A 115,343-nucleotide genomic window follows, 5' to 3' on the forward strand; every position below is an offset into this window, starting at 1 on the left:
CGCTGCGGGAGACAGGAGCGAAGTGTCGATCACAGGGGCGGTTCGTTCGGCGGCGGCGCCGAGCGGACGGCCTCGCCCGACGGCGCGGGGCAGCTCGACGGCGAGGGGCAGCTCGACGGCGAGCAGGCTGCGGACGGCGTGCCACCGGCATCCGTCCGTCCTTCCGGCGAGCCGGACGCGACCGAGTCCGGCGTGCTCACCGCGGACCGCTGAGGCCCGCCGATGGACTGGCTCGACGCGGCAAGGCGGCTGCGCGACGCGCGCGTTCCCGCCGTGATCGTGACGCTCGCGATGGTGCGCGGGCACGCGCCGCGAAACGGTGGCGCGAAGATGGTCGTCGCCCCCGACGAGGTGTTCGAGACGATCGGCGGAGGCAACCTGGAGGCCACCGCCGTCGCCCGTGCCCGCGCGATGCTGGCGTCGGGGACCGCCGAGCCGGAGCTCCTCACGTTGACGCTGAGCGACAAGGAGATCACCGAGTACGGGGTGCAGTGCTGCGGAGGAGAGGTCACGCTCATGCTGGAGCCGGTGCGCGTGGTGCCGTCGGTCGCGGTGTTCGGGATGGGGCACGTGGGTCTCGAGCTCGCGCGGATCCTCGCCCGACAGCACCTCGACCTCCGTCTGGTCGACTCCCGCGAGTCCATGCTCGAGCCCGCGCGGCTCGGCGGCGACGGGGTGCCCGGACCGCTGTCCGATGCGGTGGCGCACATCCACGTGCACCACGCGCCGGTGCCCGAGGCGGTGCTGCGCGAGGTTCCGCCGGGCACGCACGTGCTCGTCATGACGCACGACCACGCCGAAGACCTCGCGGTCGTCGACCAGGCGCTGCGCACCGAGGGCATCGCCTCGATCGGCCTGATCGGCTCTCGATCGAAGTGGGCCCGCTTCCGCGCACGGCTGACGGATGCCGGACACGGCGACGACGCCCTCGCCCGCGTCACCACGCCCATCGGCCTGCCCGAGGTCGCCGGCAAGCAGCCCGCGACCATCGCCGTGAGCGTCGCCGCGCGGCTGCTGCAGCTGATCGAGGAGGCGGCGCCGGCCGCGCCTCGACCGACCGGCGCCTGAGCCGTGGCCGACGCGTCTCGTCTCGCTCGTTCCTCGCTCGCTCAACGAGCGGCATCGCCGGACGCACGCCGCCACCGGTCGTTGAGCGGAGGGCGCTCCAGCGCCCGCAGACGAAACGGGCCAAGCGCGCGCGATCAGCCGAGGGTCAGTAGTTGATGCGGCTGGCGGTGCGGGCCCACTCCGCGAACGGCGCGATGCGGGCGTCGCCCGGGAGCGCGATCGTCTCGACCGGCATGATGTCGCGGTGCCCGGGGATGCCGTCGAAGTAGCGGTAGAAGCGGGCGTCGTCGAAGCCTGCGGCGGCCGCGTCCTCGCGGTCGGCGGCGTAGTACACGCGCGCCACCCGGGCCCAGAGCGCGGCGCCGAGGCACATCGGGCACGGCTCGCAGCTCGAGTACAGGGCGGCGCCGGTGAGGTCGAAGGTGCCGAGCCCCTGGCACGCGCGGCGGATGGCCGTGACCTCGGCGTGCGCCGACGGGTCGAGATCGGCGGTGACGCGGTTGACGCCCTCGAACACCTGCCCATCGGCGGAGACCACGACCGCGCCGAACGGCCCGCCTGCGTTGCGGACGTTCTCGGTGGCGATCTCGACGGCCCGGGCGAGGTGGCGGGCGGGCGTCCCATCGGTGGAGGACATCAGGCCTCCACCCTACGAGCGCGCCGCGGCGCGCGCACCACCCCCGGCGTCGAGGTCGCCCGTCCGTCGAGTGCGCTCGGATCACGTGCTCTCGTTGAGTGCACACGTTCTGGACCGCGCACAGCATGTGCGCTCGGCGAGAGCACGGGCTCTGGGAAGTCAGGGTGGTGCCCCTCCGACCCCGCCGGGGCGCGGCATCCGTCACCGCTCGACCAGCACCCCGTCCTCGTCGGCCCACACGTGCCGCCCGGGCGCGAAGACGACACCGGCGATGGTCACCGGCACGTCGACCTCGCCGACGCCGCGCTTGGCGCTCTTGCGCGGGTTGGATCCGAGCGCCTTGACGCCGAGGTCGAGCCCGCCGATCGCCGCGCGGTCTCGGACGGCCCCGTGCACGATGAGGCCGGCCCATCCATTCGCGACCGCAGACGCGGCGATGAGGTCTCCCACGAGCGCCGACTCGAGCGAGCCGCCGCCGTCGATCACGAGCACGGCGCCGTCGCCCGGTGTCGCCAGCAGCTCCTTCACGAGCGCGTTGTCGCGGTGGCAGCGCACGGTGCGGACCGGTCCGTCGAACGCGGCGCGCCCGCCGACGTCGTGGAACTGGAGGGCGAGCGAGTCCAGCTCGTCGCCGCGGTCGTCGTACAGATCGGCCGTCGAGGTCATGACGTCACCGTACGCCGGGCGACGGCGGCGCGACCGTCCGATGCCGGGAGAAGAACATCCCGATTTCCCCGCGCGCGAATTCCTGCGCGAGATGTCGGCGATTTCCCGCACGTGAAGCTCTTCGCTCCTCAGGCCTCCCGTCGACATCGCGGTTTCTCGCCGAACGACCGCGCCATCGGCGCCGAGAAGGCGGTCACTCGCCGAGAGACCGCGATCTCGACAGCGTGGTGTGGCGGGGCGGCGGGGGCGACGGGGGCGACGGGGCGGACCCCCGTCGCGGAGCTCTTCGCCTCGGCGCTAGGAGCCGCCGCGGTCCCGGCCGCGGGTCGGTTCGGACGCCTCAATCGGGGGCCGGGCCCCCCGAGGGATTGTGGTCGGGGTGGAGCGTGCTGAAGAACGAGTAGGTGTCGCCGTCGGCGTCGGGGCCGCGCTCCTTGAACTCGTTGACGAGCTCGTAGAGCCGCTGCTGGAACTCGGCCTTGTGCTCGGCGGTGAGCTTGAGTCCCAGCCACGTCGCGTCGAGATCTTCGGGGTCGACGCCCTCGATCTGCTGCAGGAACGTCTCGATGAGCACGGGCGAACCCCCGGGCATGGAGGTGCGCCACGAGAGGCCTGTCGCCCGGTATGGGACCTCGCGTGCCCCCTGGGCTCCGGTGCGCTCGGCCTCGGCCGCGAGGTAGCCCGTCTGCACCAGCGTGCGCACGTGGTGCAGCATCGTGCCCGGATTGAGCCCGAGCAGCTCGGCGAGCTCCTTGTTCGTGCGCGACTCGAAGGCGCACAGTCGAAGCACCCGCAGTCGCAGCGGCGAGCTGAGCGCGCGCATGCGCGCCTCCCCCTCGGGATCGCCGTGGCGAAGCTCGATCCGTTCTTCCTGGTCGTCGCCCACGGCCTCAGCGTACAAGAGTGATTGACAGTTCTCAATCGGTGGCGCACACTGATTGACATGTCCCAATCAGACGAGCTGTCGCCGGCCGATGCCGTCCGCGACGAGCTCGCCCCCGAGACCCTCGCCGAAGCCCGGGCGGAAGCCGTGACCCTCACGTCCCGCGCCGGCGCCGACGAGGCCGTGGAGGCGGATCAGGATGCCGCGGCACGCGCCGGCACCGGCCACGGCACCGCCACGTCGACCGCGGCGGCCACGCCCGGACGGCCTGCTCCCGCGGCGACGGGCTCGCTGTGGCGCGACCGCAACTTCCTCACCCTGTGGAGCGGCCAGGCGCTGAGCCAGTTCGGCGCGCAGATCACCGAGCTGGCGATCCCCGTGCTCGCGGTGCTCGCCCTCGACGCGACGGAGTGGGAAGTCGGCGTGCTCGGCGCGGCGCAGGTCGCGGCTTTCCTCATCGTGGGCCTGCCGGCCGGCGCGTGGATCGACCGCATGCGCAAGCGGCACGTCATGATCGTCGCCGACGCCGTGAGAGCGGCGGCACTGGGTATGCTCCCCGTGCTCGCGCTCCTCGGCGTGCTGCAGATCTGGCACATGATCGCGGTGGCCCTGATCATGGGGGTCGCCACCGTCTTCTTCGACGTGTCGAACCAGAGCATCGTCCCGTCGCTGGTGCGTACGAAGCAGATCGCCGAGGCCAACGGCAAGCTGCAGTCGACCGAGCAGCTCGCCGGCCTCGCCGGCCCCGCGGTCGGCGGGTGGCTCGTCGGGGTCCTCGCCGCGCCTTTCGCGATCCTGATCACCGTCGGCACGTACCTGGCGTCGTTCGTGGCCCTGCTGTTCACCCGCGATCACGAGAAGCTGCGCGATCCCGAGGACCACCAGCCGCTGCTCCACGAGATCGGCGAGGGCCTGCGCTGGGTGTTCGGCAACCCGCTGCTGCGCCGCATCGTGCTGACGACGGGGACGGCGAACTTCTTCGGCACGCTGTCGATGACGCTGCTGCCGATCTTCGCGCTGCGCGAGCTCGGGCTCACCCCGGCGATGCTCGGTATCGTGTTCTCGCTGTCGGCCGTCGGCGGCCTGCTCGGCGCCATCGCGACGCCCCGGATCGTGGCGCGCATCGGCGAGGCGCGGGCGATCCCGATCAGCGCCATCGCGTTCTCGGTCACGCCGTTCTTCCTGCCGGCCATCTCGCTGGTCCCGGCGCTGGCATTCCCGCTGCTGGTCGTGCAGTTCTTCCTCTCGAGCTTCACCGTGCTGCTGTACAACATCACGCAGGTGACGTTCCGCCAGCGCATCACACCGCCGCGGCTGCTCGGCCGTATGAACGCGTCGGTGCGCTTCGTCGTCTGGGGTGTCATGCCCATCGCCGCGCTCCTGGCCGGCGCCCTCGGAACCTGGATCGGCACCGTTCCCACGCTGTGGATCGCCGCGAGCTTCGAGCTGTTCGCGTGTCTGTTCGTCGTGATCGGCCCGTTCTGGGGCATGCGGGAGCTCCCCGACGCCCACGCCGAGCACGACGTGGCGGCTGCCGTCGACGCGCAGCCCGCCGAGTCGGATCGCTGACATCGGGTCACGGATGCCTCGGCCCGCCGTGCAGGGTCGGGTCGAGGCATCCGCTCTTCTGCCGTGCCGTGCGTTCGGCATCCGCTCTCTCGCCGGCGCACGACGAGAGTGCGGCGGGGATACCCCACGCCTCTGAATCCGGCAAGCCCGTGCCCACAGGCGGTTGCGGCGTGCTTAGGTTGCTCCATGACGGCCCGCATCGTCTCGATCGGCACAGCTGTTCCCTCCACCCGGATCGCACAGGGGGTGGCACGCGACATCTTCGCGGCGCAGGAGGGCGTCGACCGGCTCGCGCAGCGCCTCATCCGCGCCGTCTTCGACGCCTCGGCGATCGAGCACCGGCATACCGTGCTGCGGGAGTTCGCGCCCGCCGCCGTCGCCGATCCGGCCGATCCGGCCGCGTTCTCGGACGCCGACGGGCGTCTGCTCTCTCCCACCACCGGTGCCCGCAACGAGCGGTACATCGCGGCGGCGCCGGAGCTCACGGCCGCCGCCGCGCGCCGCGCACTGCTGGACGGCGGCGTGGATCCGGCCGCGGTCACCCACATCGTCACGGTGTCGTGCACCGGCCTGTTCGCGCCCGGACCGGACTATCGCCTCGTACGCGATCTGGGCCTCAGCCCCACGGTCGAGCGCGTCAATGTCGGCTTCATGGGCTGCGCCGCGGCACTCCCGGCGCTGCGGGTGGCTACGGCTCTCGCGGCCACACGGCCGGACGCCGTCGTGCTCGTCGTGTGCACCGAACTCTGCACGCTGCACCTGCGGCCCTCGAGCGATCCGCAGCAGATCGTGGCCTCGTCGGTGTTCGCCGACGGCGCGGCCGCGGCGATCGTCACCGCCGACCCCGCCGCCGGGCGGCCCGGGGGTCTGGAACTGGACCGCTTCGGCACCGCCCTGACCGATGAGGGCGAGACCGACATGGTGTGGACCATCGGCGACAACGGCTTCGAGATGATCCTCTCGGCCGAGGTGCCGCGCATCATCGGCCGCGAGATCCGCGGCGCGGTGGGCCGGTTCCTGGGAGACGACGACCCGCCCGAAGTGTGGGCGGTGCACCCCGGCGGCCGCAGCGTGCTCGACCGCGTCGAGGGCGGCCTCGACCTCCCGCCCGACGCGCTCACCGCCTCGCGCGCGGTGCTGCGCGACTTCGGCAACATGTCGAGCGCGACGATCCTGTTCATCCTCGAGACGCTGCTGCGCGACGAGGCTATCGCCGACGGCGCCCGCGTCGCGGGTCTCGCCTTCGGCCCTGGCCTCACCGTCGAGTCGGCGCTCATGACGCGCCGGCGCCCGGCGGCGCAGACCGACGACGACCTCGCGTTAGCCCTGGCGGCCATCGCGTGAGCACGACGGGGCGCCTCGCCGCGCGCGCGAGAGCGGCTGGGGTAGCGGTGAGGGTCCGGGTCGGCGGTGTGAGGGTCCGGGAGGCGACGTGAGCCTCGCCGTCCGCGACGACCGCCTCGCCGAGCTCATGGACGATCCGGCGTGCGATCCCGATCGCCTGGCGGCCACGCTGCGCCGCTTCGGCACGGTCAACCGCGTCGTCTCAGGTTGGGGTGTCGTGTACCGCACGCAGCTGCGCCCGTACCTGGCCGCCCTCGGCCGTCCCGCCGAGGTGCTCGACATCGGCTCGGGCGGCGGCGACCTGGTCGCGCGGCTGGCCGCGGCGGCCCGCCGTGACGGCCTGGCGGTGACGTGGACCGGCATCGACCCCGACCCCCGCGCGCACGAGGTCGCGCAGTCCCGTCCGGCGATCGCCGGCGCGACGTTCCGGAGCACGGATGCCGCGACCCTCGTCGGCGAGGGGCGCACGTACGACGCGGTGCTGTCGAACCACGTGCTTCACCATCTGGGCGAGGACCTCGGCTCATTCGCCGACGAATCGCGGGCCCTCTCGCGCGGCATCGTCCTGCACAGCGACATCGCCCGCTCGCGCCTGGCCTACGGGCTCTACGCCGTCGGCATCACGCCGTTCGCCGCCGGCACGTTCCTGCGCACCGACGGGCTCCGCTCCATCCGTCGCAGCTACACCCGCGCAGAGCTGGCAGCGGCTCTCGATGCGACCAGCCCGGGAACCTGGGCGGTGCGGATGCCGGTCCCCTTCCGGATCGTCGCGGCGGCGCGCGGCCATGCGTGAGGTCACGATCGTCGGCGCCGGCCCGGTCGGCCTGCTGCTCGCCGGCGAACTCGCGCGACGCGGCATCGACGCCGAGCTGCTGGAGCGGCGACCCGCCGCGGGCGGCGGCACCCGCGCCATCGGCATCCACTCCCCCGTCCTGTCCGCGCTCGAGAACTCCGGCGTCACCGATCGACTCCTCGCCGAGGCCGTGCGGGTGCGCAGCGGTGAGGCCCGCTCGCGGGGGCGCCTGCTGGGCACCCTGCACTTCGACGTGCTCGCTCGGCGCTTCCCGTTCGTCGCGACCCTGCCGCAGGCGACGACGGAGTCGGTGCTCGGCACCGACGCCCCGGAGCCGCTGCGCGGCGCGCACGTGCTCGCGGTGATCCCCCGGCCGAGCGGGGTCGTCGTGCGCGCCGGTCACCTCGGACGCCCGATCGAGTTCGAGAGCCGCATCGTGGTCGTGGCCGGCGGCGCGGCCGGGCGAAGCCTCGTCTACCGCGACGGGGGCGTGAAGGCGCGCGCGTACCCCGACCGATATCTGATGACGGATGCCGCCACCCCCGCCCGCGCCGACGACGAGGTCGCGGTGATCCATCTCGACCCCGACGGGGTGCTCGAGTCCTTCCCGCTCCCCGGGGGGCGGCGCCGCTTCGTCGCCTGGGACCCGGACGGCGCCGACGACGCCGAGGACGCTCGCGCAGAGCGTCTGCGGGAGGCGCTCGCGCGGCGCGGCGAAGAGGACGCGGCGGCGACGATCGCGGCGGCGACCTCGTTCGGCGTTCGGCGCGTGGTCGCTCCGCGCCTGCGCAACGGGCGGGTCTTCGCGATCGGCGACACCGCCCACGAGGTGAGCCCGATCGGCGGTCAGGGGATGAACCTCGGTCTGCTCGACGCCGTGACACTCGCACCGCTCCTCGCCGACTGGGTGCGGACCGGGACGGTGCCCGAGCGGGAGCTGCGCGGCTGGGAGGAGCGGCGGATCCGGTCGGCGCGTCGCGCCGCCGCGCTGGCGTCGGTCAACACGTCGCTGGGACGGCCGCTCGGGCGTTCCGACGCGGTGCGGCGGGCGGCCGTGCGCGCGATGCTCTCGACGGCCGCCGTCACAGTGTTCGCCCGGGCGTACGCGATGGGCTTCGACGCCGACGCCTGAGGCCGGCCGCTTCGCCGGGTCGCGGCATCCGTCCGTCCGGTGCATGTGCGGGTTCGGGGCGTGACGTGCCCCGAACCCGGCCGTCGCTACTCGGTGACGCGCACGCGGCTCGGGGCCGTCTCGTTCCAGACCCGGTCGAGCGCCGTGACGGCGTAGGTGTAGAGCGCGCCGGGCTCGGCCGTGGCGTCGACGAAGCGCTGCACGACGCCGGGCGCCGCACGGCGCGTGGCGACGAGGTTCTGGGCGTTCTCGACGTCGATCGCATCGACCCGCCCGTCGGCACGGTAGACCGCGAACGACGTCGCGCGGGCGCTCGGGGGCGCGGCATCCGTCCACTGCACGGTGACGCCGCCCGCGCCGTGCACCGCGTTCGCGAGCACCGGAGTGCGCAGCGGGCTCGCCGGCAGCCACGGCATCGCCGGTACGATCGCCGGGCGCGAGTAGTGGTCGGCGCGGACGAGCGACATCGACCCCTGCGGGTCGGCGGGCACGTGCTTGGCCGAGAAGTACACGTTGCCGTGCACCGGCGCGCGCGTCGCGTCGATCTCGCGGTCGAAGGTCAGGTGCTTGGAGAGCTCCGCCGGGTCGGTGAACACGCCTGAGGTCACCTTGTACAGCGCCTCGCCGATGTAGAAGTGCGTGCCCGAGGTCGCGGCGACGTCGGCCCACCACGGCACGAGCTTCGCGTAGTCGGCGACCGCCAGACCGAACTGCCAGTAGATCTGCGGGTTGATGTAGTCGAGCCAGCCCTCGAGCACCCACTTGCGGGTGTCGGCGAACTGCAGGTCGTACGACTGCGAGCCGCCCGTCTCGGAGCCGAGCGGATCGGTCGTGCGGTTGCGCCAGATGCCGAACGGGCTGATGCCGAACTTCACCCAGGGCTTGAGCGCCTTGATGCGCTGGGAGATGGAGTGCACGAAGGTGTCGACGTTGTGCCGCCGCCAGTCGGCGACGTTCGCGAATCCCGCTCCGTGCGCGGCGAAGGTGACGGCATCCGGAATCGTCTGCCCCGCCACCGGATACGGGTAGAAGTAGTCGTCGAAGTGCACGCCGTCGAGGTCGTAGTGCTCGACGGAGTGCAGGATCGCCTGCTGAATGTGCTCCTGCACCTCGGGCAGCCCCGGGTCGAAGTAGAGCTTGCCGCCGTACGCCCAGATCCACTCCGGGTGCACCCGTGCGGGGTGCTCGGGCACGAGAGCCGACGGATCCGCGCCCATCGAGACCCGGTACGGGTTGTACCAGGCGTGCAGCTCGAGGTTGCGGCGGTGCGCCTCTTCGACGATGAACGTCAGCGGGTCGTATCCGGGGTCCTGCCCCTGCACTCCCGTGAGGTACTGCGACCACGGCTCGAGCGGGCTGGGCCAGAACGCGTCGGCGGTCGGGCGCACCTGCACGAAGACGGCGTTCAGGCGGAACTGCTCGGCGACATCGAGCCAGTGCAGGTACTCGGCCTGCTGTTCGGCGGCGCTGAGCCCGGTCCGCGACGGCCAGTCGATGTTCACGACCGACGAGATCCACATGGCCCGCAGCTCACGCTTGCGCGGCGCCAGGGCGGCCGCTGACTCCCCCGCCGTCGAGGCGAACGCCGGCGTCGCGCCGAGCGTGCCGATGGTGACCGTGAAGGCGGATGCCGCGACCCCCGCCACCGCGAGGGTGAGGAAGTCGCGGCGGCCGACGCCGGCGGTGTGCGGGGTTGTCTGCGGCGCGAAGCCGGGCACGCGTTCGAGGGGCATCGTCGATCCTCCAGGTCGTCGTTTCGGAAGATACTTCCAGACTCGACGCCTTAAGTGAAGAGTTAGTTCCGAACGGCCCGCGCCGACCACCGTCGTCGCCGCGATCTGCCGTCAGGCGATGATCGCACCGCCCGACGCCACGAGCTGCGCGGCCAGGAGCAGCGCAGCCAGCATCACGAGCCGGAAGAGCAACCGGGTCGGCGGGCGGGCGATTGCGAGCCAGGCGGTGGCGACGGCGACAGCCACGACCGCGACGAAGAAGATCCACGACACCGCCGTCACGGCCGCGAGGTCGCCCCCCGCCGCGCCGAGCAGCACCGCGACCGCACCACCGAGCACCCCGGCCGCCGCGAGGATCGCCGAGACGCGCGGGCCGAGCCGATGCGGGAGACCCCGCACGCCGGTGCGGGCGTCGTCGTCGAGGTCGGGCAGCACGTTGGTGAGGTGCACCGCGGCCCCCAGCACGGCACCGGCGATCCATCCCCAGCCGGCGGCGAAGGCCGGCTCGGGTGCCGACAGCGTCGCGAGGGAGGGGAAGAGGCCGAAGCTGACCAGGAACGGCACGATCGACCACGGTGTGCTCTTGAGGCCCGCGTTGTACGACCACGCCGAGCCCAGCACCAGCGCGTGGGCCGCCAGCATCCGCCATCCGAGCGGGGCCGACAGCACGAGCGCCACCGCGAGGAGGCCGAGCGCCGCGGTCCACGCGACGCGCACCGAGACATCCCCCCGCGCGATCGGCTTGTCGGCGCGGCCGACCGCCCGGTCGCGTTCGGCATCCAGGGCGTCGTTGGAGATGCCGACCGACAACTGCCCGGCGAACACCGACGCCGTGAGCAGCGCCAAGCGCCACGGCTCGAGGCCCGTGGCCACGCCCAGTGCGAAGGCCAGGGCGGTCACGACGAGCGTCGGCCCGGGATGCGAGGACCCCCACAGGGCTCTGACGGTGTGCACGCTCGATGCTCTCACGGTCGTTCAGCGCGCGGTCGGGGGTTGACCCCGGCGACGGTTCATCGGCGCGGAGTCAGGCCTGCGGCGCACGTCATGCCTGCGGCGCGGCATCCGTCTCCGAAGCCGAACGCCCGCGCACGAGCCCCGCGATCGCCAGCACGAAGGTCGTGAGGTACGCGAGGCCGATGAGCGCGGCCGCCACCGTGAAGACCACCGCGGAGGCGTCGTACGACAGGCCGAACCACGTCATCAGCGCGGAGTCGAGCGGGCCGCTGTCGCCGGCGTCGGGAGCGCTCAGCGAGGCGAGCACGAATCCGCCCCACAGCACGAAGGTGGCGATGTCGTACGCCTGCCGGGTGGCGCGGGCGCGACGGACCTCGGTGTCGAAGAGGGTGGCCAGCGGCGGCAGGAGCAGCAGCACGACCACCAGGAGTCCGTACACGATGCCGATGAACGACAGCCAGCCGAGCTCCGCTCCCACGAAGCCCCGCCCGAGGAAGAAGAAGAAGGGCAGCAGCACCGCCGCGATCCACTGGGCGACGAAGACGAAACGGCCGGAGCGTGCGATGCGCATGCCCCGACCGTATCGCCGGCGTCGTTCCCGAGGGAACGTGATCAGTCGTCGAGCAGCTCGGCTTCGATCACGTCGTCGTCCTCCGCGACCGGCTCGGCGGCCGCCGGGCCGTCGCTGGTCAGCACGAGCTGCGAGCCGTCGGCGGCCACGTCCACGCGGACCACGTCGCCGTCGCGCACACCGCCCGACAGGAGCGCCATCGCGAGGCGGTCCTGGATCTCGGACTGGATGAGCCGGCGCAGCGGCCGCGCACCGAACACGGGGTCGTAGCCGCGCTCGGCCAGCCACGCGCGCGCGTCTGGCGTGACCGCCAGCGTGAGGCGGCGGTGCTTGAGGCGGCGCTGCAGCGCGTCGACCGCCAGCTCGACGATCTGCGCGAGGTCGTCCTCGCTGAGCGCGGCGAACATCACGATGTCGTCGAGCCGGTTGAGGAACTCGGGCTTGAACGCCTGCCGCACGATGGCCATGACCGCCTCGCGCTTCTGCTCGGCCGACAGGGTCGGATCGATGAGGATGGGCGAGCCGAGGTTCGACGTGAGGATCAGGATGACGTTCGTGAAGTCAACCGTGCGGCCCTGGCCGTCGGTGAGACGGCCGTCGTCCATGACCTGCAGCAGGACGTCGAACACCTCGGGGTGCGCCTTCTCGACCTCGTCCAGCAGCACGACGCTGTAGGGGCGCCGGCGCACAGCCTCGGTGAGCTGGCCGCCCTGCTCGTAGCCGATATAGCCGGGAGGGGCGCCGACCAGGCGCGAGACCGAGTGCTTCTCGCCGTACTCCGACATGTCGATGCGCACCATGGCGTGCTCGTCGTCGAAGAGGAACTCGGCGAGCGCCTTGGCGAGTTCGGTCTTGCCGACGCCGGTGGGGCCGAGGAACAGGAACGAACCGGTCGGGCGACCGGGGTCGCTGATGCCCGCTCGGGAGCGGCGCACGGCGTCGGACACCGCCTTGACGGCGTCCTTCTGTCCGATGAGGCGCTTGCCCAGCTCCGACTCGAGGTGCAGCAGCTTCTCGGTCTCGCCCTGCAGCAGCCGGCCGACGGGGATGCCGGTCCAGGCCGCGATGACGGCCGCGATGTCTTCGTCGGTCACCTGCTCGTTGACCATGCGGTCGCCCGCGGGCTCTTCGCGCTCGGCCTCGACCAGCTGGCGCTCCAGCGCGGGGATCTCGGCGTACAGCAGGCGCGACGCCTTCTCGAGGTTGCCCTCGCGCTGCGCGCGCTCGGCCTCCATGCGGGCAGCGTCCAGCTTGGTCTTGAGGTCGCCGACGCGGTTGAGCGACGAGCGCTCGCGCTCCCAGCGCGCCTGCAGCTCGTCCAGCCGCGCCTGCTCGCTGCCGAGGGTCTCGCGCAGGGTCGCGAGGCGCTCCTTCGAGGCCTCGTCCTTCTCCTTCTTGAGCGCGAGCTCCTCGAGCTTCAGCCGGTCGACGTGGCGACGCAGCTCGTCGATCTCGAGCGGCGCCGAGTCGATCTCCATGCGCAGGCGCGACGCCGCCTCGTCGATCAAGTCGATGGCCTTGTCGGGCAGCTGCCGGCTCGGGATGTAGCGATGGGAGAGGGATGCCGCGGCCACGAGCGCGGCATCCGCGATGGCCACCTTGTGGTGGGCCTCGTAGCGCTCCTTGAGCCCGCGCAGGATCGCGACCGTGTCTTCGACCGAGGGCTCGCCCACGTAGACCTGCTGGAAGCGGCGCTCGAGTGCGGCATCCTTCTCGATGAACTCGCGATATTCGTTGAGCGTCGTGGCGCCGATCAGGCGCAGCTCGCCGCGCGCGAGCATAGGCTTCAGCATGTTGGAGGCCGCGACCGACCCCTCGCCGCCACCCGCACCCATGAGCACGTGGAGCTCGTCGATGAACGTGATGATGCGGCCGTCGGACTCGGTGATCTCCTTGAGGACGCTCTTGAGGCGCTCCTCGAACTGGCCGCGGTACATGGCGCCGGCGACGAGTGCGGAGATGTCGAGGGTGACGAGCTCCTTGTTCTTGAGCGACTCGGCGACGTCGCCCGCGACGATGCGCTGGGCGAGGCCTTCGACCACGGCGGTCTTGCCGACGCCGGGCTCGCCGATGAGGACGGGGTTGTTCTTCGTGCGGCGGGTCAGCACCTGGCTGACGCGCCGGATCTCGCTGTCTCGGCCGATGACGGGGTCGAGCTTGCCCTGGCGGGCGCGGTCGGTGAGGTTGATCCCGAACTGCTCGAGGGCGCTCTGCGCGTCCTCCTGCCCGGGCTGCTGCGTGGCGTTCATATGTCTCCTGAAATCTGCGGAACCCAACTTTCTCGCAAAGTTGAGTCGTTCTGGCTCAAGTTTACCAGCCGACGCGCCTCCGTATCAACGGGCGTCAGCTGTCGATCTCCTCCCGGGCGTCGGCGTACGCGCGCCGCAGCCCCTCGCCCACCCACTCCGTGCCGCGATAGACGTTGTCCACGCCGATGTCGGCGGTGAGGCCTCCGGCCTCCAGCTGCGAGATGACGCGATCCGCGGTCGCGACCACCTTGAGGGTGGACCCCGCATCGCGCAGTTCGTGCGCGAACCGGCGCAGCACCTCGACGTGCGACAGGCCGATCTCGTCGGTGCCGCGCAGGCGCACGATTACGACCGAGCCGCTGGACTCACGGCTGACGTCGGGCAGCTGGCGCTCGAAGACCGGGGCGCTCGCGAAGAAGAGGCTGCCGTAGGGCTGCAGCACCAGGACCTCCCCCGGCGGCACGACTGCCGGAGGATCCGTCTCGCGCATCCGGCCGTCGTCGGCGAGAAGCACGGCGCGCACACGGACGCGATTCGACTGTTCGGCGACGTAGAGGATGATGCCGAGCCCCACACCGACCAGCACCGCGAACTGCAGGGGGATGATCAGGGTGAGCCCGAAGGTGACTGCCATGATCGTCGTCGGCAGCAGGCCCGACTTCACGACGGAGTACACGCGGCTGGGCTTGATCGCGCGCCAGCCCACCACGATGAGCAGGCCCGCGAGCGCCGGCATCGCGACGAACGCGACGAGGTCGGCTGCCACGAAGACGACGACCGCCATAACCGCACCGGCGATGAACAGCGAGAGTCGGGACTTCGCGCGTGCCTGCACGATGAGGGACGAGCCCGACATCGAGCCGCCCACCGGCATGCCCTGGAACAGCCCCGACACGACGTTGCCGAGCCCTTGGCCGATGAAGTCGCGGTTGGCATCCGCCCGCCGGCCGTCGGCGGTGGGGATGCCCGCCGACACCGCCGCGCCCTGGACGAGGCCGATGAAGGCCAGCGACAGCGCCGGGATGAGCAGCGTCGGCGCATCGGCGATGCTCGGCAGCATCGGCGCCGGAAGCCCTCGCGGCACGTCGACGATGTCGCGCAGCAGCACGACGGAGTTCGGCACCCACAGATTCAGCAGCACCGCGCACACCGAGCCCACGACCACGGCGATCACCAGGCCCATGCTTCCCACGCGGGTGGGCAGCAGCACCACGATGATGAGCACGGCGATGGCGCCGACCACCAGCGACGGGATGTTCCACTGCCCGACGTGGACCAGCACGTCGATCGTCTTGAGCAGGCGGTTCTCACCCTGGGCCTGGTAGCCCGTGAAGTTCGACAACTGGCCGAGGATGATGTTGACGCCGATCGCGGTGACGAACCCCGTCATCACGGGTGTCGGCACGAAGCTGATCAGCCGCCCGCCGCGCAGCAGGCCGGCGACGACCATGATGATGCCCGTGAGGATCGCGAGCGTGAAGAGCCCGCGGTCGGGGTCGGGGAGCCTGTCGAGTCCGGCATCCGACACCACGAGCGCCATCGCGCTCGTCGCCTGCACCGCCATGAAAGCGCTGCTGGTCAGCACCGCGGCGCCGACCATGCCGAACAGGTAGCCGTACAGCCCCGCGAGCGGATTCACCCCGGCCAGCAGCCCGGCGGCGAGTCCGTCGGGCACCGCCTCGACGCCGAGGATGAGCCCGGCGACGGCGTCCTTGCGCAGCGTCTTGCGCGAAAACCAGGACTTCGGATCGAACCCCACGGCTCACACGCTAACGAAGCCGGGTGCCGCTGCGCACGACTGGGCCCACGCTCGAGTGCTCGGGCGTGACACTGCGACACGCGGCATCACTTCCTCTATTCAGGATTCTCCCAGGTTCGCTAGTGTGTGCCGCAGATGCCGAACGGCATCCCCCGAAGGCGCGGATCAGCCTGCTGACCGCGCCGGTTTCTCGCCGAACTGAAGGGTTCACTCATGACCAACACCGACGTCAACACCTCCGGCTGGGCAGGATGGGGCGTCTTCGCCGCCGTCGTGCTGATCGTCGGCGGCACCATCGACGCGTTCCATGGACTCCAGGCGCTCATCGGGCCTGACACCGCCTACTTCCTGGGCCAGGAGGCGCTGTTCTCGATCGACATCCAGAGCTGGGGCTGGTGGCACCTCATCATCGGGGCTGCGCTGATCCTCGTCGGCATCTTCCTGCTCATGGGCGCGAAGTGGGCGCGCATCACGGCGATCGTGCTCGTCGCGATCAACGCGATCGGCCAGCTCTCGCTGATCTCGGTGCAGCCGTGGCTCTCGCTGGCGCTCCTCGCGATCGATGTGGTCGTGATCTACGCGCTCACCGTCCACGGCCGCGAGATCGACGCCAAGCGCGCCTGATCCCGCGTGAGGGTCGCGCGCGTCGCGACCCTCACGCCACGGATTCGAGAACGGATGCCTCGGCCCTCGCTTCGGCGGCGGTCGAGGCATCCGTCGTCTCATCGATGTCGCAGGCGAAGCGCGCGCGGTACGCGGTAGGCGTGATGCCGAGTACGCGCGCGAAGTTCTGCCGCAGCACGGCCGCCGAGCCGAACCCGCTCTCGTAGGCGATGCGGTCTAGTCCCAGGTCGGTCTTCTCGAGCAGCCGCTGGGCGTGGATGATCCGCTGTCGCGCGAGCCACGCCGCAGGCGTCGCCCCGAAGTCGGCCTTGAACCGCCGCGCGAACGTGCGCGGCGACATGTGCGCCTTGGCCGCGAGCTGGTCGACCGTCAGCTCCAGGCGCAGGTTGTCGAGCATCCAGTCCGTCACCGGCGCCAGCGAGAGCGATGTCGTGGCCGGCAGCGGGTTCGCGATGAACTGGGCCTGACCGCCGTCGCGCTGCGGCGGCACGACCATGCGACGCGCGATGATGTTCGTCAGCTCGGCGCCGAGCTCCTGACGCAGCAGATGCAGGCACGCGTCCAGGCCCGCGGCGGTGCCCGCGCTCGTGATGATGCGCCCGTCCTGCACGTAGAGCACGTCGGGGTCGACGTCGATCGACGGGTACATCTCCTTCATCTTCTGCGCGTACATCCAGTGCGTGGTCGCGCGGCGGCCGTCGAGCACGCCCGACGCGGCGACGACGAACGAGCCGCTGCACACGCTCAGCACCCAGGCGCCGCGCGCGACGGCGTCGCGGATGACGTCGAGCACGCGCTCGTCGATGCGGCCCCAGTACTGGTGCGGAACCGGCGACACGACCACGAGGTCGGCCTCGTACGCGAAGGAGAGGTCGGCGTCGACGTTGATGGAGAAGCCCATCTTCGACTCGACGACGCCGGGGTCGGGCGTGACGACGCGGAAGTCGAAGTTCGGGATGCCGTCGCTCGAGCGGTCGAGCCCGAAGGCCTCGCACGCGACGCCGAACTCGAACGGGGCGAAGCCGTCCGTGACGATGCAGGCGACTGTTCTCATCATCTCTCCTCCGCGATTCTCCGCCGCTGTGGCCCTTCGGACCCGCCGGCCGGTCGAGGGTGGCAGTTTTCCTTCGATGCGTGGCTATTCTGCCACTCGTGGCAGTACTGACGCAAGCGTAGCGTTTCTGCCATGTTCATGGTGATTCTTCTCGCAGCCCTTTCCGCGGTGGCGCTCTTCTCGACGATCGCCGCCCTCCACTCCGACGGCTACCGCCGGATGCCCACCGACCGCAGCCGCCTCCTCTGACCCGGCGAGGCGTTTCGTCTCGCTTCGCTCGCTCAACGACCGAATATTCCGGTCGTTGAGCGAAGGAGCGAAGCGACTGAGACGAAACGCCTCCGCCACCCGCGACCGCGGCCCGCGGCTTCCGTCCTCAACTGAGGATGGCGGCCGAGCCGAGGAGGAGGACCAACCATCCGCCCCTCAACTCGGCTCCTGTCCTCAACTGAGGATGGGGGCTGTCCTCAACTGAGGATGGGGCCTCGGGGACCGCCACGCAGCGAGACCCTCTCAACGTGGCCGGACCGACCACCACGAGCCACCCGCTCAGGCGGTGACTCGCTCGTACACCTCGACCATCGCGGCGGTGCGCGAGGACTGGCGGAACCGCTCGCGGATGGTCGGGTCGGGCACGCGCGGCGTACCGGCGGAGATGTCGGATGCCGCATCCCGCAGCGCTGCGGCGAGCGCCGCGATCGCCGGGTCGGGTGTGACGCCGTCGCCGACCGCCCAGTACCCCGAGCCCAGCTCGGCGCCGAGGTCGGGGTCGCTCACGATCGAGGGGGTTCCGAGTGAGGCCGCCTCGAAGATCGTCATGCCCTGCGTCTCGAAGCCGATCGACGTCTGCACCACGGCGTCGGCCGCCGCGATCCTCCGCAGAGTCTGGGTGTACGGCATCCGTCCCGCGAAGTGCACCTTCGCCTGCGGCCGGAGCTTGTCGACGAGGCGACGCGCGGCACGCAGCTGCCCGCCACCGCCGATGACCTCGGCGTCCGCCTCGACACCCGACGCGGCGAGCGCCTCGAGGAACGGCAGCAGGCGCTTCTCGGGACTCATGCGCCCGAGCCAGACGAACCGCGGCCGCCGCTCCTGGTCCGCAGACCTGGCCGGCGACGACGACACGCCGCCGACGGATGCCACCCCCCGGCGTGTCGCGTCATCCGCCAGGTTTTTCGCATCAGTGGCGGGGGCGTCCGCGGGTGCACCGTTCGCGTCGGCCGAGTCGGAGGCGGAGGCGGAGGCGGAGGCGGAGGGGGAGGCGGAGGCGGAGGCGGAGGCAGCAGCGGAGGCGAGCACCTCGGCGAGCACGTCATCGTCGATGCCGTTCCAGATGACGTCGACCCCCGGCTCGCGATCAGCCGGCGCGGCCCCCGGGCGCACTCCGTGCTCCTCGAGCCGGCGGGCGAAGTGGGTGGAGGGCGCGGTCACGGCCGCGGCGCGCGCGGCGAACCGGCGCTGGTACGCCCAGCCGTCGTGGCCGCGCTCCTGCGGGGCCTCCGGCGAGCGCCCGAGTGCGCGGCGCTGCCACGCGCCGAGCACCCGCAGCACGAGCTTCGGGAACGGCGTGGTCGCCTCGATCCCGACGTCGAGGCGGTTGTGCATGGTGTGGACGACCGGGATGCCGTGGCGACGGGCGAACCGGTACCCGATGAAGGCGCCCCAGAAGTCGGCCTGGATGTGCACGACGTCGACACGGCCGCGCGCCGCCATCGCGGCATCCAGCCATCGATCGGTCCGGCGTCCCGGCCAGGTCATGGAGTACTCGCGATCGGCCGTGACCGGGATGGAGGGGAGGTCGACGTACGACGCGTCGGGCGCGAGGGCCCGTGCGCGACGGCCGCGCATGGCCGGCGCGACGATCGTGACCGTGTGCCCGGCCTTCTCGAGGAAGCGGCGCTGCAGCCGCATCGAGACCTGCGCCCCGCCGAGGGACTCGGCGTGCTGGTCGCCGAACATCACGACGTGCACGGGCTACTCCGGCAGCGGCTCGTCGCGGTACAGGGCCTCGAAGGTGTCGAGGGTGCGGCGCATGTCGTGGACCTTGACGCCCTCGAGCGATGCCCGCTGCATCCGGGCGCGCTCCTCGGGCGACTGCGTCAGCACGGTCGTGAGCTTCTCGGTGAGGTCGTCGACGTCGCCGGGACGGAACAGGTACCCGTTCTCGCCGTCGTGCACGAGGTGCGGCAGGGCGACGGCATCCGCCGCGACGATCGGCAGGCCCGAGGCCATCGCCTCCATCGTCGCGATCGACTGCAGCTCGGCGATCGAGGCGATGCAGAACAGGCTCGCGTTCGTCAGGAACGACCGCAGCTCCTCGTCGGTGGTGTGGCCGTGGAAGTGCACACGCTCGGTCAGGCCGAGCTCGCCGCTCAGCTGCTCGAGGTTGCGGCGCTGGTCGCCGCTGCCGACGATGTCGAAGCGCACGTCCAGCGACGGGTCGAGCCGTGCGATCGCCCGCAGGATCACATCGATCTGCTTCTCGGTCGTGAGGCGGCCGACGAACACGATGCGGTGCGCGTCGCGGGGTGTGAGGTCGGCGGTGTAGTTCGCCGCGTCGATGCCGCAGCTGACCGGGATGACGTTCTGGATCGCGATCGTCGCCTCGAGGAAGTCGGCCGCCTTGCGCGTCGGGGTGGTGACGGCGCGGGTGAGGTCGAAGGTGCGCTTGGCGTCGGCCCACGCGATCTTGACGAACTGCTTGTTCAGCACCTCGGGCAGGGTCGTGAAGTCGAGGATGTTCTCGGCCATCACGTGGTTGGTGGCGACGATGGGGATGCCGCGCTTCGCGGCCTCGCGCGACAGACCGCGTCCGATCACGATGTGGGACTGGATGTGCACGACGTCGGGCTTCACCTCGTCGAGCACGCGGCGGGCGTAGTGCTTCGACATGAACGGCATCACGAACGTGAGCCAGTCGTGCGGATACCAGCGCCACGACGGGAGCCGGTGCATCGTCATCGGCCGACCCTCGATCACCTCGGTGAACGTGCCGTGCTCGCGGTGCGTCTTGCTCGGTGCCATCACGTGGACGTCGTGGCCGCGCGAGACCAGGCCGGCGGCGAGGCGCTCGGCGAAGCGGGCTGCACCGTTCACATGGGGGAGGAACGTGTCCGCGCCGATCAGGATCTTCAGCGGAGCGGGACTCGCGGCGTCGGCGGGGGTGTCGTCGGGCGTCGCAGGATCGGTCACGGGTTGGGGGCCTGTCTGTGCGGCGGGCGCGCGGCAGCGGCTGGTCGCCGCGCGGCATCCACTGTACCCGAGCGGTTTCGAGGGCCTCCCCAGGAACGCGCGGGACGCGCCACGTACGCTGGTCGCATGCCCCGACTGCAGGCCGACGCCGACCCGAACCTCTGGGTGCCCGTGACCGAGTCGCTCGGCTTCCGCGGCCGCCGTCACCGCAAGGCGGCGATCCGGATGCTGCTCGGCCAGGCGGGCTCCGCGATGGGCGGGATGGCCGGAGCACCGGGAACGTCGGTGACTGGCGCGACGGGCGCGGCACCGGGAGCCGAGCCGCGTCGAGGCAGTGCCTTCGCCGCATGGGCGATGAGCCAGGCCGCGCCGCTGCTCATGCGCAAGGCCGCCGGTCGCGTGCTGGTGTGGGTGTGGAAGGCCGACGCAGAGCTCGTCGTGGTGATGGCTCAGATCCAGCAGGCCACCAACGACCTGCGGGCCGCCCGCGCCATGATGCCGATGGAGTACGACGACACCGAGTCGTTCCGAAACCCCTACCTCGGCGTCGGCGAGAAGCTCGAGATGTCGCTCCCCGCCGACCCGCGCACGCCACCGTTCGCGACCTACACGTGGGACACCGGCTCGCACTTCGTCACCGTGACCGCCGTGTGCTCGGACCGCGGCCGCTTCGGCACCGTCATCGGCAGCGTCGACGACCTGGCCCGAACGCTCAGGGTCGTGGACGACCTCACCGTCGGAGAGTCGCCCGAGGTCCTGCGCATCGAGCCGAAGAGCTGACAGACTCCCCGACGTGACCGCGCTCGCTCATCCCGCCGCCCATCGTCCTCTCCGCATCGGCGTCCAGCTCGCGCCGCAGCACGCGTCCTACGCGCGGTATCGCGACGCGGTGCTTCGCGCGGAGGACCTCGGCGTCGACGTGATCTTCAACTGGGACCACTTCTTCCCGCTCACCGAGCCGCTCGAGGCCGAGCACTTCGAGGCGTGGACGGTGCTCGCGGCGATGGCCGAGCAGACCGAGCGCGTCGAGTTCGGCCCGCTCGTCAACTGCAGCTCGTACCGCAACCCCGACCTGCAGGCCGACATGGCCCGCACGATCGACCACATCAGCGCCCGCGCGACGGGGACGGGCCGATTCATCTTCGGCACCGGCTCGGGGTGGGCCGAGCGCGACTACGACGGGTACGGCTACGAGTTCGGCACGGTCGGGTCACGGCTCGACGCGCTCGCCGAGGACCTCCCCCGCGTGCGGGCGCGCTGGGAGCATCTCAACCCCGCGCCGACGCGGAAGATCCCGATCCTCATCGGCGGCCAGGGCGAGCGCAAGACCCTTCGCCTCGTCGCCCAGCACGCCGACATCTGGCACACGTTCACGCCGCTCGCCGACCTCGGACGCAAGATCGGCGTGCTGCACGAGTGGTGCGCCCGCGAGGGCCGCGATCCCGCCGGCATCGAGCTGTCCACGGGCTACACCGTGCGCGGCTTCGGTCCGTTGCTGGAGGGGACGGATGCCGCCTCCCGCCTGTACGACCTCGGCTTCCGGCTCATCATCCCGGCCATCGACGGACCCGACTACGACCTGTCGCCGCTGAAGCCGCTGCTGGAGTGGCGCGATCGGATCAACGGCGTCTGACCCCTCCGGACCGATACGGTGGCCGGGCCGGCTTCGCACGACTGACCAGGAGGCACGCCCATGGGCGCCGTCATCGGAGAGATCCTTCCCCTCGCGCTCGGTGTGGCGATCAGCCCGATCCCGATCATCGCGGCCATCCTCATGCTGCTCTCCCCCAAGGCGAGGGTGACCAGCGTCGGATTCCTCCTCGGCTGGGTCGTCGGGATCGTCGTCGCGGTGACCGTGTTCACGCTCCTGTCGGCAGTGCTCCCCGAGGGCGACTCCGACGCCTCGAAGCCGATCCAGGGCGTGATCCAGCTCATCCTGGGCGCGCTGCTGCTCCTGCTCGCCGTGCGGCAATGGCGCGGCCGCCCGAAGGCGGGCGAGGAGCCCGCGATGCCGAAGTGGATGCAGGCGATCGACAAGGTCACCTTCCCGGTGGCCTTCGGCCTCGGGTTCCTCCTCTCTGCCATCAACCCGAAGAACCTGCTCATGGCAGCCGGCGCGGGCGTCGACATCGGGTCAGCGGGTCTCGACGTCGGGTCGATCGTGCTGGTGATCGCGATCTTCACGCTGATCGCGGCATCCACCGTCCTCGTCCCCGTCGTGGGGTACCTCATCGCCGCCGACAAGCTCCGTGGCCCGCTGGACGCGCTGCGGGTGTGGCTCGCGAGGGAGAACGCCGTCATCATGGCCGTGCTGCTGCTCGTGATCGGCGTCTCGCTCATCGGCAAGGGCATCGGCAGCTTCTGACCCACTCCCGCCCCGGTCGTTGAGCCAGCGAGCCGAAACGCCCCGGCCCCGGTCGTTGAGCGAGCGAGGAACGAGCGAGACGAAACGCCCCGGCCCCGGCGCACACGCCTCCCCGCGGATCCCTCGCCCGCAGCATCCGCCGCGCCGATCGACGCCGCTCCGACGCGCCGACGCACGCGGCACGACGTCGGATCATCGTGTCGGCGTGGCAACGGTGCCACACTGACCTCGTGGATTCCGGATTCCTCGCCAACCTGTCCTGGTCCCTCGCCGTGGTGGTGCACGCCGCGATCGTGATCACCGCACTCATCGTGATCCCGCGCGGCCGAAAGCCGACGGCGGCGATGGCCTGGATCCTGCTCATCGTGATCCTGCCCGGCGTGGGCGTCGTGCTGTACCTGGTGATCGGAAACGTGCGCCTCCCCGAGAAGCGACGTGCCGAGCAGGCGCGCATCGACGAGCTCATCCGCGGCAGGGTGGCCGAGAATGCGCTCGCGCACAAGGATGCCGCGTGGCCGCGGTGGTTCGAACGCGTGGTGCAGCAGAACGAGAACCTCACCGCGCTTCCCGCATCGAGCGGCAACGAGGCCACCCTGCTCCCCCACTACCAGGAGTCGATCGACGCGATGGCCGCCGAGGTCGACACCGCGAAGGACTTCGTGCACATCGAGTTCTTCATCGTCGGGTGGGACGACACCACCCGCGGGTTCTTCGCTGCGATGGAGCGCGCCGTCGCCCGCGGGGTCACGGTGCGTCTCCTCGCCGACTACGTCGCGACGAAGAAGGTGCCGGAGTCCAAGGCGATGCTGGCCGAGCTGGACCGGATCGGCGTGACGTGGGCCTGGATGCTCCCCGTGGAGCCCTTCAAGGGCAAGTACCAGCGACCCGACCTCCGCAACCACCGCAAGATCGTCGTCGTCGACGGCCGGGTGGCGTTCATGGGCTCGCAGAACCTCATCGCGCGGCACTACGACTCACCCAAGAACATCAAGCGCGGCCTCATGTGGCAGGAGCTCATGACCCGGCTCACCGGCCCGGTCGTGGCATCCGTCAATGCCGTCTTCCTGTCGGACTGGCTCATCGAGACCGGCGAGGACCTCTCGACCATCGCGCAGGCGCCGCCTGCCGATCTCCCGGTGTCGACGGCGCCCGACGCGCTGCAGTGCCAGGTCGTGCCGTCGGGGCCGGGCTACGACACCGAGAACAACCTGCGCCTGTTCCTCTCGCTCATCTACGGGGCCACCGAGAAGGTCATCCTCACGAGCCCGTACTTCGTGCCCGACGAGGCGATGGTCTACGCCATCACGAGCGCGTGCCAGCGCGGCCTCGAGGTGCAGCTGTTCGTCTCCGAGATCGGCGACCAGTTCATGGTGTGGCACGCGCAGCGCTCCTATTACTCCGCGCTGCTCGAGGCGGGGGTGCGCATCTTCCTCTACCCCGCGCCGTACATCCTGCACTCGAAGCACTTCTCGATCGACGACGACATCGCGGTGATCGGGTCGAGCAACATGGACATCCGCTCCTTCAGCCTCAACAGCGAGGTCTCGCTCATGGTGCGCGGCACCTCGTTCGTCGCCGGCATGCGCGAGGTCGAGCAGGCATATCGCGACGCCGGCCGCGAGCTCACCCTCGAGGAGTGGCGCCGCGAGCCCGCCAAGGCCACGTTCCTCGACGGCCTGATGCGCCTCACGTCCGCCCTGAACTGACCCCTGCGATCAGACCTTGAGGTCCTGGCGGGGGACGACGACCTCGCGGATGATCAGCAGGATCGAGGCCATCACCGGCAGGGCGACGAGGACCCCGACGATGCCGGCGAGGGCGCCGCCGGCGAGCGCGCCGATGAGGACGAGGGCCGCGGGGATCTCGATCGCCTTGTTCATGACCCGGGGGCTCACGACGTAGGACTCGAGCTGGATGTAGACGAGGTACGCGATGAAGAAGATGAGCGCCTGGGTGGGGCTCGTGAACAGCGCGATGATCGATGCGAAGATCCAGAAGATCACCGAGCCGAACAGCGGGATGAGCGTCACGATGAACGCGATCACCGCCATGAGGGCGGGGAACGGCAGCCCGATCACGACGTGGAGGACGAACACCACGGCGGCGTTGATCGACGACAGGATCACCGAGCCGATCAGGGCGCTGCCGACGGAGTCGGTGATGCGCTCGGTGAGGTCCTGCAGCCGGGGGCGGTTGCGTGCAGGCGCGAGAGCGTAGAACGCGCGCTTGGCCGCGGTCAGCGAGGCGAGGAAGTAGAGCGTCAGGGCGATCACCACGAAGCTCGCGGAGATCGCGGCGACGAAGCCGACACCGACGGCCAAGACGCCGCCGCCGAGGGCGGCCAGGGTCGAGGGCGCGGAGATCCACTCGGCGATCTGCTCCAGCGCGGCCAGCACCGCGGCCTGCGCGTCGGGCGCGAGCGCGGCGAACCAGTCGGACTGCGGGATGTTCTCGACGAGCTCGGGGATCGCCGTCACCAGCTGCACGATCTGCGCGATGACCGGCGGCAGCACGAACACGAAGAACGCGATCATGACGAGCGCGAAGCCGCAGAAGACGATCGCGATGCCGGCACCCCGCTTGACGCGATGGCGTTCGAGCATCCGCACGATCGGGTCGAGCCCGACGGCGAGGAACATCGCCAGGATGATGTAGACGAGGATGGTCGAGATCGACCCGATCGCCGAGCCGAGCACCAGCGCTCCGAGCACGCCGATGGTCACCAGGAAGCCCGTCGCCAGCGGATGGTCGAGCCCCGCCAGCACCCTGCGGAAGCGCCGAGGGCGCTCGGGCTCGATCACCGCGACCTCGTCGGCGGGTGCGGCGGAGGGCGAGGATTCCACAGCATCGGTCATGCCCCCATGATGGGGCCTCTTAACGCCCGGCGAACAGTCCGACGCGGCGCCAATTTCTCCATAGTCTCCGAGGGCCCTCAGGCGGTACGGTTTTACCAAGATCGGGGGTCGATGAACCGCTCGCCCGGTCTCGGCAAATCGAAACCGACGGCTCGTCCCGTCGAGAAAGCTGGTGTGACATGGGTGGCGGCATCTGGGACTTCATCCTGTGGTTCTTCTGGATCTTCGTCTTCGTCGCGTACCTGATGGTGCTGTTCTCGATCATCGGCGACATCTTCCGCGACCACGAGCTCAACGGCTGGCTCAAGGCCCTGTGGATCCTGTTCCTGATCTTCGTGCCGTTCCTCACTGCGCTGATCTACCTCATCGCCCGTGGGAGCAGCATGCAGAAGCGGTCGATCGAACAGGCTCAGGAGCTGCGCGCCGCTCAGGACGCGTACATCCGTCAGACGGCGGGATCCGGCGCGAGCGCCGCTGACGACATCGCGAAGGCGAAGTCGCTCCTCGACTCCGGCGCCATCACGCAGGCCGAGTTCGACGCCCTCAAGGCCAAGGCGCTGGCAGCGTAAGCCGGCACCGGAACAGGAGAAGAGATGACGACCTTCGACTACGGCCCGATCGAGTTCTACGCGATCGGCTTCGAGGGCGACCGACCGGGTCCCGCAGTGCTGCAGGCGATCGACGACCTCGTCGCCGCCGGCACCGTCAACGTGCTCGACCTGGTCTTCGCTCGTCGCTCGCCCGAGGGCGAGATCGAGGTGCTCGAGCTGTCGGACACCGTCGACGACGGCGCTCCCGCGCTCGACCTCGCGGGTCTGGCGGGCCAGGAGGACATCCTCTACCTCGCCGAGAACCTCGAGCCGGGATCATCGGCGGCGATCCTCGTCGTCGAGCTGCTGTGGGCCAAGTCGTTCGCGGCGGCGCTCTACGACGCCGGCGGCGCCGTCATCGCCCGCGAGGGCATCCCCGCACCGATCGTCAACGCGTTCCTCTCCGAGCACGCGGACTGAAGGAGGAAGACATGCCACTCGGACGAATGGGCCGTCCCGGCCTCATCGGAATGGCCGCCCGCACCGCTGTCGTCGCCGGCACGGCGACGGCCGTCTCGGGCAGCGTCGCGCGTCACCAGCAGCAGAAGTACTACGACCAGTCGCAGCAGCAGGCATATGAGGCCCAGGCGCAGCAGGCCGCCATGGACCAGGCAGCCGCTCAGGCCGTCGCGAACGCCCAGGCGGCCCAGGCCGCTCAGGCGCCCGCCGCCGCTCCCGCAGGGGGCGACGACATGATGGCCAAGCTCACGCAGCTGGCTCAGCTGCACGCGCAGGGCATCCTGTCGGACGACGAGTTCGCCGCCGCCAAGGCCAAGCTGCTCTCCTGACCGATCGACAGAAGGAGGCCGCACCCGACGGGTGCGGCCTCCTTCCGTTCGTGCGTTCCGCGCAGGGTCAGCCGCCGGGTCGATCGTCACCACCGTCGCCGACGGGCCCGTGGGGGTGTTCGGTCTCGTGCCCGGACGCGAGGCCCTCCGGTTCGGGCTCGGGCGCATCCGCCTCCGCACCCGCGAGGTCGTCGACCTCCTCGGCATCGACGGTCCACGCACCGGTCGTGGCCTCCGGCTCGTGCGGATCGCTCGTTCCCTTCGCACCGCCTGAGGCCGCCAAGCCGCCAGTGCCGCCAGTGCCGCCAGTGCCGCCGAAGTCCCCCGCGCCGCCCGGGCTCACCGCGCCGCCCTGACCCGCCGAACCCCTGGCGCCGCCCAAAACCGAGCCGCCCACAACCTCGCCGCCCTGACCCGCCGAACCTCTCGAGCCGCCCGCCGCGGCGCCGCCCTCGCCACTGCCTCCCTGGCCCGCGCCGCGACGGCGGGGAGCTGCTGTCGCTGAACCCGGAGCAGCACCCGCAGCAGAGGCCGCGTCGGCCGCACGAGTGAGTTCGTCGACCCGCTCCATCAGCGCACGGACCTGCGCGCGGGTGGCAGGTTCCTCGTCGTCGTGGTCGCGCGCCGCGCGCTCCAGCACCCACGACGCCAGGGTCGCCGTGATCACGCCCGCCAGCGCGACCCCGCCGAACATGAGCCCGACGCCGACCCAGCGTCCGGCATCCGTCACCGGCGTGTAGTCGCCGTACCCGGTCGTCGTGACCGTCACGCACGACCACCAGATCGCGATCGGGAAGGTGGTGATGGTCGCACCCTCGGCGTGGCGCTCGGCCTCGAGCACCGCCAGCGAGGCGATGTAGATCAGGATGAGCGAGGCACCCACGCCGTAGACGAGGATCTGCGTTCGCAGCACGCCGCCGGCGGTCCGCTTCATCCCCGGGATGTGGGTGAGGAAGCGGAGCAGCCTGACCAGGCGCAGCACCGGCACCAGGGCGAAGGCGAGCGCCGGCAGGTGCTGACGGAACCACACCCGCCGGTTCGGCGCCAGGCTCAGGCGCACGACGTAGTCGGCGATGAACATGGCCCATGTCACGAGGACGACCGTCGTCGCGATGATCCAGGCGGGACCCTGCAGGTCGCCGATCACCCGCCACGAGTACGCGACGAGGTAGGCGAGACTCGCGATGACCAGCGGCGTCTGGGTGCGCTGGTGCCAGGTGTGCTCATCCACAGCCGAATCATGGCGCATCCGCGCGCTCGCCACACCGGGGCGCGCCCGCGCGCGGGACGATCTCGTCGCGCATCCTCGCGGCCCGGTGCCCTCGGCGCTATCGTGTGGCCATGCCCGGCCCCACCGCCGCCTCGCCCGTGCCCGCCACGCCGCCGGGGCCGCCGCTGACCGTCCGCACGCTCCTGCTGCTGTCGATTCCCGCCATCCTCATCGGCGTGCTGTCGGCGCTGTCGCTGCGCCTGCTCGACCTCATCGCCGACCAGCTCGACGGCGTGTTGTGGACCAGCCTCCCCGGGTCGCTCGGTATCGCGTCCGACTCGCCGTGGTGGATCTTCATCGTGCTGACCTTCACCGGCATCGCCGTCGGGCTCGTGGTGTGGCTGGTTCCCGGCCATGCCGGTCCGGACTCCGCGACGACCGAGCTCGCGGCCACTCCGCTCCAGCTGTGGGTGCTGCCGGGCCTCGCGGTCGTCGTCATCCTCGGCCTCGCGGGTGGGGTCAGTCTCGGACCCGAGAATCCGATCATCGCGATCAACGTCTCGCTGGCGGTGGCACTCGTCGCGCGCATCTCGAAGACGGTGCCCCCGCAGCTGATCGGCGCGCTGGCGATCTCGGCCACGATCGGCGCGCTGTTCGGCACCCCGGTCGCTGCGGCGCTCGTCTTCACCGGCATGGTGGGCGAGTTCAAGATGGGTGGGTCGCTCTGGGACAAGCTCTTCCTGCCGCTGGTCGCCGCGGGAGCCGGCTCCGTCACGACCTTCCTCGTCGGTGGGGGCTTCGGCGCGGCTGCACCGTTCGACCCGTACGGCGCCCCGCAGCCTTTCGATCTCCTGCTCGGCGCGCTCGTCGCCTGCGCCGCCGCCGCGTTCGCGCTGGCCGGCATCTATCTCTTCCCGCTCGTGCACCGCGCGTTCCGTGCGCTGCGGCATCCGCTGCTCTTCACCGCGCTCGGCGGTGTCGTGCTGGGCATCCTCGGCGCGATCGGGGGGCCGATCACGCTGTTCAAGGGCCTCGACCAGAGCGAGCAGCTGCTCGCCGACCCGAGCGCCTACGCGCCCGGCGAGCTCAGCGTGATCCTGCTGGTCAAGCTCGCCGCGCTCGTGGTCGCGGCCTCGGCGGGCTTCCGCGGCGGCCGCATCTTCCCGGCGGTGTTCCTCGGCGTGGCGGCGGGCCTGCTGGGCGGGGCGCTGCTGCCGGGACTCCCGCTCTCGCTCGCGGTGGCGTGCGGAATCCTCGGCGTCGTGCTCGCGGTGGCCCGTGACGGCTGGGTGGCGCTCTTCGTCGCCGTGGCGCTGGTGGACGACGTGACCGTGCTGCCGATGCTGTGCATCATCGTGCTGCCGGCCTGGCTCATCGTCACGAAGGCCCGCGAGATGCTCATCACGCCCGCCGATCTCGCCCGCGAGCGACCCCCGGCGGCGCTTCCGTGGGACCGCGCGGAGTCAGGCCGCTGAGGGCGCCGACGGCGCCGTGCGCTCGTCCAGCTGCAGCGCGGCCGCGTTGCGGATGAACAGCACGATCCACGTGAAGACGAGGATGCCGGCGACGAGCTCGACGGCCGTCAGCGTGTAGTAGCCCACGAAGAAGAACACCGCGAGCAGCAGCGTGACCGCCAGGAACAGCCAGCCGAGCAGCACGAAGGGCCGTGAGATGCCGGTGATCCACTTCGGCAGGGCGATCACCAGCACCCCGAACGCGACCACCATGCCCGAGGCGACGCCGGTGTGGAGCGCGAAGAAGTCGTCGACCGGGAAAACTCCCACGAGTCCCAGGAACACGCCGACGACGATGAGGGCGGCGCGGACGCGCCGCACGCCGTGGGGATTGGCCGTCGGGATGCCGCGGGTCGAGTAGCGCGCCAGCGTCGTCACGAGGAACCCGGCGACGATGATCGTGATGTTGAAGGCGAAAGCCGAGACGTTCGACGACATGCCGAGGGCGCTCAGGTTGTCCTTCCACCAGTTCGGGTCGCTCGCCGTCAGCATGCTCGCGAGCACGCCGAAGACCAGGAAGACCGCGAGCACCACCGCCAGCAGCTGCAGATCCATGTGCGTGGCCGAGTAGAACGCGAGGTAGCCCGACATCGCCGCGGTGGCCCCCGACAGCACCAGCACCGGGACGGCGAACACCTCGGCGCCGATGAACGCCTGCTCGAGGATCACCGCGAGGAGCGTCCAGCCCAGCAGCGCGATGACGCCGTGCGCGAAGGCGAGCGCCGCGACGTCGATGTAATCCAGCAACCCGAGGCGGCCGTGGCCCGCATGACGGTGGACGACGTAGCGACCGCCGACCACCGCGACGAACGCGACGACGCCGGAGGCGATCGCCGCGAACTGGCCGACCGAGCCGGGGCCCGAGATCGGTGCCGCCTGAAAGCCGAATGCCACCATCGCGACGATCGCGACGACGACGAACGCGATCGCGCCGACGCCGAGGGCGAGGGACTCGAGCGATCGCTCGCTCGACGCGTCCAGTAGACGCGGCCGCTGCGCAGGGCCGGCGGCCGACCCGTGACGGGTCTCCGGTTCGGGTGCGGGCTGGTCGAGCGAGGTCTGGGTCATGGCTGCCTCCGGGAGGGCGTGGGCGAGGGTGGGTGCGTCAGGAGGAGTTCGGAAGCGAGTCGCGTGCGGCTGCGGCGGGCGTCGCGGTGCGATCGCCCGAAAGCCATCGCAGCCACAGCGCGCCGGGGTCGCCTTCGAGGACGAGCGCGCGCACGAACAGCGTGAGCGGGATCGACAGGATCGCGCCGAGCGGACCGATCACGAACGTCCAGAAGATGACCGAGAAGAAGCTGAGGGTGAGGCTCAGGTCGACCGCGTCGCTGACGAACTTGGGCTGCACCAGCACCTGCAGCACGACGTTGACCACGCAGTAGATCGCGATCACCGCCAGCAGCAGCGGCCAGCCGCCCACGACGAAGGCCAGCACGGCCGGCGGGATGAGCCCGAGGACGAAGCCGATGTTCGGGATGAAGTTGGTCACGAACGCCAGCACCGCCCACACGACCGGTGCCGGAACGCCGAGCGCCCACAGAGCGAGCCCGTCGATGATCGCCACGATCGCGCCGAAGGACGCGTTGACGACGTAATACCGACGGATGCCGGTGTTCAGGCGTCCGATCCGCGCCAGCACGGGCCGCCGCCCGCGGCCGAAGACGCGCTCCGCGTCGCGGTACCGGGCGGCGTCGGCCGCCATGAAGATGATGTACGAGACCACGAAGAAGAGCGCCGTCAGCACCGCCACGACCGTGCCGCCGAATCGCGACACCACGCGCAGGATCGCCTGCGGGTCGAGTCCCTCGGCCGCGGCATCCCTCGCCTCCTCATCGAGCCCGACCGACTGCAGCCAGGCGAGGAACGCGTCGAGGCTCCCGCGCAGCTTGTCGAGATAGTCGGCGACGAGCTGGGCGAACTGGATGCCGGCCACCCACAGCAGCAGGCCCATCACCACGAGCACGAGGTAGGCCAGCAGGATGACCGCCGTCGTGCCGGTCCAGCGCGGCCAGCCCCGACGCTCGAACGGCCGGCGGACCGGCTCGCAGATCACGACGAGTACGATCGCGAGGGCCAGCGGGCCGATGAGCTCGCGCGCGAAGTACACGCCCGCGAGCACCACGACCGTCGTCGCCAGCACGAGCAGCATCCGCAGGCTCGGCGGGAGAGCGGGCGTCGGAGCGGGTGGCGCGGCTCGGGTCACGGCGCCAGGGTACCGCTCTTCCGAGCGGCCGCCAGGCAGTGCCACACTGAGCCCATGTCAACGACCGCAGACTCGCCGATCGCCCGCCACTGGACGCCGCTGCCGTCGCACGAGGAGCATCTCGCCGAGGGTCGCGCCGCGCGCGAGCGCACGCCCCGCGAGTCCCTCGCGGAGCTGCCCGGCGGCGACCGCGACCCGATGGGGATCCTCGATGCGCAGGACGAAGTGCGCGTGCCCGAGCTGGTGCCGATCCGCACCGAGCGGATGGCGGCGAGCGCGTTCGCGTTCTACCGGGGCACCGCCGCGCTCATGGCGGCCGATCTGGCGCGATCGCCCAGCACCGACCTGATGGTGGGCTCGTGCGGTGACGCCCACGTGTCGAACTTCGGCCTCTACGCGTCGCCGCAGCGCACGCTGGTGTTCGACCTGAACGACTTCGACGAGGCGGCGTGGGCACCCTGGGAGTGGGACGTCAAGCGCTTCGTGACCAGCATCGTCATCGCGGGCCAGTCCACAGGACGCCCCGATGAGGTGATCCGCGCGACCGCACTGGAGGCGGTGCGCGTCTACGCCCGCTCCCTCGGCGCGGGCGCCAAGCGGAGCCCGCTCAAGCGGTACTACGACCGCTTCGACGCGCTCGCCGCGGAGCGGGCGGTCGACGAGGAGACCCGCGAGGTCATCGAATCCGCGGTCAAGGAGGCCGGGAAGCGCACGGGCAAGCGCGCAGCGAAGAAGATGACGACCACGACCGACGACGGGCGGATCGTCTTCGTCGACGCGCCGCCGACGCTGGCGCACGTCGGCCCTGAGATGGAGGACCGTGTGCTGCGGGTGTACGACGAGTACGCCTCCTCCGTGAACATCGACATCCGCGTGCTGCTGCAGAAGTACACGCTGTCGGATCTCGCGATGCGGGTCGTCGGCGTCGGCAGCGTCGGCACGCGGTGCTTCGTCCTGTCGATGCAGGACGGCAACGACGGCGTCCTGCTGCTGCAGGGCAAGGAGTCCGGGCGCAGCGTGCTCATCGAGCACGGTCGCGTGGAGCAGCCCGAGGGCGTCACGCGGTACATCCAGGACCACGGCGAGGGCGGCCGGGTCGTCGCCATGCAGCGCATTCTGCAGGCCGTCTCCGATCCCTTCCTCGGCCACATCCGTCGCTCCGAGGAGGGCGCGCAGCGCGACTTCTACGTGCGCCAGTTCCGTGACAAGAAGGGCGGGTTCGACATGGACGCCCTCGACGACGCGTCGTTCCGCTGGTACGCCGATGCCTGCGCCGCCACGCTGGCCCGGGCCCACGGGCAATCGCCCACGGGGTCGATCGTCGCCGGCTACACCGGCGGCGGACGCGTCGTGGGCGAGGCGATCCTCGAGTGGGCGTACGCCTACGCCGACCTCTCCCGAGCGGACTGGGAGCTGTTCCGCCGGCACCGCGGGGTCGATGCCGCGGCCTGAGATCCGCGGGTGGCACCGCCTCAGAGACAGCGGAGCGGATGCCGCAGCCTGAGGTCCGCGGTGAGATGCCGGGGTCTGAGGTTCCGCGGTCGTATGCCGGGGCTCAGCGGCGGTTCTGCAGCCGCAGGCGCAGAGAGGCGACGAGCATCTCGAGGCCGATCTCGAAGGCCGCGTCGCTGCGTTCGGCGCCGCGCGCGGCATCCGTGATCAGTCTTCCGAGCGTGGCGGTCGGCACGTCCGGCCGCCATATCTCGTCGGGCGAGGCGAGGTCGAGGCCGAAGCCGATCGCGAAGGCGTCGACGATGGCGACCACCGCGAGCACCTCGTCGTCGGGCACGCCCGCGCCGACGAGCGCCGTCGCCAGGCGGTCGTAGCTGCCGATGACGCCCGGATCGGTGATCGTCTTGCCGACGATGAGAGGCACGATGAGCGGGTGCTCGGCGTAGAGGCGGCGCAGCCCCCGCACCGTCCCCGTCACGATCTCGTCCCACTCCCCCGTCACAGGTTCGGGAAGGTAGCGCGCGCCGAGGCGCGAGCGCATGAGCTCGATGATGGCGTCCTTGCCGTCGACGTGGTTGTACAGCGACGACGGCGTGACGCCGAGCTTGCGGGCGAGGGCGTTCACGCCGAACGTGTCGCCGGAATCGGCGAGCTCGATCGCCGCGTCGGCGATCAGGTCGAGCGACAGCAGGTTCACGCGAGGGCGTGGCATCGTGCTCCTTCCATCCCGGTCAGCCTAAGCGCGGCAGGTCACGTCGTAATCGGGGCTTCCCGGATCCGTCATCCGCGTGCAAAAATAAACGAATACCGTTCGTTTACCGGCCACGTCGGCCGGGTGTCGCACACCGTCGTGCAGGAAACGACAGAAGGATCCCGTATGAACGACCTCACCGCCCGCGTGCCGCTGCGGTTCCCTACCGCAGCCGCGACCTTCGCCATCGGCATCGCCGGCTACCTCGGCGTCAACCTCTCGCCGTACATGATCACGGCGCTTCAGACGGGGTTCGGCACCGACGTGCTGACCGCGAGCTGGATCGTCACCGCGACGCTGCTCGCGACCGCGATCACGGGCCTTGCCACCGCGCCGCTGTGCGCCGGCGCTCACCGCCGCCTCGTCGCTCGCATCGGCCTGGCGGCCGGCCTCGCCGGCTTCCTCGCGGCGGCCCTCGTACCGGTGGCCGGCGTGGCGATCGCCGGGCTGCTCGTCGGCGGCGTCGGCGCGGGCGGCGCCGTCGCCGCGGCGGGCGCGGCCCTCGCCGCCTTCCGCAACCCCGACCGTGTGGCAGGGTTCAACGGCCTCGCCAACCGCGGCGTCATCACGATCGTGCTGGCGGTGATCCCGCTCGTCGGCCTGGCGCCGATCGACGTCTTCGGCGCACTCGCCCTGTTCTGCCTCATCGGGCTCGTCGCGGTGGGCTGGCTGCCGGTCGCACCGGTGATCGATCCGCAGGCCGGAGCGGCCGTCGCCGAGGCGATGCCGGTCACGGTGCCCGAGACCGGGGCCGTGCGCAGCGCCGGCACGCGCACCGCGTCGCGCACCGTGACCATCGCGGGCTTCGCGCTGCTGGTCACCTTCGCGCTGTGGGCGGTGAGCGAGGACTCCCTGTGGGCCATGGCCGGCGTCATGGGCGCCGACCAGGCAGGCCTCACCCCCGAGGGCCTCGGCATCGCCCTGAGCGGTGCGACGGCGGGCGGGCTCGTGGGCTCCGTGCTCCTGATGGTCGTAGGCAACCGCCTCGGCCGCGCGGTGCCCCTCGTGGTGCTGCTCGTCGCGGGCGGCGCCCTCAAGATCGCACTCGGCTTCGCAGCCGACCAGACGGCGTTCATCACGCTCTTCATCGTCTGGAACACGATCTACGCGATCGCCTTCATGTACTTCGTGTCCACCTCTGCCGCTCTCGACGCCGACGGCCGCTGGTCGGGTCCGCTGCTCGCGGTCTACCTGGTCGGGTCGGCGCTCACCCCGGTGATCGGCGCGGCGCTGGTCGAGGTGTTCGGCTATCAGGGCTTCACCACGGTGCTGGGCGTCGCGAGCTTCGTGCTCGCGGTGCCGGCCGCCATCGTGGCGACGATCTCGAGGAGGGTGGAGACGGGTGCCGCGGCCGAGGCCGCAGCCGACGACCGCGCCGCCGAGACCGAGGAGCTTCACGCATGACCGTCACCGTCTACACCGGAGGGCGGATCTTCACCGCCGGCGCCGCCCCCTGGGCGGAGGCGCTCGTGGTCGACGGCGACACTGTGGTGTTCGCCGGCGAGCTCGCGCGGGCGGCGACTGCGATCGGCCCGGATGCCGCGACCGTCGACCTCGGCGGGCGGCTGCTGCTCCCCGGCTTCACCGACGCACACACCCACCTCGTGATGATGGGCGAGGCGCTCGGCCGGGTCGGCCTCACCGACGCGCGATCGCTCGGCGAGATCCAGGCCCGGCTGCGCGCAGCCCGTGCTGCCGCGCCCGACGACGCGCGCGTGCTCGGGCGCGGCTGGCTGTTCGACTCCGTCCCCGGTGGAGCCCCCACCGCCGCGATGATCGACGAAGCCGTCGCCGACGTGCCGGTGTACCTCGACGCGAACGACTACCACTCGTGCTGGGTGAACTCGGCGGCGCTCGCCGAGCTCGGGATCACGCGTGACACCCCCGATCCCATCGGCGGACGCATCGGGCGCCGGGAGGACGGCGAGCCCGACGGCATGCTCTACGAGACCGCGGCGCAGGCGCACGTGTGGAACTTCCTCGCCGAGCAGGCCGATGACGCCGACCGTGACGCCGCCGTCGAGCGGACGCTCGCCGCGTATGCCGCGACGGGGGTGACCGGGGTGGTCGACATGGCCTTCGACGAGCTCGGGCTGGCGGCGTTCCAGCGCGCCGCCGAGCGCCGCGGCGGCACCCTGCCGCTGCGCGTCGCCGCCCACTGGTTCGTCGAGAACACCGGCGACGAGGGCGCGAACCTCGCGCAGGTCGCCCGGGCCGCCGAACTGGCCGAGCAGGTGCGCTCGCCCTGGCTGCGCGTGGTCGGGATCAAGCTCGTGATCGACGGCGTGATCGACGCCTGCACGGCCGCGATGCGGCATCCGTATTCCAACGGCTCGAACGCCGAGCCGATCTGGAGCCTCGCGGGCATCACTCCCGTGGTGGCCGCGGCAGACGCCGCCGGGCTGCAGATCGCCCTGCACGCGATCGGCGACCTCGCGAGCGACATCGCCCTGGACGCGCTGGAGCACGCCGCCGAGGTGAACGGGGATCGCCCGCGCCGGCACCGCATCGAGCACCTCGAGTACGCGGCCCCCGGCACGGCCGAACGGATGGCGCGCCTGGGCGTGACCGCGTCGATGCAGCCGGTGCACGCCGACCCGGCGATCTTCGACAACTGGGCGGCGATGCTCGGCGACGAGCGCGTCGATCGGGCGTTCGCGTGGTGCGAGTACGTCGACGCGGGCGCGCTGCTGGCGTTCTCGACCGACGCTCCTACCGCGCCGCACGAGGCGCTGCCGAACATGTACATCGCGGCGACGCGCAAGTCGGCGCTGGACGGGTCGTTCGCTCCGCGGCATCCGCACTACGCGCTGCCGCTCGAGCAGGCGCTGGGTCACGCGACACGGGATGCCGCGGCCTCGGTCGGCGACGGCGCGACGCGCGGCCGGCTCGAGGCGGGCCTGGCCGCCGACTTCGCGATCGTCGACGCGGACCCGTTCGCCGAGGGGCCGGAGGCGCTCTTGGAGGCGCGCATCGTGCGCACGGTGGTCGCGGGACGGACGCAGTACGACGCGGGCGCGGTGTGATCCCTATCCGGATGCCGACGGGTGCGCGGACAGCCACTCGTTCGCGACCCGCTTGGCGACTTTCAGCAGCCAGGCGTCGGTGACGACCTCGCGGAGCTGCTCCGGATCGATCGCCGCCAGGCGCACGAGCAGCGCGGGATAGCCGTCGAAGTGCGGGATGGTGAAGAAGGCCTTGGGGAAGGTCTCGAGCAGCGCCTCCTTCACCTGCAGCCCGTCGGTGCGCACGCCTACGACGTCGCCTTCCGGCCAGTCGCGCCCCAGTTCGGCGAGCTGCTCGAGGTCGCGACCGCTGGGTCCACGCTGCCACACGAAAGCGCCTGCGGGTGTGCGCCAGGACGCGCCGCCGCGGTGCCCGTCGACCCGCTCGAGCACCCCCGGGAAGCCGAGCGCGATGGTGCGCACGTCGTCGAGTGTCGCCATGCGCATATCATCCGCCGGATCCCCCGATCAGGCGAGAGAACTGTTCACTGTCCGGTTGACAGGGGGCGATAGGGTACTGAACTACCGGGCAGCGCGTCTCCTCGCGCCTCGGCGGAGGGGGAGTTCCCAAGATGCCAGGATCCGTCCGACCGCGTCTTCGTCGTCTGATCGCGGGGGTCACCGCAGCACTGCTCGGGGCCACCGGTGCGGTCGTGGGGGGAGCTGTCGCCCCGCTGCCTGCGGCGGCCGCCTATCCGGATTCCGTCAATCCGTTCGCGATCGCGGGCGGCTTCACCGTCTACGCGCGCGAGGACGCGCTCCTGCAGAACCAGGAGACCGAGGGCAGCATCGCCGTCGGCGGCACCGCCACCGTCCAGGGCAGCAGCGGGCAGTACACGATCATCCATGTCGCCGCGGGCACCGGGAACTACGATCTGCCCACTGTGGACGGCGACCCCACCCGCTTCCTCGTGGGTTCCTACAGCACCTCGAGCACCGGCATCCTCGCGATCACGAGCGCCGGGACGAGCGACCCGGCGCTGTGGGGCGACCTCAAGATGGTGCAGCGCGACGGCGGCTGGCAGGCCTTCGCCCGCGCCGACTGGCTGCGCCTGAACCAGAATCCGTCGAATGTCGACCAGACGCCCCTCATCGACGCGACGCATCAGCAGTACCCGGCCGATGCGGCGCCCCCCGCCGGCGCGAGCGGCAACGGCAGCATCTACACGGCGAACACCTCGGCGACGGCCGTCGCCGACTACGTCGAGGCCAACGCAGACGCGTCGTGGGACGAGGCGTCGAGCTGCTTCGACGACATCGCCGACCCGACCGCCGGGATCGGCTACCCCGTCGGGGTCGCGGAGGATGCCGGCGACCGCGTCGTGCTCGCCGAGCTGAGCCCTGACCAGCCGAACGTCGTCGACTACGCCGACATCGCCGGTGCGTCGCTCATCCAGTTCTCACCCGGGCCGACCCCCGGCGTGTCCAATCCGCTCGTCATCCGGGTCCCCGCCGGCACGACCGAGGTGATCGGGGCACGGGCGGATCCGCAGGGCGTCCACTCCCCCTACATCGTGTGGGACCTGTCGCAGCTGACCGGCGACGTCAGCGTCATCGCCGGGCAGGCACGCATCGACGGCTCGATCTATGCGCCGAACGCCTCGGTGACCGTGAATGCCGCTCCGCTGGACGGGCAGGTGATCGGCCAGAACGTGATCATCCAGGGCGGCGAGGTGCACTCATTCCTGTTCGCCGGTGAGATCTCCTGCAACGACGCCAGCGGCACCTTCACGATCCGCAAGGAGCTCTCGGGGATCGACGCGGGCGATCTGCCCGAAGGCAGCACGTTCACGGTCAACTACCGCGCGGTCGACCCCGACGGAAACGTCTCCGTCGGCACGCTCGAAGTTCCCGCAGACGGCACGCCCGTCGCCGCGGACGAGAGGTTCCCGGTCGGCACCGAGGTGACATTCGCGGAGATCACGCCCGAGACGGTGCCCGGATGGGAGTGGGGCGAGGCCTCGATCACACCGAATCCGCTCGTCGTGGGCACCGGCACCGCCCAGGTCGTCGTCACGAACACCGCCACCGAGCTGACCGGCACGTTCAGCGTGTCCAAGTCCGTCCAGGGCCCGCCGGGAACGGAGCTGCCCGTGCTGGAGGGCACCGTGCCGGTGACGTGGACGGCGTGGCTGGGCGACGCTCAGATCGGCGCCGGGACGATGGACGTCCCGCTCGACGGCACCCCGGCCGTTCCGCTCGACGACGCCGGCGAGCCTCTCTCCTTCCCCGTCGGCACCCGCATCATCCTCGACGAGGACCTCGACGGCATCGCTCCGCCGCCCGGCTACGACTGGAGCGGCATCGGCTGGGACCCGGGGCGCACCTTCCTCATCACGGAGGCTGAGGCCACCGTGGCCGTGGAGCTCACCAACGTCGTCACCCCGGTCGATGACGGGCGGACCATCACGATCGTGAAGTCGGCGGCCGGAGCCGCCGCCGACCCGCGCTTCGGATACGCGGTCAGCTACAACGGCAACCCGCCGGGCACCCGGCCGGAGCTCTCCCTGCCGGTCGGCGAGCCGCAGGTGATCGATGACCTCGAGACCGGCGCGCAGACGCTCGAACTCGCGGAGCTGCCGCCGACGCTCGACGGGGAGCCCGTCGCCGACCCCGGCGACTGGACGCCTCCGGTGTTCCAGGTGACGATCGACGGCGAGACCACGCCGTACGAGCCAGGCGCCTTCGGCGAGATCGTGAGCATCCCCCTTCCGGAGGACACGACCGCCGACATCGAGATCGAGGTCGTCAACGCCCTCAAGGAAGGCACCTTCACCATCTCGAAGGAGTTCGACGGCATCCCTTCGAGCGACGTGCCGCCCGGCCTCGAGTTCACCGTGTCGTGGACCGCCTACTTCCCGACCGCCCCCGACGACGTGATCGGCGAAGGGGTTCTCCGCCTCCCCGGCAACGGGGATCCCGTCGGCCCCGTCGATGCCGCTGGAGAGCCACTGCTCTTCCCGTACGGCACCGTGATCGTCTACGAGGAGCAGAGCGCACCGACGCTGGCGCACATCTCATGGCTGCGCGCCGCATTCGACCTCGAGCAGCTGACGATCGGCCAGGACGACCAGGCGGTCGTGCATGCGACGCTGACGAACGACGCGTCACTGCTCAGCGGCACCTTCCTCGTGCGCAAGGATCTCTCGGGCATCGATCCGGGGCAGCTGACGCCGGGCGCCTCGTTCACGATCACCTACGTCGCCCACCTGCCGAGCCGCGACGTGCTGGTCGGTCAGTTCGAGCTGCCCTCCGACGGCACGCCCGCAGGCCCCGTGGACGAACAGAACCTCCCGATCTCGTTCCCCATCGGCACGGTGGTCAGCATGCTCGAGGAGGAGCCCGATCCGTCGGCGCTGCCGGAGGGCTACGAGTGGAGCGAGACGACGTGGAATCCGGGCAACTCGGTCGAGATCGCGCTGGGCGCGACCCCGGTGCTGGAGGTCACCAACTCGGTGGTCGCGCTGACCCGTTGGGCGGTGACGAAGGTCGTCGACGGTGATGGTGTCTCCACGCTGCCTGCGGGGACCACGTTCCCGCTGGACTGGTGGCGTGACGGCGAAGCGCAGCCGCGGGTGGAGCTCGTGCCCGGCCAGCCTGTCTACTCGCCCTACTTCCCCATCGGGACGATCCTCGAAGTCCAGGAGGGTCCGCTTCCCGCGCTCCCGGGCGTGACATGGGAGGACCCGGTGTGGGTCGCCGACGGTGAGACGCTCATCCCCGAGGACAACGGCCGCGTCGTCCTCCCCATGACGGTCTCTCGCGACCCCCAGGTCGCACAGCTGACCCTCACCAACACGCTCGATGCCGAGCCCCTGCCGGCGACCGGTGGCGGGGCGATGTCGCCGCTGGTGCCGCTCGGTGCGGTCGGGCTCATCGCGCTCGGCGCGCTGCTGGCCACCCGTCGCGCGCGCCGGGCCTGACTCGCGCCCGGAGACGCGCGAGGGAGGGGGCGGCATCCGTCCCCTCCCTTCGCGGTGCTGACGCGGCCTCGTCAGGCAGCGGCTGATGTCCGGCGTCACTGCACGCCGGCGACCGCACCTCGGACGGTGGTGCGCAGGACGTAGAGAGCCGTCGTCGCGGTGATGTACAGGACGTTGCGCTGCGGACCCCCGAACTCGAGGTTCGCCACCGCGTCCGGCAGAGGGATCCGCCCGATGAGCGCACCGTCGGGCGCGTGGCATCGCACGCCGTCGGCCGCGGCCACCCAGAGGCGGCCCCGCGCATCCACCCGGATGCCGTCGTACACGACGTCGGCCGCTGCGATCTGCTCCGGCTGCTCGGCTGACCCGTCCGCGCCCACCGCCGCGCGCCAGATCGCGGGCGAACCGCTGTCGGTGACGAACACCGTGCGGCCGCCGGCTCCGAAGGCGATGCCGTTCGGCTGATCCAGCACGCCGATCTCGAGGGAGCTCGAGCCGCCCGAGACCCGGTACACGCCGCGCACCGGTTGACGCGGCTCGGCCATGCCGCCTTCGTAGTCGCTCACGATGCCGTACGTGGGGTCGGTGAACCAGATCGCGCCGTCCGGGTGCACCGCGACGTCGTTCGGGCTGTTCAGCGGATGCCCGCCGTACGAGTCGGCGATGACCCCCGTCGTGCCGTCGTGCTCGAGCCGGACGACGCGGCGGCCGCCGTGCTCGCACGAGATGAATCGGCCTTCGGCGTCGACGGTCCGCCCGTTGGCGTACCCGGATGCCGTGTCGATCACATCGATGCGCCGGGTGCGCTCGTCGTACCGCAGAACTCGCTCGTTCGGGATGTCGCTGAACAGCACGATGCGGTGAGCGGGATGGTACGCGGGGCCCTCGAGCCACCGGCCGTCGTCGAACACCCGCTCGAGGTAGCGGTCACCCGCGACGTCGGCGAACCGCTCGTCGAAGACCTCGTAGACCGCGGGAAGCCGCTCACCGGCCATGCTGCACACCTCTCCAGGACGCCGTCAGGCCTCAGCGGGTCGCGGTCGGGGGTGGGTCGCCGGTCTCGCCCGCGCCCGGCTGCTCGAGCGGTGTCCGCGGCCGCCACACCACGACCTCGGTCGCGCGGCGGACGCGGGTGCCGTGGCGCAGGGTCACGACCGCGCCGGTCGAGCCCGCGGCGAACACACGGGCGCCGGGGCGCTTCTCGAGCTCGGCGCGCATGCGGTCTTCGAGGTCGCGGACGCGGCCGTGCAGCTCCTGCACGCGGTTCTCGAGCTCGAGGATGCGCACGATCGCGGGCAGGCCGATGCCATCCGACGACATGCGCGCGACCTCGCGGAGCTGCTCCACGTGCCGGAGCGAGTACCGCCGCGATCCGCCCTGCGTGCGGGCGGGCACGACGAGTCCGAGCCGGTCGTATTGACGGAGCGTCTGCGGGTGCATGCCCGACAGCTCGGCTGCGACGGCGATCGCGAAGATCGGGGCATCCTCGTCGATGTCGTCCTCGGTCATTTCGTCACCTCCTCGTCAGCGCTTGCGAGAACAGGAGATCTGACGAAGGTAGGACGTTTCACGCGAAATCACCCTGCTTTCGTCAGATCTCCTGTTCTCGGCACGCATGTCAGCCCCGCGCCTTCGTCATGAGGTCGGCGCGCGGGTTCTCCTTGGGCTCGAGGCTCTGGAAGCGCTCGAGCGCCTCGCGGGCGGCGTCGTCGAGGTGCGACGGCACCGCGACCTGCACCTCGGCGAGCAGATCGCCGGTGCCCTTGCTCGTCTCCACGCCCCGGCCCTTCACCCGCAGCACCCGCCCCGAGGGCGTGCCGGGTGCGACGCGCAGCCGCACGGGGTCACCCCCCAGGGTCGGCACCTCGATGGTCGCGCCGAGCGCCGCCTCGGTGAAGGTCACCGGAACGGTCACGCGCAGATTGAGCCCGTCCCGGGTGAACACCGGGTGCGGGCGCACCGTCACCTGCACCACGATGTCGCCGTTCTCGCCGCCGTCGGGCGAGCGGCGTCCGCGACCGCGCAGCCGGATCTTCTGTCCGTCGGCGACGCCCGCGGGGATCTTCACCTTGAACGGCTTGCCGTCCTCGCCCTGCAGGGTGATCGTCTCGCCCTTGGTCGCCGTGACGAAGTCGATCGTCGTGCGTGCCGTGACGTCGGCGCCGCGGGTCGGGCCGCCGTAGCCGCGGAAGCCGCCGGTCGGCTGCCCGAACCGCCCCGAGCCGAAGCCCGTGCCGCCCTGCTGCTGATTGAACATCGCGAAGATGTCGTCGAAGTCCTCGGCGCTCTGATAGCGAGCGCCGCGACCCTGGTTGAACATCGAGAAGACGTCCTCGAAGCCGCCGGCGCCGCCCTGGCCGCCCGCCGTGAAGCGGGCGCCCGAGCCCATCGCGCGGATCTGGTCGTACTCCTTGCGCTGCTCCGCGTCGGAGAGCACCGAGTACGCCTCGCTGATCTCCTTGAACTTCGCCTCTGCGGCGGCGTCGCCCTGGTTGGAGTCGGGGTGGTACTTCCGCGCGAGCTTGCGGTAGGTCTTCTTCAGGTCGGCATCGCTGACGTCCTTCGAGACGCCGAGCACCGAGTAGAAGTCCTTGTCGAACCAGTCCTGACTGGCCATGGGTCCTCCTGGACTACTCGGCCGGCACCGCGACGACGACCTTCGCCGGACGCAGCTCCACCGAGCCCAGGCGGTAGCCGATCTCGACGACCTCCAGGATCGTCGGCTCGTCCGCGCCCGGGGTGGGGACCTGGAAGATCGCCTCGTGCTGCTGCGGGTCGAACACCTCGCCGGCGGCGCCGTAGGTGATGAGGCCGATGCGCTCGGCGACGCCGCGCAGCTTGTCGGCGATCGCGGCGAAGGCGGAGCCCTCTTCGAGATCGCCGTGCTTCTCGGCGCGGTCGAGGTCGTCGAGCACCGGCAGCAGGCCCTTGGCGACGGCACCCTGCGCGCGCTGCAACTCGACCTCTCGCTGCTCCTCGGTGCGGCGGCGGTAGTTGGCGTACTCGGCCTGCAGACGCTTGAGGTCGTTCAGCAGTGCCGACTCGAGGTCGGCGAGCACGGCGTCCTCGGCCGCGGCGTCGGCGTTCTGCGCGGCGCCGAGGATGTCGTCCACCGTGAGCGCCTCGTCCTGCTCGCCCTGCCCGTCCTGCGGCGCGGGGCCGGAGGCGTTCGCCTCCGACCCCTCGCCCTCAGGCCGGACCTCTTCGCCGTCGCGCGGTTCTTCGACCGGTTCCGGGTTGTGGTCCTTGTTCGCCATGGGTTACTTCTTCTCGTCCTCGTCGTCCACGACCTCGGCGTCGACGACATCCTCATCGGGGGTCGTCTCGCCCTGGTCGCCGGCCGGAGCCTCGGCGCCGCCATCGGGGCCCGCCTGCGCAGCCTGGCCGGAGGCGTAGATCGCCTCGCCCAGCTTGCCCTGGCTCTGGTTGAGCTTGTCGAACGCCGTCTTCACAGCGTCGTCGTCCTCGCCCGCGAGAGCGGTCTTGAGGGCATCGACGTCGCCCTGGACCTCGGTCTTGACGTCCTCGGGGAGCTTGTCCTCGTTCTCCTTGATGAGCTTCTCGATCGAGTACGAGAGGGTCTCGGCCTGGTTGCGCACCTCGGCGGCCTCGCGACGCTTCTTGTCGTCGGCGGCGTGCTCCTCGGCCTCGCGCACCATGCGCTCGATGTCGTCCTTCGGCAGCGACGAGCCGCCGGTGATGGTCATCGACTGCTCCTTGCCGGTGCCCTTGTCCTTCGCCGACACGTGGACGATGCCGTTCGCGTCGATGTCGAAGGTGACCTCGATCTGCGGGATGCCGCGCGGAGCCGGCGCGATACCGGTCAGCTCGAAGGTGCCCAGCGGCTTGTTGTCGCGCGTGAATTCGCGCTCGCCCTGGAAGACCTGGATGGCGACCGACGGCTGGTTGTCGTCAGCGGTGGTGAAGGTCTCCGAGCGCTTGGTCGGGATGGCCGTGTTGCGCTCGATGAGCTTCGTCATGATGCCGCCCTTGGTCTCGATGCCGAGGCTCAGGGGGGTCACGTCGATGAGGAGGACGTCCTTGCGCTCGCCCTTGAGGACGCCGGCCTGCAGGGCCGCTCCGACGGCGACGACCTCGTCCGGGTTCACGCCCTTGTTGGGCTCCTGGCCGCCGGTCTCCTTCTTCACGAGCTCCGACACCGCGGGCATGCGGGTCGAGCCGCCGACGAGCACGACGTGGTCGATGTCGCCCACCTTGATGCCCGCCTCGCGGATGACGTCCTCGAAGGGCTTCTTGGTGCGGTCGAGGAGGTCCTTGGTGAGGTCCTCGAACTTGGCGCGGGTGATCGTCTCCGACAGCGACACGGGGCCCGAGTCGGTCAGCGACAGGTACGGCAGGTTGACCGAGGTGCTCGTCGACGAGGAGAGCTCCTTCTTGGCCTGCTCGGCGGCCTCCTTGAGGCGCTGCAGCGCGATCTTGTCGCCCGAGACGTCGACACCGGTGGTGTCCTTGAACTGCTTGATCAGGTAGTCGACGAGCCGCTGGTCCCAGTCGTCGCCGCCGAGGCGGTTGTCACCGGCGGTCGCGCGCACCTGGATGGTCGAGAAGTCGTCGTCCTTGCCCACCTCGAGGAGGGAGACGTCGAAGGTTCCGCCACCGAGGTCGAAGACGAGGATGAGCTCGTCCTCCTTGCCCTTGTCCAGGCCGTAGGCCAGGGCCGCCGCGGTCGGCTCGTTGATGATGCGCAGGACGTTCAGGCCCGCGATCTCGCCGGCCTCCTTGGTGGCCTGGCGCTCGGCGTCGTTGAAGTAGGCGGGGACGGTGATGACGGCATCCGTCACCGTGTCACCGAGGTACTGCTCGGCGTCGCGCTTGAGCTTCTGGAGGATGCGCGCGGAGATCTCCTGCGGCGTCCAGCGCTTGCCGTCGACGTCGAAGCCCCACGTGGTGCCCATGTGGCGCTTGACCGACGAGACGGTGCGGTCGACGTTGGTGACGGCCTGGCGCTTGGCGGTCTCGCCGACCAGCACCTCGCCGTCCTTGGTGTACGCGACGACCGAAGGGGTCGTGCGGAAGCCCTCGGCGTTCGCGATGACCTTGGGCTCGCCGCCCTCGAGGACGCTCACGACCGAGTTGGTCGTACCGAGGTCGATTCCAACAGCACGTGCCATGTGTTTCTCTCCTTCGTGTGGGTGGAGACGGATGCCGCCACCCGGGGTTCTGCGGAAGTCTTCTCGCGCCCTCCGGCCGGCTCACGGACCGATGGAGGGTTGAGTCGCGATGGCTCAACCATACGCCGGGGTGCGGCATCCGTCAAATCAAAGTTGATATGAGCCGACTCAACTTGCCTCGCGGTGCCGCGGGACGATAATGACGGCGTGGGAGAGATCAAGACCCAGCCGACGGAGGCGGACGTCTCGACGTTCCTCGAGGCGGCCACGCCCGCGCGTCGCCGCGAGGACGGACTCGCCCTGGCCGACATCTTCCGCGAGGTCACCGGCGCCGAGCCGGTCCTGTGGGGACCGTCGATGGTCGGCTACGGAAGCTACCGCTACGTCTCGCCGTCGGATCCGAAGCGGCAGGGCGACTGGCCGAAGACCGGCTTCTCCCCGCGCAAGGCGCAGCTGTCGCTGTACGGGCTGAAGGACCTGCCCGAGTCAGCGGCGCTGCTTCCGCGGCTGGGCACCTACACCGAGGGCGCGGGCTGCATCTACGTGAAGAAGCTCGACGACATCGACCTGGACGTGCTGCGACGCCTCATCGCCATCGCGTGGGCCCGCGGCGACGACCCGGTTCCGTGACGCGCACGACTCTGCGCGCCTGGTCGTTCAGAAGGCGACGGATGCCGCACCCGAGGGCGGCGCCGGGATCGCGCCGTGGAGCGCATCGGCCAGTTCTCGGCGTGACGGCGCCCCGAGCTTCTGCAGCACCTTGGACATGTGGCTCTCGACCGTCCGCAGCGACAGGAAGAGCTCGGCGGCGATCTCCTTGTTGGTGAGTCCGGCGGCTGCCAGCTCCGCGACCTCGCGCTCGCGTTCGGACAGCTCCACGCCGAGTGCCCGGCGGCCGCCCCTCCAGCGCGCGGGGAGCGCGATGCCGTGCTCCCGCATCGTGCGGGCGACCCGCGAGAAGTCGCGCCGCGCACCGAGCTCGCCGAAGACGGCGAGCGCGGATTCGAGCACGGCCGCCCCGCTGTCATCGCCCTGCGCCAGCCGGAATGCACCCAGCCGCTCGGCTGCCCGAGCCTCGGCGACCCGGGTGCCGCCCTCGCGCAGCGCCGCGACCGCCTCGGCGAGCATCCGCTCCACCGCGCTCAGATCGGCGGCGGTCCGCCCCTCCCCCGCCTCGGCGAGGATCGCGCGCGCGGTGAGGATCGCGGCGCGAACCAGCGGCGCATCCGCTCCTCGCGTCCGGTCGGACAGCTCGTCGACCAGATCCTGCGCGTCGGCGAGATCGCCCAGGTCCGCCCGCGCCTCGACGAGACACTGCAGGATCTCGCCACCCCAGGCCCACATGCCCTTCGCGCGGACGAGCTCAAGAGCCGTCGCCGACTGCTGCACCGCAGCTGTCGGGTCGCCGACCGCCAGCATCAGTCGCGCGAGCGTCGCGCGCGCTGCGACGAGCGGCCACACCGCCCCGAGCCGTTCCGCGTCGGCGATCACGCCGCGCAGCGCTCGGGCAGCGTCGGCGGCGCTGCCGGTGGCGGCGAGAAGCGATGCCTGCAGCAGTCGCGCGTCCAGTTCGGCACCACCGAACTCCGACGGCTGGTCGAGGAAAGCGTCGACGCGCTCGGCGATCGCCTCCCACCGGCCGGCGGCGAAATCGGTCAGGTGGGTCACCAGCTCCACCACCCCTGCGACCCGCACGTAGCCGGCCTGTGCGACCACGTCGCGCGCTTCGGCGAGGAGCGCCTCCGCACGCGGCACACGGCCGCCGTGCAGGTGTCCCTGTGCCCAGTTCAGACAGGCGCGGATGTGCTCGCGGGGGTCGGCGGTGAAGGCGGGAGACTGGCGCGTCTCGTCGATCAGCGTCAGCGCGGCGGGATCGCCCTGCTCCAGCAGCAGCGAGGCGTGCGCGATCCGCACGGAGAGCTCGACCGCGGGGTCCGCGCTGTCACGCGCGACCCGCTCGGCCAGTTCCGCCCACGCGAGGTGCTGGCCGACGGTGACCTCGACGTCGTTCTCGGGCACCGCGAGCACCGCGAGAGCGCGTGCGGCGAGCGCCGGCTGGTCGCCGAGGTCGGGCAGCGCGAGCTCGATCTGCTCGAACCCCGCTCTCGCGAATCCCTGCTGGCGCAGCATCCGTCCCAGCGCGAAGCGCAGTTCGCCGCGCAGCGACGGCTCGAGCGAACCGCCCTCCAGCAGCCGCGTGAGGATCGGCACGGCCTCCGCGTGCGCGAGGCCGTCGATGGCCACGCGCCCCAGCCGCGCCGCCACCCGCAGCCTGGTCTCCTGCGGGATCGCGCCGGACTCGACGACGTCGAGGAGGAACCGGGCCGCGGCGGAGTCGTCGCCGCGGGCGACGGCGAGGTCGGCCGCCTGCTCGGCGTGACGGACGAACTCCACGATGTTCCCGGCGCGCTTGCTGTGATAGGCAAGGCGTGCGCTCGGCGTCGGTCCGGGGCGGGCGGCGATGACCACGGCCGCACGTGCGTGGAGCCAGCGGCGGCTGGTCGCAGGCAGGCTCTCGTAGACCGCCTGCTGGGCGAGCGCGTGGCGGAACTGAGGACGGTCGTCCTCATCCTGGAGCACCCCGACCGCTTGAGCACTCACGACGGCGTCGACCACTTCGCGTGGGGAGCGCTCGGCGACGAATGCCAGGAGTTCCACATCCACCCGGCGCGACAGGACGGACGCGATCCCCACGATCTCGCGGGCGACCGGGTCGAGCCCCGAGAGCCGCTGCAGCATGACGTCGCGCAGCGCGGTGGGCACGGCGAGCCGGTCGAGGAGATCGGGCCGCTCGGGCAGGCGCTCGCTCAGCGAGCGGAGCACCTCCTCGAGCACGAAGGGGACGCCGCCCGTCTTCTCGCGCAGATCGGCGGCGACGGAGGCCGAGAGCTCGACACCCAGAGTGTGCCGGGCGAGCTCCTGCACCTCGGCGCCGTCCAGCGGCGCGAGGGTCAGCAGCGTCGCCGGACCCGCCGGCGCACGGGCGAACGCCTCGGCGATCGGCAGCGGACCTCCCCGCGTCGTCACGAGCACCGCGACATCGTCAGGCTGATGGAACGCCAGGAAGGTCAGCAGGTCGAACGTGCCGCTGTCCGCCCACTGGGCGTCTTCGAGCACGAGTGCGACGGGGCCGACATGCTGCAGGAGCGCCGCGACGGCACGGAACACCTGATGCCGGGCCGCACCGGCATCCAGGGCGGGGTCGGGCGGGGGCGGCAGCAGATGCGCGAGCTCAGGCATGAGCGGTGCCAGAGCACCGGCGACCGCACCGAGGCGCTCCGGCACGATCCACCCGGCCGCGTGCGAGAGCGCGTCGAGCACGGGTCCGAGGGGGAAGGGCTCGTGCAGCTGTTCGCACTGGCCGACCAGCACCCGGATGCCCGACAGCGCCGGGTCGCGGACCAGCTCCCGCACGAGGCGGCTCTTGCCGATGCCGGCCTCGCCCTCGACCACCGTGAGAGACGGCGGATGCGACAGCGACGCCCGGAGGAGTTGCAGGTCGCGGTCTCGTCCGACGAGCGCCGCCCCGATGGACGGCGGCAGGGAATCAGGGCCGTAATGGGCGCTGACCTGGGCCAAATTCAGTTCCTGATTCGATCCGTGCTGCTTCGTGCGAGCAATCTTCAGTGTAAAACACGGATGTTTCGGTGATGCTTCCCCGCTTAGCGTCCCGACAGCGGACCCATCGCGCGCGTCGCGCGGAACGACTCGGAGGGCACTATGCCACGTACAGGATCGACAGGAGCGCTCGGCGGCGGGAGGTGGTGGCTGGCCGCGCTTGCCACGACCGCCCTGCTCGCGGGCGGAGCGCAGGCAGGGGTGGCGGCGCCGCTCCCGGATGCAGGGGGCGAGGCGGACACGGAGGCGGAGATCCACGTGACCACCCCGGGAGCCGCTCCGGGAGCCGCTCCGGCAGCACCCGAGGCGACCGGGCCTCAGACCTACATCGTGCAGATGGCGCAGGCTCCGGTCGCGTCGTACGCGGGTGGCGACGCCGGCCTGAAGGGCACCCGTCCGGAGAAGGGCAAGAAGGTGGACCCCGCGTCGCCCGACGTCGCCGCCTATTCGGAGCACCTGCGCGGCAAGCAGCGCGCCGCGCTCGCGAAAGTGAGCAAGGGGGCGCCCGAGCAGCAATACGTCTACTCGTTCGACGGGTTCTCGGCGGAGCTCACGGCGGCGCAGGCGGCCGAACTGCTCGCGCAGCCCGACGTCGTGTCGGTCACCCCCGATCGGCTCGTGGAGTCCTCGACCGCCGACACGCCCTCGTTCCTCGGTGTCGACGCGCCCGGCGGGGTGTGGGAGCAGCTCGGCGGGCCGGAGGGGTCCCCGCGGGTCCCGGGCGCCGGCGGCGACATCGTGATCGGCGTGATCGACTCGGGGATCTGGCCCGAGAGCCCGAGCTTCTCCGACCGCGACGTCAGCGGGGGCGGCTCGAAGGTCGTCTACCAGCCGGTGAAGTTCGCCGGCGTGTGCGAGACGAAGAAGACCGTCGGCGACGATTCGTGGACCGCGCAGCTGTGCAACAAGAAGCTGGTCGGGGCACGGCACTTCAACGCGGGCTGGGGCGGCGACGCCGGGATCGCGGAGGAGCTTCCGTGGGAGTTCCTCTCGCCCCGCGACTACAACGGGCACGGCACGCACACCGCCGCGACCGCGGCGGGCAACCACGGCGTGGAGGTCACCGGCCCGGCCGCCGGGCTGGGCGAGGTCAGCGGCATCGCGCCGCGTGCGCGCGTGGCGGCCTACAAGGCCCTGTGGTCGGCGGAGGACGGCTCCACAGCCAACGGCTACACGTCCGACATCGTCGCCGCGGTCGACCAGGCCGTGGCAGACGGCGTCGACGTCATCAACTTCTCGGTATCGGGGACGATGAGCGACCTGCTCGACCCCGTCGAGTCGGCGTTCCTGAACGCGGCCGCCAGCGGCATCTTCGTGGCAGCCTCCGCCGGCAACGACGGGCCGGCGGCGAGCAGTGTCGCACACCCGTCGCCGTGGGTGACGACCGTGGCAGCGGGGACGCACAACCGCAGCCTCGTCGGCTCCGTGACGCTGGGCGACGGCATGAACATCGCAGGAGCCTCCGCGGCTCCGAAGAGCGTCGGCCCCGTGCCGCTCATCGACGCCGCCCGGGCGGGACTTCCCGGCGTGGCGCCGGAGAAGGCCGCGCAATGCTGGGCCGCGGTCGACAACGAGGGGGCGGCTGTCCTCGACCCCGCTCTGGTGGCCGGCAAGATCGTGGTCTGCGATCGCGGCGAGACGGCCCGCGTCAACAAGGGCCGCGCGGTGGCCGAGGCCGGCGGCGCCGGCATGGTGCTCGTCAACACCGGGCCCGAAAACGTCGTGGCCGACTTCCAGGCCGTCCCGAGCGTGCACGTCACCGACACCCACCGCGACGCGATCAAGGCCTATGCCGGGACGGGCGGCGCCACGGCGACGATCGCTCAATACGAGATCGACCTCGACACCCCTGCGCCCCTGGTCGCGGAGTTCTCGTCGCGCGGCCCCAGCGCCGCCGCGGCCGGCGACCTGCTCAAGCCCGACCTCATCGCGCCCGGACAGGACATCCTCGCGGCCGTCGCGCCGCCCGGGCAGGCCGGTGCTGAGTTCAACCTGATGAGCGGAACGTCGATGTCGGCGCCGCATGTCGCGGGCCTGGCCGCGCTGCTCGCTGATCTGCACCCGGACTGGTCGCCGATGATGATCAAGTCCGCGCTCATGACGACCGGCACCGACGTGCTCGACGCCGACCCGACTGACCCTGCGGTCCTCTACGGGCAGGGCGCCGGCCACGTCGCCCCGAGCTCCGCCGTGGACCCCGGCCTCGTGTACGACAGCGGCACGCAGGACTGGCTGGCGTTCCTGTGCGGCACCTCGAACGGCGTCGCGGAGCAGACGTGCGACGACCTGGAGGCGGCCGGGCACTCGCTGGACGCGAGCGACCTCAATCTCGCGTCGATCGCGGTGGGCCGCCTCGGCGGGGCGGGACAGACCGTCACTCGGGAGGTGACCAACGTGGGCGCCACGGCGAGCACGTATCGCGCGGAGGTGACCGGCCTCGAGGGCCTGGAGGTCTCGGTGGAGCCGAGCACCCTGACGCTCCAGCCCGGCGAGAGCGCGCGGTTCGCCGTCACGCTGGCTGTTCCGGAGGGTGCGAGCACCCAGGCCCTGGCCGGTCAGCTCACGTGGACCGACGGTGATCACACCGTCCGCAGCCCGATCGTCGTGCGCGGCGCGCGCAACGGCTCTGAGACGTGGGAGGCGCGCTTCGACGGGACCCCCAACGCCTTCGGCGACGCCAGCGACGTCGCGTTCGGCACGGAGGTCACACCCGACGGCGCACGGCTGATCGTCGCCGGCAACAGCTACCCCGCGGGCTTCGGGACGTTCAGCCCCGACTTCGTCACCGCCGCCTACGACCCCGCGACGGGTGAAGAGCTGTGGTCGAAGACCTATGACGGTCCTGTCCAGGGCGGCGACGAGCTTTCGGGCTTCGGGCTGAGCCCTGATGGGTCGAAGGTGTTCGTCGCGGGCACGTCGAGCGGTGACGGCACCGAGTCCGACTACCTCACGATCGCGTACGACGCGGTCAGCGGCGAGCAGCTGTGGCTCCAGCGCTTCGACGAGAAGGGGCTGGGCGACCTCGTGAGCGGCCTGACCACGAGTCCCGACGGGAAGCTGGTGTTCGTCACGGGCTACGTGACGAAGGAGCAGTCCCTCGACTACGCCACCATCGCGTACGACGCCGCGACCGGCGAGCGCAAGTGGATCTCGTACTTCGACGGACCGGTCCAGGGCACCGAGGACGCGCGCGACATCGCGGTGAGCCCCGACGGCACCACGGTCGTGGTGACCGGGCAGAGCACCGGACCGGAGGGCACGGGCCTGGCGGTGTTCGGCACGGTCGCCTACGACGCCGTCACCGGCGCGCAGCTGTGGGCCGAGCAGTACAGCGGTCCCGCGCACTGGCTCGACGTCGCGACGACCGTCGCCATCGGCACGGACGGCACCGTGTTCGTGACGGGGTCGAGCACCGCCGACAGCAGCGACTGGACGACCATCGCCTACGACGGCGCGACCGGAGACGAGCTGTGGACCAGCCGCTACGACGGTCCCGGTGCCGCGACGGAGGCCCCGCGGACGTCCATCGTGTCGCCGGACGGCGCCACTCTCGTGGTGACCGGCAACTCGGATGGTGTGGCCGGTGACGCGGACTACGCCACCATCGCCTACGACACCGCGACGGGCGCGCAGCGGTGGGTCGCGCGCCAGAACGGGTCGGCGGTGAACTCCATGGACATCTCGCAGGCGGTCACGGTGACGCCGGACGGCCGCCACGTCATCGTCAGCGGATTCATCGAGGACAGCGTCGCGCGACGGGACTACGGGACGTTCGCCTACTCCCTCGCGACCGGCGAGCAGGTCTGGTCGGCGACTTACGACGCCGGCTTGGGTTCCGACTCCGCCACCGCGATCACCAGTGACATCACGGCGGACGGCGTCCTCCGGGTCTTCGTCACCGGCGGCAGCGCGGTGCTGGAAGGGGAGATGGAGGGCGACTCCGACATGACGACGCTGGCGTACTTCGCGCCGGTGCCGGTCGGCTGAGCCGATCCGTCCGCTCGGCGGCGCCGTCCCGATCGGGGCGGCGCCGCCGCTTCTGTGCGACCGGGAGCCACACCACCGCGGCGCGACGGCGCCGGAACGCGATCTGGAAGACTGCCGGGATGCCCGTCTTCGATCACCTCGGCATCACCGTCGAGGACCTCCCCCGCGCGATCGCACAGTTCCATCCCGTGATGGACGCCCTGGGACTCACCCGCTACGACGCCGACAACGGCGTCTCATGGCACACCGAGGGTGAGACCGAGCTGATCCTCTTCCCCGCGCGCGAAGCAGGCTCCGGTCCGCACCGGCACGGCCGGGTCGGCTGGCAGCACCTCGCCTTCGCGGTCGACTCGCGTGCGGAGGTCGACCGGCTCCACGCGATCGCCCTCGCGGCGGGCTGGACGCCGGTGCGCGAGCCGAAGCTCTACCCGCGCTTCAACGACCGCTACTACGCGTCGTTCCTCGAAGACGACAACGGCATCCGCATCGAGTTCATGCACAACCCGCCGCGCGAGGACGCCGAGCGCCCGGGCGACGGCGAGCAGGACGCGGGGCGCTCCGGCTAGATCGAGTGCGCGAGGGTCTGCAGGCCGACGACGAGGAGTCCCAGCGCGACCAGGATCGCCAGCGCGATCACCTGCTTCCACCACGCCAGATCGGAGCGGCGCACCGCGAACCAGCCGATGACGGCGAGGGTGGCGATGTAGACGATGGCGGATGCCCGCAGCGCAGTCTCGAGCGGCATGACTTCGAGCAGGGCGAGCAGCAGCAGGATGCCGGGCGTCAGCAGGGTGCCCAGCGCGCCCCCGGCGATGCGCGTGGAGATGATGAGGTCGGTCCTGCCCGGGAAGGTCCGGTGCACCGATAGGTGCGAGATGACGTCCGACACGAACCCGGCGGCGGTGATGCCCACCACGCCGAGGATCAGCGCCCAGAATGCGTGGTCGGCCTCAGCGTGCTCGCTGGAAGCCACCACCAGCACGATCGCCAGTCCGGTGAAGGTCGCGTAGACCCGCTCCTTGAAGTAGGCGACGACCGCCTGCTCCCCGCCTTCGACCCGCTCCAGGTGCTCCCTCGCGCGGTCGGTGCGGCTGCGTCTGCTCACCCGAGGAGCGTCCCTTCCGCGGCGGCGCTGGCCTTCGGATCGGGCAGCCGCCGCATCCGGAAGGCGTTGAGCACGCCGAGCAGCGCCGCGAGGATCGGGATCACGAGGGCCACCTGCAGGGCGAGGTGCCGCGCCTCGGTGTTGATGCGGACCACCTCGTCCGCGGCCTCGGGAGGCTCGTCCGCCAGCAGCTCTTCCAAGCCGGAGTTCGACATCAGCTCGGCGTCCTCCTCGAGGACGGTGGCCACCTGCTCCTGCTGGTCTCTCGTCAGGACCGTGCTCGAGTAGGCGAGGGAGGTGAACGACGCCGCGAGGGTGGCGAGCATGATGGCACCGGCGAACGCGAGCCCGAACGAGAGACCGAACGAGCCCGCCGCGGAGTTGACCCCGGCGGCCTCGCTGACCCGCTCGTCGGAGATCGGCGAGAGCGTGTAGTTGTTGAGCTGCGAGACGAGCAGGCCCAGGCCCGAGCCGGCGACGATGAGCGGCACCGTGAGCCACCACCCGGTGTCGGCGATCGGCACCAGCGGGACGATGGCGATGAGACCCACCGCCGCGAGCGAGAACCCGATAAGGATCAGATTCGCGGGGCGCCCCTTGCCGCGCCGTCCCGCCCAGATCGCGACCGCGAACATGCTCAGCGACAGCGGCGCGATCGAGAGCCCGGCCTGCAGCGCGTTGTACTCGAGCACCATCTGCAGGTACAGCGGCAGCACGATCATGGTGCCGCCGAGAGCGATCTGCTGCAGCAGCTGCCCGCTCACGCCGGTGCGGAACGGCTTCGACGAGAACAGCGCCGGGTCCAGCAGGACCGGCTTGCCCTTCTTCTTTCGCGCGTTGAGCCACCACGCCAGGCCACCGAGCGCGACCGCACCCAGGCCGATGATCAGGCCGACGTAGCCGCCGCCCTCCTGCCACACCAGGATGCCGAGCACCACGCCGCCCATGCCGATCACCGACAGACCGGCCCCGACGAGGTCGATCGACCGGTCACCGTGATACTTCACGTCCTTCACGAGCCCGACCCCGAGCAGCACCACCAGGATGATCAGCGCCTCGAGTCCGAACGCGACGCGATAGGACCAGAACGTCGTGATGAAGCCGCCGAGGAGCGGCCCGACGGCGGCGGCGATCGCCGCCGACGCACCGACCAGTGCGTACACACGCTTCTGGTGCTCGCCGGCGAAGTTGCCGTGGATGAGCGACTGCATGGACGGGAGGAGGAGGGATGCCCCGATCCCGCCGATCAGCGCCCAGAAGATGATGACCGCGGTCAGGCTCGTGGCGAACGTCATCGCGACCGCGCCGACCGCGTACCCGCACAGCCCCAGGATGTAAGCCAGCTTGCGGCCGATGAGGTCGCCTGTCTTGCCGCCGATGAGGATGAACGCCGCCGAGACCAGCGCCTCCAGCGCGATCGCCCCCTGCACGCCGCTCGCCGTCGTACCGAGCTCCTGCACCACCGCCGATATCGAGACGTTCATGATCGAGGTGTCGACGACGAGCACGAACATCGCCATGGCGAGAAGGAGCGCGAGGCGCCCGTTGAAGGGCGCTGCAGCGGCAGAATCACCTGTCATGAACGAAGCAAACCACCGCGACGCTTCCGAGCGCTACGGTGAATCCGCACCAGCCGTTCAGCGAAGGGGTCCTCAGTGTCCGACATGAACTCTTCCGACACGCCCCCCGCCTCCCGGCTGCCCGATTTCGCCGGCACCACGCCGACCGACGCCATGGCCGCCGCGGTCGACGCGGACGGCCCGGCGCGCACGAGCGGACGCGCGGTGCTCGCGTGGGGGCTGTGGGACTGGGGGTCCGCAGCCTTCAATGCGGTCGTCACCACCTTCGTCTTCACCGTGTACCTCACCAGCGAGAGCTTCGGCGCCTCCGGGACGGTCGAAGCGCAGCTGGGCTGGGCGCTGGCGGGGGCCGGTCTTCTCATCGCGCTGCTCGCACCGGTCACCGGTCAGCGCTCCGACACGTCCGGCCGCCGCAAGCTCTGGCTCGCGGTGAACACGTACATCGTCGTGGCGATGACGGCGGCGATGGTGTTCGTCGCCCCCGACCCCGCGTACCTGTGGCTGGGCCTGCTCCTCGTCGCGGCGGGCAACATCTTCTTCGAGTTCGCCGGCGTCAACTACAACGCGATGCTCTCGCAGGTCTCGACACCGCGATCGATCGGCCGGGTGAGCGGCTTCGGCTGGGGAATGGGGTACGTCGGGGGCATCGTGCTGCTGCTGATCGTGTACTTCGGCTTCATCCAGGGACTGTTCGGCGTGCCTGACGAGGACGGCTGGCCGGTGCGCCTGGCGATGGTCGTCTCGGCGGTCTGGTTCGGCCTGTTCGCCCTGCCGGTGCTGCTCACGGTGCCGGAGTACCGCGGTGCCGGCGCACGGCGTGAGCGCATCGGCTTCTTCGCCTCCTACGCGCGGCTCGGGCGCGACATCGCGCGACTGTGGCGCGAGAGCCGCCACACCGTGTGGTTCCTGCTGGCCAGCGCGGTGTTCCGCGACGGTCTGGCCGGCGTCTTCACGTTCGGCGGTGTGCTCGCGGCATCCGTCTTCGGCTTCTCGGCGGGTGAGGTGATCATCTTCGCGATCGCGGCGAACGTCGTCGCCGGGGTCTCGACGATCGCCGTCGGCGCGCTCGACGACAAGCTCGGGGCCAAGCCGGTCATCGTCGCCGCGCTCATCGGACTGGTCGTGTCGGGCCTGCTCGTCTTCTTCCTCCACGACGGCGGGCAGATCGTGTTCTGGACCGCCGGCCTGGCGCTGTGCCTGTTCGTCGGGCCTGCTCAGTCGGCGTCCCGCACCTTCCTCGCCCGCATCATCCCGGCGGGCCGCGAGGGCGAGGTGTTCGGCCTCTATGCGACGACGGGCCGCGCGGTGTCCTTCCTCGCCCCGACGATGTTCGCGCTCTTCGTCGCCCTGTCAGGCGAGGCGTACTACGGCATCCTCGGCATCGTGCTCGTGCTGCTGGCCGGGCTCCTCCTCCTGCTGCCGGTGCGGGCGACCCCGCAGAAGATCGCGGACTGAGCGCGCGGCCTCGGCCGCGCTGAGAAGCGCTCGGGTCGCTCCGGGCACGTGGCCGTCACCGGCGGGCGTGCGGAGACGGTCACCCCGATCGGCTACCCTCGCTTTCGGTGACTCGTCACCGTGCGACGGGGGGTCGTCGCGCTGTCCTGCGCCACCTCGCCGACCCCGAAAGCAGCCGTGCCGACCCGCCCGACCTCGCACCTGCAGCGCCTGCGCGCCGAGCGGCTTCGCGCCGCGCGTCACCAGCGGGCGGTCGCGTACTGGTGCGTCATCCTCGCCCTGCTGGTGTCGCTGTGGATCGGCACGAGCGTCGTGCCCCCGGAGTGGCTGCGCACACCGGCACTGTTCGGGCACCTCGCGTCGGTGATCGTCGGCCTCGGCGCCGCCGTGCTGCTGGAGCTCAGCGGACTGCTCTGGATGCTGCGCCGCTCGGCGCTCGACGACGTGCGACGTGTCGAGCGGACCGTCACCGGGCTGGCCTGGCTGGGCATCGCAGGGCTGTTCGCGACGGGCGCCTTCCTGCAGCCCGACCTCTCTCAGCCGCTCACCGTCATCAAGATGAGCGCGGTGCTGCTGGCGGCGATGAACGGCGTGGCCATGACACGCCTGACCGACGAGCTCGCACGTCTCCCCGCGGGCGTTCGCTTCGGCGCACTCCCCCGCCGACTGCGCGTCTGGTGCGTCTGGAGCGCCCTCGTCTCGCAGGCGGCCTGGTGGACGGCCGTGCTGATCGGGATGCTGAACACCGCCTCTCGGTGATCTCCCGAGATTCTCGCGCTCGCCTCGCAACCGCACTCGGGTTAGGCTGTGGCCTTACCGGACTACCCGGCCGGTGACCCCCCGCCCGGCCTCACGGCCGCACCGACCTCTAGGATGCTCATGCGCGACCGCATGCGCGGCGACGAGGACGCGCCCGGACCTCGCCGCGGCCAGTCTTCGAATCCGGTGACCGCACCGATGCCCTCGGCGTCGCCGTCGACCCCCGCCCCCGTCTTCTCCACCGCTCCGGCCGCCCCGGCCGCGACCCCCTCCGCACCCTCCGCGTCGTCCGGAAACCGGGCGACCACCGCTTCGCCGAAGAAGCCGTCGGCGATCGAAGAACGGCGCGAACGCCGCCGCAGGCGTCGCCGCCAGCTGATGCTGTGGGGCACCGTCGCCGGCATCGTCGTGCTCGTCGGGTCGATCGGCTCGGTCTCGTACGCGATCGTCTCGAACCTCTCCGACTCCGAGCCCACCGCCGCCGAACCCGCTCCGCAGGCGCCGGCCGAGGTGGAGCTCATCGAGTTCCCGCAGGACGAGCCGGCCGCGACCGCCGGCGCAGAGCCGTGTGCGAGCGTCCGCGTGCTGTCGTCGTTCGAGAACGCCGAGATGGTCGAGAGTCTCGCGGCCGCGTACAACAGCCAGCCGCGCAACGTCGCCGGCTCGTGCGTCACCGTCACGACCACCAAGGACAAGTCCGGCGTCGCCGCCGCCGTGGTGGCGACGGGCTTCCCGAACCTCGCCGACGACCAGAAGCCCACGGTGTGGCTGCCCGACTCCTCGACGTGGGCCGATGTCGCCCAGGCGCAGGGTGCCACCAACCTCCGTGCGGAGGGCGCGAGCGTCGCGATCTCCGACATCGTCCTCGCGGTGCCCGAGCGGCTCGCCGAGACGATCGGGTGGGATGCCGAGTCGCCGAGCTGGTCCGAGATCTTCGAGGCCGCCGGCGACGCCGAGCTGTGGAGCGGTCTCGGGCACCCCGAGTGGGGCGCCTTCAAGCTCGGGAAGACGAGCCCTCTCGTGGCGACCTCGGGTGAGGCGGCGATGTTCGCCTCGTTCGGCACGGCGTCCGGCTCGGTGGCCGACCTCGCCGTCGCCGACGTGCAGAACACGACCGTCCAGGCGCAGGTGCACGAGAACGAGACCGCGACGAGCCACTACATGGCCACGCCCGAGCATTTCCTGTGGCACGCGCGCCAGGCCGAGGCGTCCGGTTCCGCCGCCGACTTCCTCTCGGCCGTCATCGTCGACGAGAAGTCGGTGTGGGACTACAACCGCGGCATCACCAGCCGCGACGGCATCAACCGCACGCAGGCGGAGCCCCCGGCCGAGCAGCTGGTGCCCATCTACCCGACCGACGGCTACTACTCCGCCGACAACCCCGTGATGCGACTGACCGGCCCGTGGATCGATCCCGTCGAGTCCGAGGCGGCCGCCGACTTCATCCGCTTCACGCACACCGCGCAGGGTCAGTCCGCCGTGCGCTCGGCCGGGTACCGCGATCTCAACCGCGCCCTCGACGAGGGCGTCGCCAAGGTGGGCCAGCTCGACGCGGCGCAGCGCGGCACCCTGGCCTTCCCGGGCGCCGACGTGGTCACGGCCGTCCAGGCCTCATTCCCGGAGGTGCGCAAGCGCGCGAACGTGCTGTTCCTGCTGGACGTGTCGGGATCGATGGACGAGCCGATCTCGGCGTCCGACACCAAGCTCACCCAGGCGCGCAAGGCCATCGAGGAGGCGCTCGGGCACTTCACGACCGGCGACGACGTGGGCCTGGCGGCGTTCGCGCAGGCGCCCGACGGCGCGATGGTGCCGGGCCTTGTCTCACCGGTCGCCGACATCGGCTCATCGCGCGACGCGTTCCTCGGCGCGCTCGGCGGCTTGACCTCCATGGGCGACACCCCGCTCTACCAGGCGGTCGACACGTTCGCGGCGCAGCAGGCGTCGGCCTGGTCGGCCGATCACATCAACGCCGTCGTGCTGCTGAGCGACGGCGAGAACGACGCCCCGAACGCGCCGACGATCAGCGCCGACGAGATGCTCGCGAACCTGAAGGACATGCACCACGCCACGCCGGTGCTGATCTTCACCCTCGCGTACGGTGCCGACGCCGACGTGGCGACGCTGCAGTCGATCTCGAGCGCGACGGGCGCGCACTACTACGACGCGACGGATCCCTCGAAGCTCGAGGCCGTGCTCGGAGACCTGGTCACGAGCTTCTAGGAGTTCGGCGGTGCCGGCCGATCCGCATCCGTCTTCGCGGAGGACCGGCCGTCATCCGCCGGGCTCCCGGCGGGCGGCACCGACGCCTGACCAGGCCGTCCCCGCAACCAGCGCGGCAGCTGCGGCCAGCGGACGCCGCGCTGATCGGGGCCCTCGACCTCGAGCCCGTAATAGTCGCCGATCCTCTCGACGAACGCGTCACGCCGCGCATGGTCGTACGCGGCCCGCTCGCGCCGGAATGCGACGATCGTCGACCAGCACATGAGGAGCATGACCACGCTGAAGGGCAGCGCGATCGTGATGGCCGCCGTCTGCAGGGCTGTCAGCCCGCCGGTGAGGAGGAGCGAGACCGCGAGCACCGCGGTCACCAGCGTGAAGAAGGTGCGGATCCACTTCGCCGGCTCCTGGTTGCCTCCGGTGGCGATCATGCCCATCACCAGCGCTCCCGAATCGGCCGACGTCACGAAGAAGATCGAGATCAGCACGATGATGCCGATCGTGAGCACCGTGCTTCCCGGGAAGTAGTCCACGAGCTGGAAGATCGCGCCTTCGAGGTCGACTGTCCCGTCGGGGAGGGTCATCGAGCCTGGGTCGCTGAGCTCGAGCGCCAGCGCGGAGCCGCCGAGCACCGCGAACCACAGGATCCCCATCATCGTCGGCACGATGATCACGCCGAGCACGAACTCGCGCACGGTGCGCCCCCGTGAGATGCGTGCGATGAAGATGCCGACGAACGGCGACCACGAGATCCACCAGCCCCAGTAGAACGACGTCCAGGATGCCTGCCACTCCTCGCCCGCCTGGCCCTGGAAGGCGCTGACGTTGAACGACAGTCCGATGTAGTTCTGGATGTAGCCCCCGATCGACTGCACCCACTCCCGCAGCAGGAACTCCGTCTGCCCGAAGACCAGGAGGTACAGCAGGAGCACGCCGGCCAGGATCAGGTTCGCCGACGACAGCCACTTCATGCCGCGGCCCACCCCGGACAGGACCGACATCAGCACGAACACCGTGATGATCCCGATGATGAGCACCTGCAGCCCCACCGTGGGCTCTCCGAGCCCGGCCGACTCGAGCCCGGAGCTGATCTGGAGCACGCCCAGGCCGAGCGAGGTCGCGACGCCGAAGAGCGTGCCGGCGAGGGCGACGATGTCGATCGCATGACCCCACGGGCCTTCGACGCGTTTGCGCCCGAGCACCGGCTCGAGGGTCCACCGGATCGAGACCGGCCGCCCGCGTCGGTGGATCGCGTAGGCGAGTCCCAGACCGACGACGACGTAGATCGCCCACGCCTGGACGCCCCAGTGAAGATAGGTCTGGGTCAGCGCCTGCTGGGCCAGCTGCTCCGGGGTGCCGCTCACACCCGGTCGCGGCGAGACGTAATGGCTGAGCGGTTCGCTGACGCCGTAGAAGACGAGGCCGATCCCCATCCCGGCGGCGAACAGCAGGGCGAACCACGCGCCGACCGAGAACTCCGGCTTCTCGTCGTCGCGGCCGAGCCTGATGTCTCCGAACCGCGAGAAGCCCATCACCAGCGCGAAGGCGACGAAGAAGGCGGCGATGAGCACGTAGTACCAGTTGAAGGCGTTCACGATGCTCGACTGGATCGCCGCGAAGAGCGCATCCGCCGCTCGCGGAGCGATGATCGCGAACGCGCTGAAGACCATCACCACGGCGGCTGCCGGCCAGAACACCCACCGCTGGATGCCGGCGCCGACGATCACGCGCTCGGACTCGCCCGGCAGCGTGCCGGCGCCGTGCTCGTCCTCATGGTCGGGCGGGACGGCGCCGGATGAGACGCGCCTGTCCGGTTCGTCGGTCACGCACCCACGCTATCCGCGTGACTCCCGAGCAGGTAGGCCTCACACGCCGGGCCACGAGTCGGCGAGCTTGGTCAGCAGCCGTGCCAGCTCGGCGCGCTCGGCGTCGGTGAAGGCGGCGAGCGCGGCGTCGATCGCCTCGCGCCGCTCGCCCCGGAAGCCGCGCACCAGCCGCGTTCCGGCATCCGTCAGCGCCACGCGGGTGCGACGAGCGTCGTCAGGGTCGGCCTCGCGGCGAGCCAGTTCGAGCTCGACCGCCTGCTGTACGAGTCGCGACGCGCGCGGCTGATCGACGCCGATCGCGTCGGCGATCTCGCCCACCGAGAGGGGGTGGGATGCCGCGGCCAGCGCCTCGAGCAATCGCATCCGTGCCGGCCCGCCGATGCGGCCGCCCGCGCCCCAGGGCGGGGGTCCGAAGCCCCCGGGCGGGCCGAAGCCCGGTCCGCCACGACCCCAGGGACCGCCGCGGCCTCCGCGGCCGGGGAAGCCGCGGGTGGGGTCTTCGCCGTGGGCGTGGTCCGAGTCGTGCGCGTGGCCCGCGTCCGTGTGGTCCGCGCCGTGGCCGCTGTGTCCGTGCCCGCCGTGCGGCCCACCGTGGCCGTGGGCGTGCGTGCCCGCACCGTGCGGGCCTTCGGCCCACGGCGGTCGCGGCATCCGTCGACCGCGCAGACGCGCGAGCGCAGCGGCGATGGCATCGGAAGGGTCGTCGGGTGCGGACGGCATGCGTCCAATTTACATGCGACTTGACATGGATTCGGAATCCATGTCACACTGCATGTACATGTACAACGACATATAGTTCGGCGGCCAGCCCGGTCGCCCGCGAAAGGACTTCCTCATGAACCACCTCGACGACAACGAAGAGAACAACGACAACACCGGCGGCGACCAGGCCGCCCGGCCCACCGAACCGCGCCCGCTCGGCTACTGGCTGCGCGCCGTCGACGCGCTCCTGACACGGGAGTTCGCCACGGCGCTCGAGGCAGAAGGCCTCACGCGACGGGACTGGATGCTGCTCAATGTGCTCGCGGGCGATGTCGACGCCCCCGAGCTCCGCGAGCGCCTCGCCCGCAAAGGCAAGCGCCTGCGCGGACTGGAGGAGCGCGGCTGGGTCCAGCAGAACGGCGACGGCACGTGGACCCTCACCGACCTCGGCACGAGCGAGAAGAAGCGCATCGGCGAGATCGTCGACGGCATCCGCGCCCGTGTCACCGCCGCCGTCGGCGACGACGAGGCTTACACCGCCCTCACCGGCTCGCTCGAGGCGATCGCCCGCGAGCTCGGCTGGGACGAGAGTGCGGCGGGCCGCAGACGCGGCTCCGGCCGTGGCTTCGGCCGCGGTCGCGGCTTCGGTCGCGGTCGTGGCGAGGGCTTCGGTCCCGGGTTCGGTCCCGGATTCCGCCCGGGCCACGGCGGGCCCGGCTTCGGCGGCCCTGGCTTCGGCGCCCCGCGCTTCGGCGGGCACCCGCACCCGTTCGACCCGGACCTTCACGACGCCTACGGAGACGCCCACGGCCACGGCCCCGGCGGTCACGCCCACGAGGCATGGGACGACGGATGCCGCGGCCACCACCCGCACGCCGCACACGGTCACCGCGACCACGGTGCGCACGGCCGCGGCGGCCACCACGGCAGCCACGACCAGCACGGCCACGGCGGACACCATGGGCGCGGCGGACACCACCGTCACGGCGGTCGCGGCTCGCAGCACGCCTACGAGCGCGGCTTCGACGCCGGGTTCGCGCGTGGCCGGGAGGCGGGCGCGGCCTGAGCCGCGGCATCCGTTCCCTCCCCGCACGCGCAGCCGCGGACCCGCAGCTGCGGACCCACCGGACGACACGCCGCGCCGATCACCTTCGGCGCGGCGTGTCTCTCATCGTCTCCGTACCAGCGGAGCCCCGCCCCGAGGCCGGCGAAGTCCGGACGTCGCACCGAGCGGCACAACCCCGTTCCAGGTTTCCCACCAATCCGGGCCCTCAAGCCTGCGAAGTCCGGACATCGCACCGACCGGCACAACCCCGGTCCAGGTTTCCCACCGATTCGGCCCCGAAGGGCTGCGAAGTCCGGACCCCGCCCCCGCCGAGAGCCCCCACCGAAACGCCCCGGGCGGCAGCACCGCACCGGGGCGACGTCACACGCGCGTCACACCGGCGAGGCACAATAGCCCCGTGACCGCCCCCGCACTCCTGGCCATCTCGCACGGCACCTCTTCGCCCGCGGGGCAGGCGGCGGTCGCGGCGCTGGTCGACGCCGTCGCGCGAGCGCTGCCCGACGTCGTCGTGCGGCTCGGGCATGTGGATGTGCAGCAGCCGGATGTCGCGGCATCCCTCGACTCCCTCCCCGAGGGAATGCCGGTCGTGATCGTGCCGCTCCTGCTGTCGGCGGGCTATCACGTTCGCGTCGACCTCATCGAGCAGACCGCGGGCCGCGACGGCGTGACGATCGCCCCGGCGCTGGGTCCCGATCCGCGGCTCGTCGACGCCCTGCTGGCGCGCCTCCAGCCGCTCGACCTCGCGCCCGGCGACGCCGTGGTGCTCGCGGTCGCCGGCTCGAGTGACGACCGGGCGAACGAGGACTGTCGTGAGATCGGACGGATGCTGGGGGCCCGGCTCGACCGCGAGGTCACCGTCGGCTTCCTCGCGGCCGCCGACCCGCGCCTCGACGTCGCCGTCACGCACACTTCCGCCCACGCCGAGCGCGTCGTCGTCGCCGACTACCTCATCGCTCCGGGCTACTTCCACGACCTCGCCGTCAGGCTCGCCGCCGGCGCCCCTGTCGCCGCGCCTCTGGTCGGCGACGACGAGCCGCCGGTCGCGCTCGTCGACATCGTCGCGGACCGCTACCGGGCCGCCGCCGGATTGTCGGACTGAGTCCACCAGTGGCCCACCTGCAACTGTGTGACGCCCCGTTACGCCGGTTAACGTCACTTGACGCTCGGATAGGTCGGCGGGCGACTCGCTTCTAACCTCACGGAATGGACTCGATAGGGTCCCGCCCGGGGGACGCCTCGGGGTCGACACCGGAGGCCACCGTGACCATCAGCGACACCGAACCGCGAGCCGCGGACGACCGCCCGCGCGCGGCCGTGCGCCCGCCGCGTGCGTCGTCGAAGCCCAACGGACAGTGGAAGATCGACGGCACGACCCCGCTCAACGGCAACGAGGAGTGGAAGCAGGTCGACAACGGTCTGAGCGTGCGCGAGCGCATCGAGAACACCTACTCGAAGGGCGGCTTCGCGTCCATCGACCCGACCGATCTGCACGGCCGGTTCCGCGTGTGGGGCCTCTACACCCAGCGCAAGCCCGGGATCGACGGCGGCCGCACCGCGACCCTCACGCCCGAAGAGCTCGAAGACGAGTTCTTCATGCTGCGGGTGCGCATCGACGGCGGCCAGCTGACCACCGAGCAGCTGCGCGTCGTCGCCGGCATCTCGACCGAGTTCGCCCGTGACACCGCCGACATCACCGACCGCCAGAACATCCAGCTGCACTGGATCCGCGTCGAGGACGTGCCCGAGATCTGGCGCCGCCTCGAGGCCGTGGGCCTGCAGACCACCGAGGCGTGCGGCGACGTCCCCCGCGTGATCCTCGGCTCCCCGGTCGCCGGCATCGCCGCCGACGAGCTCATCGACCCGACGCCGCAGATCCAGGAGATCACGTCGCGGTTCCTCCGCGACGAGACGCTCGCGAACCTTCCCCGCAAGTTCAAGTCCGCGATCACCGGCCACCCGAGCCAGGACGTCGTCCACGAGATCAACGACGTCGCCTTCGTCGCGGTCGAGCACCCCGAGCTGGGGATCGGCTACGACCTGTGGGTCGGCGGCGCCCTCTCGACGACACCGCGTCTGGGCGAGCGCCTGGGCACCTTCGTGCGCCCCGACCAGGTGGCCGACGCCTGGCACGGCGTGACCCAGATCTTCCGGGACTACGGCTACCGGCGCCTGCGCAACAAGGCGCGCCTGAAGTTCCTGCTCGCCGAGTGGGGCACCGAGAAGTTCCGTCAGGTGCTGCAGGACGAGTACCTCGGCTATGAGCTGCCCGACGGTCCTGCGCCCGCGCAGCCGAAGACCATCGGCGACCACGTCGGCGTGCACGAGCAGAAGGACGGCCGCTTCTACATCGGCGTCACGCCGATCGTGGGCCGCGTCTCGGGCCCGACGCTCGCCAAGCTCGCCGACGTCATCGAGGCGCACGGCTCGACCCGCCTGCGCACGACGCCGCACCAGAAGCTCGTGATCCTCGACGTGCCGGCCGAGAACGTGGAGCCGCTGATCGGCGAGCTCGACGCGCTCGGTCTGCAGGCGCGTCCGAGCCTCATCCGCCGCGGCACCATCGCGTGCACCGGCATCGAGTTCTGCAAGCTCGCGATCGTCGAGACGAAGGTCAACGCGACCGCGGCGGTGCTCGACCTCGAGGAGCGTCTCAAGGGCTTCGAGCTGCCGCATCCGATCTCCCTCCACGTCAACGGGTGCCCGAACTCGTGCGCGCGCATCCAGACCGCCGACATCGGGCTCAAGGGCCAGCTCGTCACCATCGACGGCGAGCAGGTGCCGGGCTACCAGGTGCACCTCGGCGGCGGCCTCGCCTCGCAGGACCGCGACGAGCCCGGCCTCGGCCGCACCGTCCGCGGCCTGAAGGTCGCGGCCGACGGCATCGCCGATTACGTCGAGCGCGTCGTGACCCGCTTCCTCGCCGACCGCGAGGCCGACGAGACCTTCGCCCAGTGGGCGCACCGCGCCGAAGAGGAGGCGCTCCAGTGACCGTCTCGCTGGCACCCCGCGTCGCCGTCAAGCGCACGCGCGAAGAGCTCCGCGCCCTCGCCGAGCAGGGCAACCTCGAGCTCGGCAGCCTCACCGAGCACGAGGCATCCGCTGCCGACGTGGTCGCGTGGGTCGCGCGCAATTTCGGAACGGATGCCGCAGCCGTCGCCTGCTCGATGGCCGATGCCGCGCTGCCCCACCTCGTCGCCGAGCAGCTGCCGGGCGTCGACGTGCTGTTCCTCGACACCGGCTACCACTTCACCGAGACGTACGCGACACGCGACGAAGTGCAGCGGGCGCTGGACGTGCGGATCGTCGACATCACGCCCGACCAGACGGTCGCGGAGCAGGACGCCGAGTTCGGCGCGAAGCTCTTCGAGCGCGACGCGAGCCTGTGCTGCGCACGCCGCAAGGTCGCTCCCCTGCAGGACGCGCTCGGCGGGTACGAGGTGTGGTTCACGGGGGTGCGCCGCGACGAAGCGCCCACCCGCACGAACACGCCGCTCGTGACGTGGGATGAGCGCAACGGCCTCGTCAAGGTCAACCCGGTCGCCGCGTGGAGCTTCGACGACGTGCTCGAGTACGCGGCCGCGCACAAGGCTCCGGTGAACCTCCTGGTCGGGTTCGGCTACCCCTCGATCGGCTGCGAGCCGTGCACGAGGCCGGTCGCCGCCGGCGAAGACCCCCGATCCGGCCGCTGGGCCGGCTCCTCGAAGACCGAATGCGGGCTCCACGAATGACCGGTACGATCGCCGCCCCCACCGCGCTCTCGACCCTCGACCTGCTCGAGGCCGAGGCCATCCACGTCATCCGCGAGGTCGTCGCCGAGTTCGAGCGGCCCGTGCTGCTGTTCTCGGGCGGCAAGGACTCCGTCGTCGTGCTGCACCTGGCGACCAAGGCGTTCGCGCCGGGCAGGGTGCCGTTCCCGGTGCTGCACGTCGACACCGGCCACAACTTCCCCGAGGTCATCGCCTTCCGCGACGAGACCGTCGAGCGCCTCGGCATCCGTCTCGAGGTCGCCCGCGTGCAGGACTACATCGACGACGGCCGCCTGCAGGAGCGCGCCGACGGCACCCGCAACCCGCTGCAGACGCTGCCGCTCCTCGACGCGATCGCCGCCGGCCGCCACGACGCCGTCTTCGGCGGGGCGCGCCGCGACGAAGACAAGGCGCGCGCCAAGGAGCGCATCATCTCGCTGCGCGACGAGTTCGGCCAGTGGGACCCGCGCAACCAGCGCCCGGAGCTGTGGAGCCTGTACAACGGCCGCCACACGCCTGGCCAGCACGTGCGCGCGTTCCCGATCTCGAACTGGACCGAGCTCGACGTCTGGCGCTACATCGAGCGCGAGGGCATCGCGCTGCCGCCGCTGTACTTCGCGCACGAGCGCGACGTCTACGCCCGAGACGGCATGTGGCGCCCGGTCGGGCCGTTCTCGCCGCCGCGCGAGAACGAGACGATCGAGCGCCGCACGGTGCGCTACCGCACGGTCGGCGACATGAGCTGCACCGGAGCAGTGGAATCGGATGCCGCGGACCTGGCCGCGATCGTCGCCGAGGTCGCCGTCTCCACCCTCACCGAGCGCGGTGCGACCCGCGCCGACGACCGCCTCAGCGAGGCGGCCATGGAGGACCGCAAGAAGGACGGGTACTTCTGATGACCGCGACGCTCACCGCCCAGCCCACGCTGTTCCGCTTCGCGACGGCGGGCTCGGTCGACGACGGCAAGTCGACGCTCGTCGGCCGCCTGCTGCACGACTCGAAGGCGATCCTCGCCGACCAGCTCGAGCAGGTCGCCCGCACGTCGGCCGATCGCGGCTTCGCGCACGGCGACTTCGACTTCGCCCTCCTCACCGACGGCCTGCGCGCCGAGCGCGAGCAGGGGATCACGATCGACGTCGCGTACCGCTACTTCTCGACCGGTGCACGGTCGTTCATCCTGGCCGACTGCCCGGGCCACGTGCAGTACACGCGCAACATGGTCACCGGTGCGACGACGGCGGACGCGGTGGTCGTCCTCGTCGACGCGCGCAAGGGCGTCGTGGAGCAGACGAAGCGCCACCTCGCCGTCGTCGCGCTGCTGCGCGTCCCGCACGTGATCGTCGCGGTCAACAAGATCGACCTCGTCGGCTTCTCGCAGGAGACGTTCGCCGACGTCACGGCGCAGGCCGAGCGCGTCGCGACCGAGCTCGGCATCGACGACCTCCACGTCATCCCGGTGTCGGCACTCGAGGGCGACAACATCGTCGACCGCTCCGAGCGCACGCCCTGGTACGAGGGGCCTGCACTCCTCGAGCTCCTGGAGACGCTGCCCGCGGCCGACGACGCCGAGCGCGCGCTGGAACCGCTGCGCCTTCCGGTGCAGCTCGTGCTCCGCCCGCAGGGCGGTCTGGCGCCCGGCATCGCCGAGGCGGAGGCCGAGCAGCTGCGCGACTACCGCGCCGTCGCGGGCCGCATCTCCAGCGGCGTCGTGCGCGTCGGCGACCGGGTGGAGATCTTCCCGGCGGGCCGCGCGACCACGGTCACCGGCATCCGCTCGGCCGGCACCGCGGTCGAAGAGGCGACCGCCGCGCAGTCCGTCTCGCTCGAGTTCGCCGACGACATCGACACCGCCCGCGGTGCCCTCGTCGTCGCGGCGGGCTCGCTGCCGGCTGCCCGTCGCGAGTTCGACGCCGAGCTGTTCCAGCTCGACGCGCGGGCATTGACCCCCGGCATCCGCGTCCTCGTCAAGCACGGCACCGCGACCGTGCAGGCGATCGTCGCGCAGATCGAGTCGCGCTACGACCTCGACGCGCTCACCCACGAGCCGGCGCAGACGCTCGAGACCAACGACATCGGCCGCGTACGCCTACGGGTGGCCGCCGACCTGCCGCTGGAGCCGTACGCCATCAGCCGCCACGGGGGCTCGTTCCTCGTGATCCATCCGTCCGACGGCGCGACGCTCGCCGCCGGCATCGTCCGCGACTGAACCGTCGCGGGCAGCACCACCCACCCAGCAACACCGAACCTAAGGAGGCGACACCGTGAACAAGATCCGCACCGCGACAGCACTCACAACCCTGGGACTCGTGGCTGCCATGATGGCCGGCTGCGCCTCCGCGGCGGCGACCTCGGGCGACGCCTCGGCCGACGGCGACACCGCTTCGGTGAGCGAGCTGCGCCTGGGCTACTTCGCGAACGTCACCCACGCGCCGGCGCTCGTCGGGCTCGAGGAGGGCCTGTTCGCCGACGCGCTGGGCGACGTCGACGTGACCACGCAGGTCTTCAACGCCGGCCCCGCAGCCATCGAGGCGCTCTCGGCCGGCGCGATCGACGCGACCTACATCGGCCCCAACCCGTCGATCAACACCTTCATCCAGTCCGGCGGCGAGTCGGCGCGCATCATCGCGGGCGCCGCGACCGGCGGCGCGGCGCTGGTGGTCCGCGAGGGCATCGACGACCCGGCCGACCTCGAGGGCACCACGATCGCAACGCCGCAGCTGGGCAACACCCAGGACGTGTCGGCGCGGGTGTGGCTTGCCGACCAGGGCTTCGAGACCGACACCTCCGGCGGCGGCGACGTGCAGATCACGCCGACCGAGAACGCCCAGACGCTGACGCTCTTCCAGGACGGCCAGCTCGACGGCGCGTGGCTGCCCGAGCCGTGGGTCTCGCGCCTGATCGTCGACGCCGGCGCCCACGTGCTGCAGGACGAGGCCGACCTCTGGGAGGACGGCGAGTTCCCCACGACCGTGCTGCTCGTGCGCAAGGAGTTCCTCGACGAGCACCCCGACGTCGTCGCCGACCTGCTGAAGGGCCACGACGCGGCCGTGCAGTGGATCGCCGACAACGCCGCGGAGGCGCCGGCGGTCATCAACGGCGCGATCGAGAAGGAGACCGGCAAGCCGCTGGCGGATGCCGTCATCCAGCGCGCGCTCGAGCACGTCACGTTCTCGGTCGACCCGCACGCCGACACCTTCCAGACGCTCGTCGAGAACGGCATCGAAGCCGGCACGCAGAAGGAGGGCTCGATCGAGGGCCTGTTCGACCTGCGCCTGCTCAACGAGCAGCTCGAGACCGCGGGCGCAGAGCCCGTCTCGGCGGCAGGACTCGGCGAGGACTGAACATGAACACCGCAGCGGGCCGAAAGGCAGCTACCGCGCCGGCATCCGCCTCCGGGGCCGCGCGCGCGGCCTCGGGGGCGGGCGCGTCCGCTTCCGCGGGCCCGACCAACCCGCTCGCGCCGAGCTTCGACAGCGTCACGCCCGTCGCCGTCCCCGCACCCGCGCCGGCGCCCGCCGTCCGCATCGACGGGGTGTCCAAGCGGTTCGGCTCCGGTCCGATCGTGCTCGACGACGTGTCGCTCGACATCGCGCCCGGAGAGTTCGTGTGCCTCCTGGGTGCGTCGGGATGCGGCAAGTCGACGCTCCTCAACCTCATCGCGGGGCTGGAGCGCCCGAGTGCCGGCCGCATCCAGACGCCCGACGAGGGCTCGGCGGTCATGTTCCAGGAGTCGGCGCTCATGCCCTGGCTCACGGCCCGCAAGAACGTCGAGCTCGCGCTGCGGCTGCGGGGCGTCCCCCGCGGCGAGCGCCGCGACAAGGCGCTGGCCCTGCTCGACACCGTGAATCTGGCGGATGCCGCCGAGAAGCGTCCGCACGAGCTGTCGGGCGGCATGCGGCAGCGCGTCGCGCTGGCCCGTGCGCTGGCGCAGGACCGGCCCGTGCTGCTGATGGACGAGCCGTTCGCCGCGCTGGATGCCATCACCCGCGATCTCCTGCACGAGGAGCTCGAGCGGGTGTGGCGTGCGACCGGACGCACCATCGTCTTCGTCACCCACAACGTTCGCGAGGCCGCGCGCCTCGGCCAGCGCGTCGTGCTCATGGGCAGCCGGCCGGGCCGGATCGTGCAGCAGTGGAAGATCGGCAAGACCACAGGCCGCCGCATCGAGTCGCCCGAGGTCGCCGCCCTCTCGGTGGAGATCACCGAAGAGCTGCGGAAGGAGATCCGCCGCAATGCCGGATGACAGCGCCCTTCGACACGCTCCGGGACCCGGAGCAGCGGTTGCCGAGCGTGTCGAAGCACATACCGACGACCTCCGCTCGCTCGAGGCCGGGCTCGACAGCCTCCAGACCGACGCCGGCGACCGCACCGGCCGCTGGCGCCGCATCACCGCGAGCGTCGTGCCGCCGATCGTCTTCCTGATCCTCCTGATCGTCGCGTGGCAGCTGTACGTCGTCATCGCCGAGCCCCGGCCCGACAAGGTGCCGAGCCCCGTCGACGTGTGGAACGCCCTCGGCCTCGCGTGGGACACCGGCCGGTTGCAGGAGGCCGTCGCGACCAGCCTCGAACGCGGCATCGCCGGCTTCCTCATAGCGATCGTCGTCGGCACGCCGATCGGCCTGCTGCTGGCGGAGGTGCGTCCCATCCGCCGCGCGGTCGGTCCGATCATCTCCGGACTGCAGGTGCTGCCGTCCGTGGCATGGGTGCCCGCGGCGATCATCTGGTTCGGCCTGTCGGACGCGACCGTCTACTTCGTCATCCTCATGGGCGCCATCCCGTCGATCGTCAACGGCCTGATCGCCGGCATCGACCAGGTGCCGCCGCAGCTGCGGCGCGTCGGAACGGTGCTCGGCGCCTCGCGCTGGCAGCTGGCCACCTCGGTGATCCTGCCTGCAGCCCTTCCCGGCTACCTGGCCGGCCTCAAGCAGGGCTGGGCGTTCTCGTGGCGCTCGCTCATGGCGGCCGAGATCATCGCGACCGGCGGCTCGATCGGGTTCGGCCTGGGCTCGATGCTGCAGCAGTCGCGGGAGCTCGCCGACCTGGCCGGCGTGCTGGCGACGATCATCCTGATCCTCGCGATCGGGATCCTCATCGAACTCGTCTTCTTCGGGCCGCTGGAGCGACGGATGCTGAAGCGCCGCGGCCTGCTCATCACCGGAGGTGCCCGATGACCGCCCTTCGACAGGCTCAGGGACCGGAATCGACGCCCACCGGCAAGGTATGGCTCGTCGGTGCAGGACCCGGTGATGCGGGCCTGCTCACCATCAAGGGCCTGCGCGCCCTGGAGGCCGCCGACGTCATCGTCGCCGACCGGCTCGGCGCCCGTGCTGTGCTCGACGGCCTGGCCGCCGACGGCGTGGAGCTGCGCGCCGAGGTCGTGGACGTGGGCAAGCTCCCCGGGCACCACGCCGTGCCGCAGGACGCCATCAACGCGCTGCTCGTCCAGCTCGCCCACGACGGCAGGACCGTCGTGCGGCTCAAGGGCGGCGACCCCTACGTCTTCGGCCGCGGAGGCGAAGAGCTTCACGCGTGCCAGGAGGCCGGTGTGGCAGTCGAGGTCGTGCCCGGCATCACCAGCGCGATCTCGGTGCCCGCGATCGCCGGCATCCCGCTCACCCACCGCGGAGTCGCCACCGCCTTCACCGTCGCGACCGCGCACGACCAGATCGAGTCGCTCGGCGGCGGGCGCGACCACACCGTCGTCCTGCTCATGGGCATCGGCACCCTCGCGAACTCCGCGATCACGCTGGCCCGCGGCGCGCGCGGCGCCGACTGCCCCGTCGCCGTGGTGGAAGACGGCTACGGGCCCCGCCAGCGGGTCACGGTCGGCACACTCGCGACCATCGCGCACCAGGCCGCCGAGCGAGGCATCCGCTCCCCCGCCGTCGTGGTCGTCGGCGACGTCGTCAGGCTCAGCCCGTACGCGCCCGTCGAATTCGCGACCCTCGATCTCTCCCAGTACGACCCCCTCGCTGCTCCCGAGCGCAGCCGGCGCGCCTGACGGCCGCGCCCTCGCTCACCCTGACCCGAAAGAGACCACTGTGACTTCTTCGAGCCTCCAGAACCTCCGCGTCGCGATCGTCGGCGCCGGTCCCGCCGGCATCTACGCGGGCAACATCCTGACGAACTCCGTCGTCGATGCGGGCGGCACGGTGGCGATCGACCTGTTCGAGTCGCTGCCGGCGCCCTACGGCCTGATCCGCTACGGCGTCGCGCCCGACCACCCCCGCATCAAGGGCATCGTCAACTCGCTGCACGAGATGCTGGATGCCGGCACCACCCGGTTCATCGGCAACGTCGAGGTCGGCCGCGACATCTCGATCGACGAGCTGCAGGAGCGCTACGACGCCGTGATCCTCGCCACCGGCGCGATCCGCGACGCGGCGCTGGACATCCCCGGCATCGACCTGCCGGGCTCCTACGGCGCCGCCGACTTCGTCGCGTGGTTCGACGGCCACCCCGACGTGCCCACCGAGTGGACACTCGACCAGCGCGAGGTCGCCGTCATCGGCAACGGCAACGTCGCGCTCGACGTCGCCCGCGTTCTCGCGAAGCACGCCGTCGACCTGCGTTCGACCGAGATCGCCGACAACGTGCTCGCGGGCCTCGAGGCCTCTGCCGTGACGGACGTGCACGTCTTCGGCCGCCGGGGCCCCCAGGACATCAAGTTCACGCCCATCGAGCTGCGCGAGCTGGGCGAGGTGCCGAACGTCGACATCGTGGTGCACGACGAGGACTTCGCCCACCTCGAGGACTTCACGCCGGCCAACAACCAGCTGAAGGTCATGCTGCGCATCCTCGAGAGCTGGCGCACGCGTGAGTCGACCGGCGCGAGCCGGCGCCTGCACCTGCACTTCTACCACTCGCCCGTCGAGGTGCTCGGCGACGGCCGCGTGGAGGGCATCCGCTTCGAGCGCACCGAGCCGGTGGGCGACGGCCGCGTCGCGGGCACCGGCGAGTTCCGCGAGATCGCCGTGCAGCAGGTCTACCGCGCCGTCGGCTACTACGGCACGCCGGTCATCGGCGCGCCGTTCGACGAGAAGGCCGGCGTCGTCTCGAACGTCGAAGGACGGGTGACGGACACTTCGGCTCGTTCCTCGCTCAGTGCGAGTGCCGCTTCGACCACCGGCGACGCCGACGCTCCGGTGGTCGCCGGGCTCTACGCCACCGGCTGGATCAAGCGCGGACCGGTGGGGCTCATCGGCCACACGAAGTCCGACGCGATGGAGACCATTGCGCACCTCGTGACCGACGTCGAGGCCGGTCGCCTCTCGGCCCCGACCGTCGAGGGCGACGTGCTCGACGTGCTCGACGAGCGCGAGGTCGCGTACACGACGTGGGACGGCTGGCTCGCGCTCGACGCGCACGAGCGCTCGCTCGGCGCCGAGCACCTCCACACCCGCGAGCGCGTGAAGGTCGTGCCGCGCGACGAGCAGGTGGGGATCTCACGGGGAGCTCTCGTCCGGTGACGTACGTGATCGCACTGCCGTGCGTCGATGTGAAGGACCGCGCCTGCATCGACGAGTGCCCGGTGGACTGCATCTACGAGGGTGAGCGGTCGCTGTACATCCACCCCGACGAGTGCGTGGACTGCGGCGCCTGCGAACCGGTGTGCCCGGTCGAGGCGATCTACTACGAAGACGACCTGCCCGACGAGTGGCAGGACTACTACAAGGCCAACGTCGAGTTCTTCGACGACATCGGATCCCCCGGCGGCGCCGCGAAGACCGGCGTCATCGCGAAGGACCACCCGGTCATCGCGGCGCTACCTCCCCAAGGAGACGGGCATGACTGATCTCGCTCCCACCAGTCCCTCGACCGAGGTCGACGTCGTCATCATCGGCGGCGGACCGGCCGGGCTCTCGGCGGCGCTGAACCTCGGCCGCGCCCGTGCGTCGGTCGTCGTCGTGGACGCGGGGCGCCCTCGCAACGCCGCCACGCTGCGCTCCCACGGCTTCCTGACGCGCGACGGCGTCCCGCCGCTGGAGCTGCGCAAGCTCGCCCGCGCGGAACTGGCGGCCTACCCGAACGTGCGGATCCTCGACCGCACGGTCGTGACGGCGCTGCAGGAGCGCGACTGCGGCGACGGCCGACGCTTCCTGGCGGCGCTGAACGGCCGTGGCAACGGGATCCCCCCGGCCGTGTCCGCGCGGTCGGTCATCGTCGCGACCGGGCTGCGCGAGACCCTCCCCGAGGTCCCGAGCCTGCGCGCCTTCTACGGCATGACCGTCTTCAGCTGCGCCGCGTGCGACGCCTGGGAGCTGCAGGACCGCCCGCTCGCGCTCATCGGCGAGACGCCGGATCTCGCCGACCGCGCCCGGCTGATCGCCCGCTGGACCGACCGCCTCACGGTCTTCACCAACGGCTCCGACGCCGTGGACACCGTCGAAGAGGCCGAGCTCGCGGCATCCGGGATCATCGTCGAACGCCGCGTCATCGACGACCTCGAAGGCGACCGCGGCACCGTCTCGGCGGTGCGCCTGCAGGATGGCACGCGGGTCGAGATCGACGGGGGCTTCGTGCGGCCGCAATGGCATCCGGCGCTCGACTTCGTCTCGGGGATCGCGCTCGAGCGCGACGGGTTCGGCAACCTGGTCACCGATCGCTCCGGGCGCACGTCGGTGCCGGGGCTGTATGCCGCCGGGGATGCCGCGTCGCCCGGTCCGCAGCAGCTCATCGTGGCCGCGGGCCAGGGCGCCCGCGCGGCCGCCGTGCTGGTGCACGACCTGGTCGGCGTCCGCACCGCACACTGATCGCCGCCCCACCGCGGGTCGCGCAGTGTCACGCGGCGTGCGGGCGCTGTCAAGCCCGGGAGGCGCAGGCGGGTGACGAGCCTACGGTGACCGGACCGACATCTCCGGAGGCGCCATCATGAGCGACAACCCCACTCCCATCGAGCTGCAGAAGTACCTCGGCGGCGTCGACTACCCGGCCAGCAGAGAAGACCTCGTCGCGGCCGCCCGGCGAGGCGGCGCGCCGGACGACCTCGTCGCGGCGCTGGAGAACTCCGGATCCGACTCCTTCGACAGCCCGACAGACGTCAGCCAGGCCGTCGCCGGCGGCTGAACCCGACCGGTCCCCGGCCGGGCTCTCCCATCGGTCCGGCCGGGGGCTCTCAATCCTCGGTGTGCCCGGCCACCTGCCACGCCGCGCGCCCGGGAGCGAGCATGTCGCGCACCTGGGCCTCGTGCGTGGTCGCGGGCGTCACCGTGTCGGGCCACGACTCGATCTGCTGCTCGGCCCAGTCGGCCCAAGCGACGACGTGATCGTAGTGGCCGATCATGAACGTGTTGGCGAGCGCGAACAGGTGCCGCCGCTCCGGGAAGGTGCCGCCGGTGGCGCTGATGAAGGCGGCGTACCGCGCGAACATCTCGCGGTTGGCGAGAGCCTGCTCCCGCGTCTGGGCGAGCGTGCGCCGCAGATCCTCGATCGACCCCTGGTCGGAGAAGAGCACCCGCACCATCCCCTCGAACTCGAGCGTGGGCGCGCGCACCGGCGTGCTCAGCCAGGACGCGAGCGCCTCGCGTCCAGACGAAGTGATCGAGTAGACGGTGCGCGCGCGCTTTCCGGTGTGCTCCTGGCGCGTGTCGACGTAGCCCGCCTCGTGCAGGCGGCCGAGCACGGCGTAGCGGCCGCGATCGGCGGACGGCCACAGCTCGCTGACGCCGCGGCCGAGCTGCTCTGCGAGCTGGTACGCCGACCAGTCGCCCGCGGCCAGCAGACCGAGGGTGAGGTAGCCCGTGGTGGAGAGTTCACGGTCGGGCACGGCGTGCTCCCTGCTGATCGGATCGGGGGGCGATCGAGGAACGAGAAAGGGTATCCCGCGGGGTCATTTCGACCCTATACTGCAGATTGCAGTAACGTCGGCACGGCCCGCACAGTGGGGGTACGGACCGCGACCGTGGTGGATCCCGCGTGGGGACGTGGATCCGCGCGCGCGGCGGGCGAACCAAGATCGCCCGCCGCGCTCTTCTTCTGGCGACCCGGCCATCGCCCGGGGTCGAAGGCGGCGGGCCGCTCCGTGCGGCAGGATGGCATCGATGTCAACGCCGACCGACTCTCCGCTCGATGAGCTTCGCGCCCTGCGCGAGCGCGCGTACGGGCGCGACGCCGATATCCACGACGACCCCGCGGCGCTCGCGCGGCTGCACGAGCTCGAGGCGCTGACCGCGGCCTCGAAGATCGATGCGACCGGCGCCTCGCCCGCGGGCGAGGCGCCGGTCGAGAGGGCAGCGGGTGGCGCACGGCGGTCGTCCATCGCAGCAGCCGCACCGTCCGCGCGCCCCGAGCCTGTCGCCGGTGACGCCCGGCCGATCGGCCCGGCCGCCGGACGGCGAGCGGATGCCGCGCCCGCCGCCCTCTCCGATCCGCGAGGTCTCGACGGATCGTCGTACGGCGACCCCGCGGCGGCTGCCGGTGGTGGCGGCGCTCCGGCGACGGCCTCCGGCGACGCGTCGCCCCGGGTGGAGGAACCCGGCACGGCGGCGGACAAGGCCGGAACCGAGGCCGAGCCGGAGGCACCGGAGCCGGCGAAGCGGTGGTGGCGTCGCAGGATCCCGATGCTCTGGGCCGCCGTCGCGGTCGTGGGCGCTCTGTTCGTCGGCGTCGGGCTGACCCTCGCGGTGCAGGGACTGCAGGCCGGCCGGGTCGCCGTACTGCACCAGGATCCGGACGGCGCCTGGCCCGACGACTTCTTCGGGCCGCGCCCCGCGGAGGGGCGCGTCTTCGAGGAGTTCCACGGCCTGTCGGTGCTCGTCTTCCCGCAGGTGATGGGCCCGGCCGGCTCCCAGACGTGCGTCTACGTGGTCACCGACACCAACGGCTTCGGCACGGGCAACTGCGGAGCGGGTTCGTTCCCGCCGGTCGCGAACATGGTCGTCGCGGCCGACGCGCCCGAGGCCCTGCTCGAGCGCTTCCCGGAGGGTACGGCGCTGCAGTTCGTGGTCGACGGCGAGCAGGTGCTCATCTACGCCCGCGAGCCCGGCATCGTGCAGCCGACGCCCTAGGGTCCGGCTCCCGGCGGACGCCGACATCCGCACGATCGGCGCCGATCCTCCTCACGTCCCAGATGAGCCTTTCGTGAGAAGGCTGAGTAAACGCTTCCCTCGCACCACGTGCGTGGGATGGCATGTACGCGAGACCTCCATGCATCGGCATGTACGGGGGACCGTCGATACAGAACTGGAGACAACGTGCGAAGAGCAAGAAGAATCACCGTCGCTGCGCTGACGAGCGCCATCCTGGTCGGCACGGCGGGCATCGTCGCCGCGCCCGCCGCCCAGGCCATTCCCGTGCAGTCCCACTGCGGCACGGAGTCCGCCGGCAACCGCTCGGCGTTCGTGACCCATGACCAGCTCACCAGGCAGCTGGAGCAGATCGAGCGCACGACGGGCGGGGCCGTCGACGTCTCGGTCGCCGGGTACAGCAATGAGGGTCGCGAGATCTACCAGGCCCGCGTCGGCACCGGCGACACGGTGATCCTGGTGCAGTCGCAGATCCACGGCAACGAGAACCACGGCACCGAGGCCCTGCTGTCGCTGCTCAAGGAGTTCGGCGGGAACACGGCCGAGGCGCAGGAGATCCGCGAGAACGTCACGATCGTCGCGATCCCTCGCCTCAACGTCGACGGCGGCGAGGCCGACACGCGGCAGAACCAGATGAGCTGGGACGACGTCGTGGCGGACTTCCCGCAGCTGGCGGGCGTCGCGCCGGCGTGGAACTACAACACGCGCGTGCCGGGCTTCGACGTCAACCGGGACTTCAACCCCGACCTGTCGTACGTGCCGCAGCCGGCGGACTTCCCGGGCAACAGCGCCGACACCGGCTGGTTCATCACGCCGGAAGCGCAAACCGTGCGCGACGTGTACGCGGGCCTGGAGAGCGAGTTCGGCATCGTCGACTACTTCGTCGACCTGCACAACCAGTGGCCGTGCTACGCCCAGGAAGGCACCGGCGACATGTCGCCGCTGTCGATCTCGGCGCGGTTCATCGCCGACCCGTCCGAGTTCGGCGACTGGCCGAACTTCGACTACGACGCCTCGCGGCGCGCCAACGTCGCGGTGTACGACGCTCTTCAGGGCCAGGGTCAGTCGGCATTCGGCGACCTGACGCTCTACCCGCAGGACACCAACCTTCCCGGCACCGCGCTGGGTTCGTTCGCCCTCCGCGGCAGCGCCACCGTGCTGTTCGAGACCTCGAGCAACACGCAGTCCGACGGGCAGAAGCGCAACGGGTTCCTGACGAAGCAGGTCGAGATCGGGCTCAAGGGCCTGATCACGGCGGTGGCGGACGGCTCGATCGAGTCGCTCGACCCCGAGGCCTACGAGGAGATCCCCGAGCGCATCTACCTTCCGGCCGACTGACGAACGACGGCAGGTGAAACGGGTCGTCCGGGCTGGTCCCGGGCGACCCGTTTCACGTCAGGAGAACCGGCATCCACCCGTGGTGCGCGGTCCGACGAGCTCGTCAGGCGCCTCGGCTCCCGGCATCCGTCGCCCCCACGTCGGTGCGGTGGAAGTTCTGGAACGAACGGGATGCCGTGGGCCCGCGCTGACCCTGATACCGGTTGCCGTACGCACCGGCGCCGTACGGGCTCTCGGCCGGGGAGGTGAGGCGGAAGTAGCAGACCTGGCCGATCTTCATTCCCGGCCACAGCTTGATGGGCAGCGTCGCCACGTTCGAGAGCTCGAGGGTGACGTGACCCGTGAATCCCGGGTCGATGAACCCAGCGGTCGAGTGGGTGAGCAAGCCGAGCCGGCCGAGCGAGGACTTGCCCTCGAGGCGGGCGGCGATGTCGTCGGGCAAGGTGATCTGCTCGAAGGTCGACCCCAGCGCGAATTCGCCGGGGTGCAGGATGAACGGCTCCTCCGGGTCGACCTCGATGAGCCGCGTGAGCTCGGGCTGGTCCTCGGCGGGATCGATGAAGGGGTACTTGTGGTTGTCGAACAGCCGGAAGTACCGGTCGAGCCGCACGTCGACGCTCGAGGGCTGCACCATCGTGGGATCCCACGGGTCGAGCGCGAGGCGCCCCGCGTCGATCTCGAGCCGGATGTCGCGGTCACTCAGCAGCACGGAGCCAGCCTATCCGGAGGGTGCTGTTATGCTGGCCGGGCGCCGTAACAGGCGTTCGAACGCCGGGATGCCGGCGTCCGGGGCTGTAGTTCAATGGCAGAACTTCTGCTTCCCAAGCAGACAGCGCGGGTTCGATTCCCGTCAGCCCCTCCATGTCTCCCGCCATCGCCGCCCACGAGTACTCGCCCTGGGATTTCTGGAGCGAGGCCACCCCGGCGGAGCGTGACGCGCAGCTCGCCCTCCAGCGGACGGTCGTCGGCGGCCGCCCCGGTCACGAGCTCGGCGAGCAGTGCTTCATCTCGGAGCTCGCCTCGATCGACAACGACACCCTCCGTCTCGGCGACCGCACGTATGTCGCGGCGGGCGCGTATCTGACCGGAGACCTCGATGCCGGCGCCGACTGCAGCATCAACCCGTACACCGTGATCCGTGGCCGCGTGCGCATGGGCGACGGCGTGCGCATCGGCGCCCACACGTCGATCCTGGGCTTCAACCACTCGATGGAGTCGGGCACCCCCGTCTTCCGTCAGCCCCTCACCTCTAAGGGCATCGAGATCGGCGACGACGTGTGGATCGGCTCGCACGTGGTGATCCTCGACGGCATCCGCGTCGGCTCGCACTCGGTGCTCGCGGCGAGCGCGGTCGTGACGAAGGACGTGCCCGACGGAGCCGTCGTGGGCGGGAACCCCGCGCGATTCATCCGCTGGCGCGTCGAACCGGACGACACCGGCATCGCCCCGGACGCGGCCGCCGACGCCGCGGCGCGTGGCGCGACGGGTGCGGATGCGCCGGGTGCGGGGTCGGGCCCGGTGCTGGCGGGAGCCGAAGACGAGCGGGCGGGGACGGATGCCGGAGCCCCTGGCACGACGCGAACGAGCATGCTGCCCGCCCACGCCGGTCCGGCACCCGCGGTGTTCGAGACCCGGGCAACCGCCGGCGCCGATGTGGGCACGACTGTGACGCGCGGGGACCCCGGAGACAACGGCACCGCCGGCGATGCCGGTCTCTTCGATGGCGCCGCCGACACGAGCGCCGGTGAGACACAGACCGACACGCGCACCGGTGAGACGCCGGCGGGCGCCGTTCCTCGCCCAACCGGTATGCCCGGCCTCACTGCCTCCCCGGCCCCGCCCAGTGCGAGCGCCGTCGCAGCCGGCGTCGCAGCGGGCGACGACATCACCGGCCTCGCGGAGAGCGTGGCCGAGTTCGCCGCACGCGCGCGGGGCGAGGCATCCGCTCTCCTCGATCGCGCGTGGCGCGACGACCTGAAGCTCTTCGTCGACCGCCCCGGGGTCGCGCCCACCGTGCGCGCGCAGGGCGACGCCGTCGAGATCGCCGATCTGCTGCTGGGCACCGCGCCGACGCGGGCCTCGGTCGCCGAGCAGGTCCGCCGCCTGCACAAGTGGCAGGACCCGTCGACGGGCGCGGTCGCGCCCCTCGATGCGAGCGGACGCCAGGCGGAGGGCCTCGGATTCTCGCACGACGACGTGGCGTACCACGTGCTGAGCACCGGGTACGCGCTCGATCTGCTGGGTTCGGCGTTCCCTGCTCCTCTCACGTGGGTGACCGCCGCGACCCCCGAGCGGGTGGTCGCGTTCTGCGAGAGTCTGCCGTGGGCCTCCGACGCGTGGGGCGCGGGGCACCACATCGACGGCTTCGGCACCGCGCTTCTGTGGACACGGCGGGCGGGGCATCCGATTCCGTCCGGTGTGGAGGAGGCGCTGTTCGGCTGGCTCCTCCTGAACACCGACCCGCAGACCGGCATGTGGGGAACGGAGACCGCCGACCGGGGACTGCTCCCCGTCGTGAACGGGTTCTACCGCGCCTCTCGCGGCACTTTCGCGCAGTTCGGGGTGTCGCTGCCGCACCCCGAGCGCGTCATCGACACGGTGCTGCGTCATGCGCGCGACCCGCGCTGGTTCGCCCCGGGCGAGCGCAACGCGTGCAACGTGCTCGACATCGCTCACCCCCTCTGGCTCACGCGCGCCACCGGCTACCGGGGCGACGAGGTGCGCGATCTGGCGGCCCGTCTGCTGACGGACGCCGTCGCCACGTGGGTTCCGGGCGCTGGGTTCTCGTTCCGAGAGCCGAGCCCGGCCACGCGAGGACTCGCCGAGACCGAACCCGGCCTCCAGGGCACCGAGATGTGGCTCGCGATCATCTGGTACCTGGCCGACCTGGCCGGGGTGTCGGGCGCCCTCGGCTATCGCCCGCGGGGCGTGCACCGGCCGGAGCCGGCCGCGACGCTGCGACCGTAGGCAGGACGCAGCCGGAGACTCACGGATGCCGGTGTCCGAGGCATCCGTTACGGTCCCCGCATGTTCGCAAGTAGTGTCGAGCGATGCGCGCGATCCCCGACAGCCTCGACCCGGCGGTCGTCACCGAGATCGACCTCCGGCTGAGGACGGTTGCGGCCGAGCACGACGTGCGGATCCCGTGGGCGATCGAGAGCGGCAGCCGGGCGTGGGGCTTCCCCTCGCCCGACAGTGACTACGACTGCCGCTTCCTCTTCGTGCGGTCTCGCGAGCGCTATCTCACGCTGTGGCCCGAGCGCGATGTGATCGAGACCCCGCTCGATGAGACGTTCGACGTCAACGGCTGGGATCTTTCGAAGGCTCTCACCCTCATCGCGAAGGGCAACGCGACGGCGATCGAATGGCTGCGCTCGCCCATCGTCTACACGGGCGATGCGGCGTTCCGCGACGAGCTGCTTTCGTTCGCCGCCGCGGTGGTCGAGCGGGCAGCCGTCGGGCGCCACTACCGCCACGTCGCGCTGCACCAGCAGGCGGGTGCGCCGTCGCTGAAGCGCTTCTTCTACGTACTGCGGCCCGCGGCCGCGCTCCGCTGGCTGGCCGATCACCCCGACGAGGCCGTCCCGCCGATGGATCTGCCGACGCTCCTGTCGGAGAGCACCGCGGAGTCGGAGGTGCGGGATGCCGCCACCGAGCTGATCGCCCTCAAGTCGGTGACCCGTGAGATGGGCACCGGTGCGGCACCCCGCGTGCTCGAGCGTTTCGTCGCACGAGAGCTGGAGCGCGCTGAGGCGTACGAGTCGATGGCCCCGGTGAAGGATCCCGCCCAGGCGCGGGCGCGGGCCGACGCGCTGTTCCGGCGACTCGTGGGCTGATGGGGCGGGGTTGGTTCGCGCCTCCTTCGCCGTGGCGAGCGCGATCGAACGCGCCTAGGCGCGTGCCAGCACCTCGCCCGCAAGCCGGTTCAGCATGCGGTTGGCGGCTCCCCTGCCGCGTTCGATCGCGGACGGTTGCCGGGAGGATGCCCACGTGCGCCCCGCGAAGCCGTCCGGCCGACGGGATCGGCGCAGGACGTCCAGGGCATCGCTCGCGCGCGCGTCGTCGAGGAGGTCGAGTTCGGCGAGCAGGCGCAGGCCCTGCAGCACGTCGTAGTGCCAGTACGCCGGGTAGTGCGGCACGGCCCAGCTCGGGTGGACGACCTCGTCAGTCCGGCGGGAGTGGATGACGTGACTCTCGAGCAGGAGCTCGGCGGTCCTGCGGGCCGCGTCGACCGGCTCGCGCGTGCCCGTCGCCCGGCCGAAGGCGACGAGGCCGAGGGCGGGCGTAATCGACTCGTGGAACGACGAGCGCGTCACGCCGGGTCTCGCGTCGCAGTTCCATCCACCGTCCGGCCATTGCCAGGTCATGAGGCGCGCCGCCAGTTCTCGCGGGCGCTCGTCACCTGCCCAGCCGAGCGTGGACGCCGCGTAGAGGGCATTGCCTTCCTGGGAGGCGCACCGGCGAGTCCTTCCCTCGATCACACGGATGCGGCGCCCGTGCCGCTCTCCGAGCAGCCAGTCGAACTCGGCCTCGAACATCGGCCTCAGCGGCTCCGCTGGAACGACCGCGCCGTCGGCCGCGAGGTCCGCGAGCTCCACGAGCCGCCAATGGGATCCTGTCCACTTGCGGTACGGGTTGGCGCCGGCGGCGTCGTGGTCAGCACCGGCGATCAGGGCCGCGACCTCGTACGCGCGGTCGTCGGCCTCGCCGGCGGCTCCGGCGGGCATGGCGGTGACCTCAGATGCGGCGTCGTCCTCCATGAGACCAGTTTCGGCCGGAGGGAGGCGGAGCGGAACAGGAGCTTGACCGGTCGATGCGCGGCCCAGCGGGATGCAGCTACGGCCGACACGTGATCGCCGTGCCGCGGACCTTCGCTACGCAATGCGGCCGGGCAACTGTACTCGTCCGCTCCATGGACTACCTGCTGTGGGGTCTCCGGCACGGGCTCACCGACGATCCGCCCAAGTGCGGTCGGCTGCTTTCGCTGTTCGGCTGATCCGGCGGGTCGCGCGCTTACCTCGCGGTCGGGGACGTGACAGCCTGGCTCGCATGGAGAACCTCGACTGGTGGCGGACGCTCGACGCGGACGCCAAGCAATGGCTGATCGCGCACAACGGCGAAGCGGTGCCGGGCGAAATCCTCGCGAAGATCGTCGCAGCCGGCGGTGCCGTCTCATCGGCCGCCTGGTGGGTGGGCGAACACGGGCCGGACGGCTTCCATCTCTCGGACGAAGCAGTGGACTGGATCGAATCCGCCGCGAACGAGGAGTCCCCGTAGCCGGCTGCAGAGATACACGCTGGGGAGTGGGCGGCTCGAGGATCGCAAGGCGGCGCGGAGCGTGCCCGCGCTCGCTGGATAGAGTTCATGCATGAACACCAAGGCATTCGGCGCCCTCGCCGCCTGTGCTGCCGCGCTCGCGGTTCTGCTCTGCGTGCTGACGGTGGCCCTGGAACTGCCGCTCCCGATCGAGATCGGGTTGATCGTCGGAGCCTTGGTGCTGTTGGTGGCAGCGGGCGGCCTCGTCGGCGCCGCCGTCGCAGCGCACAGGAGACCCTCCGCCTGAGGTGTCGTCTTCGATGAACGATCGAAACGTGCTCGATCGCCCCGAGTTCGTCTGCATCTGCGGATCCACCCGCTTCGTGGAGGAGATGCGTGCCGCGAACCGAGACCTGACTCTCGCGGGCGTCATCGTCCTCGCTCCCGGTGAAGCCGACGGGGCGATCACCGACGATCAGAAGTTCCTGTTGGACTCTCTTCACTTGCGCAAGATCGACCTCGCCGACCGCATTCTGGTCGTCAACCCGGGCGGATACATCGGCGAGTCCACGAGCAGGGAGATCGCCTACGCCCGCGCCGCCGGCAAGCCGGTCTCGTTCACCGATCCGGTGTGACCGGGCGGTCCGCGACGATCAACGACTCGCAGGGCCTCGGGCCGTGCGACGAACCCGCGTTCGCTCGGGGCGACGGTCACGCTCGAAGGGGTTCGGAGGCGGCCGGGGAGCTTCACGACCACACAATGTCGGAAGTCATTCGTATCTTTGTTCTATGAAATTCGAGCCGGTATTTGAACCCGCCCAGCGGTTGACGGATGCCGCGGCGCGCGTCGCCGAGCGGCTCGGCGCTCGATCCTCCGACGTCTGCCGACTCGAGGATGACGAACTTCTCGCGCTCCTGGCCGATGCGACCGACGCGCGCAAGGCCCTCGAACTCATCGTGGCAGGCGCGTCCGCCGAGGTGTCACGGCGGTCGTCGCGTGATCTCGGGTACGGCGGCCTTGCGCAGCGGAAGGGCCTGCGCACCGGCACAGCGCTCGTGCAGCAGATCACCGGCCTGGCGCGAAGCGATGTCGTGCGCGCCGTCGACACAGGCGCCGAGCTCGTACCCGAAGTCGCCCCCGACGCGACCGCCGCGCCGACGCGAGGTGAGGGCACACCCCCGGCTCCCCCCGCGCCGGAGTGGCTCTCCGAGTTGCGCAGCGCGCTGTCGACCGGCCGACTGTCGCAGGCGCAATTTCAGGCAATCCGAACCGCGCTCGGTGAGCCGCCTGTCGACCGCTACCCGCAACTCGCCCCGGACTTCCTCCCGCAGGCGTGGGCACGCGCCGTGCGCGTGCTGCTGGAAGAGGCGGCGCAGGTGACCGTGGAAGAGCTGCGCAGCCAGGCCCGCATCGCCCGCGACCGCCTCGACCCTGTCGGCGTCACCGTGCGGTTCGAGGAGCGCTTTGCCGCTCGCTCGTTCCGAATGTGGACGAACGAGACCGGGCAGCGGCACGCGCACATCGTCTTCGACGACGATGCGGCGGCCTGGGTCGATGCGCTGCTCCAGGCGGCATTGCGGCCGCGGCGCGGTCCACGATTTGTCGGTGCCGACGCCGAGGCGCAGACCCGCGCAGCCGCGGCTGACGAGCGCACCAACGAACAGCTGCAGTACGACACCCTTGTCGCTGTCCTCCGCACGGGAGCGAACGCCGACCCGCAGCAGGCCTTCGGCGATCGACAGCCCGGCGTGCGCATCGTGGTGGACGCTGCGGCGATCACGCAGGCCGGCGAGCGTGGCGAGGCCGAGGTGACCGGCGCCGGCCATCTTCAGGATGGCGGGCAGGCTGTTCCGGCCGGAGTCGTGGAAGCGCGGCTCTGCGACGCCGGTGCCATCCCGGTGATCTGGGACGCCGACGGACGCCCCCTCGACGTCGGGCGCGAGCTGCGCCTCTTCTCGCGGAAGCAGCGCATCGCGATCGGCATCCGTGATGGCGGATGCATGTGGCCGTCGTGCGCCGCACCTGTCTCGCAGTGCGAGTTCCATCACATCGACCATTGGTGGGAGCGCCACGGTCGCACCGACGTCGACGACGGAATCGCCCTCTGCCGCAATTGTCATCTCCGTCTCCACAATCAGCGCTGGCGGATAACTCGCCGGCGAGATCCGGTCTCCGGCAGCGACACCTATTGGCTCCACGCACCACCTGATCCGGTGACCGGCGAGCTGGGAGAGCCGATCGCACTCCGGTCGAAATCGCCGAGGAGATTCGAAGCCGCATGATGCGAGAACGCTCGAGCCGTGCTGGCGCTCAAGGGCGGGCGACTGACCCGAGCGGCGCGACACAAGATCCCTCGAGCCGCGCGGTCACTCGCGGAAGGGTGACCCGAGCGGCGGGATGCGAGATCCCACGAGCTGTACGGGCACTCGGCGAAAGGGCTAGCCGGGTGTGAGGTCGTCCGCGGCAGGGGAGCCCAACAACAGAACATGCGTAGATGAAGTCTGGGTGGTCGCGAACCGCATTGATCGAAGTGTCGGTCGACCCGCCGCACCGCGTGGGCACGACCGCAAAGGGGTACGAGGCGAACACCAACGGCTGGGATGCTGGGAGCGTGGCAATCACCGTGGTGCCGTACTCCCCCGACTGGCCTAAGCAGTTCGCGCGCGTGGCTGCCGACCTCCAACGAACCTTGGAGCGTGTGCCGATCCTGTCGATCGAGCACGTCGGCTCGACGTCAGTGCCCGGCCTGGCCGCGAAGCCCATCATCGACATCGACATCGTGGTCGAGCGGCAGAACGTCCCGGAGGCGATCGCGGCGCTCGTCGGGACCGGCTACGTCCACCGCGGCAACCTCGGCGTGACGGACCGCGAGTCCCTGGCAGCACCCGACGATGAGCCCCGGCGCAACGTCTACGTCTGCGTCGCCGGCACCCTGCACCTGCGCAACCACCTGGCAGTGCGGAAGATCCTGCGGGAACGCGACGACCTCCGCGATCGCTACGGTGCCGTCAAGACTCAACTCGCCCGCGAGCCCTCGATGGATATCGAGACGTACCTCGCCCTCAAGTCGCCGATCCTGCAGGAGGTGCTCGCGCTGTCGGAGCTGACGGATGCCGAGAAGCAGGCGATCCTCGCTCTCAACATCGGCTCGGCGGGTGGGCCCCAGAATCCCACGGCTCCGCCCGCGACCTGACGCAGAACGCCACTCGTCCGCGACATGACCCGGGACGCCACTCGTCCCGCCACATGACCCGGGGATGCCACTCGTCCCGTGACGGGCGGTCAGACTGATCCGACCGGCGACGGCGCCGCCCATCTGGCGCAGAGCACAGGCGCCCAGTATTGCCGCTGGGCCCGAGCGCCGTGCGATGCACCGGTGATAGGGCAGCCCGGAATGGAGCCGTGCCCGAGCGCCGTGCAGTGCACCGCGCACCGCGCAGCCCGTAGAGGATGCCGTGCCCGAGCGCCGTGCAGTGCACCGCGCACCGCGCAGCCCGTAGAGGATGCCGTGCCCGAGCGCCGTGCAGTGCGCCGGGCACCGCGCAGCCGGACATAGATGCCGCGCCACGGATGCGGCCCTCCACGGCGACGCCGAGGCGCGTGATCGGCGTCGACGGGCTTCCCGACGCGGTGGCTGCACAGCCACTACCTCGACTGGTTCTTCCGCCGCACCCTACCCGGGCTCGGAACCGGAGACCTCGACTCGGGCGGACCGCGATGCTCGCACCGGGACCATCGGCAGCGCGAGCCCGAGGAACGCGACCAGCGGCCAGACGCTGCTCAGCGCCACCGACAGGACGACTCCCAGCGCCGCAACGCCGATCGCCACCGACCACGTGGTCGCCTTCACCCACACCGGAACCACCCGCGAGCCCGAGTCCATGCCCGGATCCTATGACGGCCTCGGAGCAGCCGACCCGAATGCACACCGGGCTCTCAGCATCCGGAGGGACCGTCTGACGCGCCGCACCGCAGCGAGCCGCTGTCCTAGCCTTGGCAGCGTGAACTTCGATCCCGCGGACCCCGCCGCGCTCGCCCGCTTCGTCCGCCGACACGGCCGGGGCGTCGTCGGGACCGTGTCGCCGTCGGGAGCGCCAGAGGCGGCACTCGTCGGCATCGCGGCGCTCGACGACGGCACGCTCATCTTCGACAGCCACGCCGACGCACGGAAGGTCCGCAATCTCGCCGACGACGGGCGGGTCGCGGTCGTCGTCGGGACCGACGGCGACGTGTCGGCGCAGATCGAGGGCGTTGCTGCCATAACCGCCGGCGAGGATCGCGAACGCTACGGCACGGCGTACAACGCCCAGTTCCCCGGCTCCCGCGCGCTCGATCCGCACTTCGCCGTCATCGCCATCCGGCCCGTGTGGGTGAAGGTCTACGACGCCTCCGCGCGCGACGCGGAAGTCGCCGAAGCGAGCTGGTAGCGCCGCGCGTCAGCGTGCCGCAACGGCAGGATGCAGGTGCTCGGACGACAGCGCCGTGACGGCCTGCCGCGCGCCGGCGGCGAGGCATCCGTCCACCTTCGCACCCGAGAGCGAAGCGGCCAGGAATCCGGCGAAGAACGCGTCGCCGGCTCCGTTCGTGTCGACCACATCAGCCGGCTCTGCCGGCACCGACGCGCGCTGTCCATCCGCGCAGAGCGCGATCGCACCCCGCGCACCCAGTGTGCAGACGGCGAGCCGTGGACCGCGATCGAGGCATGACTGCATCAGCGCCCACGCGTCGTCGGTCGCGTCGTCGTTCATGAAGACCACGTCCGCCGCCCGCAGGAACGGCTCGTGGAACGCCGCCGCGCCGTCGTAATCGTGCAGGTCGGTCCAGATCGGCGCGCCCGTCGCGCCCGCCAGACGACGCTCGACGATGGCGGCTCCGACTTCACTCAGGTCGACCACCGCGAGCTCGGCCGCCGTGAGTGCCGCCTCGACGCGATCGATCGTGTCGGCGGTCGCTGGAGACGGCGTCGCGAGGTACAGGCTCACCCTCTCCCCTGCCGGAGTCATCAAGTTCGCATGGCGTTCGGTGCGCTCGGAATCGTGCGACGCGAGCAGCACGCCTGCCCTTCCCAGTGCTTCCCGCACGTGGTCGCCCTCAGGGTCTGCACCGAGCAGTGCATGGAGTGTGGTCGCAACCCCCAGGTCCGCCAGGTGCAGCGCCTTGCCCGCCGACGTGCCGCCCAGCGTGTGCACGTCCCCCAGCGCGAACTGCATGTGCGGCGTCGGCTCCGGCAGGCGGTCGAGGAGGATGAGGTGATTCCACGAAGCGGGTCCGCACACCGCGACCCGTGCATCAGCGAAAGGCATCCGTCCAGTCAACCAGTCCGCCTGCCGACGAGCCGACGACCTCCTCGGCATCTACGGACGACAGGTCGACGGGACGGAGCCGACCTCGCGACCCGGCGAGGTCGGACGCCAATACGTCCAGGTCGGTTCCAAGGCGACACCGTCTTGCTGCTGCTGAGCCGCGTGGACAACGACACCCACCAGCCTTGTCCGAACCCTCACCCCGCCCGACCGTCACGCACCCGACGATTCGGGAGGCGCAGACGAGCCATCGGTGTACTGCGACCATGCCGCCCACTGGTGGCGTTCGCCGATCACCGCTCTCGCGGGTGCGATCCGGTCCGGAGGGAGGTCTGACGCCCGGCTCGACCCGCTGCTCGTGCGGTCCTCCGACCGCAGACGGAACCAGCTCTCGGCATCCCGGCGCGCCCATCCCTCCAACAGCCCGCCGTTCACGACGGCGAAGACGGTGAACTCGAGGTCATCGGCGCAGCGATCCCACGTCTCGTCGCACGCGTCGCATCCGCAGACCGGGAAGAACGCATCGTGGAGGGCGCCCGCATGGAGAAGCACCCCGGGAAACGGGGTGAAGACGAACGTCAAGGGGGATGCCGACGACGCCAGGGGACGAAGCCGCACGGCGCGCTCCACCTCGGCGGGCGGTCGGAGCAGGTCGGTCGCAAGCTCTCGCCCTTCATCTACAGCGACGTCGTACTCCGCGCGCAGCCATCCGATCAAGGCGTCCGCGACATCGTGCAGCGGCGCGAAGCGCTCGACATTGCTCGTCACCGAGTAGGAGTCGCTCGGTGGTGAATCCAGTCCCCATCTTTCGCCATACCGGATCGGCTTGCCGGCGTCGTCGACGAACGCACGCGACGGCGGGGCGGGGCGCCGGTACTCAGCCATCCCGCCACCGTACTCGGCGGGCGCACACGGCGATTCCCGCGATCTGCTGATCCGGACCGGAGCGCAAACCGCGGCCGCGCGATATTCCCCGCCGATGTTGGGAGGGCGATCCGACCAGCGTGGCGCGGCCCAGCTCGGCCTGGCGCGGCCCAGCTCGGCCTGGCGCGGCCCAGCTCTGCCTGGCGCGGCCCAGCGCGGCCTGGCGCGGCCCAGCTCGGCCTGGCGCGGCCTGGCTCGGTTCGCCTCGGCTCGGCTCGAACGAGCGGGCCGGCCGCGCGCTGCGGGGCGGCTACTCGGCGAGCTGGCCGAGGTCGGGGCGGGCGACGAACCGCGCCTGCGCATCGGCGACGCGATCCAGCTCGATGACAACGAGCACGTTCTCCCCCGCCTGCAGCGCCGCGGCGGGCACGTACAGCGTCCGCTGCGGACCGCTCGACCAATACCGTCCGAGCAGGAAGCCGTTCACGAGAGCGAAACCCTTGCCCCAGCGCGTCGTGTCGAGAAAGAGATCCGTCGGCTCGTCGAGCTCGAACACGCCCCGCAGCACGAACGGCGCGACGCCGGTGCTCGACGCGACGGCGGGAGCGGCATCCGTCATCGCCGCACCGAGAGCCGCGACGTCGATCGGCGTCGCCGTCCACCCCGACACGGGCTCGCCGTCGAGGGTCGCGTTTCCGATCAGGCCTTTCGGCTCGCCGAGGCGCGCGTCGTAGTTGACGCGGCCCTGCTCCTCGACGAGCACGCGCACCCGCTGCCCCGGGGGCACGACGAGCGCGTCCTCGTGACGGGTCCGCGACAGCGTGCCCACCGACACGCCGTCCACCGACACCCACGCGTGGTCGCGCACCTCACCGAAGCGCAGCACGCCGCCGCGCCCGTCGAGGTCGGCCTCGTACGAGACCAGCGCGCTCAGGTGGCCGAGATCCTCGAACGTCGGCGGGCTGTCGTGACGGGATACGGATGCCGCCACCGCCGCCTCGACCGCCTCCAGCGCGACCTCGAACTCGGCGGCGGGACCGCTCGCGGCCGACACGTCGTCGGGCACGGGCGCGTACTTCGCGATGACGTCGCGGAAGGCGAAGTACTTGTCGGTCGGGTCGCCGCGCTCGTCGAGCGGTGCGTCGTAGTCGTACGACGTGACGATCGGCAGGTAGCGCCCCTTGTCGTTCGCGCCGTTGGTGAGACCGAAGTTGGTGCCGCCGTGGAACATGTAGAAGTTCACCGAGGCGCCGGCGGCGAGGAGGGCATCCAGCTCCGCCGCCGAGTCGGCGGCGGAAGTGGTGTGGTGGTACGACCCCCACCAGTCGAACCACCCGTCCCAGAACTCCGCGCACATCAGCGGACCCGTGGGCTGATGGCGCCGGAGCGTGGCGAGCCGCTCGTCCGCCCGCGAACCGAACGATCCCGTGAGGTGGACGCCCGCCACGCTGCCGTCGCTCAGCATCTGATCGGTCGGCTGGTCGATCGTTGTCAGCGGCACCGTGATGCCGGCATCCGTCGTCACCTTCACCAGGTGCTCGAGGTATGCGGTGTCGTCGCCGTAGGCGCCGTACTCGTTCTCGATCTGCACGAGGATGACGGGCCCGCCGCGGTCGATCTGACGCGGTGCCACGATCTCGTACACGCGCTCGAGGTACGCGGTCACTTCGGCGAGGTACAGCGGCTCGGAACGGCGCAGTCCGATGCCCTCCATCGCGGTCAACCAGACGGGAAGGCCGCCGTTATGCCATTCGGCGCATATGTACGGCCCGGGCCGCACGATCGCGTGCATCCCCTCGGCCGCGACGAGGTCGAGGAACGCTCCGAGATCGTTCCAGCCCGTCGCGTCCCACTCCCCATGCACCGGTTCATGGGCGTTCCAGGCGACATATGTCTCGATGGTGTTGAGCCCCATGAGCCGCGCCTTGCGGATGCGGTCCGCCCACTGGCCGGGATGCACGCGGAAGTAGTGCAGCGCCCCCGACAGCACGCGGAAGGGCTCGCCGTCGAGCAGGAAGTCGGTCTCGCCGATCGCGAACGAGCGGGCGCCGTCGGTCACTGCGCCGACCCCGCGCGGGAGCGAAGGACGCCGGCGAGACGCTCGAGCTGGGACGCGTCCTCGAGAGCGGAGCCGACGGCGGCCACGCGGACACCGGCGTCGAGGAACTCCTCGACGTTCGAGGCGTCCAGGCCACCGGTGGCGACGAACCGCACCTGCGGGAACGGTCCGCGGATGTGCTTGAACCATCCGCTGCCGAGCCACGTCGCCGGGAACGCCTTCAGCCACGTGAGACCGAGCGAGACGGCGAGCTGCACCTCGCTGGGCGTCGCGACGCCGGGAAGGATCGGGATGCCGGCATCCTGCGCCGCGCGGACGACGGCCGCGTCGATGCCCGGCGAGACGAGGTAGGCGGCACCGGCGTCGACCGCGACACCCACCTGGTCAGCGGTGACGATGGTGCCCGCACCGACGCTCTTGCCGCGGGCGGTCCCGAGGCGGACGAGCTCGCGCAGCGCCAGCTCGTCCTCGTCGGTCTGCAGCGGCACCTCGACGGAGTCGATGCCGAGGTCCCACGCCGTCTCGGCCAGCCGCGCCGAGCGCTCGACGCCCATGCCGCGGAGGATCGCCATGAGCGGAGCGCCGGCGAACGCCGTCTCGAACCAGGTGGCCTGGGTGGCAGCATCCGTTCCGGTCTGCTCGGGAGTGTGAGAGGTCATTCGGAGGTCCTTCGCGCGTCGGGTTCAGCTGGCTCATCGGGTTCGGGGCGTGTCGCGCGCGTTCGGGGCGTGCGGCCCGCGCCCCGCTCGTTCGGAGCGCGCCCCGAACCCGTCAGGTCGGGAGGTCGGCGGTCGGCACCGGCTCGTCGATCGAGTCGGTCGTGGTCTGGAGGGTGCGCGCGGCGCGCTCGTGCCCGGCGCGCAGGCGGTCGGCGACCGGGGCGCCCGAGAGCCGGCCGGCGAGGTAGCCGCCCGCGAAGGCGTCGCCCGCGCCGACGGGCTCGACGACCTCGACGACGAGTGCCGGCTCGAACACCGCCTCGGCGCCGACGAACGCCGTCGCGCCGATGTCGCCGTCCTTGACGATCAGCTCCGGCACGTCGGGCAGCAGGGCACGCACGTCGTCGGCTGCGGCCGTGCCCCACAGGGTCTCGGCCTCGTCGCGACCGACCAGCACGATGTCGGCGCGGCGGGCGAGCTCGAGCAGCACCGGAGCGGCGGTGGCGGCATCCCACAGCGGAGCGCGGTGATTCACGTCGAACGACACCGGCACGCCGTGCTCACGCGCACGCTCGATGACGCGCACCAGGAACGACGAGGCGGATGCCGAGATCGCCGCCGTGATGCCCGACACGTGCAGGAGGTCGACACCGTCGAACGACACCGCGTCGGCGTCGGCGTCGGAGAGGTGCGCGGCGGCCGATCCGCGCCGGTAGTAGAGCACGCCGCTGCCGGGATCCTTCACGTACAGCCCGGTGGGGTGCTCCTCGTCGAAGACGACCCGCGAGACGTCCACGCCGCGGCCGGAGAGCTGGCGCGCGACGCGCTGCCCGAGGGCGTCCGCCCCGAGCCGGCTGAACCACACCGCGCGATGGCCGAGCGCCGCGACGTGGGCGGCGACGTTGGACTCCGCGCCGCCGGCATCCAGCAGGAACGCGTCGGCGTCGGCGACGGGAGTCGCGACGACCGGCGTCACCATCGCCATCGTCTCGCCGATCGCCAGGAGAGTGCGGGGCATCCCGCCAGCGTAGTCAGGCTGCGGCATCCGTCGCTCTCCCCAGCGGCTCGACGCGGAACTCGGAGATCCCGCCGAACTCGGAGGAATGCGCCGAATCCGTCCGATTCTCGCGTGATCTCCGAGTCTCGCCGGCGGCGAGGCGCGTGCGCGAGTCTGTCATCGCAGGTCGGTGACGGGGGCGGCGTCCATGTCGTCGAAGGCCTGGTTCTCGCCGGCCATCGCCCAGATGAACGAGTACGCCGACGTGCCGACTCCCGAGTGCAGCGACCACGAGGGCGAGATGACGGCCTGGCGGTCGGCGATCACGAGGTGACGCGTCTCTTCGCGCTCGCCCATCAGGTGGATGACGCGCGCGTCCTCGGGCAGGCCGAAGTACAGGTAGCACTCGGTGCGGCGGTCGTGGGTGTGCGCCGGCATCGTGTTCCACATCGACCCCGGGTGCAGCTCGGTCACACCCATCACGATCTGGCAGCTTTTCACGCCGTTCTCGTGGATGTACTGGTTGAGCGTGCGGCGGTTCGAGGTCAGCTGGTCGCCGAGCTCGCGCACCGTGCCCTCGCCGGGCGAGACGAGCGCCGCCGGGTACGCGGTGTGGGCCGGAGCCGAGAACAGGTAGAACTGCGCGCCGGTCTCATCGGACGCGTCCGCGAATGACACGGAGCGGATGCCGCGGCCGAGGTACAGGCACGCGCCCTTCACCAGCGTGTAGACCTCGCCGTCGGCGGTGACCGTGCCGGTGCCGCCCACGTTGATGATGCCGACCTCGCGGTGCTCGAGGAAGTAGTCGCTGCGGATCTCGGGGTAGCCGCCGAGCTCCAGCACCTCACCCGCGGGCACGGCACCGCCGAGCACGATGCGGTCGTGGTGCGTGTAGGTGAGCCGGATCTCGCCCGGCACGAAGACGTCGGGGATGAGGTACGTGTCGCGCAGGTCCTGCGTCGTCATGCCCGGGATCTGGGCGGGGTTGGTGGCGTAGCGCTGCGGGATGTGCGTCTCGGTCACGAGTTCTCTCCTGGTTCTGCGTGGGGGTGCGTAAGGGTCAGCGGACGAGCCAGCCGCCGTCGACGGGGATCACGGCCCCGGTCACGTAGGCGGCGGCGTCCGAGGCGAGGAAGACGAAGACACCCTGCAGATCGGATGCCTCGCCCCAGCGTCCTGCGGGAATCCGCGACAGGATCGACGCGGCGCGGTCTTCGTCGGCTCGGAGCGGTGCGGTGTTGTCGGTCGCCATGTAGCCGGGTGCCACGGCGTTAACGGTGACGCCGGCGGCCGCCCACTCGTTCGCGAGGGCCTTCGTGAGCCCGGCGACGGCGTGCTTGGAGGCGGTGTATGCCGGAACGAGAATGCCGCCCTGGAACGACAGCATCGACGCGACGTTGATGATGCGGCCGCCGCCCTGGGACAGCATGTGTCGGCCCGCGGCCTGCGACAGGTGGAACACCGCGTCGAGGTTGATCGCGAGCACGTCGTCCCAATCGCCGAGCGGGTACTCGGCGGCGGGGGCGCGGCGGATGGTGCCGGCGTTGTTCACGAGGATGTCGAGCCCACCCAGTTCGGCGATCACCTCGTCGACCGCCGAGGAGAGCTCCTCGGGCGTCGCCGATACGAGGTCGCGCTGCACCCGATGCACCCTACGACCATTGGCGGAGATCAGCTCGGCGGTGGCCGACGCGTCGCCGCGGTCAAGGAGCGCCACGTCGGCGCCGGCCTCGGCCAGTGCCACGGCGGCTCCCTGACCGAGACCCCGGCTCGACCCGGTGACGAGCGCGACCTTGCCGTCGAGGCGGAACGAGTCGAGGATCATGCGGCGGCCTCCTGAGCGGCGACGAAACGGGTGGTGAGCTCGCCGATGCGCGAGATCCGTACGGTGACCGCGTCGCCGCCCTGGAGCGGGCGGTGCGCGTCTTGGGCGTCGGCGAGCTTCTGCGGGGTGCCGGTCGAGACGATGTCGCCCGGCTCGAGGGTCAGCACCTGGCTGAGATGGTGGATAACGAAGGCGACCGAGAAGATCGTGGTCGACGTCGACTGCGACACCGTTACGACGCCATCCCGAACCACCTCGACGAGGAGATCCTGCGGGTCACCGACCTCGTCAGGAGTCACGACCCACGGACCGAGGGGCGCGAACCCGTCGGAGCACTTGCCGAGCGCCCACTGGCTCTGCCGGCGCTGCCAGGCGCGGTCCGACACGTCGTTGAGGATCGTGTACCCGCCGACGTGATCGAGCGCGTCCTCGAGCGACACCCGCTGCGCACGGCGCCCGATCACCACGGCCACCTCGCCCTCGTAGTCGACGTCGGTCGCGCCGGGCGGGATCACGACGGCATCGCCCGGTCCCGCCAGCGTGTTCGCGGTCTTCACGAACACGTCCGGGTGCTCCGGATCGTTCGCGGTCGGATCCACGCCGTCCGGCACGTGACCACGGTAGTTGTAGCCGAGGCAGAGGATCTTCCCCGGCGTCACCGGCGCGAGCAGCGCCGCGGCGTCGAAGGCGGGCAGTCCGGTCGCGTCGGTCGAGGCCACCGCGGCCCGTGCAGCGCCCAGGGCTGCGGCATCCGTCAGCAGCTCCGTCACCGAGCCGGCGACATCGCCGAGATCGAGCAGCCGCTCGCCATCGGGCGCAGCGACCACGACCGCCGGACGGGCGCCGGACGTCCCCGCGTACGTGACGAGCCTCACCAGTACTTCCTCCACTCCGGACGCGCGACGCGCATCAGGGCCTCGAGGTAGAAGTAGTCGCCCCACAGCGTGCCCTCGTCGACGCCGTTGTCCTTCGGCAGGTCGTAGACCGAGTGCAGCAGCAGCGCGTCGGAGTCCTCGGGGTTCGCGGGTGCGTAGTTCGCGATGAGCGACACCAGGATCGAGTGCGCCCGGGCCGTCCATTCGGCCGCGCGCGCGGCATCCGTCTCCACCTTCGCCAGCTCCAGCAGGCCGCACACCGCGATCGCGGCGGCCGAGCTGTCGCGCGGCGCGTCGCTGCCGTCGGTGTACACGAGGTCCCAGAACGGCACCTCGTCGGCCGGCAGGTGACGGAGGAAGTACTCGGCGCAGCGCCGCGCGCCGTCGAGCAGCTCCGCGTTGCCGGTCACGGCGTAGTTCATGGCGAAGCCGTAGATCCCCCACGCCTGGCCGCGCGCCCAGCACGACTCGTCGAAGGCGCCCTGCTCGGTCGCACCGCGCAGGGGCTCGCCGGTCTCGGCATCCCAGTAGAAGGTGTGGAACGTCGAGTCGTCCTCGCGGAGGATGTGCTCGCGCAGCTGCGCGGTGTGCCGCACGACCGCATCGGCGAAGCGCTCGTCGCCGGTCTGCTCGTGCGTCCATGTCAGCAGCGGCATGTTCATGAGGCTGTCGATGATGGTGCGGCCGCGCTGGGCGGGGTCGGACAGGTCGCCCCACGCCTGGATGATGCCCGCCGGCTCCAGGAAGCGGCGCATGAGGTGGTCCGCGGCGAGCAGCGACGCGTCGCGGGCCTGCTCGTCGCCGAGCAGGCGCCACGCGGCGACCGTCGACAGCGTGTAGAGGAACCCGAGGTCGTGCGTGTCGAGGTCCTCCTCGGCGCGCACACGGCGGTCGAAGTCGGCCGCGTCGACCAGCGCGGCGTCGCGGTACGCGTCGTCGCCGGTGAGCTCCCACGCGAGCCACAGCATGCCGGTGCGGAAGCTGGTGGTCCAGCCGCGGTTGCCGCCGAGCGGGATGCCGCCGTGCGCCGGGCGCTGCCGGTAGCGGTCGTCCACCGTCGTGTCATCGGGGTACGCGGGCCCGAACGTCGCGATGTTGCGCCGGACGGTCGAGACCGCGGCGGCGATCGCGGCGTCGACGTCGACGTCGACGTCGACGTCGACCAGAGGGTCGGCGGGCGTGGCGGTGGTGCCCGAAACGGGCGAGGTGGACGTCATCGGAGGGAATCCTTCGGTGGGTTGAGCGGAGAACGGATGCCGCGGCCTCAGGCCTGCGCGGTCGCCTTCTCATCGAGGTCGAGCACGGGGCGGAGCGTGAAACGGGAGTTCGTCCACGCGAAATACAGGGCGGCGGAGGCGGTGAGCCCGAGCCCCAGGGCGGGCGCGGTGGCGAACACGGCCGCCTGGACCGCGAGCACGGCGAGCGAGAGCGCGGTGAGGTACCAGCGACGCAGGCTGAGGTAGGCGGCGGCGCGCAGCACGTCGCGGAACCGGGCGGTGGGCGCCTCGGCGATCGCGACGAGGGACACCAGCCCGACGGCGATCGCGAGGAGCGTCAGCACGCCGAGCAGCGGAACCGTGACGACGGCCGCGGCGGTGTTGGACAGCATCCGCACGTCCACGAGCAGCACCACGACGACGGCGGTGACGCCGGCGCCGATGAGGAGGGCACGCCACCAGGTGTCGCGCAGACCGGCGGCGAACGCGCGGATCGGACCGAACCCGCCCGCGCCGTGCTCGCGGAACGCGCGGAACGCGGCGGCCAGGCCCGGCGCGGCCAGCGGGGCCGCGAGGGCCAGCAGTGGCCAGGAGTAGGCGGGGTCGGTGGTGACCAGCAGGGCGACGACCGGTAGGCAGGCGATGACCAGCAGCAGGTTGACGATCAGCGCGAGGTAGATCATCCCGATGAGGGATGCCCACGTGTCGTGCGAGACCAGGCTGTTGAGCCGGCTGAGAGGGCTGGGCTTGCTCATCGGGTCAGCCCTTCAGTCCGCTGGTCGCGATGCCCTCGACGAAGTAATTCTGGCCGAGCAGGAAGATGATCGCGATGGGGATCACCGAGATCGTCAGGCCCGCGAACAGCAGCGCGTAATTCGTGTCGAACAGGTTCGAGACGAAGCTCTTGAGGCCGAGCTGGATCGTCCACAGATCCGGGTTCCGCAGGTAGATGAGCGGCCCCAGGTAGTCGTTCCAGGTGTTGACGAAGGTGAGCAGTGTCAGCGACGCGAGCGCCGGGATCGACAGCGGCAGCATGATCTTGCGCCAGATCGCGTACTCGCTGAGTCCGTCCAGGCGCGCCGCCTCGGACAGCTCCTCGGGGATCGTCTCGTAGAACTGCTTCATCAGGAACACGCCGAACGCGCCGAACGCCTGCAGCAGGATGATCGCCCACAGCGTGTTGGACACCTTGAAGTTCGACAGCAGGATGAACTGCGGGATCATGTACGACTGCCACGGCACGGCGATGGTGCCCACGTACAGCAGGAACAGCACATCGCGACCGCGGAAGCGCATCCGGGCGAATCCGTAGGCGGCGAAGGAGCCGGTGAGCACCTGCAGGAAAGTGACCACGACCGCCAGCAGCAGCGTGTTGCGGATCCAGACGAGCATGTTCGACTCGGTCCAGATGTCGATGTAGTTCTGCCACACGAACGTCTCGGGCAGCCACTTCACCGGCACCGAGAACACCTCGTTGGCGGTCTTGAACGAGCTCAGCACCATCCATGCGAACGGCGTCAGCAGGCCGATGGCGAAGATGATGAGCGCGACGTACATCGCGATGCGCGCGACCCGGCGGCCCGGGGTCATCTTCTCCGCCGGCACCTGCGGCCGGGGCTCGGCAGGCTCTTCGGCGAGCTTGCGCAGCCCGCGCCGCGCACCCTGCGGCGCGGTGAAGTCGGAGACCAGGAGCTCGGCATCCTTCTCGATCTGCTCGGCCATCAGCTGCTCCGCTTCTTGTTCCACAGGAACTGGAGGATCGTCACGATGATGCACATGAAGAACAGCGCCACCGCGGCCGCCGAGGCGTAGCCGAACTGGCTCTCCTCGAAGCCCTTGCGGTAGATGAACTGCGACATCACGAGGGTGGACTGACCCGGACCGCCGTCGGTCATGACGAGGATGAGGTCGAAGATCTTGAACGAGTTGATCGTCAGCATCACGGTGACGAAGAACATGGTCGGGCGCAGGCACGGCAGCGTCACGTTGACGAACCGCTGCCACACGTTCGCGCCGTCCACGCGCGCGGCCTCGTGCAGCTCGCGGGGCACGGTCTGCAGGCCCGCGAGGAAGAGGATCATGTAGTAGCCCATGTCGCGCCACGTGCCGACGATGACGACGGCGGGCATGGCCCATTCGGGCGAGGTCAGCCATCCGGGCGGGTTCTGGATGCCGATGAACCGGAGGAACTCGTTGATCGGGCCGTACTCGGGGCTGAAGAGCAGGTTCCACACCACAGCGATCGCGACGATCGAGGTGATGTAGGGGAAGAACGCGGCGGTGCGGAAGAACGCGACGCCCCGCAGCTTGTTGTTCAGCAGCAGCGCAAGACCCAGCGACACCGCGATCGTCAGCGGGATGTGCAGCACCGAGTAGTACAGCGTGTTGACGACCGAGATGCGGAAGCTGCCGTCGCCGATCAGGCGCTCGAAGTTCGCGAGGCCCACCCAGTCGGCCTTGCCGAAGACGTTCCAGTTCGTGAACGCCATGTAGAACAGCACGACGATCGGGATGAGGGTGAGCAGCCCGAAGCCGATGAAGTTCGGCAGGATGAAGCTCCACCCGATGAGGGTGTTGCGCAGCCGCAGCTTCGAACGCCGGCGGCGCTCGGGCGGCGGCGCCGTCGCCGCAGCCTCTGTGGCGGTGATGGTCGCCATGGCGGACCTCCAGTGGGTGGATCAGAAGCGGGGTGGTGCTCGGCGGGCTCGAGAACAGCTCCCGAGCCCGCCGAGAGAAGAGGGGTCGGACTCCCCGGGACTGCGCCGCGGGCGTCCGAGCCTGGCCCTTCGACAGGCTCAGGGACCGTGCCCTGAGCCTGTCGACGGGGGATGCGGATCAGTCGAGGCCGACCTCGTTGGCCACGCGGTCCTCGGCCTCCTTGATCGCGTCGGCGGCCGACGCGGAGCCCGACATGATCGCCGTGTGCATGTCGTTGAGGATGCCCTGGATCGCCGCGGTCTTGTTCGACGTCGGGTTCTCGGGGAAGACGTCGTGCGTCGAGTAGGCGAACTTCGACAGGTCGTCGGTGGGGGCACCGTCGACACCGAAGTACGTCTCGACGACCGGGTCGGTCAGCAGCGCCGGGGTGATGCCGATGCCGGCGAGGATCTGAGCGCCCTCTTCACCCGCGGCGAAGGCGAGGAAGTCCTTCGCAGCCTGCACCTTGGACTCGTCGATCGCGGCGTTGATGCCGAAACCGGTCGGGTCGCCGAAGGTCACCGGGGTGTTGTCCAGGCCCGCGGTCGAATCGTCGACCTGCGGGATCGGCGCGATGCCCCACTCGAAGTCGTCCGCGTCGCCCGAGGCCTGCTGGGCGATCAGCGTCGCGACGAACCACGTGCCCATGGGCAGCATGGCGGCGTTCTGCTTGCCGAACTCGCCCTGGTAGGTGAGCTGGTTGGCCGCGCTGGTGTTGTAGTCGACCTGGTCGCCCGCGTCCTGCAGGGCGAGCACGTTCTCGTAGAACGGCTCCATGTAGCCGTAGTCGCCCTCGAGGATGTCGCCCTCGGCCTGCGCGTTCGCGAAGCCCTGGACGGTCGACTGCCAGCGGTGCAGGTAGGTGCCCTTGGCGGCGCTGCCGTCGGCCGACAGGCCCTCGGTCAGTGCGGAGGCGGCGTCGCTGTAGTCGTCCCAGGTCCACGAGCCGTCGGGGTACTCGACGCCGGCCTGGTCGAAGAGCGCCTTGTTGTAGTACAGCACCCACGAGTCGTTGCGGTAAGGCACAGCGTACGCGGTGCCGTCGACCTCGTACGAGGCCGCGCCGCTGATGCCCTCGGGCAGCTCGACGTCCGACACGTCGAGGAGCTGGCCGCCCTCGACGAACGTCGGGACGAACTTGACCTCCTTCTGCGTGATGATGTCGGGGCCGGAGCCGGCGGCGAGGTCGGCGGTCAGCAGGGTGTTGTACTCGGCCGCGTCGTAGCCCTTGAGCTCGATCGTGACGTCGGGGTTCTCCTCGTGGAACGCGTCGGCGAGCGCCTGGAACTCCGGCGTCGTGTCGAGGCTCCAGCCCGAGAGCGTCAGCGTGACCGGGCCCGACGACTCCTCGGGCGCAGCAGCGTCGTCGCCACCGCCGCTGCAGCCGGCGAGAGCGAGCGTTGCGACCACGGCGATGCCGGCGGCGGCAGCGTATGAGCGCTTCATTCTGGGGGTACTCCTTTGTGATTGCGGACCCGTCCTCGGGCCCATCGGGGTTACCGGTTGGCGTCGGACGCGGTTCCGGGGTGTGCGAGGCGACTCGTGGTCGCCGTCCCGTCCGGCCAGGTGACCGTGACGGTGGTCTGCGAACCGTCGGCCTCGAGGGCGACGGCGGCATCGGCGGGCGATGCGAGGTCTTGGGCGGTGAGCTCGACGAGCGTGGCGGTCCACTCCCCCGGCTCGACCGGGTACGCGACGACCGGGACGGCAGCGACAGTCCCGAGCGGACTGGCGTCGTCGCGCGTCTCGATGCTGACTGCACCGTGCCCGAGAAGGGGACGGATGCCGCTGCGCAGGCCCTTCGCGAACACCGAGGCTGCGGCATCCGTCTCCCGCGCCTTGGCGTCCTCAGTTGAGGACGAGAGCCGGGATGAGGGGCCGAACCCGGCGTTTCGTCCCTCATCCGGGCGCAGATCCTCAATTGAGGAGCGGGGTGCGGTTTCGGCTGAGGCACGGGGTGCGGTGTCGGTCGACGAGACGGGTGCGGTGTCGACCGAGGAACCGGGTGCGGTGTCGGCGGCCAGTGCCCAGCCGCCGACGCGGAGGCTCAGCGACGCGGCGTCGACACCGGGCTCGAGGGAGTCCACCCGAACGAGCCGCACCTCCCAGGCGCCGCGCACGATCGAGTGCACCTCCAGCAGGCCGGCGAGTTCGATGTCGCCGTCGATGCCCGAGCCGTGGCGGTGCGCCGACGGGCGCGGCGTGATCCAGTGGGCGCGCGAGACGGACGCGGCGATGCCGACGCGGCCGCCCTCGTCGTCCTGCACCCGCACGTCGATGAGCTCCATCGCGGCGCGGTGGGTCGCGCGGCCGTCGCCGTCGACGAGCGCGGCGGACTGCTCAAGCGGCTCGTCCCACGCGCGCTGGTTCGCGAGCGGGCCTGCGGCCGTGGAGTAGCCGATCCGCGCGTACAGCGGCGAGTCTCCGACCAGGCTCCCGTCGGCCGCGTGGTCGGTGCCGTGGTTGACGATGCGCACGATGCCATCGGCCTGCGTCCCCGAGATCACCCAGCCGGCGGGCCGCACCGTGCGCAGTTCGTCGCCGGCCTCGACCGGCAGCGGCGCGCTCTCGGCCGCCCACACGGGGTGGTCGGCGGGGAGCGCCACGCCCAGCAGCCCCTTGACCGCCCAGTAGGGCGAGCCGGGTCCGGAGTAGGACTGCGCGAGCTCGCGCCACTCGTGGTGCCATCCCATGGTGAGGACGCCGTCGTCGCCCGGGACGCCGGCGGCGTCGAAGTGGGCGACGACCGCGTTCGCGGCGCGACGCAGCTGCCCGTGCGGCACCGAGGGAACCTCGGCGAGCGCACCGACCCAGAACGGGGCCGCGGCCGCGAAGCGGTAGATGAGGCTCCGTCCCTGGATGAGCGGCGAGCCGTCGGCACCGATGAGCGCGGCGGCGTCCTGCAGGAAGCGGTCGAGGCGCACGATGTCGCCCGCGGTGCGGCCGCCGGTGAGCTCGTCGGCGCCCTGCATCCGCGACCACAGCACGGGATAGGTATGCAGCGCCCAGCCGACGTAGTGGTCGTACGAGCGCTCGAATCCGTCGGAGATCCAGCCGTCCTCGCGCACGAGCGCGTCGTGCAGGGCGAGGTGGTCGGCGATGTCCTGCGCCGACCAGGGCCCGCCCACCGAGCGCAGGAAGGTCTGCACCACGACGCGGAACCACAGCCAGTTCGTCTTCGGGTAGCTCTCGTCGCCGACGACGGGCGCGAGGTACGCGATCACGCGCTGCTGCGTCGTGGCGTCCAGTCGATCCCAGATCCAGGGACGGGTCATGTCGAGCACCAGCGCCAGCGACGCGGCCTCGACCTTGGCCTGCGCGTGCTCGTCGAGACGCACCCAGCGGTCCTCGGCCTCGGGGTCGACGCCCGTGGTGATGCCGCGGCGGTAGAAGTCGGCGAGCTCTTCGGTGCCCACTCCCCCAGCGCCGGCGATGCGGAAGCCCGCGAGGAGGAAGGTGCGGGCGAAGCCCTCGAGCCCGTCGACCGCGTGACCGTACCCGCCCTCGGCTCCCGGGAAGTGGATGCGTCCGTGGCCGGGCGAGGCGAAGGTGCGCGCGGTGTCGAGCAGGCGATCGGCGTAGGCGAGCCATTCGGCCCTGGTCCATTCGCGGCCGTCCCAGGCGGAGCCCGTCGCGATGTGCGCCGACGTCGTGGGCTGCTGGACCGTCACGTGGGATCTCCCTTGATGCCTTGTTCTCGCCGCTGTTCGGTCAGCGGAAAGCGAACGTTTGGGACTGTAGCAATCGATTTCGTTCATTGCAAGGTTGTTTGAGATTCGTTATGATCGTTTGTGATCGCTTTACGTTCAGAGCGACTCAAGGCGTGGTGGGACTCCACCATGGTGAATCGACGAGGAGCACCCGTGACGACCACGACGGCGACGTTCGAAGGGGCGCTGGCGTCGGTGTACCACCGGCAGGCGAGCACGGACCGAGCCGGGTTCGAGGCCGTCCTCGCCGATCTCCTCGCCCGCGCTGAGCGCGCGCTGCCCGTCGCACCGTCGGAGGATCGGGCTGTCTGGGGACCGGAGGGAAGCGCCGATCCCGTCGCCGTGCAGGCCGTGCTGGAGCGCGCCCGCGCCGATCTCGGCCGCCCCTGGGGCGTGCCGCTGGCCACCCAGGCCGCGCGGCTCCATGACGACGGCGACCGTGAAGGCTGGGAGAGCGTGGTCTTCGAGAGGCAGCGCCGCCTCGCCCGCGCCGCGATCGCCGCCGCCCACCACGCGGACGATCCCGAGCTCGGACCGGTGTGGCTCGCCGAGGTGCTCGATGGCGTGTGGCTCGTCTGCGAGCAGACCTCGTGGTGCTGGCCCGCACACGACGACGCCTTCCGAGAGCGCGGGGCGGTGCTCCCGACCGTCACGGTTCCCTACCTCGACCTCGGCGCGGGGGAGGCCGTCGCGCTCCTCACCTGGATCGACCAGCTCCTCGGCGCGCGCCTCGAGGCCCGGTATCCCGGCATCCGCTCCCGCGTCCGTCATGAGGCGCGCGTGCGGGTGTTCGAGCCGTTCACACGGCGCCGCGACTGGCACTGGCTGGGACTCGACGGCGACGTGCACAACTGGAACCCGTGGATCCACGGCAACGTGCTGCTGGCCGCACTGCGCCTGCTCGACGATCCGGCCGAGGCCGCCGAGCGCACCGCGATCGTCGCGCTCGCGCTCGAGGGCATCGACCGCTATGTCTCGGTGCTCCCCGCCGACGGCGCGATCGACGAGGGCTACGCATACTGGTGGAACGGCGCGTGCCGTGTGCTCGAGGCCCTCGACCTCGTACGCCACGCCACCGGGGGAGTGCTCGACGCCTCGGGCATCCCGTCGCTGCGCGAGACGGTGGCCTTCCCCCACCGCATGCACCTGGGCGGCGACTGGTACCTGAACCTCGCCGACGGACAGGCCCGGCCGCCCGCGGATCAGCCCTGGCACGCGCTGCACCGGGCGGCCCGGCACGCGGGAGACACGGATGCCGCGACCCACGCCGCGTCGCACCGCCGGGCCGGCACGCCCGCCGCGACCGAGCACGAGGGGTTCGGCCGGCTGTTGCGGGGCATCACCGATCCGGCGTGGGTGGGGGCGGCGCAGGAGCCGACGCCGTTGCCGCGCGACGTGTGGCTCCCGTCGACCGAGGTGCTGCTGGCGCGCGAGGAGGGCGGCACGGCGGCGGGGCTGACCGTCGCCGTCAAGGGCGGCCACAACGGCGAGCACCACAACCACAACGACGTCGGCTCGTTCATCGTCGCCTCGGACGGAGTGCCCGTCATCGTCGACGCCGGCAGGCCCACCTACACGCTGCAGACCTTCAGCCCCGACCGCTACGAGATCTGGACCATGCAGAGCGGCTGGCACAACGTGCCGGTGATCGAAGGTCTCGAACAGAGTCCGGGTCGCGAGTTCGCGGCCTCGGGCGTCGAGCCGTTGATCGGCGACGACGCCTCGTCGCTGTCGCTCGACATCGCGGGCGCGTATGCCGGCGCGACCGCTCCGTGGCAGCGGTCCGTGCGCCTCGAGCGCCTGGCGCGCCGCGTCGTGATCGAGGATTCCTGGCCCCCGGTCATTGAGCGAGCGAGGAACGATCAAGGCGAAACGCCCCACGGTCTGCCCCCGGTCGTTGAGCGAGCGAGGAACGATGAAGGCGAAACGCTCCCGGACCACGCGCGCACCGAGGTGCGGATACTGCTGGCCGGCGAGGTGCGGCGGGATGCGGCATCCGTCACCGTCACGCCCCTGGACGGCGCCACACCCGTGCGCATCTCGTGGCCCGAGGACGTCGAGGCTTGCCTCGTCGTGCGCGAGCTCGACGACCCGATGCTCACCAGCGTGTGGGGAGCGCGACTCACGCGGCTCGATCTGGACGTGACATCCCGGCGGGGGATCGCGGTGGCGGTAGAACTGGACCTGACGAACGCGGAGGAAGCCCGATGACCGACCAGACACCGGCGCTGCTGGCCGCCGAGAGACGGGCGCACGTGATGGCCTCCCTCGAGCGGGACGGCGCCGTGCGGGTCGCCCAACTCATGGACGAGCTCGGCGTCGCGCCGGTGACGCTGCGCCGCGACCTCGCCCAGATGGAGCGCGAAGGTCTGCTGGTGCGCGTGCACGGCGGCGCGGTTCCGGCCGCGGGCGCGTTCGAGGAGGGCGAGTCCGGGCACGCCGCGACGCCCTCGCGCACGGGTTCGATCGCGATGCTCGTGCCGTCGCTGAGCTTCTACTGGCCGAGCGTCGTTCGCGGCGCCGAGACCGAGGCCGCGCGTCAGGGCTTCCGCGTCGTGCTGCGGGGGGCGTCGTACGAACTGCAGGACGAGCGACCCGTGCTCGAGCGCCTCGTGCACACCGAGGGCGTGCGCGGACTCGTCGTGGCGCCCAACACCGACACGCCGCACGCGCAGGACGTCGTGCAGTGGCTGGCCGAGTGCGGCGTGCCCAGCGTGCTCGTCGAGCGGGATGCCGTGCTGCTGCCCGACGGCAGCCCGGTCGAGAACGTCACCACCGATCACGCGCTGGGGGCGGTCCTCGCCGCGCGTCACCTCGCCGCGCTCGGGCACCGGCGCGTCGGTCTCATCATCGCGCGCGACTCGCCGACCTCGCGCAAGATCGCCGCCGGGTGGCAGGCCGCCTGCGCCGAGCTGGGCCTCACCCCGGCCGACCATTTCGAGACCAGCCTGCCGCCGCGCACGAGCCCCGACTTCTCCGCGGTCGTCGACGCGGCGCTGGACGCGGCGCTGTCGAACTCGGTCACGGCGATCCTCGTGCACTCCGACCCCGAGGCGATGGCCTTCGTCGACCTGGCCCTCAACCGAGGCATCTCGGTGCCCGGCGACCTGTCGATCGTGGCGTACGACGACGAGGTGGCCGAGCTCTTCACGCCGGCGCTCACCGCGGTGAGCCCGCCGCGGGCGGCGGTCGGCCGCGCGGCGGTCGATCTCCTCGCACGGCGCATCGAAGACCCGACACGCCCGGTGCACCGTGTCGTGCTCAACCCCACGCTGAACGTCCGCGGGTCGACGGCTCCGCCCCGCAGCGCCTGAGGCCCGCCGCGCAGGGGCTGAGGCCTCGCGACTCAATGCTTGAGGCCTCGCTACTCAGCGCCTGCGGACGGCGACGCGGTCGGTGGCCGCGGTGAGGGCGCGGGAGACGGATGCCGCGATCCCGCGCGCTGCGCGCCTTCCCGGTGGACTCAGCCGGCGAGGGCGGCCGCGCGCCAGTCGGTGAGCACGCGAGCAGCGGCGCGCGTGTGCGACCACGGCATCTGCGGGACTTCCAGCCGGCCCTCCGCGATCGCGAGCGAGAGGGCGTCGGCCTCGGCCCCCATCGGCTGCACCACGGGAACCTCGACCACGCGCTCCTCGTCGCCCCGACGGACGATGAGCGCCGAAGGGCTCTCGGTGCGGCTGCCCCACACGTTCGGGAGCAGCACGTCGCCCTCGGCGAAGCGGAGCAGTCCGAGGTCCGACAGGTCTTCGACGACCGAGGTGGCGACCTCGGCGGTGACCGCACCGAAGCCGATCGCGGCCGTCGCCCAGGCGTCGACGCCCGCTTCCAGCCCGGCGTCGAACCCGTGGTACACCGGCTCGTCGATCGGCTGACCCGCCGCGGCGGCCAGGTCGATCGCGAGGGCGACGGGGTAGCAGCCGACATCGAGGATGGCCCCGCCCGCGAGCGCGGGGTCGAACAGGCGCCCCTGTCGCGTTCCCGCGTCGAAGCCGAAGGCACCCGCGACGTGCTCGAGCGGGCCGAGCTCACCGCCGGCAGCCAGCTCGCGCAGCGCGTCGGCGAACGGTCCGAAGCGGGTCTTGAACGCCTCGAGGAAAGGTCGCTTCACGCGCTGTGCCGCCTCGAGGATGCGCTCGACCTCAGCCAGCGTCGGGCTCGCGGGCTTCTCGCACAGCACCGCCTTGCCGGCTTCGAGCGCGCGGATCGCCAGCTCGGCATGCGTCGTGTGGACCGTGCCGACGTAGACCGCGTCGACGTCGTCGCGCGCGAGGATCTCGTCGTACGTGCCGGATGCCTCGGCCCCGTGCGCGTCGGCGAACGCCGCGGCCCGCTCGGCGGACGAGCTTCCCACCGCATGCAGCACCCCGTGCTCGGAGGCGCGGAGCCCCACCACGAAGTCCCTGCTGATGGCCCCTGGCCCGAGCACGGCCCACCTCGTCTGCGTCATGGCCCTGATGCTATCGACACGCGGCGGTACGCCGGCCCCGGCATCCGTCCCTCCTCTCCGCCCGTACTCCACACGAAACCGCACAACAGCGCACCCGTCGCGCACGCGCCGGTGCTATCACGCGTTCTCGCCACGAACACACCCCGCCGCGCGGAGACGGCGGGGAGACGGGTGCCGCGACCCGCGCCGGTACGCCGTCCTCGGCATCCGTCCCTCCTCTCCGCCCGCACTCCAGACGAAACCGCACAACAGCACACCCGTCGCGCACGCGCCGGTGCTATCACGCGTTCTCACCACGAACACACCGCGCCGCGCGGAGACGGCGGGGAGACGGGTGCCGCGACCCGCGCCGGTACGCCGTCCTCGGCATCCGTCCCTCCTCTCCGCCCGCACTCCAGACGAAACCGCACAACAGCACGCCCGCCGCGCACGCGCCGGTGCTACCGCGCGTTGTCGCCACGAAGCACCGCGCCGCGCGGCGAGGGCGGGAGACGGATGCCGCGACCCGCGCCGGTACGCCGGCCCCGGCATCCGTCCCTCCTCTCCGCCCGCACTCCACACGAAACCGCACAACAGCACGCCCGCCGCGCACGCGCCGGTGCTACCGCGCGTTGTCGCCACGAAGCACCGCGCCGCGCGGCGAGGGCGGGAGACGGATGCCGCGGCCCGCGGCGGTACGCCGGCCCCGGCATCCGTCCCTCCTCTCCGCCCGCACTCCACACGAAACCGCACAACAGCACGCCCGTCGCCCACGCGCCGGTGCTATCACGCGTTCTCGCCACGAACACACCGCGCCGCGCGGAGACGGCGGGGAGAGGATGCCCGGCCCGGGTCAGGCGAGCGGCTCGGCGGCCTCGCGCGCCGCGCGCGCGGACGAGCGGATCGCGCCGATGCTCGCGGCGATCACGAGCCCGATTCCCAGCACCTCGAGCACGGTCATATGTTGTCCGAGGAATATGAAGCCGGCGAGCGCCGCCGTGGCGGGCGCGAGGCTCATCAGGATCGCGAACACCGCGGCCGGCAGTCGGCGGAGGGCGATGAGCTCGAAGGCGTAGGGGATCGTGGACGACAGGATCGCCACCGCGGCGCCGAGGGCGATCAGGTCCAGGCGCAGGAGGGCGGCTCCGGCATCCGCGATCCCGAACGGCAGCGCGATGATCGCCCCGACCGTCATCGCGAGCGCGAGCCCGTCGAGCCTGGGGAAGGCGCTGCCCACCCGCGCGGACGCCAGGATGTAGAACGCCCAGCTCGCCGCGGCGCCGAGGGCGAACAGCACGCCGAGCGGATCGAGGCGGTCCCAGCCGCCGCCGCCCAGCGCGACGACTCCGGCGAGCGCGAGCAGCGCCCACAGCCAGGCCGACGCGCGTCGCGCCGCGACGATCGACAGCACGAGCGGACCCAGCACCTCGATGGTGACCGTCACGCCCAGCGGCAGCCGCTCGAGCGCGAGGTAGAAGAGCCCGTTCATCACCGCGAGCACGAGTCCGAACTGGGCGACCGCCGTCCAGTCGGCCCGCGAGTGACCGCGCACCCGCGGGCGCGCGATCAGCAGGAGCACGATCGCCGAGAACACCAGGCGCAGCATCACCATGCCGAGCGGGCCGACCTGCGGGAACAGCAGCACCGCCAGGGACGCGCCCACCTCCTGGCAGGCGAGCCCCGCTATCACCAGCAGGACCGCGGGCGTGGTGCCGGCGCGGCCGCCGGAGCCCTTCATGCCGCCGGCCTGTGCGCCGCTGCCGACGCCCGAGCCGGAGCCCGACCCGGGCCCGGTGCTCGCGCGACGCTCACTGCGCAGCCGGCGGCGTGCACACCGCGGCCGCGGCGACCGCCTCGCGATACTGCTCAGCCGTCCACGGCAGGCCCGCCTCAGGCACCGCTTCGCCCTCGGTCGCGGGAGCCTTCGACGCGATCGCGGCCAGTTCCCACGCGAGGTACTCGCCCACGGCACCGTCGGCCGCGGAGTTGTTGAGCACGACGGCGACGGTGAGGCCGGTCTTGGGATCCGCGAAGGCCGCCGTGAGATACCCCGGCACCTTGCCGTACTGCCCGACGAGCGATCCGGCCAGCAAAGCGCCGCCGTCGGCCGTGTACCACGACGGTCCGTCTGCGGCGACGGGCACGGGAGCCGAGAAGCGGTCGTCGTCCTCGACGAGCGCGCCGGAGGCCAGCACCTGGACGTACCGGCCGAGGTCCTCGATGGTCGTGACGACGCCGGCGTCGGTGAAGCCGCTGCTGGTCGACGCCTCGGTGAGATCGAGCGGCTGGGCGCAGTCGAGCGCACCCTCGGCGTTGTTCACCGATTGCCCGCCCCGCAGCACGCCCGAAGAGGGCAGCGAGCCGAGCGCCGTGGCGTCGAGGCCCAGCGGACCGGCGACGTACGTCTCGATGAGGTCGGCGGCAGACATGTCGGTCGCGCGCTGCAGCGCCAGGCCGAGGAGGACGTACCCGGCGTCCGAGTCGCGGTAGCCGGCCCCGGGGGCGCCGCTGCGCGGCTGCCCGAGCCCGAAGCTCGCGAGGTAGCGCGGCTCCCACTGGCGAGCCGGGTTCGTGAGCCACGAGGAGTACAGCTGCCCGGAGTAGGAGCCGATGCCCGACGTGCCGTCGCACAGCTGGATCAGGGTCACGTCGGCGAGATCGGGCACGCCCGAGACGTAGTCCGCGACGCTGTCGGTGAGCTCGACCTTGCCCGCGGCGGCGACCTCGAAGAGCACATCGCACGTCATCGCGCGCGTCACCTTGCCGGCGCGGAAGACGAGGTCGGCGCTCACATCCCCGCCGCCATCGGGTCGCTGCGTGCCGAGACCCGCGACCCAGCTCCCGCTCCACGGCGCCCAGACGCCGACGATGGCTCCGGACGACCCCGTGGTCCCCATCGCGTGGGTGACGGCATCCGTCAACTGCTGCACGGTCTCTTCGGGAAGGGATGCGGCCGCCTGCGCCGGCAGGTCGGGCTCGACCTCCCCGCCGAAGGAGCAGCCGGCGAGGGCGAGCGCGGACGCGAGGGCACCGGCCAGCACCGCGATGGCGCGGTGTCGAGTGGATCGGGTCCGCATTCTCACCCCCCGATGATCGTGCAATGAATTCAAACACACCTGGATGCCGGACGCCGCACGGCGGTCCGTAGGGTTGACAGCATGACCTTCCACTTCGACGAGGCCGCGCTCACGGGTGTGCTCGGTCACATGAACGGCGATCACGGCGACGACAACCTGTTGATCGCGCGGGCCTTCGCCGCGGATGCGGGAGTGACGGATGCCGGGATCACAGGCTCTCGCATGACCGCCTTCGACGGCGACCGCGGCGTGTGGGAGGCGACGCTCGCCGACGGGTCGACCGCGGAGGTCGCGGTGCCCTGGCCCGGCGGCCCGATCTCGGAGCGCCGCGAGGTGCGACGCGAGATCGTGGCGCTCTATGACGAGGCGTGCCGCCGCCTGGGCGTGGAGGCGCGACCGCACGTCTAGGAAATACATAGTTAGGTTCGCCTTATCTTCAGTTAGCATGAAGGTATGAGCGACCCGATCCCGTTCTCCACAGCGCTGCGCGAGCGCTCCAGCAGCTCGCACTCGTCGAGCGAGCAGTCCGGATTCATGGCCGACCTCATGAAGGGGGAGGGCACCCGCGAGGACTACGTCGCACTCGTCGTGCAGCACTGGTTCATCTACGAGGCGCTCGAGCGCACGGCCGGCCAGATGCGCAACGACCCCGTCGCCGCGGTGTTCATCTCCGACAAGCTGACGCGCCTGCCCGCGCTCGAGGCGGACCTCGAGTTCCTCGTCGGCCCCGACTGGCGCGAGCGGATCGAACCCCTGCCGACGACGAAGCGCTACGTGGACCGCATCAACGAGGTCGGCGCGACCTGGGCGGGCGGGTTCGTCGCGCACCACTACACGCGCTACCTCGGCGACCTCTCGGGCGGCCAGTTCATCGGGCGCCTGATGGCGCGCCGCTTCGGGTTCGAGACGAACGGCATCGGCTTCTACGTCTTCGACGACATCGCCGACCCGAAGGGCTTCAAGGACGTCTACCGCGAGCAGCTGGACGCCGCACCGTGGGATGCCGCGGAGCAGCAGCGCGTGATCGACGAGGTGCTCCTCGCGTACCGCTTCAACACCGAGCTCTTCGAGGACCTCGCAGCAGCGAAGGCCCACTCCACCCGCGTCGCCTGACCCACCGGCCCGCGGCTCGTCCCACCCCGCTCGGCTGACAGTGCCGAGAACCTGGCCGGCAACGCGACACGCCGGGCCCAGGCATCCGTCACCGGCGCGTCGGTGTGACCGACCAGGTTTTCGGTCACCACCGAACGACAGGCCGGCGGACCGGGACGGGCGGGCGCCCGGACGGGACGGGCGGGCGGACGGGCCGGACCGAAGGCTCCTCAGGCCACCGGCGTCCCGCGGACGGCGTCGCGCATGAAGCGCTGCACGTCGGGGTCGACCTGGATGTCGCGCGGCCGCAGCGGCCGCGACAGGTACAGCCCGTCGAGCGACGTGAGGCGCGACAGCGCCACATACGTCTGCCCCGGCGCGAAAGCGCCTGATCCGAGGTCGATGATCGCCCGGTCGTAGGTCTTGCCCTGCGACTTGTGGATCGTGACGGCCCACGCCAGCCGCAGCGGGAACTGCGTGAACTCGGCGACGATGTCGCGCGTCAGCTGCTTAGACCCGGGATCGTACGAGTAGCGGTACTTCTCCCACACCGAGGGCTCGACGTCGAACTCGTCGCCCTCGACGTCCACGCGCACCGTCTCGCCGGCGATGCGCGTCACCGTTCCGATCGTGCCGTTGACCCACCGCGGGGGCTCGCCGAACGAACCGCTGTCGTTGCGCAGGAACATCACCTGGGCGCCGACCTTCAGTTTCAGCTCCAGATCGGCCGGATAGGCGGCATCACCCCGCCCGAAATCGCCGTTGACCTCCGCCATCGCCGTCTGCTCGCGCCCCACCAGCTCGTTCAGGTGCCGCCGGTTGATGTTGTTGACGATGTCGTTGCGG

General features: G+C 71.2%; 102 protein-coding genes and 1 tRNA gene (1 of these 103 running past the window's edge). 54 read left to right on the forward strand and 49 right to left on the reverse strand.

Annotated elements, in window-relative coordinates:
- The coding region (locus IM767_RS16525; protein ID WP_194398915.1) for a hypothetical protein at positions 1-213 on the forward strand (213 nt) is incomplete at its 5' end.
- A gap of 9 nt (positions 214-222) precedes the next feature.
- Complete coding sequence (xdhC, locus tag IM767_RS16530; RefSeq protein ID WP_109208551.1) at positions 223-1,068, forward strand: xanthine dehydrogenase accessory protein XdhC; 846 nt, start codon at positions 223-225, stop codon at positions 1,066-1,068.
- Between the two features lie 145 nt (positions 1,069-1,213).
- On the opposite strand, the gene IM767_RS16535 is transcribed toward xdhC, so the two are convergent.
- The 3 genes from IM767_RS16535 to IM767_RS16545 form a co-directional block, all read right to left on the reverse strand.
- The gene (locus IM767_RS16535; RefSeq protein WP_109208552.1) at positions 1,214-1,705 is read right to left on the reverse strand and encodes a nucleoside deaminase; all 492 of its coding nucleotides are present in this window, start codon (positions 1,703-1,705) and stop codon (positions 1,214-1,216) included.
- Positions 1,706-1,906: 201 nt separating this feature from the next.
- Entirely contained in the window at positions 1,907-2,371 is a 465-nt protein-coding gene (rraA, locus tag IM767_RS16540; RefSeq protein WP_109208553.1) for a ribonuclease E activity regulator RraA, read from the reverse strand.
- Between the two features lie 340 nt (positions 2,372-2,711).
- Positions 2,712-3,257, reverse strand: a complete 546-nt coding sequence (locus IM767_RS16545; RefSeq protein WP_109208554.1) for a winged helix-turn-helix domain-containing protein — start codon at positions 3,255-3,257, stop codon at positions 2,712-2,714.
- Between the two features lie 57 nt (positions 3,258-3,314).
- On the opposite strand from IM767_RS16545, the gene IM767_RS16550 reads away from it, so the two are divergent.
- The 4 genes from IM767_RS16550 (at position 3,315) to IM767_RS16565 (ending at position 8,092) form a co-directional block, all read left to right on the forward strand.
- On the forward strand, positions 3,315-4,823 hold the full coding sequence (locus IM767_RS16550) for an MFS transporter (RefSeq protein WP_109208555.1): 1,509 nt from the start codon (positions 3,315-3,317) through the stop codon (positions 4,821-4,823).
- 186 nt (positions 4,824-5,009) lie between these two features.
- Positions 5,010-6,167 carry a type III polyketide synthase gene (locus tag IM767_RS16555; RefSeq protein ID WP_109208556.1) on the forward strand — a complete coding sequence of 386 codons (1,158 nt, stop codon included), beginning with the start codon at positions 5,010-5,012 and terminating at the stop codon, positions 6,165-6,167.
- An 88-nt stretch (positions 6,168-6,255) separates the two neighbouring features.
- Positions 6,256-6,960: a methyltransferase domain-containing protein gene (locus IM767_RS16560; RefSeq protein WP_109208557.1), complete on the forward strand. Its 705-nt coding sequence runs from the start codon at positions 6,256-6,258 to the stop codon at positions 6,958-6,960.
- Positions 6,953-8,092: an FAD-dependent oxidoreductase gene (locus IM767_RS16565; RefSeq protein ID WP_109208558.1), complete on the forward strand. Its 1,140-nt coding sequence runs from the start codon at positions 6,953-6,955 to the stop codon at positions 8,090-8,092. Before IM767_RS16560 ends, IM767_RS16565 begins: the two co-directional genes overlap by 8 nt.
- An 86-nt stretch (positions 8,093-8,178) precedes the next feature.
- On the opposite strand, the gene IM767_RS16570 is transcribed toward IM767_RS16565, so the two are convergent.
- The 5 genes from IM767_RS16570 to IM767_RS16590 form a co-directional block, all read right to left on the reverse strand.
- Entirely contained in the window at positions 8,179-9,825 is a 1,647-nt protein-coding gene (locus IM767_RS16570; RefSeq protein ID WP_109208559.1) for a glycoside hydrolase family 10-like protein, read from the reverse strand.
- Positions 9,826-9,936: 111 nt separating this feature from the next.
- On the reverse strand, positions 9,937-10,779 hold the full coding sequence (locus tag IM767_RS16575) for a UbiA family prenyltransferase (RefSeq protein WP_109208560.1): 843 nt from the start codon (positions 10,777-10,779) through the stop codon (positions 9,937-9,939).
- 88 nt (positions 10,780-10,867) lie between these two features.
- Positions 10,868-11,350, reverse strand: coding sequence for a hypothetical protein (locus tag IM767_RS16580; RefSeq protein WP_109208561.1), 483 nt, complete (start codon positions 11,348-11,350; stop codon positions 10,868-10,870).
- A gap of 41 nt (positions 11,351-11,391) precedes the next feature.
- Positions 11,392-13,599 (reverse strand): ATP-dependent Clp protease ATP-binding subunit, encoded by a 2,208-nt coding sequence (locus IM767_RS16585; RefSeq protein WP_109208562.1) that lies wholly within the window; start codon positions 13,597-13,599, stop codon positions 11,392-11,394.
- A 94-nt stretch (positions 13,600-13,693) separates the two neighbouring features.
- Positions 13,694-15,358, reverse strand: coding sequence for a SulP family inorganic anion transporter (locus IM767_RS16590; RefSeq protein WP_109208563.1), 1,665 nt, complete (start codon positions 15,356-15,358; stop codon positions 13,694-13,696).
- A 213-nt stretch (positions 15,359-15,571) separates the two neighbouring features.
- On the opposite strand from IM767_RS16590, the gene IM767_RS16595 reads away from it, so the two are divergent.
- On the forward strand, positions 15,572-15,982 hold the full coding sequence (locus IM767_RS16595; RefSeq protein WP_109208564.1) for a DUF7144 family membrane protein: 411 nt from the start codon (positions 15,572-15,574) through the stop codon (positions 15,980-15,982).
- A 31-nt stretch (positions 15,983-16,013) separates the two neighbouring features.
- Here IM767_RS16595 and IM767_RS16600 read toward each other — a convergent pair whose 3' ends face one another.
- From IM767_RS16600 to IM767_RS16610, 3 genes are all read right to left on the reverse strand, one after another.
- Positions 16,014-17,039 (reverse strand): GlxA family transcriptional regulator, encoded by a 1,026-nt coding sequence (locus IM767_RS16600; protein WP_109208565.1) that lies wholly within the window; start codon positions 17,037-17,039, stop codon positions 16,014-16,016.
- A 546-nt stretch (positions 17,040-17,585) separates the two neighbouring features.
- A complete protein-coding gene (locus IM767_RS16605) occupies positions 17,586-19,007 on the reverse strand; it encodes a glycosyltransferase (RefSeq protein WP_109208566.1) in 1,422 nt (473 codons plus the stop codon).
- Between the two features lie 3 nt (positions 19,008-19,010).
- Positions 19,011-20,228 (reverse strand): glycosyltransferase, encoded by a 1,218-nt coding sequence (locus tag IM767_RS16610; protein ID WP_109208567.1) that lies wholly within the window; start codon positions 20,226-20,228, stop codon positions 19,011-19,013.
- 126 nt (positions 20,229-20,354) lie between these two features.
- Here IM767_RS16610 and IM767_RS16615 point away from each other — a divergent pair, with 126 nt between their 5' ends.
- From IM767_RS16615 to cls, 4 genes are all read left to right on the forward strand, one after another.
- The gene (locus IM767_RS16615) at positions 20,355-21,008 is read left to right on the forward strand and encodes a hypothetical protein (RefSeq protein WP_109208568.1); all 654 of its coding nucleotides are present in this window, start codon (positions 20,355-20,357) and stop codon (positions 21,006-21,008) included.
- A 13-nt stretch (positions 21,009-21,021) separates the two neighbouring features.
- Positions 21,022-21,861, forward strand: coding sequence for an LLM class F420-dependent oxidoreductase (locus IM767_RS16620; RefSeq protein ID WP_109208569.1), 840 nt, complete (start codon positions 21,022-21,024; stop codon positions 21,859-21,861).
- Positions 21,862-21,921: 60 nt separating this feature from the next.
- Positions 21,922-22,593, forward strand: coding sequence for a GAP family protein (locus tag IM767_RS16625; RefSeq protein WP_109208570.1), 672 nt, complete (start codon positions 21,922-21,924; stop codon positions 22,591-22,593).
- Between the two features lie 230 nt (positions 22,594-22,823).
- Complete coding sequence (gene cls / locus IM767_RS16630) at positions 22,824-24,299, forward strand: cardiolipin synthase (protein WP_109208571.1); 1,476 nt, start codon at positions 22,824-22,826, stop codon at positions 24,297-24,299.
- A gap of 9 nt (positions 24,300-24,308) precedes the next feature.
- Here the strand turns inward: cls and IM767_RS16635 are convergent, their stop codons facing one another.
- The gene (locus tag IM767_RS16635) at positions 24,309-25,448 is read right to left on the reverse strand and encodes an AI-2E family transporter (RefSeq protein ID WP_109208572.1); all 1,140 of its coding nucleotides are present in this window, start codon (positions 25,446-25,448) and stop codon (positions 24,309-24,311) included.
- A gap of 179 nt (positions 25,449-25,627) precedes the next feature.
- Here IM767_RS16635 and IM767_RS16640 point away from each other — a divergent pair, with 179 nt between their 5' ends.
- The 3 genes from IM767_RS16640 to IM767_RS16650 are packed head-to-tail and all read left to right on the forward strand — an operon-like array spanning position 25,628 to position 26,826.
- A complete protein-coding gene (locus IM767_RS16640; protein WP_109208573.1) occupies positions 25,628-26,017 on the forward strand; it encodes an SHOCT domain-containing protein in 390 nt (129 codons plus the stop codon).
- A gap of 24 nt (positions 26,018-26,041) precedes the next feature.
- Positions 26,042-26,458: a DUF6325 family protein gene (locus IM767_RS16645; protein ID WP_109208574.1), complete on the forward strand. Its 417-nt coding sequence runs from the start codon at positions 26,042-26,044 to the stop codon at positions 26,456-26,458.
- Positions 26,459-26,484: 26 nt separating this feature from the next.
- The gene (locus IM767_RS16650) at positions 26,485-26,826 is read left to right on the forward strand and encodes an SHOCT domain-containing protein (protein WP_109208575.1); all 342 of its coding nucleotides are present in this window, start codon (positions 26,485-26,487) and stop codon (positions 26,824-26,826) included.
- A gap of 67 nt (positions 26,827-26,893) precedes the next feature.
- Here the strand turns inward: IM767_RS16650 and IM767_RS16655 are convergent, their stop codons facing one another.
- Complete coding sequence (locus IM767_RS16655) at positions 26,894-28,057, reverse strand: potassium channel family protein (protein WP_162564188.1); 1,164 nt, start codon at positions 28,055-28,057, stop codon at positions 26,894-26,896.
- A gap of 110 nt (positions 28,058-28,167) precedes the next feature.
- On the opposite strand from IM767_RS16655, the gene IM767_RS16660 reads away from it, so the two are divergent.
- The gene (locus IM767_RS16660) at positions 28,168-29,511 is read left to right on the forward strand and encodes an ion channel protein (protein ID WP_109208833.1); all 1,344 of its coding nucleotides are present in this window, start codon (positions 28,168-28,170) and stop codon (positions 29,509-29,511) included.
- Here the strand turns inward: IM767_RS16660 and IM767_RS16665 are convergent.
- Positions 29,500-30,618 carry a DUF998 domain-containing protein gene (locus IM767_RS16665; protein WP_109208576.1) on the reverse strand — a complete coding sequence of 373 codons (1,119 nt, stop codon included), beginning with the start codon at positions 30,616-30,618 and terminating at the stop codon, positions 29,500-29,502. The genes IM767_RS16660 and IM767_RS16665 overlap by 12 nt on opposite strands.
- Before the next feature lie 37 nt (positions 30,619-30,655).
- Positions 30,656-31,753 carry an AI-2E family transporter gene (locus tag IM767_RS16670; protein WP_239453071.1) on the reverse strand — a complete coding sequence of 366 codons (1,098 nt, stop codon included), beginning with the start codon at positions 31,751-31,753 and terminating at the stop codon, positions 30,656-30,658.
- Positions 31,754-31,807: 54 nt separating this feature from the next.
- On the opposite strand from IM767_RS16670, the gene IM767_RS16675 reads away from it, so the two are divergent.
- Positions 31,808-33,205 carry a DUF2252 domain-containing protein gene (locus IM767_RS16675; protein WP_109208578.1) on the forward strand — a complete coding sequence of 466 codons (1,398 nt, stop codon included), beginning with the start codon at positions 31,808-31,810 and terminating at the stop codon, positions 33,203-33,205.
- 103 nt (positions 33,206-33,308) lie between these two features.
- On the opposite strand, the gene IM767_RS16680 is transcribed toward IM767_RS16675, so the two are convergent.
- Complete coding sequence (locus IM767_RS16680) at positions 33,309-33,917, reverse strand: TetR/AcrR family transcriptional regulator (RefSeq protein WP_109208579.1); 609 nt, start codon at positions 33,915-33,917, stop codon at positions 33,309-33,311.
- A 165-nt stretch (positions 33,918-34,082) separates the two neighbouring features.
- Between IM767_RS16680 and IM767_RS16685 the strand changes: the two genes are divergently transcribed.
- Both IM767_RS16685 and IM767_RS16690 read left to right on the forward strand, forming a co-directional pair.
- On the forward strand, positions 34,083-35,360 hold the full coding sequence (locus tag IM767_RS16685; protein ID WP_109208580.1) for an MFS transporter: 1,278 nt from the start codon (positions 34,083-34,085) through the stop codon (positions 35,358-35,360).
- Positions 35,357-36,982 (forward strand): amidohydrolase, encoded by a 1,626-nt coding sequence (locus tag IM767_RS16690; RefSeq protein WP_109208581.1) that lies wholly within the window; start codon positions 35,357-35,359, stop codon positions 36,980-36,982. The genes IM767_RS16685 and IM767_RS16690 overlap by 4 nt, the downstream gene beginning before the upstream one ends.
- A 3-nt stretch (positions 36,983-36,985) precedes the next feature.
- Here IM767_RS16690 and IM767_RS16695 read toward each other — a convergent pair whose 3' ends face one another.
- Complete coding sequence (locus IM767_RS16695; RefSeq protein WP_109208834.1) at positions 36,986-37,402, reverse strand: MmcQ/YjbR family DNA-binding protein; 417 nt, start codon at positions 37,400-37,402, stop codon at positions 36,986-36,988.
- Between the two features lie 131 nt (positions 37,403-37,533).
- Between IM767_RS16695 and IM767_RS16700 the strand changes: the two genes are divergently transcribed.
- Positions 37,534-40,884, forward strand: a complete 3,351-nt coding sequence (locus IM767_RS16700) for a DUF5979 domain-containing protein (RefSeq protein WP_109208582.1) — start codon at positions 37,534-37,536, stop codon at positions 40,882-40,884.
- A gap of 95 nt (positions 40,885-40,979) precedes the next feature.
- On the opposite strand, the gene IM767_RS16705 is transcribed toward IM767_RS16700, so the two are convergent.
- The 5 genes from IM767_RS16705 to dnaK all read right to left on the reverse strand — a co-directional run bounded on the left by IM767_RS16705 (position 40,980) and on the right by dnaK (position 46,016).
- Positions 40,980-41,879, reverse strand: coding sequence for an SMP-30/gluconolactonase/LRE family protein (locus IM767_RS16705; protein ID WP_109208583.1), 900 nt, complete (start codon positions 41,877-41,879; stop codon positions 40,980-40,982).
- A 31-nt stretch (positions 41,880-41,910) separates the two neighbouring features.
- Positions 41,911-42,393 (reverse strand): heat shock protein transcriptional repressor HspR, encoded by a 483-nt coding sequence (locus IM767_RS16710; RefSeq protein ID WP_109208584.1) that lies wholly within the window; start codon positions 42,391-42,393, stop codon positions 41,911-41,913.
- Positions 42,394-42,502: 109 nt separating this feature from the next.
- On the reverse strand, positions 42,503-43,501 hold the full coding sequence (locus IM767_RS16715; RefSeq protein WP_109208585.1) for a DnaJ C-terminal domain-containing protein: 999 nt from the start codon (positions 43,499-43,501) through the stop codon (positions 42,503-42,505).
- Between the two features lie 13 nt (positions 43,502-43,514).
- On the reverse strand, positions 43,515-44,141 hold the full coding sequence (locus tag IM767_RS16720; protein WP_109208586.1) for a nucleotide exchange factor GrpE: 627 nt from the start codon (positions 44,139-44,141) through the stop codon (positions 43,515-43,517).
- A gap of 3 nt (positions 44,142-44,144) precedes the next feature.
- Positions 44,145-46,016: a molecular chaperone DnaK gene (dnaK, locus tag IM767_RS16725; protein ID WP_109208587.1), complete on the reverse strand. Its 1,872-nt coding sequence runs from the start codon at positions 46,014-46,016 to the stop codon at positions 44,145-44,147.
- A 207-nt stretch (positions 46,017-46,223) separates the two neighbouring features.
- Here dnaK and IM767_RS16730 point away from each other — a divergent pair, with 207 nt between their 5' ends.
- Positions 46,224-46,646 carry a DUF1801 domain-containing protein gene (locus tag IM767_RS16730; RefSeq protein ID WP_109208588.1) on the forward strand — a complete coding sequence of 141 codons (423 nt, stop codon included), beginning with the start codon at positions 46,224-46,226 and terminating at the stop codon, positions 46,644-46,646.
- A gap of 27 nt (positions 46,647-46,673) precedes the next feature.
- Here IM767_RS16730 and IM767_RS21055 read toward each other — a convergent pair whose 3' ends face one another.
- Complete coding sequence (locus IM767_RS21055; RefSeq protein ID WP_162564189.1) at positions 46,674-49,595, reverse strand: ATP-binding protein; 2,922 nt, start codon at positions 49,593-49,595, stop codon at positions 46,674-46,676.
- A gap of 141 nt (positions 49,596-49,736) precedes the next feature.
- On the opposite strand from IM767_RS21055, the gene IM767_RS16740 reads away from it, so the two are divergent.
- Positions 49,737-53,621, forward strand: coding sequence for a S8 family serine peptidase (locus IM767_RS16740; protein ID WP_162564190.1), 3,885 nt, complete (start codon positions 49,737-49,739; stop codon positions 53,619-53,621).
- 119 nt (positions 53,622-53,740) lie between these two features.
- Positions 53,741-54,187, forward strand: coding sequence for a VOC family protein (locus IM767_RS16745; protein ID WP_109208591.1), 447 nt, complete (start codon positions 53,741-53,743; stop codon positions 54,185-54,187).
- Here IM767_RS16745 and IM767_RS16750 read toward each other — a convergent pair.
- Both IM767_RS16750 and IM767_RS16755 read right to left on the reverse strand, forming a co-directional pair.
- Entirely contained in the window at positions 54,184-54,726 is a 543-nt protein-coding gene (locus tag IM767_RS16750; RefSeq protein WP_198426066.1) for a hypothetical protein, read from the reverse strand. The two genes, IM767_RS16745 and IM767_RS16750, sit on opposite strands and share 4 nt — an antisense overlap.
- Positions 54,723-56,306 carry an MFS transporter gene (locus IM767_RS16755; protein ID WP_109208592.1) on the reverse strand — a complete coding sequence of 528 codons (1,584 nt, stop codon included), beginning with the start codon at positions 56,304-56,306 and terminating at the stop codon, positions 54,723-54,725. Before IM767_RS16755 ends, IM767_RS16750 begins: the two co-directional genes overlap by 4 nt.
- A gap of 84 nt (positions 56,307-56,390) precedes the next feature.
- Between IM767_RS16755 and IM767_RS16760 the strand changes: the two genes are divergently transcribed.
- The 3 genes from IM767_RS16760 (at position 56,391) to IM767_RS16770 (ending at position 60,740) form a co-directional block, all read left to right on the forward strand.
- Positions 56,391-57,761, forward strand: coding sequence for an MFS transporter (locus IM767_RS16760; protein ID WP_109208836.1), 1,371 nt, complete (start codon positions 56,391-56,393; stop codon positions 57,759-57,761).
- Between the two features lie 177 nt (positions 57,762-57,938).
- Complete coding sequence (locus IM767_RS16765; RefSeq protein WP_109208593.1) at positions 57,939-58,520, forward strand: hypothetical protein; 582 nt, start codon at positions 57,939-57,941, stop codon at positions 58,518-58,520.
- 120 nt (positions 58,521-58,640) lie between these two features.
- The gene (locus IM767_RS16770) at positions 58,641-60,740 is read left to right on the forward strand and encodes a vWA domain-containing protein (RefSeq protein ID WP_109208594.1); all 2,100 of its coding nucleotides are present in this window, start codon (positions 58,641-58,643) and stop codon (positions 60,738-60,740) included.
- Here the strand turns inward: IM767_RS16770 and IM767_RS16775 are convergent.
- The gene (locus IM767_RS16775) at positions 60,737-62,485 is read right to left on the reverse strand and encodes a BCCT family transporter (protein WP_277924954.1); all 1,749 of its coding nucleotides are present in this window, start codon (positions 62,483-62,485) and stop codon (positions 60,737-60,739) included. The two genes, IM767_RS16770 and IM767_RS16775, sit on opposite strands and share 4 nt — an antisense overlap.
- Positions 62,486-62,602: 117 nt before the next feature.
- Complete coding sequence (locus IM767_RS20885) at positions 62,603-63,283, reverse strand: MarR family winged helix-turn-helix transcriptional regulator (protein WP_239453073.1); 681 nt, start codon at positions 63,281-63,283, stop codon at positions 62,603-62,605.
- 115 nt (positions 63,284-63,398) lie between these two features.
- Here IM767_RS20885 and IM767_RS16785 point away from each other — a divergent pair, with 115 nt between their 5' ends.
- From IM767_RS16785 to IM767_RS16850, 14 genes are all read left to right on the forward strand, one after another.
- Entirely contained in the window at positions 63,399-64,331 is a 933-nt protein-coding gene (locus IM767_RS16785; protein ID WP_109208597.1) for a MarR family winged helix-turn-helix transcriptional regulator, read from the forward strand.
- A 397-nt stretch (positions 64,332-64,728) separates the two neighbouring features.
- Entirely contained in the window at positions 64,729-65,430 is a 702-nt protein-coding gene (locus IM767_RS20890; protein WP_162564191.1) for a sirohydrochlorin chelatase, read from the forward strand.
- A 104-nt stretch (positions 65,431-65,534) separates the two neighbouring features.
- Positions 65,535-67,319, forward strand: a complete 1,785-nt coding sequence (locus IM767_RS16795; protein ID WP_198426067.1) for a nitrite/sulfite reductase — start codon at positions 65,535-65,537, stop codon at positions 67,317-67,319.
- Positions 67,316-68,059 carry a phosphoadenylyl-sulfate reductase gene (locus IM767_RS16800; protein WP_109208600.1) on the forward strand — a complete coding sequence of 248 codons (744 nt, stop codon included), beginning with the start codon at positions 67,316-67,318 and terminating at the stop codon, positions 68,057-68,059. Before IM767_RS16795 ends, IM767_RS16800 begins: the two co-directional genes overlap by 4 nt.
- Positions 68,056-68,973, forward strand: coding sequence for a sulfate adenylyltransferase subunit CysD (cysD, locus tag IM767_RS16805; RefSeq protein ID WP_239453075.1), 918 nt, complete (start codon positions 68,056-68,058; stop codon positions 68,971-68,973). The genes IM767_RS16800 and cysD overlap by 4 nt, the downstream gene beginning before the upstream one ends.
- Positions 68,973-70,283, forward strand: a complete 1,311-nt coding sequence (locus IM767_RS16810) for a sulfate adenylyltransferase subunit 1 (RefSeq protein ID WP_109208602.1) — start codon at positions 68,973-68,975, stop codon at positions 70,281-70,283. Before cysD ends, IM767_RS16810 begins: the two co-directional genes overlap by 1 nt.
- A 55-nt stretch (positions 70,284-70,338) precedes the next feature.
- Positions 70,339-71,418, forward strand: coding sequence for an ABC transporter substrate-binding protein (locus IM767_RS16815; RefSeq protein WP_109208603.1), 1,080 nt, complete (start codon positions 70,339-70,341; stop codon positions 71,416-71,418).
- 2 nt (positions 71,419-71,420) lie between these two features.
- Positions 71,421-72,320 carry an ABC transporter ATP-binding protein gene (locus IM767_RS16820; RefSeq protein ID WP_109208604.1) on the forward strand — a complete coding sequence of 300 codons (900 nt, stop codon included), beginning with the start codon at positions 71,421-71,423 and terminating at the stop codon, positions 72,318-72,320.
- On the forward strand, positions 72,310-73,248 hold the full coding sequence (locus IM767_RS16825) for an ABC transporter permease (protein ID WP_109208605.1): 939 nt from the start codon (positions 72,310-72,312) through the stop codon (positions 73,246-73,248). Before IM767_RS16820 ends, IM767_RS16825 begins: the two co-directional genes overlap by 11 nt.
- Positions 73,245-74,078 (forward strand): uroporphyrinogen-III C-methyltransferase, encoded by an 834-nt coding sequence (cobA, locus tag IM767_RS16830; protein WP_109208606.1) that lies wholly within the window; start codon positions 73,245-73,247, stop codon positions 74,076-74,078. Before IM767_RS16825 ends, cobA begins: the two co-directional genes overlap by 4 nt.
- A gap of 40 nt (positions 74,079-74,118) precedes the next feature.
- On the forward strand, positions 74,119-75,546 hold the full coding sequence (locus tag IM767_RS16835) for an FAD-dependent oxidoreductase (RefSeq protein WP_109208607.1): 1,428 nt from the start codon (positions 74,119-74,121) through the stop codon (positions 75,544-75,546).
- Positions 75,543-75,872, forward strand: coding sequence for a ferredoxin (gene fdxA, locus IM767_RS16840; RefSeq protein WP_109208608.1), 330 nt, complete (start codon positions 75,543-75,545; stop codon positions 75,870-75,872). The genes IM767_RS16835 and fdxA overlap by 4 nt, the downstream gene beginning before the upstream one ends.
- Positions 75,865-76,830 (forward strand): NAD(P)/FAD-dependent oxidoreductase, encoded by a 966-nt coding sequence (locus IM767_RS16845; RefSeq protein ID WP_109208609.1) that lies wholly within the window; start codon positions 75,865-75,867, stop codon positions 76,828-76,830. The genes fdxA and IM767_RS16845 overlap by 8 nt, the downstream gene beginning before the upstream one ends.
- Positions 76,831-76,948: 118 nt before the next feature.
- The gene (locus IM767_RS16850) at positions 76,949-77,143 is read left to right on the forward strand and encodes a DUF2795 domain-containing protein (protein WP_109208610.1); all 195 of its coding nucleotides are present in this window, start codon (positions 76,949-76,951) and stop codon (positions 77,141-77,143) included.
- Between the two features lie 49 nt (positions 77,144-77,192).
- Here IM767_RS16850 and IM767_RS16855 read toward each other — a convergent pair whose 3' ends face one another.
- Positions 77,193-77,843 (reverse strand): PadR family transcriptional regulator, encoded by a 651-nt coding sequence (locus tag IM767_RS16855; RefSeq protein ID WP_109208611.1) that lies wholly within the window; start codon positions 77,841-77,843, stop codon positions 77,193-77,195.
- A 274-nt stretch (positions 77,844-78,117) separates the two neighbouring features.
- On the opposite strand from IM767_RS16855, the gene IM767_RS16860 reads away from it, so the two are divergent.
- Both IM767_RS16860 and IM767_RS16865 read left to right on the forward strand, forming a co-directional pair.
- Positions 78,118-79,083, forward strand: a complete 966-nt coding sequence (locus IM767_RS16860; RefSeq protein ID WP_109208612.1) for a hypothetical protein — start codon at positions 78,118-78,120, stop codon at positions 79,081-79,083.
- A 186-nt stretch (positions 79,084-79,269) separates the two neighbouring features.
- Entirely contained in the window at positions 79,270-80,439 is a 1,170-nt protein-coding gene (locus IM767_RS16865; RefSeq protein ID WP_239453077.1) for a M14 family zinc carboxypeptidase, read from the forward strand.
- Positions 80,440-80,542: 103 nt separating this feature from the next.
- Here IM767_RS16865 and dcd read toward each other — a convergent pair whose 3' ends face one another.
- Positions 80,543-81,148 carry a dCTP deaminase gene (gene dcd / locus IM767_RS16870; protein ID WP_109208614.1) on the reverse strand — a complete coding sequence of 202 codons (606 nt, stop codon included), beginning with the start codon at positions 81,146-81,148 and terminating at the stop codon, positions 80,543-80,545.
- A 79-nt stretch (positions 81,149-81,227) separates the two neighbouring features.
- Here dcd and IM767_RS16875 point away from each other — a divergent pair.
- The 3 genes from IM767_RS16875 to IM767_RS16885 all read left to right on the forward strand — a co-directional run bounded on the left by IM767_RS16875 (position 81,228) and on the right by IM767_RS16885 (position 84,275).
- Positions 81,228-81,301, forward strand: a tRNA-Gly gene (locus tag IM767_RS16875).
- A complete protein-coding gene (locus IM767_RS20895) occupies positions 81,301-83,406 on the forward strand; it encodes an acyltransferase (RefSeq protein WP_239453078.1) in 2,106 nt (701 codons plus the stop codon). The genes IM767_RS16875 and IM767_RS20895 overlap by 1 nt, the downstream gene beginning before the upstream one ends.
- Positions 83,407-83,489: 83 nt before the next feature.
- Complete coding sequence (locus IM767_RS16885; RefSeq protein ID WP_109208615.1) at positions 83,490-84,275, forward strand: nucleotidyltransferase domain-containing protein; 786 nt, start codon at positions 83,490-83,492, stop codon at positions 84,273-84,275.
- Between the two features lie 54 nt (positions 84,276-84,329).
- On the opposite strand, the gene IM767_RS16890 is transcribed toward IM767_RS16885, so the two are convergent.
- On the reverse strand, positions 84,330-85,199 hold the full coding sequence (locus IM767_RS16890) for a hypothetical protein (RefSeq protein ID WP_109208616.1): 870 nt from the start codon (positions 85,197-85,199) through the stop codon (positions 84,330-84,332).
- 289 nt (positions 85,200-85,488) lie between these two features.
- Here IM767_RS16890 and IM767_RS16895 point away from each other — a divergent pair, with 289 nt between their 5' ends.
- The 5 genes from IM767_RS16895 to IM767_RS16915 all read left to right on the forward strand — a co-directional run bounded on the left by IM767_RS16895 (position 85,489) and on the right by IM767_RS16915 (position 88,889).
- A complete protein-coding gene (locus IM767_RS16895; protein ID WP_109208617.1) occupies positions 85,489-85,716 on the forward strand; it encodes a hypothetical protein in 228 nt (75 codons plus the stop codon).
- Positions 85,717-85,807: 91 nt separating this feature from the next.
- On the forward strand, positions 85,808-86,002 hold the full coding sequence (locus IM767_RS16900; RefSeq protein WP_109208618.1) for a hypothetical protein: 195 nt from the start codon (positions 85,808-85,810) through the stop codon (positions 86,000-86,002).
- Between the two features lie 13 nt (positions 86,003-86,015).
- On the forward strand, positions 86,016-86,330 hold the full coding sequence (locus tag IM767_RS16905; RefSeq protein WP_198426068.1) for a hypothetical protein: 315 nt from the start codon (positions 86,016-86,018) through the stop codon (positions 86,328-86,330).
- 154 nt (positions 86,331-86,484) lie between these two features.
- Positions 86,485-87,978 (forward strand): HNH endonuclease signature motif containing protein, encoded by a 1,494-nt coding sequence (locus tag IM767_RS16910; protein ID WP_109208619.1) that lies wholly within the window; start codon positions 86,485-86,487, stop codon positions 87,976-87,978.
- A 212-nt stretch (positions 87,979-88,190) separates the two neighbouring features.
- Positions 88,191-88,889, forward strand: a complete 699-nt coding sequence (locus IM767_RS16915) for a GrpB family protein (RefSeq protein ID WP_109208620.1) — start codon at positions 88,191-88,193, stop codon at positions 88,887-88,889.
- Positions 88,890-89,369: 480 nt separating this feature from the next.
- Here the strand turns inward: IM767_RS16915 and IM767_RS16920 are convergent, their stop codons facing one another.
- Positions 89,370-89,579: a hypothetical protein gene (locus IM767_RS16920; RefSeq protein WP_109208621.1), complete on the reverse strand. Its 210-nt coding sequence runs from the start codon at positions 89,577-89,579 to the stop codon at positions 89,370-89,372.
- Positions 89,580-89,697: 118 nt separating this feature from the next.
- Here IM767_RS16920 and IM767_RS16925 point away from each other — a divergent pair, with 118 nt between their 5' ends.
- Positions 89,698-90,123 carry a pyridoxamine 5'-phosphate oxidase family protein gene (locus IM767_RS16925; protein ID WP_198426069.1) on the forward strand — a complete coding sequence of 142 codons (426 nt, stop codon included), beginning with the start codon at positions 89,698-89,700 and terminating at the stop codon, positions 90,121-90,123.
- A gap of 9 nt (positions 90,124-90,132) precedes the next feature.
- Here the strand turns inward: IM767_RS16925 and IM767_RS16930 are convergent, their stop codons facing one another.
- The 14 genes from IM767_RS16930 to IM767_RS16995 form a co-directional block, all read right to left on the reverse strand.
- Positions 90,133-90,999, reverse strand: coding sequence for a carbohydrate kinase family protein (locus tag IM767_RS16930; RefSeq protein ID WP_109208623.1), 867 nt, complete (start codon positions 90,997-90,999; stop codon positions 90,133-90,135).
- A gap of 213 nt (positions 91,000-91,212) precedes the next feature.
- On the reverse strand, positions 91,213-91,884 hold the full coding sequence (locus IM767_RS16935) for a DUF6226 family protein (RefSeq protein WP_109208624.1): 672 nt from the start codon (positions 91,882-91,884) through the stop codon (positions 91,213-91,215).
- A 289-nt stretch (positions 91,885-92,173) separates the two neighbouring features.
- Entirely contained in the window at positions 92,174-93,922 is a 1,749-nt protein-coding gene (locus IM767_RS16940) for a glycoside hydrolase family 35 protein (protein WP_109208625.1), read from the reverse strand.
- Positions 93,919-94,581: a bifunctional 4-hydroxy-2-oxoglutarate aldolase/2-dehydro-3-deoxy-phosphogluconate aldolase gene (locus IM767_RS16945; protein WP_109208626.1), complete on the reverse strand. Its 663-nt coding sequence runs from the start codon at positions 94,579-94,581 to the stop codon at positions 93,919-93,921. Before IM767_RS16945 ends, IM767_RS16940 begins: the two co-directional genes overlap by 4 nt.
- A 112-nt stretch (positions 94,582-94,693) precedes the next feature.
- On the reverse strand, positions 94,694-95,599 hold the full coding sequence (locus tag IM767_RS16950; RefSeq protein ID WP_109208627.1) for a sugar kinase: 906 nt from the start codon (positions 95,597-95,599) through the stop codon (positions 94,694-94,696).
- A gap of 156 nt (positions 95,600-95,755) precedes the next feature.
- Positions 95,756-96,601, reverse strand: coding sequence for a 5-dehydro-4-deoxy-D-glucuronate isomerase (kduI, locus tag IM767_RS16955; protein WP_109208628.1), 846 nt, complete (start codon positions 96,599-96,601; stop codon positions 95,756-95,758).
- Positions 96,602-96,638: 37 nt separating this feature from the next.
- Positions 96,639-97,403, reverse strand: a complete 765-nt coding sequence (kduD, locus tag IM767_RS16960) for a 2-dehydro-3-deoxy-D-gluconate 5-dehydrogenase KduD (protein WP_109208629.1) — start codon at positions 97,401-97,403, stop codon at positions 96,639-96,641.
- On the reverse strand, positions 97,400-98,278 hold the full coding sequence (locus IM767_RS16965) for a fumarylacetoacetate hydrolase family protein (protein WP_109208630.1): 879 nt from the start codon (positions 98,276-98,278) through the stop codon (positions 97,400-97,402). Before IM767_RS16965 ends, kduD begins: the two co-directional genes overlap by 4 nt.
- Positions 98,275-99,495 (reverse strand): glycoside hydrolase family 88 protein, encoded by a 1,221-nt coding sequence (locus IM767_RS16970; protein ID WP_109208631.1) that lies wholly within the window; start codon positions 99,493-99,495, stop codon positions 98,275-98,277. Before IM767_RS16970 ends, IM767_RS16965 begins: the two co-directional genes overlap by 4 nt.
- A 47-nt stretch (positions 99,496-99,542) precedes the next feature.
- On the reverse strand, positions 99,543-100,250 hold the full coding sequence (locus IM767_RS16975; RefSeq protein ID WP_109208632.1) for a ferredoxin-NADPH reductase: 708 nt from the start codon (positions 100,248-100,250) through the stop codon (positions 99,543-99,545).
- Between the two features lie 4 nt (positions 100,251-100,254).
- Positions 100,255-101,217 carry a carbohydrate ABC transporter permease gene (locus tag IM767_RS16980; RefSeq protein WP_109208633.1) on the reverse strand — a complete coding sequence of 321 codons (963 nt, stop codon included), beginning with the start codon at positions 101,215-101,217 and terminating at the stop codon, positions 100,255-100,257.
- Positions 101,217-102,152 carry a carbohydrate ABC transporter permease gene (locus tag IM767_RS16985; protein ID WP_109208634.1) on the reverse strand — a complete coding sequence of 312 codons (936 nt, stop codon included), beginning with the start codon at positions 102,150-102,152 and terminating at the stop codon, positions 101,217-101,219. The genes IM767_RS16980 and IM767_RS16985 overlap by 1 nt, the downstream gene beginning before the upstream one ends.
- 178 nt (positions 102,153-102,330) lie before the next feature.
- Positions 102,331-103,638: an ABC transporter substrate-binding protein gene (locus IM767_RS16990; protein WP_109208635.1), complete on the reverse strand. Its 1,308-nt coding sequence runs from the start codon at positions 103,636-103,638 to the stop codon at positions 102,331-102,333.
- A gap of 50 nt (positions 103,639-103,688) precedes the next feature.
- Positions 103,689-105,863: a DUF2264 domain-containing protein gene (locus tag IM767_RS16995; protein WP_239453080.1), complete on the reverse strand. Its 2,175-nt coding sequence runs from the start codon at positions 105,861-105,863 to the stop codon at positions 103,689-103,691.
- Positions 105,864-106,055: 192 nt separating this feature from the next.
- On the opposite strand from IM767_RS16995, the gene IM767_RS17000 reads away from it, so the two are divergent.
- On the forward strand, positions 106,056-108,113 hold the full coding sequence (locus IM767_RS17000) for a heparinase II/III domain-containing protein (RefSeq protein ID WP_239453082.1): 2,058 nt from the start codon (positions 106,056-106,058) through the stop codon (positions 108,111-108,113).
- Positions 108,110-109,216: a LacI family DNA-binding transcriptional regulator gene (locus tag IM767_RS17005; protein WP_109208637.1), complete on the forward strand. Its 1,107-nt coding sequence runs from the start codon at positions 108,110-108,112 to the stop codon at positions 109,214-109,216. Before IM767_RS17000 ends, IM767_RS17005 begins: the two co-directional genes overlap by 4 nt.
- A 149-nt stretch (positions 109,217-109,365) precedes the next feature.
- On the opposite strand, the gene IM767_RS17010 is transcribed toward IM767_RS17005, so the two are convergent.
- The 3 genes from IM767_RS17010 to IM767_RS17020 form a co-directional block, all read right to left on the reverse strand.
- Complete coding sequence (locus IM767_RS17010) at positions 109,366-110,349, reverse strand: Gfo/Idh/MocA family protein (protein WP_109208638.1); 984 nt, start codon at positions 110,347-110,349, stop codon at positions 109,366-109,368.
- Between the two features lie 832 nt (positions 110,350-111,181).
- Positions 111,182-112,066 carry an EamA family transporter gene (locus IM767_RS17015; protein ID WP_109208639.1) on the reverse strand — a complete coding sequence of 295 codons (885 nt, stop codon included), beginning with the start codon at positions 112,064-112,066 and terminating at the stop codon, positions 111,182-111,184.
- 70 nt (positions 112,067-112,136) lie between these two features.
- Positions 112,137-113,405 carry a serine hydrolase domain-containing protein gene (locus IM767_RS17020; protein WP_109208640.1) on the reverse strand — a complete coding sequence of 423 codons (1,269 nt, stop codon included), beginning with the start codon at positions 113,403-113,405 and terminating at the stop codon, positions 112,137-112,139.
- 81 nt (positions 113,406-113,486) lie between these two features.
- On the opposite strand from IM767_RS17020, the gene IM767_RS17025 reads away from it, so the two are divergent.
- Together IM767_RS17025 and IM767_RS17030 are read left to right on the forward strand one after the other, a co-directional pair.
- Complete coding sequence (locus tag IM767_RS17025; protein WP_109208641.1) at positions 113,487-113,813, forward strand: DUF2470 domain-containing protein; 327 nt, start codon at positions 113,487-113,489, stop codon at positions 113,811-113,813.
- Between the two features lie 45 nt (positions 113,814-113,858).
- Positions 113,859-114,518 (forward strand): biliverdin-producing heme oxygenase, encoded by a 660-nt coding sequence (locus tag IM767_RS17030; protein WP_109208642.1) that lies wholly within the window; start codon positions 113,859-113,861, stop codon positions 114,516-114,518.
- Positions 114,519-114,727: 209 nt separating this feature from the next.
- On the opposite strand, the gene IM767_RS17035 is transcribed toward IM767_RS17030, so the two are convergent.
- Positions 114,728-115,343, reverse strand: the end of a protein-coding gene (locus IM767_RS17035) for an ATP-dependent DNA helicase (RefSeq protein WP_109208643.1). Its footprint extends 749 nt past the window's final position; 616 of the gene's 1,365 nt are visible here — the last part of the coding sequence; its start codon lies beyond the right edge, outside the window — the gene reads right to left on this strand; the stop codon is at positions 114,728-114,730.

It is taken from the genome of Microbacterium ureisolvens (assembly GCF_015278315.1).
Classification (GTDB): Bacteria; Actinomycetota; Actinomycetes; order Actinomycetales; family Microbacteriaceae; genus Microbacterium; species Microbacterium ureisolvens.

Bases quoted from the DNA above. Each gene is read 5' to 3' on its own strand.
- IM767_RS16585 (WP_109208562.1), bottom strand. From the start codon at position 13,599: ATGAACGCCACGCAGCAGCCCGGGCAGGAGGACGCGCAGAGCGCCCTC.
- IM767_RS16900 (WP_109208618.1), top strand. From the start codon at position 85,808: ATGAACACCAAGGCATTCGGCGCCCTCGCCGCCTGTGCTGCCGCGCTC.
- IM767_RS16570 (WP_109208559.1), bottom strand. From the start codon at position 9,825: ATGCCCCTCGAACGCGTGCCCGGCTTCGCGCCGCAGACAACCCCGCAC.
- IM767_RS16770 (WP_109208594.1), top strand. From the start codon at position 58,641: ATGCGCGACCGCATGCGCGGCGACGAGGACGCGCCCGGACCTCGCCGC.
- IM767_RS16920 (WP_109208621.1), bottom strand. From the start codon at position 89,579: ATGGACTCGGGCTCGCGGGTGGTTCCGGTGTGGGTGAAGGCGACCACG.
- IM767_RS16600 (WP_109208565.1), bottom strand. From the start codon at position 17,039: ATGATGAGAACAGTCGCCTGCATCGTCACGGACGGCTTCGCCCCGTTC.
- IM767_RS16680 (WP_109208579.1), bottom strand. From the start codon at position 33,917: ATGCCACGCCCTCGCGTGAACCTGCTGTCGCTCGACCTGATCGCCGAC.
- IM767_RS16640 (WP_109208573.1), top strand. From the start codon at position 25,628: ATGGGTGGCGGCATCTGGGACTTCATCCTGTGGTTCTTCTGGATCTTC.
- IM767_RS16890 (WP_109208616.1), bottom strand. From the start codon at position 85,199: ATGGAGGACGACGCCGCATCTGAGGTCACCGCCATGCCCGCCGGAGCC.
- IM767_RS16635 (WP_109208572.1), bottom strand. From the start codon at position 25,448: ATGACCGATGCTGTGGAATCCTCGCCCTCCGCCGCACCCGCCGACGAG.
- IM767_RS16535 (WP_109208552.1), bottom strand. From the start codon at position 1,705: ATGTCCTCCACCGATGGGACGCCCGCCCGCCACCTCGCCCGGGCCGTC.
- rraA (WP_109208553.1), bottom strand. From the start codon at position 2,371: ATGACCTCGACGGCCGATCTGTACGACGACCGCGGCGACGAGCTGGAC.
- xdhC (WP_109208551.1), top strand. From the start codon at position 223: ATGGACTGGCTCGACGCGGCAAGGCGGCTGCGCGACGCGCGCGTTCCC.
- IM767_RS16850 (WP_109208610.1), top strand. From the start codon at position 76,949: ATGAGCGACAACCCCACTCCCATCGAGCTGCAGAAGTACCTCGGCGGC.
- IM767_RS16685 (WP_109208580.1), top strand. From the start codon at position 34,083: ATGAACGACCTCACCGCCCGCGTGCCGCTGCGGTTCCCTACCGCAGCC.
- IM767_RS16700 (WP_109208582.1), top strand. From the start codon at position 37,534: ATGCCAGGATCCGTCCGACCGCGTCTTCGTCGTCTGATCGCGGGGGTC.
- IM767_RS16810 (WP_109208602.1), top strand. From the start codon at position 68,973: ATGACCGCGACGCTCACCGCCCAGCCCACGCTGTTCCGCTTCGCGACG.
- IM767_RS20885 (WP_239453073.1), bottom strand. From the start codon at position 63,283: ATGCCGTCCGCACCCGACGACCCTTCCGATGCCATCGCCGCTGCGCTC.
- IM767_RS16915 (WP_109208620.1), top strand. From the start codon at position 88,191: ATGAAGTCTGGGTGGTCGCGAACCGCATTGATCGAAGTGTCGGTCGAC.
- IM767_RS16950 (WP_109208627.1), bottom strand. From the start codon at position 95,599: ATGCCCCGCACTCTCCTGGCGATCGGCGAGACGATGGCGATGGTGACG.
- IM767_RS16885 (WP_109208615.1), top strand. From the start codon at position 83,490: ATGCGCGCGATCCCCGACAGCCTCGACCCGGCGGTCGTCACCGAGATC.
- IM767_RS16975 (WP_109208632.1), bottom strand. From the start codon at position 100,250: ATGAGCAAGCCCAGCCCTCTCAGCCGGCTCAACAGCCTGGTCTCGCAC.
- IM767_RS16675 (WP_109208578.1), top strand. From the start codon at position 31,808: ATGTCAACGACCGCAGACTCGCCGATCGCCCGCCACTGGACGCCGCTG.
- IM767_RS17030 (WP_109208642.1), top strand. From the start codon at position 113,859: ATGAGCGACCCGATCCCGTTCTCCACAGCGCTGCGCGAGCGCTCCAGC.
- IM767_RS16825 (WP_109208605.1), top strand. From the start codon at position 72,310: ATGCCGGATGACAGCGCCCTTCGACACGCTCCGGGACCCGGAGCAGCG.
- IM767_RS16740 (WP_162564190.1), top strand. From the start codon at position 49,737: ATGCCACGTACAGGATCGACAGGAGCGCTCGGCGGCGGGAGGTGGTGG.
- IM767_RS16720 (WP_109208586.1), bottom strand. From the start codon at position 44,141: ATGGCGAACAAGGACCACAACCCGGAACCGGTCGAAGAACCGCGCGAC.
- IM767_RS16695 (WP_109208834.1), bottom strand. From the start codon at position 37,402: ATGGCGACACTCGACGACGTGCGCACCATCGCGCTCGGCTTCCCGGGG.
- IM767_RS16860 (WP_109208612.1), top strand. From the start codon at position 78,118: ATGTCAACGCCGACCGACTCTCCGCTCGATGAGCTTCGCGCCCTGCGC.
- IM767_RS17015 (WP_109208639.1), bottom strand. From the start codon at position 112,066: ATGAAGGGCTCCGGCGGCCGCGCCGGCACCACGCCCGCGGTCCTGCTG.
- IM767_RS16985 (WP_109208634.1), bottom strand. From the start codon at position 102,152: ATGGCGACCATCACCGCCACAGAGGCTGCGGCGACGGCGCCGCCGCCC.
- dnaK (WP_109208587.1), bottom strand. From the start codon at position 46,016: ATGGCACGTGCTGTTGGAATCGACCTCGGTACGACCAACTCGGTCGTG.
- IM767_RS16595 (WP_109208564.1), top strand. From the start codon at position 15,572: ATGACCAACACCGACGTCAACACCTCCGGCTGGGCAGGATGGGGCGTC.
- IM767_RS16705 (WP_109208583.1), bottom strand. From the start codon at position 41,879: ATGGCCGGTGAGCGGCTTCCCGCGGTCTACGAGGTCTTCGACGAGCGG.
- IM767_RS16895 (WP_109208617.1), top strand. From the start codon at position 85,489: ATGGAGAACCTCGACTGGTGGCGGACGCTCGACGCGGACGCCAAGCAA.
- IM767_RS16580 (WP_109208561.1), bottom strand. From the start codon at position 11,350: ATGCGCATCGCACGCTCCGGCCGTTTCGTCTTCGTCGCCCAGTGGATC.
- IM767_RS16550 (WP_109208555.1), top strand. From the start codon at position 3,315: ATGTCCCAATCAGACGAGCTGTCGCCGGCCGATGCCGTCCGCGACGAG.
- IM767_RS16690 (WP_109208581.1), top strand. From the start codon at position 35,357: ATGACCGTCACCGTCTACACCGGAGGGCGGATCTTCACCGCCGGCGCC.
- IM767_RS16760 (WP_109208836.1), top strand. From the start codon at position 56,391: ATGAACTCTTCCGACACGCCCCCCGCCTCCCGGCTGCCCGATTTCGCC.
- cobA (WP_109208606.1), top strand. From the start codon at position 73,245: ATGACCGCCCTTCGACAGGCTCAGGGACCGGAATCGACGCCCACCGGC.
- IM767_RS16910 (WP_109208619.1), top strand. From the start codon at position 86,485: ATGAAATTCGAGCCGGTATTTGAACCCGCCCAGCGGTTGACGGATGCC.
- IM767_RS16625 (WP_109208570.1), top strand. From the start codon at position 21,922: ATGGGCGCCGTCATCGGAGAGATCCTTCCCCTCGCGCTCGGTGTGGCG.
- IM767_RS16745 (WP_109208591.1), top strand. From the start codon at position 53,741: ATGCCCGTCTTCGATCACCTCGGCATCACCGTCGAGGACCTCCCCCGC.
- IM767_RS16930 (WP_109208623.1), bottom strand. From the start codon at position 90,999: ATGCCTTTCGCTGATGCACGGGTCGCGGTGTGCGGACCCGCTTCGTGG.
- IM767_RS20895 (WP_239453078.1), top strand. From the start codon at position 81,301: ATGTCTCCCGCCATCGCCGCCCACGAGTACTCGCCCTGGGATTTCTGG.
- IM767_RS16565 (WP_109208558.1), top strand. From the start codon at position 6,953: ATGCGTGAGGTCACGATCGTCGGCGCCGGCCCGGTCGGCCTGCTGCTC.
- IM767_RS16665 (WP_109208576.1), bottom strand. From the start codon at position 30,618: ATGACCCAGACCTCGCTCGACCAGCCCGCACCCGAACCGGAGACCCGT.
- IM767_RS16935 (WP_109208624.1), bottom strand. From the start codon at position 91,884: ATGGCTGAGTACCGGCGCCCCGCCCCGCCGTCGCGTGCGTTCGTCGAC.
- IM767_RS16970 (WP_109208631.1), bottom strand. From the start codon at position 99,495: ATGACGTCCACCTCGCCCGTTTCGGGCACCACCGCCACGCCCGCCGAC.
- IM767_RS16795 (WP_198426067.1), top strand. From the start codon at position 65,535: ATGGACTCGATAGGGTCCCGCCCGGGGGACGCCTCGGGGTCGACACCG.
- IM767_RS16660 (WP_109208833.1), top strand. From the start codon at position 28,168: ATGCCCGGCCCCACCGCCGCCTCGCCCGTGCCCGCCACGCCGCCGGGG.
- IM767_RS17010 (WP_109208638.1), bottom strand. From the start codon at position 110,349: ATGACGCAGACGAGGTGGGCCGTGCTCGGGCCAGGGGCCATCAGCAGG.
- cysD (WP_239453075.1), top strand. From the start codon at position 68,056: ATGACCGGTACGATCGCCGCCCCCACCGCGCTCTCGACCCTCGACCTG.
- IM767_RS17020 (WP_109208640.1), bottom strand. From the start codon at position 113,405: ATGCGGACCCGATCCACTCGACACCGCGCCATCGCGGTGCTGGCCGGT.
- IM767_RS17005 (WP_109208637.1), top strand. From the start codon at position 108,110: ATGACCGACCAGACACCGGCGCTGCTGGCCGCCGAGAGACGGGCGCAC.
- IM767_RS16755 (WP_109208592.1), bottom strand. From the start codon at position 56,306: ATGACAGGTGATTCTGCCGCTGCAGCGCCCTTCAACGGGCGCCTCGCG.
- IM767_RS16615 (WP_109208568.1), top strand. From the start codon at position 20,355: ATGCCCCGACTGCAGGCCGACGCCGACCCGAACCTCTGGGTGCCCGTG.
- IM767_RS17025 (WP_109208641.1), top strand. From the start codon at position 113,487: ATGACCTTCCACTTCGACGAGGCCGCGCTCACGGGTGTGCTCGGTCAC.
- IM767_RS16555 (WP_109208556.1), top strand. From the start codon at position 5,010: ATGACGGCCCGCATCGTCTCGATCGGCACAGCTGTTCCCTCCACCCGG.
- IM767_RS16990 (WP_109208635.1), bottom strand. From the start codon at position 103,638: ATGAAGCGCTCATACGCTGCCGCCGCCGGCATCGCCGTGGTCGCAACG.
- IM767_RS16645 (WP_109208574.1), top strand. From the start codon at position 26,042: ATGACGACCTTCGACTACGGCCCGATCGAGTTCTACGCGATCGGCTTC.
- IM767_RS16845 (WP_109208609.1), top strand. From the start codon at position 75,865: ATGACTGATCTCGCTCCCACCAGTCCCTCGACCGAGGTCGACGTCGTC.
- IM767_RS16945 (WP_109208626.1), bottom strand. From the start codon at position 94,581: ATGACCTCTCACACTCCCGAGCAGACCGGAACGGATGCTGCCACCCAG.
- IM767_RS16650 (WP_109208575.1), top strand. From the start codon at position 26,485: ATGGGCCGTCCCGGCCTCATCGGAATGGCCGCCCGCACCGCTGTCGTC.
- IM767_RS16785 (WP_109208597.1), top strand. From the start codon at position 63,399: ATGAACCACCTCGACGACAACGAAGAGAACAACGACAACACCGGCGGC.
- IM767_RS16980 (WP_109208633.1), bottom strand. From the start codon at position 101,217: ATGGCCGAGCAGATCGAGAAGGATGCCGAGCTCCTGGTCTCCGACTTC.
- IM767_RS16905 (WP_198426068.1), top strand. From the start codon at position 86,016: ATGAACGATCGAAACGTGCTCGATCGCCCCGAGTTCGTCTGCATCTGC.
- IM767_RS16820 (WP_109208604.1), top strand. From the start codon at position 71,421: ATGAACACCGCAGCGGGCCGAAAGGCAGCTACCGCGCCGGCATCCGCC.
- kduD (WP_109208629.1), bottom strand. From the start codon at position 97,403: ATGATCCTCGACTCGTTCCGCCTCGACGGCAAGGTCGCGCTCGTCACC.
- IM767_RS16715 (WP_109208585.1), bottom strand. From the start codon at position 43,501: ATGGCCAGTCAGGACTGGTTCGACAAGGACTTCTACTCGGTGCTCGGC.
- IM767_RS16710 (WP_109208584.1), bottom strand. From the start codon at position 42,393: ATGACCGAGGACGACATCGACGAGGATGCCCCGATCTTCGCGATCGCC.